The 115,343-nt window shown below is 64.8% G+C and carries 81 protein-coding genes and 1 pseudogene (1 of these 82 running past the window's edge); 34 read left to right on the top strand and 48 right to left on the bottom strand.

Features of this window, described 5'->3' with window-relative positions; all coding sequences use genetic code 11:
• The 3 genes from FG91_RS03990 to FG91_RS03980 all read left to right on the top strand — a co-directional run.
• Positions 1-495 carry the end of an acyl-CoA synthetase gene (locus FG91_RS03990; RefSeq protein ID WP_037512248.1) on the top strand. It extends 1,056 nt beyond the left edge of the window, so 495 of the gene's 1,551 nt are visible here — the last part of the coding sequence; its start codon lies beyond the left edge, outside the window; its stop codon occupies positions 493-495.
• A complete protein-coding gene (locus tag FG91_RS03985; protein ID WP_235211933.1) occupies positions 495-1,295 on the top strand; it encodes an enoyl-CoA hydratase-related protein in 801 nt (266 codons plus the stop codon). Before FG91_RS03990 ends, FG91_RS03985 begins: the two co-directional genes overlap by 1 nt.
• 131 nt (positions 1,296-1,426) lie before the next feature.
• A complete protein-coding gene (locus tag FG91_RS03980) occupies positions 1,427-3,580 on the top strand; it encodes a TonB-dependent receptor (RefSeq protein ID WP_037512245.1) in 2,154 nt (717 codons plus the stop codon).
• A gap of 54 nt (positions 3,581-3,634) precedes the next feature.
• Here the strand turns inward: FG91_RS03980 and FG91_RS03975 are convergent, their stop codons facing one another.
• Positions 3,635-4,777 (bottom strand): CaiB/BaiF CoA transferase family protein, encoded by a 1,143-nt coding sequence (locus tag FG91_RS03975; protein WP_037512242.1) that lies wholly within the window; start codon positions 4,775-4,777, stop codon positions 3,635-3,637.
• Positions 4,778-4,870: 93 nt separating this feature from the next.
• Here FG91_RS03975 and FG91_RS03970 point away from each other — a divergent pair, with 93 nt between their 5' ends.
• Together FG91_RS03970 and FG91_RS03965 are read left to right on the top strand one after the other, a co-directional pair.
• Positions 4,871-5,764, top strand: coding sequence for a LysR family transcriptional regulator (locus FG91_RS03970; RefSeq protein ID WP_037512342.1), 894 nt, complete (start codon positions 4,871-4,873; stop codon positions 5,762-5,764).
• A 134-nt stretch (positions 5,765-5,898) separates the two neighbouring features.
• Positions 5,899-7,089, top strand: a complete 1,191-nt coding sequence (locus FG91_RS03965) for a lipid-transfer protein (protein ID WP_037512239.1) — start codon at positions 5,899-5,901, stop codon at positions 7,087-7,089.
• 396 nt (positions 7,090-7,485) lie between these two features.
• On the opposite strand, the pseudogene FG91_RS03960 reads toward FG91_RS03965, so the two are convergent.
• From FG91_RS03960 to FG91_RS03930, 7 genes and pseudogenes are all read right to left on the bottom strand, one after another.
• Positions 7,486-8,832: pseudogene (locus tag FG91_RS03960) on the bottom strand (dicarboxylate/amino acid:cation symporter).
• 125 nt (positions 8,833-8,957) lie between these two features.
• Positions 8,958-11,984 carry an amidohydrolase family protein gene (locus FG91_RS03955; RefSeq protein ID WP_052187282.1) on the bottom strand — a complete coding sequence of 1,009 codons (3,027 nt, stop codon included), beginning with the start codon at positions 11,982-11,984 and terminating at the stop codon, positions 8,958-8,960.
• Between the two features lie 10 nt (positions 11,985-11,994).
• On the bottom strand, positions 11,995-14,988 hold the full coding sequence (locus tag FG91_RS03950; protein WP_037512237.1) for an amidohydrolase family protein: 2,994 nt from the start codon (positions 14,986-14,988) through the stop codon (positions 11,995-11,997).
• Between the two features lie 64 nt (positions 14,989-15,052).
• Positions 15,053-17,293 (bottom strand): TonB-dependent receptor, encoded by a 2,241-nt coding sequence (locus tag FG91_RS03945; RefSeq protein WP_052187281.1) that lies wholly within the window; start codon positions 17,291-17,293, stop codon positions 15,053-15,055.
• A 10-nt stretch (positions 17,294-17,303) separates the two neighbouring features.
• Positions 17,304-18,236: a 3-keto-5-aminohexanoate cleavage protein gene (locus tag FG91_RS03940; protein WP_052187280.1), complete on the bottom strand. Its 933-nt coding sequence runs from the start codon at positions 18,234-18,236 to the stop codon at positions 17,304-17,306.
• Between the two features lie 12 nt (positions 18,237-18,248).
• Positions 18,249-19,007 carry an SDR family NAD(P)-dependent oxidoreductase gene (locus FG91_RS03935; RefSeq protein ID WP_037512235.1) on the bottom strand — a complete coding sequence of 253 codons (759 nt, stop codon included), beginning with the start codon at positions 19,005-19,007 and terminating at the stop codon, positions 18,249-18,251.
• A gap of 8 nt (positions 19,008-19,015) precedes the next feature.
• On the bottom strand, positions 19,016-19,900 hold the full coding sequence (locus tag FG91_RS03930; protein WP_081940404.1) for a dioxygenase family protein: 885 nt from the start codon (positions 19,898-19,900) through the stop codon (positions 19,016-19,018).
• Between the two features lie 32 nt (positions 19,901-19,932).
• On the opposite strand from FG91_RS03930, the gene FG91_RS03925 reads away from it, so the two are divergent.
• Positions 19,933-21,159: a quinone oxidoreductase family protein gene (locus FG91_RS03925; protein ID WP_235211932.1), complete on the top strand. Its 1,227-nt coding sequence runs from the start codon at positions 19,933-19,935 to the stop codon at positions 21,157-21,159.
• A complete protein-coding gene (locus FG91_RS03920; RefSeq protein WP_200878398.1) occupies positions 21,156-21,518 on the top strand; it encodes a cupin domain-containing protein in 363 nt (120 codons plus the stop codon). The genes FG91_RS03925 and FG91_RS03920 overlap by 4 nt, the downstream gene beginning before the upstream one ends.
• On the opposite strand, the gene FG91_RS03915 is transcribed toward FG91_RS03920, so the two are convergent.
• Both FG91_RS03915 and FG91_RS03910 read right to left on the bottom strand, forming a co-directional pair.
• Positions 21,515-22,567: a LacI family DNA-binding transcriptional regulator gene (locus FG91_RS03915; RefSeq protein WP_081940403.1), complete on the bottom strand. Its 1,053-nt coding sequence runs from the start codon at positions 22,565-22,567 to the stop codon at positions 21,515-21,517. The two genes, FG91_RS03920 and FG91_RS03915, sit on opposite strands and share 4 nt — an antisense overlap.
• A gap of 70 nt (positions 22,568-22,637) precedes the next feature.
• The gene (locus tag FG91_RS03910) at positions 22,638-23,579 is read right to left on the bottom strand and encodes a LysR substrate-binding domain-containing protein (protein ID WP_235211931.1); all 942 of its coding nucleotides are present in this window, start codon (positions 23,577-23,579) and stop codon (positions 22,638-22,640) included.
• Between the two features lie 252 nt (positions 23,580-23,831).
• On the opposite strand from FG91_RS03910, the gene FG91_RS03905 reads away from it, so the two are divergent.
• The 8 genes from FG91_RS03905 to FG91_RS03870 are packed head-to-tail and all read left to right on the top strand — an operon-like array spanning position 23,832 to position 30,848.
• Positions 23,832-25,310, top strand: coding sequence for a 2-hydroxymuconic semialdehyde dehydrogenase (locus FG91_RS03905; RefSeq protein ID WP_037512319.1), 1,479 nt, complete (start codon positions 23,832-23,834; stop codon positions 25,308-25,310).
• 8 nt (positions 25,311-25,318) lie between these two features.
• A complete protein-coding gene (locus tag FG91_RS03900; protein WP_037512317.1) occupies positions 25,319-26,116 on the top strand; it encodes a 2-keto-4-pentenoate hydratase in 798 nt (265 codons plus the stop codon).
• A complete protein-coding gene (locus tag FG91_RS03895; RefSeq protein WP_037512233.1) occupies positions 26,113-27,057 on the top strand; it encodes an acetaldehyde dehydrogenase (acetylating) in 945 nt (314 codons plus the stop codon). Before FG91_RS03900 ends, FG91_RS03895 begins: the two co-directional genes overlap by 4 nt.
• On the top strand, positions 27,054-28,088 hold the full coding sequence (gene dmpG, locus FG91_RS03890; RefSeq protein WP_037512230.1) for a 4-hydroxy-2-oxovalerate aldolase: 1,035 nt from the start codon (positions 27,054-27,056) through the stop codon (positions 28,086-28,088). The genes FG91_RS03895 and dmpG overlap by 4 nt, the downstream gene beginning before the upstream one ends.
• The gene (locus tag FG91_RS03885) at positions 28,088-28,867 is read left to right on the top strand and encodes a 2-keto-4-pentenoate hydratase (protein ID WP_037512228.1); all 780 of its coding nucleotides are present in this window, start codon (positions 28,088-28,090) and stop codon (positions 28,865-28,867) included. Before dmpG ends, FG91_RS03885 begins: the two co-directional genes overlap by 1 nt.
• On the top strand, positions 28,864-29,304 hold the full coding sequence (locus tag FG91_RS03880; protein WP_037512227.1) for a RidA family protein: 441 nt from the start codon (positions 28,864-28,866) through the stop codon (positions 29,302-29,304). Before FG91_RS03885 ends, FG91_RS03880 begins: the two co-directional genes overlap by 4 nt.
• Position 29,305: 1 nt before the next feature.
• Complete coding sequence (locus FG91_RS03875; protein ID WP_037512226.1) at positions 29,306-29,827, top strand: 3-hydroxyanthranilate 3,4-dioxygenase; 522 nt, start codon at positions 29,306-29,308, stop codon at positions 29,825-29,827.
• A 13-nt stretch (positions 29,828-29,840) separates the two neighbouring features.
• Entirely contained in the window at positions 29,841-30,848 is a 1,008-nt protein-coding gene (locus FG91_RS03870) for an amidohydrolase family protein (protein WP_037512225.1), read from the top strand.
• Between the two features lie 108 nt (positions 30,849-30,956).
• On the opposite strand, the gene FG91_RS03865 is transcribed toward FG91_RS03870, so the two are convergent.
• The 3 genes from FG91_RS03865 to FG91_RS03855 all read right to left on the bottom strand — a co-directional run bounded on the left by FG91_RS03865 (position 30,957) and on the right by FG91_RS03855 (position 34,204).
• Positions 30,957-32,540 (bottom strand): spinster family MFS transporter, encoded by a 1,584-nt coding sequence (locus FG91_RS03865; RefSeq protein ID WP_037512223.1) that lies wholly within the window; start codon positions 32,538-32,540, stop codon positions 30,957-30,959.
• A 124-nt stretch (positions 32,541-32,664) separates the two neighbouring features.
• On the bottom strand, positions 32,665-33,768 hold the full coding sequence (locus tag FG91_RS03860) for an amidohydrolase family protein (RefSeq protein WP_037512316.1): 1,104 nt from the start codon (positions 33,766-33,768) through the stop codon (positions 32,665-32,667).
• 40 nt (positions 33,769-33,808) lie between these two features.
• Positions 33,809-34,204, bottom strand: coding sequence for a RidA family protein (locus tag FG91_RS03855; protein ID WP_037512221.1), 396 nt, complete (start codon positions 34,202-34,204; stop codon positions 33,809-33,811).
• A 172-nt stretch (positions 34,205-34,376) separates the two neighbouring features.
• Here FG91_RS03855 and FG91_RS03850 point away from each other — a divergent pair, with 172 nt between their 5' ends.
• The 4 genes from FG91_RS03850 to FG91_RS03835 are packed head-to-tail and all read left to right on the top strand — an operon-like array spanning position 34,377 to position 37,759.
• A complete protein-coding gene (locus FG91_RS03850; RefSeq protein ID WP_037512219.1) occupies positions 34,377-34,895 on the top strand; it encodes a nuclear transport factor 2 family protein in 519 nt (172 codons plus the stop codon).
• Positions 34,896-34,911: 16 nt separating this feature from the next.
• On the top strand, positions 34,912-36,285 hold the full coding sequence (locus FG91_RS03845) for an amidohydrolase family protein (protein ID WP_037512217.1): 1,374 nt from the start codon (positions 34,912-34,914) through the stop codon (positions 36,283-36,285).
• Positions 36,286-36,303: 18 nt separating this feature from the next.
• Positions 36,304-37,242 carry a LysR family transcriptional regulator gene (locus FG91_RS03840; protein WP_235211930.1) on the top strand — a complete coding sequence of 313 codons (939 nt, stop codon included), beginning with the start codon at positions 36,304-36,306 and terminating at the stop codon, positions 37,240-37,242.
• A gap of 22 nt (positions 37,243-37,264) precedes the next feature.
• A complete protein-coding gene (locus FG91_RS03835) occupies positions 37,265-37,759 on the top strand; it encodes a DUF2938 family protein (protein WP_037512211.1) in 495 nt (164 codons plus the stop codon).
• 172 nt (positions 37,760-37,931) lie between these two features.
• On the opposite strand, the gene FG91_RS03830 is transcribed toward FG91_RS03835, so the two are convergent.
• From FG91_RS03830 to FG91_RS03780, 11 genes are all read right to left on the bottom strand, one after another.
• The gene (locus FG91_RS03830; protein WP_037512210.1) at positions 37,932-39,077 is read right to left on the bottom strand and encodes a tyrosine-type recombinase/integrase; all 1,146 of its coding nucleotides are present in this window, start codon (positions 39,075-39,077) and stop codon (positions 37,932-37,934) included.
• Between the two features lie 262 nt (positions 39,078-39,339).
• The gene (locus FG91_RS03825; protein ID WP_037512208.1) at positions 39,340-41,370 is read right to left on the bottom strand and encodes an elongation factor G; all 2,031 of its coding nucleotides are present in this window, start codon (positions 41,368-41,370) and stop codon (positions 39,340-39,342) included.
• A 184-nt stretch (positions 41,371-41,554) separates the two neighbouring features.
• Entirely contained in the window at positions 41,555-42,574 is a 1,020-nt protein-coding gene (locus FG91_RS03820) for a sugar kinase (protein ID WP_037512206.1), read from the bottom strand.
• On the bottom strand, positions 42,571-43,368 hold the full coding sequence (locus FG91_RS03815; protein WP_037512203.1) for a hypothetical protein: 798 nt from the start codon (positions 43,366-43,368) through the stop codon (positions 42,571-42,573). The genes FG91_RS03820 and FG91_RS03815 overlap by 4 nt, the downstream gene beginning before the upstream one ends.
• Entirely contained in the window at positions 43,368-44,114 is a 747-nt protein-coding gene (locus FG91_RS03810; protein WP_037512200.1) for a FadR/GntR family transcriptional regulator, read from the bottom strand. Before FG91_RS03810 ends, FG91_RS03815 begins: the two co-directional genes overlap by 1 nt.
• A gap of 82 nt (positions 44,115-44,196) precedes the next feature.
• Entirely contained in the window at positions 44,197-47,061 is a 2,865-nt protein-coding gene (locus FG91_RS03805) for a TonB-dependent receptor (RefSeq protein ID WP_200878397.1), read from the bottom strand.
• Positions 47,062-47,175: 114 nt separating this feature from the next.
• On the bottom strand, positions 47,176-48,015 hold the full coding sequence (locus tag FG91_RS03800; protein ID WP_152567993.1) for a rhamnogalacturonan acetylesterase: 840 nt from the start codon (positions 48,013-48,015) through the stop codon (positions 47,176-47,178).
• Positions 48,015-48,767 (bottom strand): SDR family NAD(P)-dependent oxidoreductase, encoded by a 753-nt coding sequence (locus FG91_RS03795; RefSeq protein WP_037512194.1) that lies wholly within the window; start codon positions 48,765-48,767, stop codon positions 48,015-48,017. The genes FG91_RS03800 and FG91_RS03795 overlap by 1 nt, the downstream gene beginning before the upstream one ends.
• A 13-nt stretch (positions 48,768-48,780) precedes the next feature.
• On the bottom strand, positions 48,781-50,064 hold the full coding sequence (locus tag FG91_RS03790) for an MFS transporter (protein WP_037512191.1): 1,284 nt from the start codon (positions 50,062-50,064) through the stop codon (positions 48,781-48,783).
• Positions 50,061-52,223, bottom strand: coding sequence for a heparinase II/III domain-containing protein (locus tag FG91_RS03785; protein ID WP_037512187.1), 2,163 nt, complete (start codon positions 52,221-52,223; stop codon positions 50,061-50,063). Before FG91_RS03785 ends, FG91_RS03790 begins: the two co-directional genes overlap by 4 nt.
• Positions 52,220-54,406 carry a chondroitinase-B domain-containing protein gene (locus FG91_RS03780; protein ID WP_235211934.1) on the bottom strand — a complete coding sequence of 729 codons (2,187 nt, stop codon included), beginning with the start codon at positions 54,404-54,406 and terminating at the stop codon, positions 52,220-52,222. Before FG91_RS03780 ends, FG91_RS03785 begins: the two co-directional genes overlap by 4 nt.
• Positions 54,407-54,580: 174 nt before the next feature.
• On the opposite strand from FG91_RS03780, the gene FG91_RS03775 reads away from it, so the two are divergent.
• Both FG91_RS03775 and FG91_RS03770 read left to right on the top strand, forming a co-directional pair.
• A complete protein-coding gene (locus FG91_RS03775; RefSeq protein WP_200878395.1) occupies positions 54,581-57,631 on the top strand; it encodes a TonB-dependent receptor in 3,051 nt (1,016 codons plus the stop codon).
• A gap of 109 nt (positions 57,632-57,740) precedes the next feature.
• A complete protein-coding gene (locus FG91_RS03770; RefSeq protein WP_081940402.1) occupies positions 57,741-58,916 on the top strand; it encodes an iron-containing alcohol dehydrogenase in 1,176 nt (391 codons plus the stop codon).
• A 170-nt stretch (positions 58,917-59,086) separates the two neighbouring features.
• Here FG91_RS03770 and FG91_RS03765 read toward each other — a convergent pair whose 3' ends face one another.
• The 3 genes from FG91_RS03765 to FG91_RS03755 form a co-directional block, all read right to left on the bottom strand.
• Complete coding sequence (locus FG91_RS03765) at positions 59,087-59,989, bottom strand: aldo/keto reductase (protein WP_037512181.1); 903 nt, start codon at positions 59,987-59,989, stop codon at positions 59,087-59,089.
• A gap of 3 nt (positions 59,990-59,992) precedes the next feature.
• On the bottom strand, positions 59,993-60,835 hold the full coding sequence (locus FG91_RS03760) for an amidohydrolase family protein (protein ID WP_037512178.1): 843 nt from the start codon (positions 60,833-60,835) through the stop codon (positions 59,993-59,995).
• A 104-nt stretch (positions 60,836-60,939) separates the two neighbouring features.
• Positions 60,940-61,818, bottom strand: coding sequence for a class I SAM-dependent methyltransferase (locus FG91_RS03755; RefSeq protein ID WP_235211929.1), 879 nt, complete (start codon positions 61,816-61,818; stop codon positions 60,940-60,942).
• A gap of 108 nt (positions 61,819-61,926) precedes the next feature.
• On the opposite strand from FG91_RS03755, the gene FG91_RS03750 reads away from it, so the two are divergent.
• Positions 61,927-63,510, top strand: a complete 1,584-nt coding sequence (locus FG91_RS03750) for a winged helix-turn-helix domain-containing tetratricopeptide repeat protein (RefSeq protein WP_052187276.1) — start codon at positions 61,927-61,929, stop codon at positions 63,508-63,510.
• Here FG91_RS03750 and FG91_RS03745 read toward each other — a convergent pair.
• Complete coding sequence (locus tag FG91_RS03745; RefSeq protein ID WP_037512175.1) at positions 63,507-65,153, bottom strand: sulfatase-like hydrolase/transferase; 1,647 nt, start codon at positions 65,151-65,153, stop codon at positions 63,507-63,509. The two genes, FG91_RS03750 and FG91_RS03745, sit on opposite strands and share 4 nt — an antisense overlap.
• 121 nt (positions 65,154-65,274) lie before the next feature.
• Between FG91_RS03745 and FG91_RS03740 the strand changes: the two genes are divergently transcribed.
• On the top strand, positions 65,275-65,901 hold the full coding sequence (locus FG91_RS03740) for a TetR/AcrR family transcriptional regulator (protein WP_037512172.1): 627 nt from the start codon (positions 65,275-65,277) through the stop codon (positions 65,899-65,901).
• Positions 65,901-66,839, top strand: coding sequence for a formylglycine-generating enzyme family protein (locus tag FG91_RS03735; RefSeq protein ID WP_037512169.1), 939 nt, complete (start codon positions 65,901-65,903; stop codon positions 66,837-66,839). The genes FG91_RS03740 and FG91_RS03735 overlap by 1 nt, the downstream gene beginning before the upstream one ends.
• Here FG91_RS03735 and FG91_RS03730 read toward each other — a convergent pair.
• The 3 genes from FG91_RS03730 to FG91_RS03720 form a co-directional block, all read right to left on the bottom strand.
• Entirely contained in the window at positions 66,759-68,600 is a 1,842-nt protein-coding gene (locus FG91_RS03730; protein ID WP_235211928.1) for an arylsulfatase, read from the bottom strand. The two genes, FG91_RS03735 and FG91_RS03730, sit on opposite strands and share 81 nt — an antisense overlap.
• 106 nt (positions 68,601-68,706) lie before the next feature.
• The gene (locus tag FG91_RS03725) at positions 68,707-69,498 is read right to left on the bottom strand and encodes an enoyl-CoA hydratase/isomerase family protein (RefSeq protein ID WP_037512300.1); all 792 of its coding nucleotides are present in this window, start codon (positions 69,496-69,498) and stop codon (positions 68,707-68,709) included.
• On the bottom strand, positions 69,492-70,268 hold the full coding sequence (locus FG91_RS03720) for an SDR family NAD(P)-dependent oxidoreductase (protein WP_037512298.1): 777 nt from the start codon (positions 70,266-70,268) through the stop codon (positions 69,492-69,494). Before FG91_RS03720 ends, FG91_RS03725 begins: the two co-directional genes overlap by 7 nt.
• A gap of 394 nt (positions 70,269-70,662) precedes the next feature.
• Here FG91_RS03720 and FG91_RS03715 point away from each other — a divergent pair, with 394 nt between their 5' ends.
• Complete coding sequence (locus FG91_RS03715) at positions 70,663-72,252, top strand: Na+/H+ antiporter (protein ID WP_037512163.1); 1,590 nt, start codon at positions 70,663-70,665, stop codon at positions 72,250-72,252.
• Here FG91_RS03715 and FG91_RS03710 read toward each other — a convergent pair.
• The 11 genes from FG91_RS03710 to FG91_RS03660 all read right to left on the bottom strand — a co-directional run bounded on the left by FG91_RS03710 (position 72,249) and on the right by FG91_RS03660 (position 92,875).
• Positions 72,249-74,570, bottom strand: coding sequence for a GH92 family glycosyl hydrolase (locus tag FG91_RS03710; protein ID WP_037512295.1), 2,322 nt, complete (start codon positions 74,568-74,570; stop codon positions 72,249-72,251). The two genes, FG91_RS03715 and FG91_RS03710, sit on opposite strands and share 4 nt — an antisense overlap.
• A gap of 74 nt (positions 74,571-74,644) precedes the next feature.
• Positions 74,645-75,565 (bottom strand): ROK family protein, encoded by a 921-nt coding sequence (locus FG91_RS03705; RefSeq protein ID WP_037512160.1) that lies wholly within the window; start codon positions 75,563-75,565, stop codon positions 74,645-74,647.
• A 150-nt stretch (positions 75,566-75,715) separates the two neighbouring features.
• Positions 75,716-78,052, bottom strand: a complete 2,337-nt coding sequence (locus FG91_RS03700) for a GH92 family glycosyl hydrolase (protein WP_037512157.1) — start codon at positions 78,050-78,052, stop codon at positions 75,716-75,718.
• A gap of 11 nt (positions 78,053-78,063) precedes the next feature.
• A complete protein-coding gene (locus tag FG91_RS03695; RefSeq protein WP_037512291.1) occupies positions 78,064-79,500 on the bottom strand; it encodes a glycoside hydrolase family 125 protein in 1,437 nt (478 codons plus the stop codon).
• Between the two features lie 14 nt (positions 79,501-79,514).
• On the bottom strand, positions 79,515-81,836 hold the full coding sequence (locus tag FG91_RS03690) for a GH92 family glycosyl hydrolase (RefSeq protein ID WP_037512288.1): 2,322 nt from the start codon (positions 81,834-81,836) through the stop codon (positions 79,515-79,517).
• A 17-nt stretch (positions 81,837-81,853) separates the two neighbouring features.
• Positions 81,854-82,927, bottom strand: coding sequence for a glycoside hydrolase family 43 protein (locus FG91_RS03685; protein ID WP_162835108.1), 1,074 nt, complete (start codon positions 82,925-82,927; stop codon positions 81,854-81,856).
• A gap of 112 nt (positions 82,928-83,039) precedes the next feature.
• Positions 83,040-86,036, bottom strand: coding sequence for a TonB-dependent receptor (locus tag FG91_RS03680; RefSeq protein ID WP_052187274.1), 2,997 nt, complete (start codon positions 86,034-86,036; stop codon positions 83,040-83,042).
• A 295-nt stretch (positions 86,037-86,331) separates the two neighbouring features.
• Positions 86,332-88,284 (bottom strand): glycoside hydrolase family 2 protein, encoded by a 1,953-nt coding sequence (locus FG91_RS03675; protein WP_200878394.1) that lies wholly within the window; start codon positions 88,282-88,284, stop codon positions 86,332-86,334.
• Between the two features lie 101 nt (positions 88,285-88,385).
• A complete protein-coding gene (locus FG91_RS03670; protein WP_235211927.1) occupies positions 88,386-90,752 on the bottom strand; it encodes a GH92 family glycosyl hydrolase in 2,367 nt (788 codons plus the stop codon).
• A gap of 39 nt (positions 90,753-90,791) precedes the next feature.
• Positions 90,792-92,051: a glucose/galactose MFS transporter gene (gene gluP, locus FG91_RS03665; RefSeq protein ID WP_037512154.1), complete on the bottom strand. Its 1,260-nt coding sequence runs from the start codon at positions 92,049-92,051 to the stop codon at positions 90,792-90,794.
• Complete coding sequence (locus tag FG91_RS03660) at positions 92,048-92,875, bottom strand: class I mannose-6-phosphate isomerase (RefSeq protein ID WP_037512151.1); 828 nt, start codon at positions 92,873-92,875, stop codon at positions 92,048-92,050. Before FG91_RS03660 ends, gluP begins: the two co-directional genes overlap by 4 nt.
• Positions 92,876-93,057: 182 nt before the next feature.
• Here FG91_RS03660 and FG91_RS03655 point away from each other — a divergent pair, with 182 nt between their 5' ends.
• Positions 93,058-94,428, top strand: a complete 1,371-nt coding sequence (locus FG91_RS03655; protein WP_052187287.1) for a sugar porter family MFS transporter — start codon at positions 93,058-93,060, stop codon at positions 94,426-94,428.
• A 4-nt stretch (positions 94,429-94,432) separates the two neighbouring features.
• On the opposite strand, the gene FG91_RS03650 is transcribed toward FG91_RS03655, so the two are convergent.
• Together FG91_RS03650 and FG91_RS03645 are read right to left on the bottom strand one after the other, a co-directional pair.
• Positions 94,433-95,674: an ROK family transcriptional regulator gene (locus FG91_RS03650; RefSeq protein WP_037512149.1), complete on the bottom strand. Its 1,242-nt coding sequence runs from the start codon at positions 95,672-95,674 to the stop codon at positions 94,433-94,435.
• A gap of 173 nt (positions 95,675-95,847) precedes the next feature.
• A complete protein-coding gene (locus tag FG91_RS03645) occupies positions 95,848-97,485 on the bottom strand; it encodes an N-acyl-D-amino-acid deacylase family protein (RefSeq protein ID WP_052187273.1) in 1,638 nt (545 codons plus the stop codon).
• Positions 97,486-97,669: 184 nt separating this feature from the next.
• Between FG91_RS03645 and FG91_RS03640 the strand changes: the two genes are divergently transcribed.
• From FG91_RS03640 to dacB, 7 genes are all read left to right on the top strand, one after another.
• Positions 97,670-98,554, top strand: a complete 885-nt coding sequence (locus tag FG91_RS03640; RefSeq protein WP_037512146.1) for a LysR family transcriptional regulator — start codon at positions 97,670-97,672, stop codon at positions 98,552-98,554.
• 95 nt (positions 98,555-98,649) lie between these two features.
• Positions 98,650-99,672, top strand: coding sequence for an N-acetyltransferase DgcN (gene dgcN, locus FG91_RS03635; protein WP_037512143.1), 1,023 nt, complete (start codon positions 98,650-98,652; stop codon positions 99,670-99,672).
• A 10-nt stretch (positions 99,673-99,682) separates the two neighbouring features.
• Positions 99,683-100,675, top strand: a complete 993-nt coding sequence (gene dgcA, locus FG91_RS03630; protein WP_037512140.1) for an N-acetyl-D-Glu racemase DgcA — start codon at positions 99,683-99,685, stop codon at positions 100,673-100,675.
• A 20-nt stretch (positions 100,676-100,695) separates the two neighbouring features.
• Positions 100,696-101,934 (top strand): dicarboxylate/amino acid:cation symporter, encoded by a 1,239-nt coding sequence (locus FG91_RS03625; protein WP_037512137.1) that lies wholly within the window; start codon positions 100,696-100,698, stop codon positions 101,932-101,934.
• On the top strand, positions 101,931-103,439 hold the full coding sequence (locus FG91_RS03620) for a permease (RefSeq protein ID WP_052187272.1): 1,509 nt from the start codon (positions 101,931-101,933) through the stop codon (positions 103,437-103,439). The genes FG91_RS03625 and FG91_RS03620 overlap by 4 nt, the downstream gene beginning before the upstream one ends.
• Positions 103,436-104,458, top strand: a complete 1,023-nt coding sequence (locus FG91_RS03615) for a serine hydrolase domain-containing protein (protein WP_037512135.1) — start codon at positions 103,436-103,438, stop codon at positions 104,456-104,458. Before FG91_RS03620 ends, FG91_RS03615 begins: the two co-directional genes overlap by 4 nt.
• Before the next feature lies 1 nt (position 104,459).
• Positions 104,460-105,941 carry a D-alanyl-D-alanine carboxypeptidase/D-alanyl-D-alanine endopeptidase gene (dacB, locus tag FG91_RS03610; RefSeq protein ID WP_037512131.1) on the top strand — a complete coding sequence of 494 codons (1,482 nt, stop codon included), beginning with the start codon at positions 104,460-104,462 and terminating at the stop codon, positions 105,939-105,941.
• Positions 105,942-106,169: 228 nt separating this feature from the next.
• Here dacB and FG91_RS03605 read toward each other — a convergent pair whose 3' ends face one another.
• Positions 106,170-108,554, bottom strand: a complete 2,385-nt coding sequence (locus tag FG91_RS03605) for a penicillin acylase family protein (RefSeq protein ID WP_037512129.1) — start codon at positions 108,552-108,554, stop codon at positions 106,170-106,172.
• Between the two features lie 455 nt (positions 108,555-109,009).
• Here FG91_RS03605 and FG91_RS03600 point away from each other — a divergent pair, with 455 nt between their 5' ends.
• The gene (locus FG91_RS03600; RefSeq protein WP_081940400.1) at positions 109,010-111,964 is read left to right on the top strand and encodes a TonB-dependent receptor plug domain-containing protein; all 2,955 of its coding nucleotides are present in this window, start codon (positions 109,010-109,012) and stop codon (positions 111,962-111,964) included.
• 142 nt (positions 111,965-112,106) lie between these two features.
• On the opposite strand, the gene FG91_RS03595 is transcribed toward FG91_RS03600, so the two are convergent.
• The 3 genes from FG91_RS03595 to FG91_RS03585 all read right to left on the bottom strand — a co-directional run.
• Entirely contained in the window at positions 112,107-113,216 is a 1,110-nt protein-coding gene (locus FG91_RS03595; RefSeq protein WP_037512126.1) for an ABC transporter permease, read from the bottom strand.
• Complete coding sequence (locus FG91_RS03590; protein ID WP_037512123.1) at positions 113,216-114,346, bottom strand: ABC transporter permease; 1,131 nt, start codon at positions 114,344-114,346, stop codon at positions 113,216-113,218. Before FG91_RS03590 ends, FG91_RS03595 begins: the two co-directional genes overlap by 1 nt.
• Positions 114,343-115,343, bottom strand: a 1,001-nt coding sequence (locus FG91_RS03585) for an efflux RND transporter periplasmic adaptor subunit (RefSeq protein ID WP_037512118.1), incomplete at its 5' end; no start/stop codon positions are given. The genes FG91_RS03585 and FG91_RS03590, both read right to left, overlap by 4 nt.

Here is a 115,343-nt window from a genome sequence, read left to right as displayed (position 1 = left end):
CTGGCGCGCGGCGAGGTCGGCCAGGTCTGGGTTCGCGGCCCCAATATCATGATGGGATATTGGAACAAACCCGAGGTCACCGCCGCGACTATCATCGACCATTGGGTGCTGACCGGCGACGCCGGCTATATGGATGCCGACGGCTTCCTGTTCATCGTCGACCGGGTCAAGGACATGATCATCTCGGGCGGGGAAAATGTCTTTTCCGCCGAGGTCGAGAATGCGGTGCTCAAACATCCCGCCGTTGCGGATTGCGCGGTGATTGCCGTGCCCGACGATCAATGGGGCGAGCGCGTGCATGCGATCATCGTCCCGCGCGCGGGGGAATCCGTTACGCTCGATATACTGATTGCCCACTGCAAGACGTTGATCGCCGGCTATAAATGCCCGCGCTCGTGCGAAGTTCGCGAACAACCGCTTCCGCTTTCGGCGGCAGGCAAGGTGCTGAAAACCGAATTGCGCGCGCCATATTGGGCAAAGCAGGACGCGGCGTGATGCCCCCTCCCGATGCGGTGATGCTCGACCCACTCCTCTACGCGCTCGACGGCGACGTCGCGACGATCACATTCAATCGTCCCGATCGGTTGAATGCCCTCACCTTCGGGATGATTGACGATTTGGCGGCCATACTCGATCGGGTGGTCGAAGAAGGCGCGCGTTGCCTGCTGCTCACGGGCAACGGACGCGGGTTTTCGACCGGAGCCGACCTTCAGGAGATGGATCTGGATGCGTTCGCCCGCGACATAGGCCAAATGTTCGTCGAGCAACTCAATCCCGCCTTCGAGAAGCTCGCGAACCTTCCCATTCCCATCGTTACCGCGGTGAACGGGCCGGCGGCGGGCGCGGGGTGTTCGCTTGCCCTCTATGGGGATTTCGTCGTCGCGGCCCGCTCTGCCTATTTCTACCAGTCGTTCGCCAATATCGGACTCGTGCCCGACGCCGGGGCGACCTGGATCATTCCAAGGCTGATCGGACTCCAGCGCGCGGGCAGAATGCTGTTGCTCGGCGAAAAGATCAGCGCCGAGCAGGCCTGCGACTGGGGCATGATCCATGCCTGTGTCGATGATGAGGAACTTGCTGGAACCGCTCGTGCACTGGCGGATCGGTTGGCCAAAGGCGCGACGACCTCGTACCGGCTGATCCGACATGGCATGCGCGCGGCCCTGAATCAGAGCTTTTCCGAGACGCTCGCGATGGAAGGGCACGACCAACATGCCGCCGCCCAGACCGCCGATTTTCGTGAAGGCGTCACGGCTTTTCTCGCACGTCGTCCGCCGAACTTCTGCGGCCGGTAACCACCTATGCCGTAGCGTCATGCTATGAGTAGCAGGAATAACTCGGCAAAGGTTTGAATTGGACGCCTGCCCTACGGAATAGGACACTTTCCCTCGAAAACAAAACCAACATCCGAGGGAGAGGGAATCTCATGAAGAAATATCTGTTGCTGGCTTCCGCATTGCTCTGGCCAGGATCGGCATTCGCCCAGAATGAAGCGGCGTCGCAGTCCGACCGGGCGACAAGCGCGCTTAGCGAAGACATCGTCGTCACTGCCACGAAGAAGGGTTATGGCGAAAATGTCCAGGATGTGCCGATCGCGGTGACCGCCTATGGCGAGGCGCAACTCGACGCCAAGTTCGTTCAGAACCTGCAAAGCCTGAGCTATGATGTTCCCAACGTCCAGCTCGAGGACGTGGGTTCCACGCCGGGTTATGCGAACTTCTCGATCCGCGGGCTTGGCATCAACAGTTCGATCCCCTCGATCGACCCGACGGTCGGCGTCTTCATCGACGGCGTCTATCTCGGCATCAACGCCGGGGTCGTGTTCGACAATTTTGACCTCGAGGGATTGGAAGTGCTGCGCGGCCCGCAGGGTCTGCTCTTCGGGCGCAATGTCACCGGCGGCGCCGTCGTCGTTCGCACGTCGCGACCGAGCTTTGATTTCGAGTTCAGAGGCAAGGCATCGGTCGAGACCGGCCTCAAAAAGACCGTCAGCGGCGTCGTGACGGGGCCGATTGTCGACGACGTCGTGGCCGCAAAACTCGCGGTCTATTACAGCGACGACGATGGCTGGTTCCGCAATCGCTTCGACGGCAAGAGCTTTGGCAAGGCGAAGGATCTGATCATCCGCCCCGCCCTATCGATCCGGGGCGGCGACGATTTCCGCATGGATATTCGCTATGAGCACGGCGAAACCAAAGGCGACGGCCCCGCAGGCCAAAATCATGGGATGTTCAGCCGCGACAGCTTCGACTTCTCGGTCAACAATCCCGGTTTTTACGACAACAAATGGGATCAGGCGAGCGTCGAGACCAATGTCGATGTCGGCTTTGGTGAGGGTGTCATCACCAATATCGCGGGTTATCGGCGCTATCGATCCTCCGCGTCATCCGACATTGACGCCACGCCGCTGTCGCTTTTCAATGCCGACATCGAGATCGCGCAGAGCCAGCTCAGCGACGAACTTCGCTATGCCGGAAAATTCGGTGCCGTCGATGTCACCACCGGCCTGTATTATTTCACGCAGGACATTCGTTACGGCGAGCGCCGTACCCTGCTTGGCGGCCGGCAGATCGTCTCCGGCGGCGGCGCCCAGGATCAGACGACCTGGGGTGTGTTCGCTTCGGCCGACTGGCATTTGAGCGAGACGCTGACGCTGAACCTCGGTGGTCGCTACACTTGGGAGCGCAAGGCCGTGCAAGTGTCGACGCTCCGGCCCAATGGCTGCAATCTCGATACGACCATCTGCACGACCAACTTCGCCGACAGCGACAAATGGAAGGGCTTCACGCCCAAGATCGGCCTGCAATGGCAACCGGGCGACGATACGCAGGTCTATGGCGTCTACACCCGCGGCTTTCGCAGCGGCGGCTATAATCTGCGCAACACCGATCCGGGCGTTCCGCCGGGACCGTTCGATCAGGAAGTGCAGGACAGCTTCGAACTCGGCGTGAAGCAGCAGTTCGGCCGCAACCGGATCAACGTTGCGGGTTTCTACAACCGGATCAAGGATCTGCAGCGCGAGATCGTCCTGCCGGGGCCGCTCGGCGCCAGCCAGGTAATCCGCAACACCGCCGATGCGACGATCAAGGGGATCGAAGCCGAGGGACTGTTCTTCATCCTCCCGAACCTCGCGCTGTCGGGCCAGGTCGGTTATGTCGACGGCCAATACCGCAATGTCCAGTTCGACCTCAGCGGTGATGGCGTGATCGACGGCGTCGATCGCGAGCTCAAACTGCCCCGCCTGTCGCCGTGGACCTATGGCGCCGGCCTCACCTACGATCAGCGCCTCGGTTCGTTCGGCACCGCGACCGCGCGGGTAAGCTATAACCACCGCGACAAGGCCGCCTTCACCGACAATAATCGCGGCTTCCTCCAGGGTGCGGACATGCTCGACGCGAGCCTGACGCTGGCGACGGCGGACACGCATTGGAAGTTTTCCATCTATGGCCGCAACCTGCTGAACGAAGCCACGATCGGAGCCGATCTACAGCTTCCGGCCGCCTTTGGCGGGGTTGGCGCCAGCTTCTCGCCCCTCAACAAGGGGCGCGTGATCGGTGGCGAGGTAGCGGTCAGCTTCTGAAGCACCGAAACGAGGCGCGGCAGTTCTCCTCTCTCTGGCCGCGCCTCGTTTTTTTTAACCGCCAACGATTCCCCGCGCCTGCAGGTCGGCGATGTCCGCGGCTTCATAGCCAAGCGAGGCGAGCACTTCTTCGGTATCCTCGCCCGCGACTTGCGACATCCGGGGCTCTTCGGTCATGGTCCGGGTGTAGCGCGGTGCCGGAGCGGGCTGGACCTTGCCATCCACATGAAGGAAGGTGCCGCGTTGCTGATTATGTGGATGGAGCGGTGCCTCGGCCAGCGACAACACCGGCGCGAAACAGGCATCGGAACCCTCGAGCAGGGCGCACCACTCTTCCCGGGTCCGCATCCGGAACAGTTGGTCAAGGCTGGCCCCCATCTCCGGCCATGTCCTGGCGTCGAAATGATTGGACGGCAGGTCCGTCGCTTCGACCAGCCGAAGCAGTTCCCGGTAAAATTGCGGCTCGACCGGACCGATGGCAATGAATTTGCCGTCCGCGGTTTCATAGCTGTCGTAAAACGGAGCCCCCGTATCAAGCAGATTGGCGCCGCGTTCATCGCGCCAATTACCATTTCCATAGAAGGACCAGATCATGCTCGCCAGCACCGCGGCGCCATCGACCATCGCGCAGTCGATTGCCTGGCCCTGGCCGCTTTGCCGGGCATGAAGGATCGCACTCACCATTCCGAAAGCGAGCATCATCCCGCCGCCGCCGAAATCGCCGACGGCATTGGCGGGCGGCGTCGGCTTCTGGCCGGCGCGCCCATAGGTGTGCAGATTGCCCGAGAGCGCGATATAGTTGATGTCGTGCCCTGCGGTGTGTGCGTAGGGGCCCTCCTGCCCCCAGCCGGTCATCCGGCCGTAAACGAGGCGCGGATTGTCCTGCAACAGGGCGTCCGGCCCAAGACCCAGGCGCTCCATCACCCCCGGACGAAACCCCTCTATCAGACCATCGGCGTCGCGGCACAGATCGCGAATGATCGCAACGCCTTCCGGCGATTTGAGATCGACCATGATCGACCGCCGCGAGCGCGCCAATATGTCATCCGAAACCCCGGGTGCGAAGCCCGGACCGTCGCCCGGCCGTTCGATACGGATCACCTCCGCGCCATGATCGGCGAGCATCATGCCGCAAAACGGCCCCGGCCCGATGCCGGCAATCTCGATAATCCGCAGTCCAGCCAATGGTCCGGCCATACATCCTCTCCTCGTTGAAAAGGGAAAGATTGGCGGAGCCGATGCTTTTGTTCTAATTCATTATCATCATGAATCATGCCCGAGAGGAATGATATGTTCGATTCCCGATTGAAGCATGCCGTGGCGGTGGGAAAGCTCGGTTCCTTCTCGCGCGCTGCGGACGATGTCGGCGTCACCCAGTCGGCGGTGACCAAGAGCGTCGCCGATCTCGAGCGACAGCTTGGCTATCCCTTGTTTCACCGGACCTCGCGCGGCGCGCTGCTGACCGAAGAGGGTCGCGATTTCATCGATCGCGCCTCGCGTCTCCTGTCCGATGCCGCCGAATTGGTGGGCGACACCGAGCGAAGCGCCGATCCGTACAAGGGGCTTTTGCGCATCGGCATCTTCCCGGGCTCGCTCGAGTGGATGTTGACAGAGCCGCTCCTCGCACTGCTGAATCGTCGCCCCAGCATTCGCATCGAGATGGTGACAGGGTCCAGCGAACGGGGGGTCCAGCTCTTGACGCGCGGCGACATCGATGTCGCTTTCGGCATGCACGCCGCGTTCGCCAACTGGGCCCAGTTCAAGTGCGAGAAAATGGGCGTGCTCGACGCCGTACCGTTTGTCCGCCGCGAGCATCCAATCCTCGCCATGGGGCCGGTAACGGTGGAGACGCTCACCCAGTTTGATTTCGTCGTCCCTTCGTCCTCCGAACCCTACACAACCGCGGTGCGCCGGATGTATGAAGCAAGCGGACAGGCCTTGGGTGACCGCCTGCATGTGATGGACTTCTTTCCGCTCATCGAGCGTCTGGTCGCCTCCTCGGATACCATCGGCTTCGTTGCCGTCGAATTTGCCAACAGCCGGCGATTCCAGGAACGGTTCGTGGCGTTGCGGGAAACCAACTTTTTCGAAGGACCGCCGCTATGCTGCGCCATACGGGCCCGCTGGCCCGCCAAGCCGGCGACCAGGGCGATGATCGCCCAAGTGCGCGAGAGGCTAGGCTAGGCTGCGTCCGCTTCGGTCGCGTTGCGGAGCATTATTCCATAGATGAATAGTTCCGGACTATTTTGAATTGGACCCGATGCCGGCGTGCATCCGATACGTCTCCACGGAACAATGAATCTGTCGGAGAGAAGAAAATGGCCAAATCTGAACGCGAAGTCCTTGTCGCTGGTGTGGGCATGGTCCCCTTCACCAAGCCGGGCGCCGGTCCCGCCTATGATGAGATGGGATCGCAAGCGATCCGCCTAGCTCTCGCCGACGGCGGCATCGACTATGCCGATGTGGAACAGGCTTATGCCGGCTATGTCTATGGCGACAGCTGTTGCGGCCAGCGCGTCGTCTATCAGGTCGGGCTGACCGGTATTCCGGTGTTCAACGTCAACAATAATTGCTCGACGGGCTCGACCGCGCTCTATCTGGCACGGCAGGCGGTCGCGAGCGGCACGGTGGAATGCGCGATCGCGGTCGGCTTCGAGCAGATGACGCCGGGCGCGCTCGGCGCAACCTTCACCGACCGACCGAGCCCTTTTGTCGACTTCAACACCGCAACCGATGCGCTCGTCGATACCGAACTCCCCCTCGCGCTCAAATATTTCGGCGGTGCTGGCCTTTCGCACATGCAGAAATATGGCACGACGATGGAGGATTTCGCCAAGATCCGCGCGAAGGCGAGCCGCCATGCGGTGAACAATCCGCTTTCGGTCTTCCGCAAGGAAATGAGCGAAGCCGACGTGCTCGGCGAACAGCTGATCTGGCCCGGCGTGATGACTCGCCCGATGGCGTGCCCGCCGACCTGCGGCGCGGCGGCCGCCATTCTCGTCTCGCCCGAATTCGCCAAGCGTAACGGCCTCGCGCCCGGCGTCCGTATCGCAGCGCAGGCGATGGTGTCGGACCAGCCCTCGACCTTCGATGCCAACGACATGATGCAGGTCGTCGGTTACGACATGACCGGGCGCGCGGCCCGGCAAGTCTATGAGGCCGCCGGTGTCGGCCCCGAAGACATCCGCGTCGTCGAACTGCACGACTGCTTCGCGCACAATGAGCTCATCACCTATGAAGGACTTGGGCTATGCCCCGAAGGCGGAGCCCAGAAATTCATCGCCGATGGCGACAACAGCTATGGCGGACGCGTCGTCACCAATCCATCGGGCGGACTTTTATCGAAGGGTCACCCGCTCGGCGCCACGGGCCTCGCTCAATGCTATGAACTGACCCATCAGCTTCGTGGCACCGCCGACGCACGCCAAGTCGATGGTTTACGTCATGCGCTGCAGCATAATCTCGGCCTCGGCGGAGCATGCGTCGTCACGCTCTACGAAAAGGTCTGAGAAAAATGGTCGAAGACTCAGCATCGTGACAAAGTAGGCTTGTCGATGCTGAGCCTCGCAGGCTGAAGGCCGATCGTCTCATACACCTAGAATTCTCTGCTTGTCGAACGACCTGCAACTCATTGCAGCGCGGATCGGCGCTTCTGGAACGGGTTGAATGACAGCTTTCTGGCGCAGATCAATCATGGCCTGAACGACTGTCATTGAGGCGCCAAGCCGACCTTCATCTGCTCCGACTTCACCCATCCTGTAATAAGAATGCCTGCCACTGCTGCAAAAGACCGCGCCGCTTCTCAAGCCGATCCGAGCGCTGGTAGGCGCCGACAACGCCGGTATCGACGACGTCCCCAAACAAGCCTCTTTGACCTCGAACTGCGTCCGCCTGTTCCTCCCCGCTCAGTCGGATTTCGTTACGACCTTCGAAGGCGCGCCAAATTTGCAAAAGCTGTCAATGTCATGCGCTGGCCCCCCGCCCGAAGGGGCGTGCACACGCACGAAATCGGCGGGTTCCACCTTATCGAACTGGCCGCGCTCCCATTTGGCGATGACGGTCGCAGCCACGGCGTTGCCAACGACATTGGTGGCCGAGCGCCCGATGTCGAGGAAATGGTCGACCGCAAGTATCAGAAGCAACCCGGCCTCGGGAATGTCGAAGAAGCTTAGTGTTCCGGCGATAACCACGAGACTTGCGCGCGGAACACCGGCGATGCCCTTTGAAGTGATCATAAGGATCAACAGCATCGTCAACTGTTGCCCCAGAGTCATGTCGATGCCGTAAGTTTGCGCGATGAACATCGTCGCAAAACTCATATAGATCATCGATCCGTCGAGGTTGAAGGAATAGCCAAGCGGTAAAACGAAACTGGCAATCCGCGGCGGAACCCCGAAGCGATCGAGCGCCTCAAGCGTTCACGGATAGGCCGCTTCGGACGAGGCGGTGGTGAAGGCGAGCAAAAGCGGGTCGCGAATATATCGCACGAGCAGGACCGTTCGCTTGCCGACAAACAGAAAGCAGATCGCAATCAGGCAACACCATAAAAGGCCGATCGCAATATAGAAACTGAGCATGAAATAGCCAAGGCTACCAAGAATCTCAGGGCCACGCTCGGCCAGCGTCGATGCCACCGCGGCAAACACGGCGAAGGGCGCAAAGCGCATCACATAGCCAGTCACCTGCACCATCGCCTCGACGCCGCGGACGATCGGCGCAGCTTTCTCGCCCACGGCGGTTATCGCGACACCGATGAACAGCGAAAAGACTACGATCTGGAGAATCTCATTCTCGGCCATCGCCTCGATGCCCGACGCGGGAAAGATGTGCGAGACAAAGGTCCGGAAATCGAAGGCGGCCTTGTCGATCCCGCTTGCGGCGTGCGCCGGCGGGGTCGGTATGTTCAACCCGACACCCGGCTCGAACAGATTGACGAGAAGAAGACCCAGCGACAACGACAAGAGGCTCGCGGCGATGAACCAGAGCAGCGCCCGCCCGCCGACCCGTCCCAGTGCAGCCGTGTCGCCCATATGCGCGAGCCCCGAAACCAGCGTGGCAAACACCAGCGGCGCGATGATCATCTTGATCAGTCGCAGGAAGACGTCAGTCACGACTGAGAGATAATAGGCGATGCTCTTCAGCGTTTCGCTGCCCGCCCCGCCCCCATCCTCGAACACCCTGTTCAGCGTCAGGCCGACGATGACGCCGAGCACCAGCGCAGCGAGAATGGTATAGGTCAGATTTCTCGCCATGCGGAATTCTCCATGAATTCAAGACAACGCGCGGCAAGGCGTTATGCACGCGATTATCGCCCGTTGCCGACGGGCAACGGGACGCATCCGACAATGCTGCTACGGTAGGAAAAACTGTTCAGGCGTTAGGGTGTTGTGTCGGCCTTCGCCGGCCCGGGCGCCGCCAGCAGCCGGTCGATCGGTAGCACTTCGCCGTCGCGCACCACGGTATTCACCTTGAACAAGTCGCGGACGTCGGCCAGCGGATCACCGTCAAGGATGACCAGATCGGCAAGCTTTCCGACCTCTATGCTGCCCAGATATTTCTCGACACCCGTGATACGCGCAGACTCGATCGTCGCGGAACGCAGCGCCTTGTCCGCGCCATAGGCTTCGGCAAAATGCATGATCTCGCCGATCTCGCCAAAACCGTAGCTGACGGTGCCGCCGTCGGTGCCCGCGCCGATCACAATCCCCGCATCGCTGAATTTCTTGAGCGTTGCGAGTTCGTCATGCGCAGCCTCCACCGCACGGTCGCCATGGACCTTCTCGAAATAGCCCATCGCACGCTTGTAAGCGGCGATGTACCGCGGCGGAAATGCTTTGACCTGTGGCAGGTCGAGCAATCTTGGCAGCTTGCGCATCTGGTAGGTAAAGCTCGTCCCCGGCAACCGCCCGCCCGACGTCGGGCTGATATACATTCCCGAGAGGCTGAGCAGCTTCACCACGTCATCATAGGCGCGGTTGTTCATCGATATGCGATCGGAAAACTGCATCCGGTCGCGCGTTCCCATATGCTCGATCGCGTCCACGCCATAGGTGGCGGCGGGATAGAGTTCGTGCGACGCGACCATCAGCCCGTGACGATGCCCGAAGTCGACAATGCGACGCTGCACCTCGTGCGTCATCGTTTCGTAGGTCTTGATAAAGTCGTAATCGAGATCGAGAGCCCGCTGGAGCTCCATCTCCAGCTGCGCGTCGGGGCCGACGCCGACGTTCATCCAGTAATAGAGCCGGTCGCCCTCGAGGATCACCGAATAGAATTGGCGCGGTCCGAGGCGGCGACCGCTGGCCCAGGCTTCGCGGCGTTCGAGCGCTTCATAGGGCTCGGCGCCCGGTTCGCGCACAGATGTGACGCCGAAAGACAACCAGGTGCGCCCCGGCGTCTCGCCATCGCTGACAAAATGATGGATATGCGTCTGGATCAGGCCGGGAATAACGGTCTTGTCCTGCGCATCGATGATGCGCGCGCCCGGCCAATCGGCACGGCGCGGAACAATCTCACTGATCTTGTTATCGTCGATCACAATATCGAAATCGCGGCGGTAGCCTGCCGTGACCGCGTCAAAGACGCGCCCGGCGCGAATAACCGTGCGCTGCGGCGCGGTCTTGCGCTGCCATGTCAAATCGAGCGCGATGTCCTCGATCGCGCCATCGACCAGCGAAATGCGCTTGAACGCCGTGCCGTCGAGATAGACGATCGCCTTTGAATCGCCTGTCCAGCTCGGGTAACTGGCATAGGCTCGCGACAGCTGCACCGGAGCCTCGACAATATCGCCCTGCGCATCGACCGCGGCGCTCCACAGCACGCCCTGATGAAGGTAGGCGATCTTGCTGCCGTCGGGCGACCAGGCCGGCGCGGTCTGACTGCGCGCCGAGATCGAACGGCTCTTGTCGGGCGTCGAAAAGCGTGTCGCACCAGTCGCGACATCGATCGTCATGAACTCATTATGCCCCTTGCGGAACCGTTTCGCCGGAGCCCGCAGAACAAGGGTCATGATCGACTTGCCATCGGGCGACCAGGTCGGACTGGAAGGCAAAAACAACCCGTCATGAACCTGGCGCAGCTTGCCCGTCGCGACGTCGACGATGTTGAGCCGTGCGGCGTGCCAGTCGTTGGCGTCGCGCATGAACACCGCGATGCTCGTGCCATCGGGCGACCAGGCCGGCTGCATGAGATCATTCTCGGTCTGGGTCAGCCGGCGCTCCGTCCCTGTCGCTACATCGCGAATATAAAGATCGGTCGTACCGACGCCGCGGCGATCGGACAGATAGGCAATCCGCCGTCCATCGCGCGACCACGCCGGATCGGCATCGAGAAAGGCGTCGTCGGTGAGTTTTTTGGGCTTCGCTTCGCCAATATCGAGCCGCCAAAGGTCACCGAGCGCGGTGAACAATATCGCCTTCCCGTCGGGCGACACCTGCGGGCGCATGATACCCTTCACCGGCCGCGGGCCCGTCGAAGCGAGGTCGAAGCTGCGCTTGGGATATTCGGCGCGCGATTGCACGTCGAACCGCGCACGAAAGGGGATTACCGATGACTTGCCGCCGATGCGGCGCGTCTTGATCTGACCGTCGGCCGCATAGGACAGCGTGTCACGATCGAGCCATGAAGCGCCGGTCGGGAAGACATCCTCTTTTGGATCGTCGGCGCGCGTCTCAGCGCCAGTCGCGACATCGACAATGCGCAGCGAGCTCTCGGCGCGATCCTCATTATAGCGATTGATCACGATGCGGGTGCCGTCGGGACTCCATCGCGGCAACGCGAGGTCGTCGCCTTCGACCGTCAGCAGCTTGCGCGCCTGCCCGTCGGTTTCGACGACCAGACTCTGTGCACGGCCCGCCGCGGCGATATAGGCGATGCTGCGACCGTCGGGCGATGCATCGGGATAAAATTCGTCGCTTGCGGGATCGCTCGACGCGGCGCTAACCTTGTCGATCGTGCCGCTTGCGACATCGACCCGCCAGATATCGAAGCTGTTGCCGCGATCCGATCCGAACAGGATCGCCCGGCCGTCGGCGGTCCAGTGCGGTTCACGCTCGTCGCTGGTGCCAAAGGTCAGCTGACGGCGTTCGCTGCCGTCCGGACGGCTGACCCAGATGTGCCAGCCACCGTCCTGGTAATATTGAAAGGCGAGCCACTTGCCGTCAGGCGACCAGGCGGCAAAGCGTGCCTCGTCCATCAGCGGGGTGATCGGCCGCGCCGTCCCGCCCTTGAACGGTACGATCCAGATCCGGCCCTGAAGATCGATCGCCACCGCTGACTTGTCCGGCGACGGCACCGCCGCGAAATTGGTGCCCTCCCCCACTTCGAACGACACCTCGCGCGCCGACGCGGTGCCCGCGGCAAGTGCGATCAGGCTGGGAATCAGCAATTTGAGCATAGAGCGCATGGTCGGCCTCTCAGCGGGGTCCGGCGAGAAGCCGGTCGAGGGTGTAGACTTCGCCGTCCTTAACGACGGCGGAGACGTTAACGAGGTCGGTGATGCGGGCAAGCGGATCGCCCGACAGGATCACCATGTCGGCAAGCTTGCCCGGTTCGATCGTGCCTAACAGATCCTCGACATGGTTGAGGCGGGCGGATTCAATCGTCGCCTGCTGGATCGCTTGCGCGGGCGTCATACCAGCCTCGACATAATAGAACATTTCGCCAAAAATGCCGAAACCGATATTGTAAAAGGCGGTGTCGGTCCCGGTCGGGATGGGAACGCCGGCGGCGATCAGCGTACGCAGCGGCCCGGTGGATTCGGCCAGCAGCCTGGCGTCGAAGGTAGACTTGCCCGGGACGACGGCGCCGGCAATCTGGCGCGAGTTACGAAAACGCTCAGGCAGCAGTTTCATTTGCGGCAGGTCGATCATCGACCGGCCCGCTTGCTGCAGATAATAGCCGCCCGTGCGCATTGAACCGCCGATCGCGGTGGGCACAACGGCCATCCCCGACTGCGCATAAATTTGCGCGACGTCCTGATAGATGTTGCCGAGCGCCGACTGCCGATCGCCGATCGAAGCGCGATCGCGCGCCGTCAGATGCTCAACGGCATCGGCACCGAAACGCGCCGCCGGATAGGCGTCGTGCGAGGTGACAGGGATACCCAGCTTGTGCGCAAACTCGATTGTTCGCTTGAGGAAGGGGGCGTCGAGTTGCTCATAGGCCTTGATGAAGTCGACATCGAAACGCGCGGCGCGATCGAGTTCCAGTTCGAGCGCCGCGGGGGAACGCACCGGGAAGGACATGGGGTAATAGACCCGTCCGCCCTCGATCAGTCCGGTGGTGAACAGTCGCGGCCCGATACGGCGCCCGCTCGCCCAGGCTTCCTTTGACTCACGCCCTTCGCTCGGTTCGGTGCCCGGCTCGCGGATCGACGTGACGCCATAGGACAGCGCGACGCGCCCGGTAATCTCGCCGTTGATGATGAAATTGTGGATGTGATTTTCGAACAGTCCGGGGATCACGGTCTTGTCGGAAGCGTCGACGATCTCGACGCCGCCCCAGTCGGCGCGCCGCGGGACGATCTCCTTGATGACATTGTTTTCGACAAGGATGTCGACGTTGGTGCGATAGTCGAGCGAACGCGCGTCGAACAGCCGGCCAGCGCGGATCACCTTGCGCCCCTTCGAACGATGCGGGGTCCAGTCCAGCGTCAGCGGGATGTCATCGATCGAACCATCGTCGATGTTGAGCCGCTTCAGCTTGTCGACCGATGTAAAAATGATCGCTTTGGAATCGGCGGTCCAGCTCGGATAATCCGCAATGTCACTGGTCAGCCGGCGCGGCGTGCCGTTGAACTTGCCATCGCGGGTCGTCATGACAGACCAAAGCGCGCCATCCTCTACGAAGGCGGCCTGCCGGCCGTCGGGCGACCAGCTGATGCCGTTGGCCGAACGGATGCCAAGCGCGACACCCGGGGTGGGGCTGACAAAATGCGGCGGCGAACCGTCCAGCGGGACAAGACGGACTTCGTTGAGCCCCTTGCGATACCGTTTGGAAATATAGTCGAGCGCCACCGAGGCAATCGCGCTGCCATCGGGAAGCCAGCGCGGCGGGCTGGGCTTGAACTGCGCCTCATCGAGCTTGCGCAGCTGGCGCGTTCCCAAGTCGAGGACATGGAGCGTGTTGGCGTGCCAGTCGCCATGGTCGAGCATGGTGACTGCAATGCTTTTGCCGTCGGGCGAAAAAGCCGGCGCGGTCAGGTTTTCTTTGGTTTCGGTTGCACGTTCTTCGCGGCCGGTCTTCATATCACGCACATAGATGTCCATGATGCCGTTGCCGCGGCGGTCCGACGCGAAGGCAAGCTTCGATCCGTCGGGCGACCACGTCGGATCGATGTCGACCCATGGATCATCGGTGAGCCGCTCGGGCTGCGCCTTGCCGATCGTCAACAGCCAGATGTCGCCCAGCGCGACGAAGGCAATCTTGCGGCCGTCCGGCGAAACGACCGGGGACATGATGCCCTTTGCCGTCTGCGGCGCCGACGACAGGAAGTCCTGACGTTTGAAGCGATAGGGTTCGGGACGCGCGACCTCGAAGCGCGCAGCGAAGGAAATATCCTTCGCCTTCGCGCCGCGGCGTGTGCGGATCTTGCCGTCGGCGGCGTAAAGCAGCCCGCCGTCCGCGCGCCATTGGGGCCGCCCGGTAAAGACATCCTCGCGCTCGCCGCTTTGGCGCATGATCGTGCCGGTCGCCGGATCGACGATGTTGAGCGCACTCATCCCCGCGTCGCGGCCTTCGTTGACCTCGCGATATTCGACATATGCAAGCCGGCTTCCGTCGGCATTCCAGACCGGGCCAACCAGCTCATTCTTCGATGACAGGAGGATGCGGTCCTTCCCGCTCTCGCGCACCACCAGGTTGCGATCGTCCTGACTGGCGGAGACGAAGGCCAGACGTCCATCGCGGGCGACGGCGGGAAAATATTCTTCCGCCTGAGACTTCGTCAACTGCTCCGGGGCGCTGCTATCGAGCCCGACCTTCCAGACATCGAAATTGCCCGCGCGGTCGGAACTGAAGAATATCGTCTTGCCGTCGGCGGACCAGGCCGGTTCGCGGTCGTCGGACATGCCTTGGGTGAGCTGGCGCAGACCGGTGCCGTCGCGCGCGACGATGAAGATGCGCCAATGTCCGGCCGAGAAATGCTGAAACGCTATCCATTGGCCGTCGGGCGACCAAGCGGGCAGACGCGCCTCGTCGGGCAGTTCGACCAGATAGGATGCCGCGCCGCCCTTGGCGGGCAGGATACGGAGTTCGCCCTGAAGGTCGATGACGATTCTCTTGCCGTCGGGCGAGAGCGCCGCGGCAAAGTTGGTTCCTTCATCGACGGTGAAAGTCCGGGTTTCGGCCAGCGCCGGCGGTGCAGCCAACGAACTCATGCCCAACAACAGCGCGGCCCATTTTTTCATTTATCGTCCTCCAACCCAACATTTAGGGGCCGGACCCCAATGGATCCGGCCCCGTCCGTAGTGCTCAATAGCGGAAGCGCAATGTCGCTCCGAAAGTGCGCGGCGGCAGGAACGACGCGTAGCCGTCGCGCAGCGGCACTTCCGTAATCGTGTTGATGTTGAGGCGGTCGGTCATGTTCTTGCCCCAGAAATCGACCGACCATTTGTCGTCGGGGGTGGTGAGCGTCAGTCCCAGATCGAGACTGCGCTGTCCGTCGATCAGTTCGACCGGCGTGTTGTTGATAGAGCTGAAGAAGGACGAGCTATAGGTATATTCGACGCGCGCCGCCGCCTTGTATCCGCCCCCGATTTCGGTCTCATAGGAGGTTCCGACGAAGAATTTGTGCTTGGGCGAACGGCCGAGGCGATTGCCCGCCAGATCGGCCGTGCCGACGACCAGTTCCTTGATATTGGAATCGGTGTAGGCGTAGTTGCCGTAGATATTCCATCCGTCGACCGGAATGGCATTCACCTCCAGCTCGGCCCCCTTGATCACGACCTTGCCGGCGTTGCCGGTCGTCCCGAACGGCGGAAAGGCCGGATCGACGATACGGATCACGGTGACCTGCAGATCGGTATAGTCGGTGTAGAACAATGACGCATTGAAGCGCAGGCGGCGGTCGAACCATTCGGTCTTCATGCCGACCTCATAGTTCCACGCGAATTCGGGATCGAACGCCGTCATCGCGCTCAGCTTTTCGATCTCGGTATCGCTGAAGCCGCCGCTCTTGAACCCGCGCGAGAGCGACGCGTAGAAGAATTTGGTCGGGGTCGCCTGATAGTTGATCGAGAGCGAGGGCGTGAAGGCGTCCCATGAGTCCTTGCCCGGAGCCGTGAAGCCCGGAACGATGACGCCGCCGTCCCGATAGGGCACGAAATTATTGCCCCCGGCGACGGCGACATGATCCTTCTTGTCGAGGCTCCAGCGCAGACCGGCGCGCAGTTTGAGTTCGTCGGTCACGTCCCATGCAATGTTGGCGAATGCGGCATAGGAATCGGTCTTGTTACGCCCGTCGAAACGGCGGCGGCCCTCGCTATTGCGGCTAACGAAGCGATAATCGGTAATGTCGGTCGATTTCACATTTTCGTGAAAATAGAAGAGGCCGATCACAGTGCTGATATCGGATCCGATTTCCGAGGCGAGGCGCAGTTCCTGCGAGAATTGGCTCGAATCGACGTCGCTTTGCTGGATGAACAGCGTGTGATGGAACTGGCCGCGGTTCGGATCGGTCAGCGGCGCGACGAACAACCCTGTCGTATTGGCGCGGGTCGACGAGGTCGATTCGCGATAGGCGGTTATCGAAGCGATCTCGCCGATGCCCGTCTGGAACCGTGCATTGAGGCTGACGCCGCCATTATCAACGTCGCTGAAGCCGTCGTCGGTATGGTTGCGGCCGCGGCGCGGATCGGCGTTCGACTTTCCAATGGAGTTCGGGCCTTCGCGCAGCAGGTGCCACCAGTTGCCGGTCGCCCGAAGCCGCGAGATATCGGCATTGAGCTGGATATCGACATCGCTGTTGGGCTGAAAGCGCAGCGCACCGCGCGCCACAATCGACTGTTCGTCTTCGATATCCTTGCCCGTTGTCTCGTTGAATGCGTAACCATTATGATTGCGCGACGAAACCGCGACCTTCGCTGACAGCGTGTCCGAAATCGGCCCGCTGACCAGGAAATTGCCATCGATCCTGCGATAATTGCCGAGCGTAAGCGCGGCCTGCGCACGAAACTCGTCGTCGGGCTTGAGGGTAAAATAGGAAATCGCCCCGCCGACGACATTGCGGCCGAACAATGTGCCCTGCGGACCGCGCAGCACTTCGACGCGCGCCAAGTCTACGAAATCGGTGCCCGTCATCGCGGGTCGACCCATATAGACATCGTCGACAAAGATGCCGATCGCCCCGTCGCGGGCCGAACCGCTGGCGGTGCCGCCGATGCCGCGGATGAAATAGCGCGGCTGACCCGGCGAGAAGGTGTCATAGCTCACATTCGGAGTGCGCGCGGCAAGCTCGGCGATGCTCGTGACTGCCGACTTCTCGAGCGTATCGCCCGAAAAGGCGGTCAACGACAGCGGGACAGTCTGCAGGTTCTCGCTCCGCTTCTGCGCGGTAACGACGATCTCCTCGAGACCGCCGGGCTCGGATGCGGCCGATGACCCATTCTCCGCTGCGGAACCCGCGGGCGCGGTCGGTGTCTGGGCGAATGCCGGAAAAGCCAGCGCCGACGACGCGGCGAGAAGCGCGAAAGTAAGATTGCTACGAGTCCCCATGATTATTCTCCTATCCCTGAGCTTTTATCTTTTGACCATCCGCCGATCGGCGCGTGGTGTGATCGAGTGCCAGAAGCCGGCGCGCCGCGGCCGCATCGGCAAGCTGCCCTCCGAGATCCTCGATGACGCGCCGCGCCTTCATGACGAGAGCAGCATTCGACGGCGCCAGAACGCCGCGATCGAGGTAGACGGTATCTTCGAGGCCGACGCGGGCATGTCCGCCGGCGAGCACGGACTGCGCGACCATCGGAAAGGCCGCCCGGCCGATACCAAAGGCCGCCCAGGTCGACCCGGCCGGCAGCAGGCCCGACGCATAGAGCGCCGTCGCCGCGCTTGCCTGGAATCCGTAGCGTACGCCGGTCACGATCGAGCAGAGCGGCGCAGTATCGAGCGTGCCGTCCTTGATGAGATCGTGGAGCAAGGCGATGTCGCCCGAGTCGAACAATTCGATCTCCGGCTTGACCCCTGCCTCGCGGATGACTGCGGCCATGCGCCTTACATTGTCGGGCGTATTGATGACGACCGCCGCGCCCGAGTTCATGGTGTTCAGGTCGAGCGTGCAGATGTCCGGCCGCAGCAACGCGATATGTTCGACGCGGGCTTCGGGAGCGAGCAAGGTGGTTCCCGCCGCCGCAATCTTCGGATCGTCGCGTGAAGGCACAAAACGCCCGCCGGGGCCGGTGGTGATATTGAGCACCAGTTCGGGCCGGGCGTCGCGGATGCGCTCGATTACCTCGCGGTAATGCGCAATTTCCATCGAAGGCGCGCCGGTTTCGGGATCGCGCACATGGAGATGCACGACCGCAGCCCCGGCATCGCCAGCTTCAATTGCGGAATTCGCGATTTCGGCGGGCGTAACCGGCAGATGCGGCGTCTGCTCGCGCGTGGTGAGATTGCCGGTAACGGCGCAGGTGAGGATGATCGGGTCGGTGATCGGAAACATCGCCGCAGCCCTTCAGAGTGCTCGGCCGCCATCGATCTGGACGATGTGCCCGGTCGAATAGCGAAGGTGGGTGGCGCAGGCGAGCACCGCATCGGCCACATCGTCGGCGGTGGCGATCCGCCGCAGCGGAATGCTGGCCTCGACGCGCGCATTGAAGTCGGCGCTGCGGCCCGGCACGAAATCGCTGTCGACCACACCGGGAGAGACGGCGAGCACACGCACTTCGGGTGCCAGCGCGCGCGCCAGAGCCTTCGTCATCACGTCGATGCCCGCCTTGGCGGCGCAATAGGCGATATTCGAACCGACGCCGGTAAATCCGGCGATCGACGATAGCGAAACGATCAGCCCGTTTTTCGACGCCTTGAGCATCGGCGCGAAGGTCCGGATCGCCGCAAACTGACCCCGCCAGTTAACGCGGAAAATCTCGTCGATCAGCGCATCGTCGAGCGCGTCGAGGTCGGCGTGGGCGACAGGCTGGGTAAAGCCCGCGGCATTGACCAATATATCCAAAACAGCACAATCGATTGCAAGATTGTCTCGCAATTGCTCGATCGAAGCGGTGTCGGAAATGTCCGCGGGACAGGCCCGATGGCCAGTGCCGTCAAGCGATGCAAGCAGTTCCCCCGCGCTCTCGACGCCCGCCGCACTGTGGCGGTAGACGATGATGATCCGCGCTCCCGCAGTGGCGAGGGCGCGCGCGCTTGCCGCACCGATCGCGCCGGTGCCGCCGAAAATCAGCGCCGTCTTTCCTGTCAGGGACTGGGGCATCATGCTGCTCCTCACGCGATCGGGGGATGCGGCAAGTGCGTTTCCCCTTCCCGCATCGTGAAGGTCCGCTCGAGCCGGTAAGCCGCCTCGCCGTCCGTATCGCTGCGCGCATAGGTGCCGACTAGCTTGTCACTGACGCCGAACACGACATCGCTCGTCAGATGCTCGTCATCCTGGACGAATATCTGGGTGATCAGCGTCCGATACCCGTCTTTCCACGCCAGAAAATGGATGTGCGCCGGCCGGAAAGGATGGCGCTGCTGATGAGCAAGCAAGCCGCCGACCGGCCCGTGCGTCGGCACCGGATAGCCCGCCGGCATCACCGTTTCGAAGCCGAACCGCCCATCCGCATCGGTAATGAACTTGCCGCGCAAATTCATTTCGCTCTGCGTATCATCTTGATTTTCATAGAGTCCGCAGGGCGACGCCTGCCACACATCGACCTCGACCCCGGCTATCCCCTGCCCCGCGCGATCGACGATATGGCCGGCGACTTCGAGCGGACGGCCCGGCGTCGCCGAGCGGATGATCGAGCCGCCATTGGGTGTCAGCGGCGAATGCATCCGCCAGAACGGGCCAAGCAAAGCTTCGTCGCCTTCCCAGGCTTCGTCATTGTGACACGCGAGCGTCGTCAGCCCGAAAACATCGGCGAGCAGGATTGCTTCATTATGCGTCGAAGTCGTCGCCTGCCCCACCGCATTGATGAACGCGATGCCCGTATCCAGCTCTTCGCGCGTCAACCCGGTCTCGCGCACGGCGGCATGCAGATGCCGCGTCAACGCCTCGCACACTTCGCGAAGACGCGCATCGCCCGTCTGGGAAAAGGATGCGACGACGGCCTCCGTGATCATACCGGCTTCGTCCGCTTCGCGGTCCAGCGTCGTCGAGTCGAGCATGTCGCAACCTCTCTCTATTGCCTGGCCCGGTCGTGAAAGCGGGGCGCTACGTGCAACTTCATCGTCGAAGAACGGATCGGCAATCTTGCGGCGCTGCCATTCTCGCTCCGAACAAGAATCTCTTTACAATCGATTGCAGAGACTGCAAACAAAAAATGTTACCGCGATGTGACCACGCGCAATTTGCCGGGGTCCTTCGCGCGAAGGATATGCGTCGGGGCCGTCCCGGCGGCTCGCACATGAAGGAAATGAAATTGATGACCACCGGTTATGCCACTTCGCGCCGACTTCGCCTTCTGCACAAGGCCGAGAGTGTCGACGCCATCGCGCCGGTGATCGAAAATGGTCTGCCGGAGTGCGATGAACAGGCGCAGGTCGTCGTCGAAGTGGCCTGCGCCGCAGTCAATCCCAGCGACGTCAAGGCCGCAATCGGAATGATGCCCTATGCCATATGGCCGCGCACACCGGGCCGCGACTTTTCCGGACGCGTCGTCGAGGGTCCTTCGCACCTGATCGGCACGGAGGTCTGGGGATCAAGCGGCGACCTTGGCATCCGCTGCGATGGCTCACATTCCACGCATCTGGTGCTTGATCATGACTGTGTCGCACCCAAGCCCGGCAATATCTCGCTGATCGAGGCGGGTGCTGCGGGCGTTCCCTTCGTCACGGCATGGGAAGGGTTGAAACGCGCGGGTCTGCCCCAGGCTGGTGAAGCGATCGCGATCTTCGGTGCCAACGGTAAGGTTGGGCAGGCCGCGGCACAGATTGCAACCATGTTGGGCGCGCGGGTGATCGGTATCACGCGGCGCGACGAAGGCTATATCGGCCATGCCAGCGCGGCAATCGACATGATCGATTCGAGCAGCGAAGATGCTGCCGCCGCGATCCGCGCACGGACCGACGGCGTCGGCGTATCGCTGATCTACAATACGGTGGGCAGCCCCTATATGACCGCCGCCGCCGACGCGCTTGCCAAGCGCGGCCGACAGATATTGATCGGAACGATCGACCGCGTCGTCCCATTCGACATTTTGCAATTCTACCGCGGCCAGCACCATTATATCGGTATCGACACATTGGCGCTCGACACGCGTGCGACGGTCGCGTCGCTCACCGAACTTGCGCCGCACTTCGAATCCGGCGCGCTACGGCCCTTCGCAGTGAAGCCCGACGGGATCCACGCGCTCGAGGATGCGGCCAATGCCTATGCGAAAGTGATGCGTTCGGATCGCGAACGCGTGGTGATCGTACCCCGATGACCACCGCCATGCAGGTGACCCGCTTTTCCGAAGCGCCCGAATATCAGGCGCCCGGCCATCACGCGATGCGCTGCCTGCGCGTCCAGGGAATGGAAGCAGGGCCCTCGACCGCCATGTGGATGGCGATCTCGACGATCGCCCCCGGCGGCAGCATTGCGCCGAGTACCTCGTCGCTAGAGAAGATGTATGTCATACTCGAGGGAAGCGTCGAGATGACGAGCGCGGGCGAAACGGTGCGGCTGGGTCTATGGGATTCGTGCCGCATCGCGCCCGGCGCCGACCGTGCGCTGGTCAATCGCACCGAAACGCCGGCGACGATCCTGCTGGCGATGGAAAACGCCCCGCCCACGCCTCCCTAACCGCTATCGCGCCCTCGTGCGGTCGCCGTCGAGCCGCGCACGATCAGTGTCGGCGCCAGCACAATATTGCGCGTCGAATATTCCTTGCCCGTCAATTGCTGCAACAACAGGTCGGCGGCGACGCGGCCGATTTCCTGATGGCTGATCCGTACCGTGGTGAGCGGCGGCGCGACCATGTCGACGAGCGGCATGTCATTGTGCCCGACGATCGAGAGGTCGTCCGGCACCGATCGGCCGCCGCGGGCCGCGGCATCATAAGCGCCAAGCGCCAGAAGATCATTGGCGGCGACGATCGCGGTGATGTCGGGCGCCGAGGCAAGCAATCGCTCGCCGGCGCGCAGGCCTTCCTCGCGGCTATAGGCTTCGGTTGCTTCGCTCGGGCAATTCCCGGCAGCGAGGCCGTGCAGCGCGATCGCGTCGTAAAACCCCTTGCGCCGCAGATGACCTGTAGAGATGGTTTCGGGTCCGGCAAGATGGCCGATCCGTTTGTGACCGAGCGCCACGAGATGGTCGACCGCCAGCTGCATGCCCAGCGTATCGTCCGACACGACGGCGGACAGCCGGCGCCTTTCCTCGGCGCGGTTGACCAGCACCGCGGGTAGATTCTGTTCGAGGCAGAAATCGACGATGGGATCGTCGCGGCTCACCGTCGCGAGGATGAAGCCGTCGATCCGGCGCGCGACCAATTGATTGGCGAGCTCAAGATGCCGCGCCGGGTTGGTGCCGACGTCGGCGACGAGAATGGAATAGCCTTGCGCGGCAAGACTGGCGCTCGCGCCGCTCAAAATAGGCGAGAATACGGTATTGGCGATGTCCGGAACGAGCGCCCCGATCAGTTGCGAACGACCGGTACGCAATCCGGCAGCCATAAGATTGGGCCGATATCCAAGGCTCCCGGCAAGCTTCGCCACCCGCTCGGCCACCTCGGGAACGACCATATGACGCGTCGCCGGGTTGAGCGCGCGCGAAACCGTCGAGGCATGCACGCCCGCCGCCTCGGCAACATGCTTCAAAGTGACCGTCCCAACCGGCTTCGATCGTTTTGCCACCGTGACTCCTTCAGGACGATTGGCTTGCCTTTATCGCACGCAAAGACAAGGGCATTCTGGAAATTGAAGATTACAGCCCGGGTTCGATTTTACAATCGATTGCGCACGATGCACTGCCATTCCGTCCCTTTTTGGCTTTCTGCGTGCTCGCGATACGGCGGATGATCGACAGAAAATATTGCGTTGCCGGCGCCAATTCCGCGTCACGCCGCAGCGTGACGCCAACCGCACCATAGCCTATGTCGACATCGATCGGCAGCCGCACGAGATCGGGTTGCGAACCCGCGACCTCAAAGGGCAGCGCAGCCACCATGTCGGTTTCCCGCAGAAGCGCGAAATTGGCCAGGATCGACACCGATTCGATCGATAGTGCCGGCAGTTCAAGGCCGGCGGCACGAAACCCCTGCTCAAGCTGGCGGCGCAGCGATGTCTCGGGCGGCGGGAGTATCCATTCCTGCGACCGGAGATCGGCCAGCTTTAACGCAGATCGCCGCGCCAGCGGATGCCCCCGGCGCACCACGATCGAAACCGGCTCTTCGTATAATATTTCATGCGTCAGTCCCGCGCGTTCACGATATTCGGGAAGACGGCCGATTACGAGGTCGAGATCGCCGCCGCGCAGCATCGGACGGAGCTTGTCGTTCGTTCCCTCGACCACCGAAATACGGATCCCCGGCCGCTCGCGCTTCAACGCGATGATGGCGCGAGGCAAGAGGTGCGGCGCCGCCGCAAGCAAGGTGCCGACGACGACACGCCCCGAAGCGCCCTGCGTGAGCGAAGACAGTTCATCGCTCGCATGGCGCAATTGCGCCAGCACGAGCTTGGCATGACGGATGACGACCTCGCCGAACAGCGTTGGCATTACCCCGCGCGATGAACGGGCGAACAGTTCGACGCCGAGCGCATGTTCCAGATCGCGTAGCATCTTCGTTGCTGCGGGCTGGGCGACATTCAGCGTGGCGGCAGCACGCAGGATGCTGCCCTGTTCGCTCACCGCGACCAGCAGGCGCAACTGCCTGAGCTTGATCCCGGTGAGCAGTCGGTTCTCGAACCGCGGCGCCTCGGGGGCGGGTTGGGCCATATCGCTATCTCATTCCTGTTATACCCGAGAGACAAAATTATATTATCGGAGCATATCTACACCCTTTAGCAGCGACTTTGCAATCGATTGTAGAGCGTTTCTCATAGGTGTCGTCGCCGACGTTGCGGCGAGCACAGCGACCCGCTCCGCGCGATTGGGAAACAATTGCTCACCGGATGGATCATGCCCAACACACCCTATCCCTTCGCCAGTCGCGTGCTGGCCAATTATGTCGACGGCAGGTTCGTCGAGACCGGCCAGAGCTTCGCTGCGGTCGATCCCGTTACGGCGAACGAGATTGGCCGGGTGGCGCTCGCTGACCGCGAAACGGTGGATGCGGCGGTGCAAGCCGCGCGGCGCGCGCTCAAGGGACCGTGGGGGCGCATGTCGCTCGCCGAGCGTTCGGCCTTGCTGGGGAAAGTCGCCGACATGATCGAGGCGCGCTTCGACGATTTCGTCGCCGCCGAGATTGCCGACACCGGCAAATCCATCCTTCAGGCGACGAAGATCGACATTCCGCGCGGCGCCGCCAATTTCCGCAATTTCGCCGCGCTCGCGCAAGGGCGGTCGAACCAGTCCTTCGAAAGCGAAACCCCCGACGGATTGGGCGCGATCAACTATAGCATCGCGAAGCCGCTGGGCGTCGTCGCGGTGGTCTCGCCGTGGAACCTGCCGCTGCTCCTGCTCACCTGGAAAGTGGCGCCGGCGCTCGCCTGCGGCAACACGGTCGTCGCCAAGCCTTCGGAAGAGACGCCCTCGACCGCGACCTTGCTCGCCGAGGTGATGGATGCGGCGGGTATGCCCCCGGGGGTGTTCAACCTCGTTCACGGCTTCGGCGGCGGTTCGACCGGCGAGTGGCTGGTCGGCCATCCCGACATCGACGCAATCACCTTCACCGGCGAATCCTCGACCGGCTCGGCGATCATGCGCAGCGCAGCGAACGGCGTGAAACCGATCTCGTTCGAACTGGGTGGCAAGAATGCCGCGATCATATTCGCCGATGCCGATTTCGACGCCGCGGTGGCGGGGACGATGCGGTCGGTGTTCACCAATTGCGGGCAGGTCTGCCTCTGCTCGGAGCGCGTCTATGTCGAGCGCCCGATCTTCGAGCGCTTCGTCGCCGAACTAGCGGAACGCGCGCGCGCAATCACGATCGGCGACCCCTATGACGGCGCCGACATGGGGCCGCTGATTTCGGCGCAGCACCGCGAAAAGGTGCTGGGCTATTATCGGCTCGCGGTCGAGGAAGGCGCGACGATCGTTACCGGCGGCGGCGTGCCGCACTTCGGCAACGAACTCGACCAAGGCGCCTTCGTCGAACCGACGATCCTCACCGGTCTCGGCGACGACGCGCGCTGCGTGCGCGAAGAGATTTTCGGCCCCGTCTGCCACATCGCGCCGTTCGACAACGAGGATGAGGTGATCGAGCGCACTAATGACTCCCCCTACGGCCTCGCCTCGGCGGTGTGGACCAGCGACGTCAAGCGCGCCCACCGCGTCGCGCGGCAGCTCGAAGTGGGCGTCGTCTGGGTCAACGACTGGTTCCTGCGCGACCTCCGCACGCCTTTCGGCGGGGTCAAATTATCGGGAATTGGCCGCGAGGGCGGCGAGCACTCGCTCGCCTTCTATTCCGAGCCCGTCAACATCTGCATCAAATTGTGAGCGCCGCCATGTCCGCCAACGTTAACGCCCAAATCGCCGAGCAGCTTCGCACCGCCGAAGTCAGCGGCACGCCTTGCGCGCCGATCGCTCCCCTGCTGCCGGCCGGCGACCTTGCCGCGGCCTATGCGGTGCAGGAAATCAACACCGACGCCGCGCTGGCCGCCGGCCGGCGGCTGGCCGGACGCAAAATCGGGCTGACGTCCGCGTCGGTTCAGAAGCAGCTCGGCGTCGATCAACCCGATTATGGGATGCTCTTCGCCGACATGGCGTGGGACGATGGCGCCGAAGTGCCGATTGACGCCATTCTTCAGCCGAAAGTCGAGGCCGAAGTCGCACTGGTGCTGGAACGCGACCTTCCGCACGAACGGCATACGGTCGCGGACATCATCTCGGCGACCGCCTATGCGCTGCCCGGCATCGAGATCGTCGGCAGCCGCATCGCCGACTGGAAGATCGGCATCGTCGATACGATCGCCGATAATGCGTCGTCGGGCGGCTTCGTGCTCGGCAGCTCGCCGCGCCTGCTTCGCCAACTCGATCTGCGGCTGTGCGGGATGGTGCTCGAAGTGAATGGCCAGGTCCAGTCGTCCGGCGCCGGCCGCGCCTGCCTCGGCAATCCACTCAACGCCGCGCGCTGGCTCGCCGACATGATGGTCGCCAAGGGGCGGCCACTTCAGGCGGGCGACATCATCCTCACCGGCGCGCTCGGTCCGATGGCGACGGTCCGGTCCGGTCACGCCGTGGACGTGCGGATCAGCGGGCTGGGCGATGTTTCGGTACGCTTCGGCGAAGGAGCACGCGCATGACCGCGAAAACAAAGGTTGCGATCATCGGTTCGGGCAACATCGGCACCGATCTGATGATCAAGATACTGCGGCTGTCGGAGACCCTCGAAATGGCCGCGATGGTCGGCATCGACGCCGCATCGGACGGACTCGCCCGCGCGGCCCGGCTCGGCGTAGCGACGACATCGGACGGGATCGACGGGCTGGTCGCCCTCCCCGGCTTTGACGCGATCGATATGGTTTTCGACGCGACGTCGGCGGGTGCGCATGCGCGCCACAATGACGTGCTGCGGACGCACGGCAAGACCGTGATCGACCTGACCCCCGCCGCGATCGGTCCCTATGTCATCCCCCCGGTCAACGGCGACGATCATCTCGATGCCGGGAACGTCAATATGGTCACCTGCGGCGGTCAGGCGACGATCCCGATTGTCGCCGCGATCAACCGCGTCGCCAAGGTTCATTATGGCGAGATCGTCGCCTCGATCGCTTCGAAAAGTGCCGGTCCCGGCACCCGCGCGAACATCGACGAGTTCACCGAGACGACGAGCCAGGCGATCATGGAGGTTGGCGGCGCGACGCGTGGCAAGGCGATCATCGTCCTCAACCCCGCCGAGCCGCCGCTCATCATGCGCGACACCGTGTTCTGTCTGACCGAGGATGGCGATCGCGACGCGATCGCCGCATCGGTCGAAGCGATGGTGGCCGAGGTGCAAGGATATGTTCCGGGCTACCGCCTCAAACAGGCGGTGCAGTTCGAGCATATCGGCAGCAACGCCCCGCTGCGCATTCCCGAGATGGACCGCAGCTTCACCGGCCTGAAGGTCACCGTCTTCCTCGAGGTCGAAGGCGCGGCGCATTATCTGCCTGCCTACGCCGGCAATCTCGACATCATGACCTCCGCCGCGCTGCGCACCGCGGAAAAGATCGCGGCACGCCGCCAGCCGGAGCTGGCAGCATGAACTTCGACCCCACAGTGACAAAACTCTACATCCAGGACGTCACCCTACGCGACGGAATGCACGCGATCCGCCATCAATATGGGCTCGACCATGTCGTGCGCATCGCCAAGGCGCTCGACGCCGCAAAGGTCGATGCGATCGAGGTCGCGCATGGCGACGGCCTCGCCGGATCGAGCTTCAATTATGGCTTCGGGGCGCACACCGACTGGGAATGGATCGGCGCAGTTGCCGAGGTACTCGAGCACAGCATCCTCACCACATTGCTGCTGCCGGGCATCGGCACCGTTCACGACCTGCACCGCGCGCACGACATGGGGGTGCGCTCGGTTCGCGTCGCGACGCATTGTACCGAGGCCGATGTCTCGAAACAGCATATCGAGGCGGCGCGCAGCCTTGGCATGGACGTCTCGGGCTTCCTGATGATGAGCCATATGGTCGAGCCCCACATCCTCGCCGCGCAGGCAAAGCTGATGGAAGATTATGGGGCGCAATGCATCTATGTCACCGACAGCGGCGGTGCGCTCGACATGGAAGGTGTTCGCGCGCGCCTTGTGGCCTATGACCATGTGCTGCGCCCGGAAACCCAGCGCGGAATCCATGCCCATCACAATCTGTCGCTCGGCGTCGCCAACTCGCTGGTCGCCGTGCAGTGCGGTGCGCTGCGCGTCGATGCGAGCCTTGCGGGCATGGGCGCCGGCGCGGGCAATGCGCCGCTCGAGGTGTTCATCGCTGCCGCCGACCGCAAGGGCTGGAAGCACGGTTGCGACCTGATGGCGTTGATGGACGCCGCCGAAGATCTCGTCCGGCCGCTGCAGGATCGTCCGGTCCGGGTCGACCGCGAGACACTGAGCCTCGGCTATGCTGGCGTCTATTCGAGCTTCCTGCGCCACGCCGAAAAGGCGGCGGCGGATCACGGCCTCGATACCCGCGCCATCCTCGTCGAACTCGGCCGCCGCCGCATGGTCGGCGGACAGGAAGACATGATCACCGACGTAGCGCTGGACATGGTCCGGCAAAAGGAAAGCCTGTGATGCCCGACCTCAACTCCCTCGCCGAACGGCTGGACACCGCAGCCCGAACCGCATCCGCCACAACCCAGCTCACCGCCGCGCATCCCGATCTCTCGCTCGATGACGCCTATGCGATCCAGCGCCGGCTGATCGCGCATCGCGAAGCGCGCGGCGAACGGGTCATCGGGATGAAGATGGGCTTCACCAGCCGCGCCAAGATGGCGCAGATGGGAGTTTCCGACCTGATCTGGGGTCGGCTGACCGATGCGATGCAGATCGCTGACGATGGCACGCTCGACCTGCGCCGCTTTGTCCATCCGCGGATCGAGCCCGAGGTCGCTTTCCGCCTCAAGGCACCGCTCGCTGGCCCCGTCGGTTCGGCGGAAGCCCTCGCGGCGATCGAGGCGGTTGCACCGGCGATGGAAGTGATCGACAGCCGCTACGCCGACTTCCGCTTCGCGCTCGAAGACGTCGTCGCCGACAACAGTTCCTCGTCGGCCTTTGTCGTCGGCAGCTGGCAAGCCCCCTTCGGCGACATGTCCAATCTCGGCATGGTAATGAGCTTTGACGGGCGTGCCGTCCAGTTCGGCTCGAGCGGTGCGATCCTCGGCAATCCGCTGCGTTCGCTCGTCGAGGCCGCCCGCCTCGCCGGAGAGGCTGGCGTCACACTCGAAGCCGGCTGGATCATCCTGTGCGGCGCGGCCACCAATGCCGAGGCGCTGCGACCCGGATGCCATGTCCGGCTCGAAGCCGAACGGCTCGGCCGCGTCCACCTCAACATATTAGAGCAAGGCGCATGACCGGGGGCCGCGTGATCCCGGGCAAGGCCGTGCCGCGCGGCGCCTTCCCGCACTATCGCCGTGCCGGCGATTTCCTGTTCGTATCGGGCACGAGTTCACGGCGCGCCGACAACAGCATCGCCGGCGCCGATGCCGATGGCTTCGGCGCGACCAGCCTCGACATTCGCGCGCAGACGCGCGCGGTGATCGAAAATATCGGCGACATTCTGGCCGACGCGGGAGCCAGCCTCGCCGACGTCGTCGATGTTGGCGTGTTCCTCGTCAATATGAACGATTTCAAGGGTTTCAACGAAAGCTACGCCGAATATTTCGGCACCGATGGGCCGACGCGGACGACTGTCGCGGTCCACCAGCTGCCCCACCCCCACCTGCTCATCGAAATCAAGGCGACCGCTTATCGTCCCCTGGCAAGCGGCCCGAACGAAAAGGCGAAATGACATGCTGACCTATGGCCTTCCCTTCAATTTCCAAAAATGGATCGAGGACCATCGCGACCTGCTGAAGCCGCCGGTCGGCAATGCCCAAATCTGGCAGGACGCCGACTTCATCGTGACGATCGTCGGCGGCCCCAATCAGCGCACCGACTATCATGTCGATCCGTGCGAAGAGTTTTTCTACCAGATGCAGGGCGACATGAACCTTCGGCTTTGGGAGGACGGCAAACCGCGCGATCTGCCGATTCGCGAGGGCGATATCTTCCTTCTGCCGCCCGGCGTGCCACATTCACCGCAGCGCCCCGTCGCGGGCAGTATCGGCCTTGTGATCGAACGCCAACGCCCCGAGGGCATGATCGACTTCTTCCAATGGTATTGCGACGATTGCGGCGAGATCGTCCACCGCGTCGAGGTCCAGCTCAAGAGCATCGTCGAGGATCTGCCGCCCCTGTTCCAGCGCTTCTACGACAGCACGGAGCTGCGCACCTGCGGCGGATGCGGCACCGTTCATCCCGGCAAGGCCTGAGAGGAGCATCGCGATGACGCTCGCTATCGATATTCACAGCCACTTCCTGCCCGCCGAATGGCCCGACCTTGCCGCACGCTTCGGCACGCCCGACTGGCCGTGGATGAAGCATCTCGGCGACGGCAAGGCGATGATCATGGTCGGCGACCGCGAATTCCGTCCCGTCCACGAGGATTTGTGGAATGGCGCACGGCGCATCGCTGCGATGGACGCGCATGGCATCGATATTCAGGTCATGTCGGCGACGCCGGTGATGTTCTCCTATGAGCGGCCGGCGGCGCATGCGAGCGAAGTCGCGCGGATATTCAACGCCGCGGCGCGCGAGATTTGCGCGCATGACCCCAAGCGCCTCAAGTCGCTGTGCCAGGTGCCATTGCAGGACACCGATGCCGCCTGCGCCGAGCTCGATACAGCAATGGCCGAGGGGCATATTGGCGTCCAGATCGGCAATCATGTCGGCGAACGCAATCTCGACGATGCCGGGCTCGTGACCTTCCTCCATCACTGCGCCGACGTCGGCGCCGCGGTGCTGATCCATCCCTGGGACATGATGGCGCAGGCGCGCATGCCCAAATATATGATGTCGTGGCTCGTCGGCATGCCCGCCGAAACCCAGCTGTCGATCCTGTCGCTGATCCTGTCAGGGGCGTTCGAAAAACTGCCGCGGAACCTGCGGATCTGCTTCGCGCACGGCGGCGGCAGCTTCGCCTTCCTCCTCGGGCGCGTCGATAATGCGTGGCGTCACCGCGACATCGTGCGCGCCGACTGCCCGCAGCTGCCGTCGAGCTATACCGACCGCTTCTATGTCGATTCCGCCGTCTTCAACGAAGACGCGCTCGCCCTCCTGGTCAAGGTGATGGGCGAAGACCGCGTCGTGCTCGGTTCCGACTATCCCTTCCCGCTCGGCGAGCAAGTGGTCGGCAAGATGATCCGCGAAGATGATGGCATCTCGCCCGATCTGCGCGCCAAGCTGATGGGCCTCAACGCCGCCCGCTTCTTCGGTCTCGAGAGAGGCAATTAACATTATCGACCACCGCCCACATCCGTGATGCGGGCGATGTCCGGCGCCGGGACCCTCGCGGGTTCCGGCGTCGTCGTATCGGGATCTGACTTTTCGGACAGGCTTGGATCAGGAAGTCGAAGCTTCGCCCGCCGCCTTCGCGCGCTCGAGCTTCGACGCTTCCGCCGCACCGACTTTGCGGCTCATTAGGACCAGCAATATCAGGCTCAGCGGGGCAACGCAGAACAAGGCATATAAACCGGTTTGCAGTGATCCCGATACCGTCGAAATCTTGCCGACCAGATAAGGCCCGATCGCCAGTCCGACGATCGTCGATGCCAGCACCGTGATCGCCCCGACCAGACCGCGCATACGCGGCAACACCAGATCCTGGAACGCCGCGACGCCCGACCCGACCCAGAGGCTCGACGTGAAATAGATCACGGGTGCGATCATCGCGAAGCTTGCGAAATCCTGCTGCTGCAGCGCCAGCCACAGGAAAGGCGGCGGTAACAACAGCGAGAGGATGCAAACGAATATGCGCCCGCGCGCATCGCGCGCGCGCCACGCGTCGGAGAGCATCCCGCCCAGAATGACGCCGGCGGCCGAGGCGGCCGCGCCCGGCAACCCGAGATAGATGCCCGCGACCTCCTTGGTGACGCCTAGCTCTCGCATCGCGAAGGGGGGCGCCCAGAAGCTGAACGTATATCCGAACATCGCGAGCAAGCCGAAGCCGCCGAGGCCGAGCAGCATCGCCGGGGTGGTGCAGATCAGCCGATAGGCAGGCAGATCCTTGTCGCGCAGCATCTGGATCCACGAGCCGATCGAGTAGAGGCCGAGCGCCAGCGCGATCCATTGCATGGCATCGCCCGTCACCATGACGAGCAGGACAGCCGCCGCGGCCAATATGCCGGCGAGCATGAGATTGACCACAAGACCGCCGCGGATGCGCGAGACGCTCCACAGCGTCAGGGGGGGGACGACGGCGACGAGTTCGCCAAGAAAGCGCCGCCACGCGCCGGGAACGACCGTCGGAGCAGGAGTGCCATCCATCCCGCCGCGCACCGGCTCTTTCAGGCGGCTGACGATCACAGCCAGCGGCAGACCGAGCAAACCGACGCATATGAAGGCGGCCTGCCATCCCTTCAGACCCATCGGGGCTTCGGCAACCGAATAGGCGCCGTCCCACACCGTCGCGATACGGGCGCCGAATACCAGACTGAGCCCGATCCCGACGTAGAGCGCCGCCGAATAGATCGACAGCGCGGCTGCGCGCTGGCGCTTGGGAAAATAGTCGGCGATCAGCGAATAGGCGGCCGGCGATGCACTCGCCTCGCCAATTCCGACGCCAATGCGCCCGATGGCGAGCTGAGCATAGTTGGTGGCGAGCCCCGACAGCGCCGTCATGCTCGACCAGAGCGCAAGCCCCATCGCCATCAGCCAGCCGCGGCGCCACTCATCGACGAGGCGTCCGATCGGAATGCCGAAAACGCCGTAGAAGACCGCGAACGCCGTCCCGAACAGGAACCCCAGATCGACGTCGGTGAGCCCGAGGTCGCGTTTGATATCTTCGGCGAGGATCGACAATATCTGCCGATCGATGAAGTTCAGCACATAGACGACGAACATCAGCCCCAGCGCATACCAGGCATAGCCGCTGGCGCGCGCCTCTCCATCGGGGGTCATCGGGGCGGCGCTATGGTCTGCGGTCATGTCATCTACCCATGCGATCGCCTGCCGCACGAGTCAGCGCCCCGCGTGCAAGCTGGTTCAACCAGAATTGTTCCGGACTTTGGCGCACATCGCCGCGGCGCAGCGCGCCGGAGCGATGGACCGGTCAGGCTCGCTTTTTATCGAGATCGTACAAGCGGCGCACATTGCCGCTCAAAATCGCCTCGCACGTCTCGGGAGGAAGCTTGCTCTCTTCGATATAGGTGACGATCCGGGTGTAGAGCTCGTCCTGGAAATAAGGGAAATCGCTGCCGAGCAGCAGCTTGTCGGTGCCGAAGGTGTCGGCAATGCAGCGCAGCGCCGGCCCGTGGAAGTTCGCGGTATCGAACCACATCTTCTTGAGTTCGGCGGTCGGGCTGCGCGGAAAGGCTTTCCAGCCGGTGTAATTATCCTCGATGCGCTGCATGAGGAACGCCACCACGCCGCCGAGATGCGCGACGTGAAATTTGATGTTGGGGAATTTGTGCGGAATGTCCGCCTTGAGCAGCTGGAGTGCGGCGAGCGAATCCTCGAACGGCGCCCCGACTACCCACTCGAGCCGGAAGTCATTGACCATCGGGCTCAGCGTGCCGCAGCCTGTGGGATGGATATAGATGACCGCGCCGAGCCGGTCCATTTCGGCGTAGAAAGGCAGATAGGCCGGGTCCGCGATCGTCTTGTTGGCGACCAGCGTGTTAAGCGAGATACCCAGGAAGCCCAGCTCTTCAACGCAGCGCCGCGCCTCCGCGATCGCCTCGTCGACATGCGGCAATGGCACCGCGCCATAAGCCATGAAACGATCGGGATATTGACCGACCAGCCGGGCATAGGTGTCGTTGATCATCTTCGCCGCAGTCAGGCAGGCGGCAGCATCGTCGGTCTGCAAAATCTGCGGAGACGCCGACAAGACCTGCATCTGGACGCCGGCGGCGTCCATCATCGCAAAACGGGCTTTCAAATCCTCGGCGCTGTCGGTCGCGCGAATATTGCGCGCCACGGGGGTGCCCGTGGAACCATTTTTTTCGAGGAAGTCGAGATATTCGACTGGCCACAGGTGCGCATGCGTGTCGATGCGCACGCCCGCGGCGGCCCGTCCCGCCGCCACAGGCGCGGCTTGTTCAGCCGCCTGCGCACCGCCGGCGATCACAAGCGACGCCCCCGCGGCGCCGGCCACGCCCAACAGGAAGTCGCGGCGCGGATGACTCGCGCAACAGTCGGAATGATCGTGCATCTTGAATACTCCCATCGGCACCGTGACCGGCGCGCGGCAATCAATCGTTGAACGGGGCGGCGGTCGCGTCGATTTCGACCAGCATTTTGGGATTGGCCAGCCGTGAGATTTCCAGCAGCGTCGAGGTCGGGCGCGTGTCACCGAAATAGCCGAATACGATGTCGAGCGCCTCGCGCAGAAAGGCATCCATATCGAGCGTATAGATGCGGATGCGGATGACGTTGGCCGGCGTCATGCCCACCGCTTTCAGCGACAGGTCGATATTGCGCATCACCGCCCGGCACTGGTCCACCAGCGTTTCGGGCATATTGCCTTCGGCGTCATAGGCGATCGATCCCGCAATCTCGTGCCGGATCGGCGAGGTCGTGGTGATGACCTGCGAATACAGGCCCTTGACCGGCTCGAACACGCCCTCGGGCATCGTGATCTTGTGCATTTTACGCCTATCCCATCCTGAACCTCCCGTCGGCATATGGGCGGCGTCTGACCCTGACAAGGCGGCAACGATATTCATCGTAAAATACGATGAAGTCATCAAATCAATTCTGTCGCCCTATCAATTCAGCGATCCTAAAATGCGGCATCATTCAACCGCAGCGAGAATCATTGTGCAGGACCAAAATCTAAACGACCTTCTGGCGCAGTCGGCGATCATGCGGCTGATCCACACCTATCCGCGCGGTCTTGACCGGCTCGACAAGGAATTGCTGCTCACGATCGGCGCCGATGAGGCGACGGTCGACTTTCCGGGAATGTTCAGCGGCAGCTGGGCCGGCTTTGTCGACTGGCTGATGGCCGCGCACACCGACATGCTCTACAACCGCCACACCATCGGCAACGTCCTGATCGAAGTCCACGGCGACGAAGCCGTGAGCGAAACGACGGCCACCGCACACCTCGTCGTCTCGCGTTCCGATGGCGACATCGAGGATCGCGAAACCCATTCGCGCTATCTCGACAACTGGCGCAAGTCCGACGGCGTCTGGCAGTTGGCGAGCCGTCGGACCTTGCGCGACTATCGCTCGGTCCGCATCCTGACCCCCGAGGAATTCGCGTCCACAACCACCTATGTCCATGCTGCGGACGTCGGCCGGGACGATCCGTCCTACGCCCATTTCGCGCACTGACCGGCACGACGACACCATGACCCGGACGCTCATCCGCAACGGCCGCGTCGTCACCGTCGACCCGGCGCTCGGCGACTTCGACGACTGCGATATCCTGATCGTCGGCGACCGGATCGCCGAAGTTCGCCCGAACATCGTCGCCGACGTCGACGAAGTCATCGACGCCCGCGACAAGATCGTCATTCCCGGCCTGATCAATGCGCATCTGCACACCTGGCAAACCGGCCTCCGATCGATCGGCAGCGGCTGGACCGGTCCCGACTATCACCGGATCATGCACGGGAATCTTGGCACCCGCTTCCTGCCCGACGACAATTATATCGGCACGTTGCTCGGCGCGCTCGAGCAGCTCAGCGGCGGCGTCACGACGATCTTCGACTGGTGCCACGACATCACGTCGATCGATTATGCGCATCGCTCAATCGACGCGCTGGAGGAAACGGGCATTCGCGCGGTGTTCGGCCACGGGTCGGCCAAACCGAACGCCGCGGAAGGACAATTGCCCTTCACCCATATTCCGCACCCGCGCGAACGGCTCGAAGAATTGCGCAAGGGGCGGCTGTCATCGGACGACGGGCTCGTCACGCTCGCCGCGGCGATCCTCGGCCCCCAATTCTCGATCCCCGAAGTCGTCGAGCATGATTTCCGTATGGCCCGCGATCTTGGCCTGCTGTCGAGCTCGCATGCGGCGCGTCGGCCGAGTGACTGGGTTTCGCCCGAGGGATTCCGGATTCCGGCGAAGCTCGGCCTGCTCGATGCCAGCCATAATGTCGTCCATGGCAATTATATCGACGATGCCGAGCTTCAGCTGATCGTCGAGAGCGGCGCGTCGGTGACGGTGACCGCCAATATCGAAATCCATGTCCATCCGATGGATCCGGTCAGCGGCCGGCTGCTCGAACTGGGCGCAATGCCGTCACTCGGCATCGACAGCGTTCCGCTCGCCAACAGCGATTTCTTCAACGAGATGCGGCTCGCGATGCTCTATCAACGCGCGGTCGACCAGCGCACCGCCTATCGTGCCGGCGGCCCGCCGCTCGCCAATCTGCCCGTTCCGCCCCGGCAGGTGCTCGAATGGGCAACGATCGGCGGCGCGCGCGCCTTGGGCATGGAAGACCGGCTGGGCAGCCTGACGCCGGGCAAGAAAGCCGATATCGTGCTGATCGACGGCCTCGCGCTCAACATGTTTCCGGTCCACGAGCCGACCTTCAGCACGGTGCAGCAGGCCAATGCTGCCAACGTCGATACGGTGCTGGTCGACGGCGTCGTCCGCAAGCGCGGGGGCAAGCTCGTTTATGACGACGGCCTCCTCGCACGGCGGCGCACCGAGATGCTGCATTCGGTCTCGCGCATCATCGCGGAATCGGGCTATCGTCGTGACGCCACTTGACTGCGGTGGCGATGCACGGTGAGCGATATCTTGAACGCATCCAATGTCACGCTGAAGCAGATCCGCGCTTTCGTGGCGACAGTCGATGCGGGCAGTCTGACCGCGGCAGCCGTCGTGGTCAATTCGACCCAATCCTCGCTTTCGGTGCTCCTTCGCGAGCTCGAGGAGACGATCGGTCTGCGTTTGCTCGACCGCACCACCCGCAAACTGGCGCTGACCGAAGCGGGCGAGGAATATCTGGTTCACGCCCGCCGCATCATCGCCGAGATCGAGCATGCGCATCTGAGCACGATCGAGCGCGTCGCCCGTCGGCGCGGACGGGTCGTGGTGGCGGCGCCGCCGATCATGGCAGCGGGTTTGCTGCCGCCGATCGTGGCGCATTTCCATCGCCTCTATCCCCGAATTTCGATCATCGTGGAGGACGTACCGCCGGGCGAAATTGTTCCGGCCGTCGCCGCTGGCCAGATCGATTGCGGCCTGGGGGTGTTTGGCGACGATCTCGACGGCGTCCAGACGACGACGCTGTTCCGAGAGCGAATGCTGCTGATCGCGCCGACGGAACACATGCTGATGCGCAAGGAGGCGGTACGCTGGGCGGAACTACGCGGTCAGCCGATTATCGCGATCAAGGGACAGGCGCGTATCCGGCGCGAACTGGACATCCGCCTCGGACTGGCACGCATCACCGAAGGGCCGGAGATCGAGGTCCACCAGATGTTCACCGCACTGGGGATGGTGTCGGCGGGGTTGGGCGTGGCGCTTTGGCCGTCTTGGGGAAAGCGCTTCCTCAGTTCCTTCGGGGTCGATGGAAGGCCGTTGATCGATTCCACCCCCGAATTGTGGCTGTCGGTGATCACGCCCGGAAGCCGCGGCCTGTCGCCGGCCGCCACGAGCTTCCTGTCCATAATGACCGACGGCATCCGCAATCTGGCCGCGGAGCTCGAAGACTCCGCCTGAAAATCCGCAAAGGACTTCGCCCATGACGATCACCTTGTTTGCCGGTGCCATAATCACCGGCATCTTCGGCGCGCTCGCCTTCGATATCTGGAACGCGCTCGCCCAACGGCTGGCGGGCATACGCGCGCCCAATTGGGGCATCCTCGGCAAATGGCTACTCGCGCCTTTCGCCGCCGTCGACGGGACTCCCGCCCCCTCAGGCCCCCCAACCTTCACCCTCATTGAGCGAATATTGGGCGAGACCGCCCATTATGTGACCGCAATCCTGTTCGCGCTCGCCTTGATCCTCGCGATGGGAACCGACTGGCTGGCACACCCCACACCAATGCCTGCCATCGCTGCAGGGCTACTTACAACAATCTTCGCCTGGTTCCTGATCATGCCAGCTCTCGGCGCCGGCATCGCCGGCACAAAAACGCCCGCCCCTCTGAAGCTATGCGTCACCACGCTGACGTCCCACGCGATCATGGGTGCGGGATTTTACGTCGGCGCAATCCAGGCCAGCACGTGGGTCTGACAACGATACGCCGCTGGACCTCCGGTTAGCCACTACTGGACCTACGCACGCAAATTTGATGAGGGCTCGGTACCTACTCGTGGAAAAAATCCAACGTTCACTTTGAATCCCGGTTGGCAGCGATTGAAACGGCCGACTTAGACGCGAAGCCGACCTTTATCTCGCTTCGGCTTCACCCATTCTGTAACAAGAAAGCCTCCCATTGCTGCAAAAGACAGCGACGCTTCTCAAGCCGATCTGACCGCTGGTATGCCCCGACAACGCCAGTGTCGACGACGTGACCCAAACAGGCCTCTTTGACCTCGAATTGTGCGTCCGTCTGTTCCTCGACCCACGTTCGGAAGCTCGCCCTAAATCCATGCGGCCGCGCATCGAGGCCCGCTCGCTTCATCAACGTCGCCATCGCAGCATCCGAAATCGGTTGGCCACGGTACGCAGGAAACAGAAAATCCGTCTCCGATCCGGCAATACGATCTCGCACAATCTCCTGCGCCTCGGTCACGAGTGGGATCCGGCGGCCTACCCCCGTTTTCGTGCGCTCATCCGGGAGCGTCCAGATATCCTCCTCAAATTCGGGGGACGCCGAAAGCCGGACTTCGGTAGTGCGGGCCACCGTCAGGATCAGAAAGCGAAGCGCGCTCGCCGAGATCGTCGCTTGCTCTTTCAGCGATTTGTAGAAGGCCGGCACCTCAGAATAGGGCATGGAAGGAACATGCGTCGTTGTCCGTCGCTGCTTTCCCAGGAGCGCCTTCGCCTTCATCGTAGCTTGCAGATCGACCGATAAGCCAAGCGCAGCTGCATGCCGCAGAGCGATGTTTATGCGATTGAGCGCCTTTTCGGCGGACTCCGCCTTCTCATGCCAGATCGGCGCCAACGTCTGCTTGAGGACATGCTGATCGACCTCCTCAATGGGATATTTACCGATCTTGGGGATGATGTGGACGAGGAGCGGACTCATCCACTTCCCGTTCTTACCTTCGCCTTTCAGTTCCGCTTTTCTGGCTTCGAAGCAGTCGTCGATCACCTCCCTGACCGTCAGCGGCTTGGCCCCGCGTTTAGACTTGGCTCTTTCGAAGAGCGGGTCTTTCCCTTCACGAACGGTTCGCCGCGCAACCTCAGCTCTTTCCCGGGCTTCGGCTATGGACACGTCCGGCCATCGCCCGAGACCCATTTCACGACGGCGGCCGTGTATGGTGAGGCGCAAGAACCATTTACCTGTTCGCTGTGTCCGCTTCGCGAGCCATAGCCCTTGTCCGTCGGCGTGCTTGCCTGGCGGGAGCGAAACCGACCCCAGTTTCGAAAGGACGTTGATGCGCAAATTCAGTCCACCTTTTGGTCCACCCTAACGCATGGGATTGGATGAGACGGAATGATCTCAGGTGGACTAAGTATATCAAAATAAGCGAGTAAATTCCATGTTCAACGGGACGGGCTGGGACGACTTGGGATCATAATTTTCCCTTCTCGACCGCACCATCATTTATGATTTATCGTTTGTTTTCAAATATTCATACGATCCCGGGAGTATCCCGGACCGCCTTTTGGTGATGCGCATGTTGCGCGGGCCCGGCTATTTCGGGTCAGGCGGGCTCGGGCGTGCGGCGGATCAGCGCGCTGGCGAGCTTCTCGCTGAGTTCCGCGAGATGGTCGAAGCGCGCCTCGTAATGCGCCATGCCCTGGCTCAGCGATCGCAGTTCGGGCTCCAGTCCGGGAAGTTCAGCCTCGGGCAGCAGCAACTCGATCACGTCCCAGCGCGACCAGCCTTCGAGCGGCGTTATTCCCAGCACCTGGCCGCGTCGGCTGGTCGCCGCGGAGGTGATCCGTGAAACGGCGCTGCCCGGCGCCCGGATGGTCACGTGCGCGAGCGGCTCGAGCAGATAGGGCGTCGCCGCCGCCAGGGCTTCTGCCATGGCGATCCGACCGGCGGTGCGAAAGGCCAGTTCCGAGCTGTCGACGCTGTGAAAGGAACCATCGACCAGCGCAACCGCGACATCGACGACCGGAAAGCCGAATGGCCCGCGCGCCATCGCATCGCGCACGCCCTGCTCGACCGCCGGAATCCATTGCCGGGGAATCGCGCCCCCGGTGATCCGGTCCTCGAACTGAAAGCCGTCGCCACGCCCGCGCGGGCGGAGTTCGATGATGACGTCGCCGAACTGGCCGTGCCCGCCCGATTGCTTCTTGTGGCGGCCATGCTTTGTCACGGTCTTGCGGATCGTTTCCTTGTAGGCGATCGCGGGCGGACGCACCGATATGGCGACGCCGTAACGCCGTTTCAGCCGTGCCTGGACGACGGCCAGATGCTCGTCATTGAGCCCGTGGAGCAGCGTCTCCTGCGTCGCCTCGTCGAGCCTCCAGCGCAGGCCGGGGTCCTCCTCGACCAGTCGATTGAGCGCTGTCGACAACCGCACCTCATCCTTATGGTCGGTGACCGCGATCGCCAGCGCATAATTGCGTGCCGGCCGCTGCACCGCGTCCACGACGGCATGCGGGCGACCGGCTGCGCCGAGCCGGTCGCCTGCCTGGACGGCATCCACCTTGGCAATGCCGACGATGTCGCCCGGTTCGGCGCGAGCGATCTTCGTGGTCGCCGCTCCGTGCAGCGCGAACAAGGACCCGATACGCATCGGGTTCCCATCGGCGCCGGACAGTTCGGCCCCCTCGGCAAGCGGCGCACCGAAGACGCGCGCGAGCGCCAGCCGGCCCACCGCGCTGCCATGCGTGACCTTGAAGACCTGCGCCGCGGCACTGTCGATCTCAAGCCGATCCGCCGTCAGCGCGGCGAGGGGTGTATCATGGCGCAGCATCTTGAGGAGGCGGCGGATACCGAACCCGTTGAGCGCCGAGCCAAACAGGATCGGTACGATCTGCCCCGCTGCCGTCTCACGCGCGAGATCGCCAAAGATTGTGTCGGAGCTTGGCTTCTCATCGTTCAGCAATTGCTCGAGCAGTATATCGTCATGATCCGCCAGCTGTTCGAGCATGTGGAAGCGCGCGTCGGTCTCATCGCTCTTTAGATGGGCGGCCAACGGCACCCGTTCCGAGCGGCGGCCCGGCTGATAATGATAGGCACGCTCCAGCGCGAGATCGACAAAGCCGGCTACGCGCTCGCCGGCCCGGATCGGGATTTGCCGCGCCACAAGGGCCGTGGCGCTCAGCGGCTGGAGCGCTGCAAGCAGATCCTCGATGCTGCCGCGCGCCTGATCGATCTTGTTGACGAACAGCGCGTGCGGGAGGCGGAGCGCTTCCAGGCGTCGCAATGTCGGTTCGACCAGCGGCGCACGCGCCGGGTCGGGATCGATCACCACCAGCGCCAGATCGGCCACGGCCAGCGCCATCTCCGCGTCCGCCGCAAAGCCCACCGACCCCGGCGCGTCGATCAGCGCATAGCCTTCCTTCATCCATTCAAAGCGCATCAGGTTCAGTTCGGTCGAGCCACATCGCGCGCGCGCTTCCGGGCTGGCGTCGCCCACGCTGCTGCCGCCATCGACCGCGCCCAGCCGGGCGCTGGCTCCCGCCGCGAACAGCATGGCCTCGGCGAGGCTCGTCTTGCCTGTGCCGGCGGGTCCGACGATCGCGATGGCTCTGGTGCCGTGGATAGTCCCATCCATGTCGCTCTCCTCCTGCCTGCCTATTTTCCTCGCCGGAAAATGACTCGCTGGAATTGCGAGGATCGACCTCAACGCACCCGAACACAAGATCATTTAAAGGTCCGAATGTCCCGGACTTTGCGCTGCCCTCCAAAAATGGAACTAGCGCGCCGGTCAAATTCCCATATTCGAGCAGGGGCGAAGTCTAGCGTGAAATGTCCTGCGCTACGTCGGAAACGCGGTCGACCATCGCGCGCGAAAATGGCGCAAAATCGCCGTAGATGCCATGTTTGAGCACGGATAGCCCGAGGCCGCGCTTCGCTGCGTCGGCCAAGCCCCTCCCTTGCCACAATCCGTCGAGAACGCCGGCCGCGAACGCGTCGCCGGTTCCGACCCGGTCGATCACCGGCGCGACGACGGTGGGATCGCTCGCGCCGCCTTTGTCGCGTGTATCGATACGCGCCGTGATCCGGTGGACGTCCGCGCCGACTATCTCGCGCGCGGTCGATGCGACATATTCGAGCGACGGAAAGTGATCGAGCAGCGCGAGGGCCGCCTCGCGCCGCCGGTCTTCGGCTTCGCCCGAGAATTCGCGGCCGAGGAGCAGCGCCGCGTCGCGATGATTGCCGAACAGCAGCGTCGCCTGCGCGACGATCGGCTTCAATATCGCCGCGGGATCGGGCTGCCAGCGATCCCAAAGGCGTCCGCGCCAATTGCCGTCGAACGACACGCCGACCCCGGCCGCCCGCGCGCGCGTAACGGCTTCGAGCACCGCTTCCGCGCTGTTCGGCCCGAGCGCGGGGGTAACGCCCGAGACATGCAGCCAGCCGGCTCCGTCCAGCAGACGGTCCCAGTTCCAGTCGCCCGGCCCGGCCTCGGCAAAAGCCGAGCCAGCGCGGTCATAGACGACCTCGGCCGGCCGCATCGGACCGCCGGGCAGGTAATAATAAAGACCCATGCGGCCCGCGGGGCGGCGCACCGACGCGACATCGACGCCGTGGCGGCGCAGCTCCCCGAGCACGCCGTCGCCGATCGGCCCTTCGGGGACCGCGCTGATCATCGCCATGTCATGGCCAAGCTTCGCCAGCGCGACGGCGACATTCGCCTCGGCGCCTCCGACATGCGCGTCGAAGCGCGCCGATTGCAGCGGCAGTTCGCCGTGCGGCACCGAGACGCGCATGACGATTTCGCCGAAGCAGGCGATGCGTCCTTGGGGGGCGATCATGGCTTGAATCCGGTTTCCGCGATGGCGGTGCAGGCAATATGGACGGCCGGACCGAAGAGGGCTGCCGCCGTCCCGCCAATGCCGATCGGATGGACCCCGGTGATCGCCCCGGCCGAAACCCATTGTCCGGGCTTCAGTTCGATGACGCCGCGCCGATGGAGATCGACGAGGAAATTGAGCGATCCCCACGGACCGTCGAGCACGTCGATCGCGCGCCCGGTTCCGACGGTTACGCCGTCGATCTTGGTTTCGACGGCGAGCGTCGCGAAATCGTCGATTTTCAGCCTCGGCCCCAGCAGGAGCCCGTTGTTGATGCCGATATCGGCGATGATGCCATAGGGGGCATGGTCGTGGACGTCGGGTGCGGGCGAGCTTGCGACTTCGAACCCGGCGCGGATCTCGTCGACCCATGTGGCACCGTCGTCACCGCCAGTCAGCCGGTCGGGCACCGCGCGCAGACGCAACATCACCTCGGCCTCGATCGCACCGGCGCCACCGGCGAAGATCGCCGCCGCGCCCGGAACATCCCCGTCGAGTTCGGCGATCCGGAGCACGGGTCCCGCAACACGCTCAGCGCCCAGAACCTCGATCAATGCTGGCGGAATACGCCCAACCTTCCACCCGAGGACTGGCGCGCCCAGTGCCGCAATCAGGCGCTGCTGTACCGCATAAGCTTCGGCGAGCGTAGCGGGCACTGGCGCGGGAAAGGCGGTCAGCGCACGTCCCGACAGGCGTGCACCGAGCAGCGCCGCGACCGGATCCGGCGCGGCCGGTGAAGGCACATGGTCGGGCATCAGGCCAGTTTGGCGCTCAAGAGATAGCGTTCGCGGCTTTCGGCAGACTGGCGGCGCAGCTCGACGATCGCGCGTTCCTCGGTCTCGTCGAGCATCGATTCGATCAGGCGGTTGAAGTGGCGCCGCATCGCGAGCCGGGCGCCGGTCGCATCGCGATTGCGCAGCGCCGCGACGACATCGGCATGCTCGGCCTGGCGCGCGCTGCCGTCCTTGCGGCACACCAAAGAATGGCTGCTCCGCACCTCGGGCAATTCCATCCGCATCCGCCACAGGCTCTCGATCACGTGAATGATCGCCTTGTTGCTCGACGCCGCGGCGATCGTCATGTGAAACTCGCGGTCGATCGCGCTGATCTCTTCCTCGCTTTTGCTGTCGTCGGCCATCGCCCCGAGCAATTCGTCGAGTTTGGCGAGCGTTTCAGCCGAAATCGTCGGCGCCGCGAGCGCCGCGGCTTCGGCCTCGAACAGCGAGCGCGCCTCGGTCAGTTCGAAGGCGCTGACCTTGGGCAATATCGCATTGTCGCCGGGCAGGATCGCCTCGACATAAGCGCCCGCGCCGGTGCGGATGTGAATCCACCCCGTCGCCTGCAGCGCGATCTCGGCCTCGCGGATCGTCACCCGGCTGACCTCGAAGCGCTCGGAAAGCTCACGCTCGCCCGGCAGCCGCGTCCCCGGCGGAAAGGTTCCGTCGAGAATCAGGCGCCGAATCGTGTCGGCGACATCTTCAAAAAGGCGGCGTTCGGCCATGGTCAATCTTCTCCCCGCACAAGCGTCAGGAAGTCCATACAATCCGGTAGGACAAGTTTGAAGCCCATGACCGAACTTAGTTTCAAATTCGCGCCCGGATGCCGACGAAATATTTCGCGCCATAATAGTGATACTGACGGCTGCTGCCATAGACCGGCATGTAGGTCGCCTTCGGCTCGTTGAAGATATTGAGCGCCTCGAAGCGGAGCGACACGCCCGGCATCAGGTTCAACGACGCGCGGAAGTCGACCGTCTCGCTCGGACCGACATAGCGCAGCTGGCTGTTGCCACCCACGAAGTCCTGGAAATAGCTCGAACGATAATTGTAGATCGCCTGCAGCGAGACGGGGCCGATGTCATAATAGGCCTGCGCCGACAGCACATGCTTCGAATAACCCGACAGGCCCGCCGGCGGGATGATCCCTTCGCTGACCTCTTCGGTGACCGGATCATATTGGTCGCCGAGGCGAATGTCCTGCGTTTCGAAATTGGAATCGGCATAATTATAGCTGACCTTCGCGCCGAGGCCGTCGAGCGGCTTGGGCAGGAAGCTGAAGCGCGTCGCCGCGGTCAGTTCGAGGCCATAGATGCGCGACTTGTCGGGGCTGTTGCGCGTCTGCGTCACCGGGATCGACACCGTCTCGCCGTCGATCGTGAAATCCTCGTCGAACACGACCGGCTGGAAGCCGCCGTTGAATTGCTTGTAATAAACGGTCGCCGACAGGAGGCTGTCCTTGTTCGGATACCATTCGACCGACAGATCGCCGTTCCACGACATCAGCGGCTTCAGGCGCGGGCTGCCGTTGGCGCGGATATTGTCGATCGCATCCTCGATCGACGTGAAATCCCCGGCGCCTTCCAGCGTGATCGTGCGCCCGGCGCCGAGCGCGCTGGGGTTGGGACGCGACATGGCACGATAGCCGGCGAGGCGAACGAGGGTGTCCGGTGCGACCTCGAAGATCGCGTTGACGCTGGGCAGGATGCGCGTGTTGCTGCTCTTGATCGTTTCGGTCACGAAATCGCCGGTTTCGTCGAGCGTGAAGGAGCCATCGCCGCTGGGGTCGGGAACGACGATGAGGTCGCTGCGCAGCCCCTTCGAGGTGACGCGGGTGTTGACGACGCGCACGCCGATGTTGCCGCGCACCGGCATGCTGCCGAGGTCGCTTTCATAATCGGCCATCACATAGCCCGCGAGCGTGGTTTCCTTGACGTTGCGGCTCGCGACCGAACGCATCTCGTCGGGCAGGCCCGGGTCCTCGGTGCCCAGATATTCGCGGAACAGGCAGTCGACGTCGAAGGTCGCCCAGCTGTTGATGCTGTTGCCCTTCGCCGCCGAGAGGAAATCGGTCTGCGGGAAGGCCTGACGGCAGATATTGTTGATCCGTTTGTCGGTCGCGGTCGGTGTGACCAGGCTTGGATCTTCGTTACGCAGGTCGTAGTCGCGATAGGTGAGCCGCGACCAGCGGCCGCCGGCCGAGATATTCTTCAGGAAACCGTCGAGCTCATAGGTCGCGTCGAAGCGGCCGGCGAAAATTTCGTTGTGGCGCTTGGCCTCATCGCGGCGGAAGCGCGCGTCCTCCCAGAAGAGATCGTGATTGTTGAGGTCGAAGCGCGGGTCGATCGTGATCGTTGGCACGAAGCTGCCCGGCATGATCTCATATTTATAGGGAATGCGCCGGTTGTTGAACACGGTACGCACGCCGTTGACGTCGGTCGCCGCGGTGCGCAGGCGGACGTTGCGTTCGATTTCCTTGCGAATCGTGCGCGAATAGCTGCCGTCGAGCTTGATCGTCAGACGGTCGCTCGCTTCCCAGTCGACCGACAGGCCGCCGCCCAGATATTCCTCCGACCGCGACAGTTCGGAGCCGTTCGATTCGATGGCCGACAGGCCGTTCAGGCTCTGGACGATGCCATTTTCGTCATAGACGACGTTGGTCAGGCCGACGCGGCCTTCGGACAGGTTGAGGTCACGGCGGCTCTCGACGAAGGTGCGGTCCGAATATTGGACGTCGAGATTGATGTCGAGCGTGTCGGTCGGGCGGAACTGGATCGCGCCGAACACCGCATCGCGCTTGTCGGTCTCGCTGATCTGGCGGAAGGTATAGGCGTTGGGGACGAGGTAAAAGGGCCGGTCCTGCCCATATTCCCGGCGCTCAAATTCGTCGCAATTGCCGTTCGCGACGACGGGCGACGCCTGGCACGCGGTCCAGGTGGTCGACGCGGCGTAAGTTTCCTCGGGATTGTTCGTGTCGTTGCGCTGGACACCGATCGCGATGCCGATCGTGTCGTTCGCGAACTGGTCGACATAGCTCAGCGTCCCGCGCCAGCCGATACCGCCCGACCCGCCGGTGACGCGGTCGCCATAGGGGTTGAACTGCGCCTTCACTTCGCCCTGCAGGCGGCGCTTGCCGAAGTCGAGCGGGCGCAGCGTGCCGATCTCGATCGTGCCCGCGACGCCACCTTCGACGAGGCTCGCCTGCTGGGTCTTGTAGATCTTGATATTGTTGACGAGTTCGGAGGGGAACTGGTTGAAGTTCACCGAGCGGTCGCCGCTGCCGTTCGACGCATCGCGGCCGTTGAAGGTCGCGTTCGACAGGAAGGGGCCGAGCCCGCGCAGCGCGATTTCCGACGCGTCGCCTTTTTCGCGGTGCGTCGTCGCACCGGTAATCGTCTGGATCGCCTGCCCGACCGAGATCGCCGGAATGTCGCCGATGTCGTCCGACGACAGCGCGTCGACGATCGCCGTCTCTTCGCGCTTGGTGTTGATCGAATTCTGGATCGTTTCGCGGATACCGGTGACGACGATCGCGTCTTCTTCCGGCTCGGCCTGCGGCGCGGGCGCGTCCTGCGCGATCGCCGGCGTCGCGGCGATCAGCAGCGTCGAGCCGGCACCGGCGAGCAGCGCGGCGCGCAGCATGCGCGCACGGATCTGATTACGAGAATTCACGTCGTCTCTCCCAAAAGTCGATTCTGTTCTGACCAATGCTGTCAGGCATGGCTGCAAAATTGTCAACCACTGTGTATGGCAAATTGGTTAGTCCATTTTGCCATACACGTATTGCTAGCGAACGAGTTGGCTCCGCAGCCCGGGCACCGCGCGCGCGAGCGCCTGCGTCACCAGCTTGGCGGTGACCTCGGCGCCGATGTCGCCGAGGTGCGTGTAATCGAACTTGCGCGTCACCTGTCCGCGCGCGCCGTCACCGGTAATCGGCGCCGGTTCGGGCGGCGCCGGGCGTGCGGTCAGCGTTGTGCCCGCCTTCGCCGCGGCAAGTTCCTCAGCCGTCGGCGGTTCCTGCGCCAGCTTGGTCGCCATTTCCGCGCCCATTTCCTGTGCCTGTGCGGCGCTCAGCGCGTTGAGATCGACCAGCGGCACGTCCATCGCCTTGGCGACGCCGCGCACCTGATCGGACCAGCTCGCGAGCGTGTTCCTGAGCTTGCCATCCTTGAACTCGCGCCGCGTCAGCGGCGTCACGAGCACCGGCGTCGCCCCCGCCGCCCTCACCTCTTCGACGAAGCGGCGGAGGTTGGCGGGGAACTCGGTTGTCTCGTCGGTCCAGCGCTCAGATTTGCTCGACTGGTCGTTATGCGCGAACTGGATCAGCACCCAGGTGCCGCGATAGCCCGGCACCTTCGCCTCGGCGAGCGCGATGTCCCAGCCGCCTTCCTGACGATAGCTGCGCGTGCTGCGCCCGCCGCGCCCGGCGTTAAGACACGCAACCGACGATTTGACGTGGCGCGAGCAAAACGCCCCGCCCCAGCCGCTGTGCGGCGCCATCGTCGAATCGCCGACGAGGATGATCTTGTACGGCTCGAGCGGCGGGGCATCGGTCCGCTCGCGGGTCTGGGCCTGCGCCCCGCTCGCGAGCAGGGCAGCCACGGCGATCGGGGCGAGCCGGCGCATCAGGAGAAGCCCAGCCCGCCGTTGATGTCGAGGCAGACGCCCGCGAGGAAGCTCGCCGCCGGCGAGGCGAGATAGACGATCGTGTCGGCGACCTCGTCGGGATGACCTTCGCGGCGCAGCGGCGTATTGCCCGCGACCGCAGCGCGACCCTCGGGCTTCGAGAAGATGTCGTGGAAGCTGGTGCCGATCAGGCCGGGGCAGACGGCGTTGACGCGAATGCCCTGCGGGCCGAGTTCCTTCGCCATCGAGCGGGTATAGGTCATCAGCGCGCCCTTCGCGGTCGCATAGACCGACGCGCCGGGGCCGCCGCCGTCGCGGCCAGCGAGCGACGATACGTTCACGACTGCCGATCCTTCGCCGAGGAACGGCTGCGACGCCTGCAGGACGAGGAAGGCCGATTTGAGGTTGAGCGTCATGACATGGTCGAAGAATTCCTCGTCCATCTCGCTCAGCGTCTTGCGCGCGACCATGCCGCCCGCGAGGTTGACGAGGATGTCGAGTCGGCCGCTGAACGCGACGCCGACTTCTTCCAGCATCGTTTTGACCGCGCTGCTGTCGGTGACGTCGGCCTGCACGAGGAAGGCGTCGCCGCCGGCATCCTGAATCGTCTTCAGCGTGTCTTCGGCGGCTTCGCGGCCGCTGTTATAGTTGATCGCGACGCGAACGCCGGCGCGGGCGAGGGCGATCGAGACCGATCGGCCGATGTCGCGGCCGCCGCCGGTGACGAGCGCGGTTTTCCCCTGGAGAGTCATGTGATGCTATTCCTTATTCTTGATTGTGGGTGGGTTTGATGGTGACCGGTTCGACGCGACCGCCGACCAGCCAGAAACACAGGAAGGAAATCGGCACGATCGCCGCGCTGAGCGCGAAGATCGGCGCGTAACTTGTCGTGGTGAGCACAGGGACGAGCCACGTCGTGATGAGCGTGCCCGCGACCGCGGCGGTGCCACTGATCCCGGCAAGACTGCCGACTGCGCCGCCGCCGAAATAGTCGCTGGGCAGCGTCTGGATATTGCCGATGGCCATCTGGAATCCGAAGAGGATGCACGCGATCAGCAGCACCGCGGAGAGCGGCTCGCTCGCGCCGATCGTGAACAGCAGCGAGGGCAGCATGATCGCGCAGCCGATCGCGATGGTCAGCGTGCGCGCCTTGTGAACGCCGCCGCCGCCCGCAATGATCCGCCCCGCGAACCAGCCGCCGAACAGGCTGCCGAGCATCGCGCCGACGAAGGGCACCCAGGCGAAGAGGCCGATCTGCTTGACGTCGAAGCCGAAGGTTTCGGCGAGATAGATCGGCAGCCACGACACGAAGAGCCACCACACCGGGTCGAGGAAGAAGCGCGAGAGGATCACGCCCCAGCTCTGGCGATAGCGCAGCAGTTCGCCGAGCGGCACGCGGCGGCTGTCGTCGCGTCCCGCCTCGGTGCGCCCGGTCAGGATATAGTCGCGCTCTTCCTCGCTCAGCCCCGGATGCTTTTCGGGATCGGCCTTGTAGAACCAAAGCCAGGGAACGAGCCAGATGAAGCCGAGCACGCCGATCAACAGGAAGGTGCCGTGCCAGCCGAACTGGACGAACAGCAGCGCGATCAGCGGCGCCGAGATGATACCGCCGAGCGATGCCCCGGCGTTGAAGATGCCCTGCGCCAGGGCACGTTCGCGCGACGGGAACCAGAGCGCGTTTGCCTTTGCCGCGCCGGGCCAGTTGCCCGCCTCGCTGACGCCCAATGTGGCGCGCAGGACCATCAGGAGCGGCATCGAGCGCACCAGCGCATGGGCGGCGATCGACAGCGACCAGACGACAATCGAGATGGTGAAGCCCATTCGCGTGCCGATGGCGTCGAAGATACGCCCGAACAGCGACTGGCCGAAGGCGTAGAAGATCATGAAGATCGTCACTAGCAGCGCATAATCTTCCTTGGTGGCGCCGATTTCTTTCGACACTTCGGGCCACATCACGGCGAGCGCGTTGCGGTCGATGTAGTTGATCACCGTCGCGAGCGCGATCAGCGCGATGACGCACCAGCGGAAGCGACCCTTGATATTGCTCATTTCTTCGCTCCGGTTTTGGCGAGGTCGAGGCGGCCGACGGGGCCGGTCCACGCGACGGTGCGGCCATCGACGGTGATGCTGTGCTTCGCATCGGCGGCAACATCCTCCGCAACCGCGAGTACAATGCGGCGCCCGTCGACGAGGGTGATCAGGACGAGGTCGACGCCCTTTTCCTTGCGGTGCTCAAGCGCCGACACACGCGCGCTGCTCGCGACGACCGTTTCCGCCGACGCGTCATAGGCGCCGTGGGGTTCGAGCAGGCTGACGAAGGTCGCGCCCGCCGCGCCGTCGACGCGCTGGATCAGCGCGGGTTCGCGGCGCAGATTGAACTCGGGATCGTTGGCGCCGCTTTCGGCGACGATGAAGCGCGCGCCCGCCGGCGGCACCATATGGTAGCTGTAGAACCGGCTGCCTTGCATCCACGTCAGTCGCGCCTTGCCGGCTTTCGTGCCTTCGCCGTCGACCCACAGATGCTCGTAGCCGTTCGCCTTGCCGAGCACCGGGCGCTCGGCGAGCTTGCGGTCGAAGGCAATGTCGCTGTCGATGATATGCCCCGAAAAATGCAGCGGCAGGTCATAACGATGCCTGCCGCTGCCAGTCCCGTGGAGGATATCGAGCGTGAGGGGGTTGGCGAGGCCGTCGACCTCGACGAGCAACAGCGCACGGCGGATTTTGACGTCCTTATACGCGCTGTAGATTTCACCGATCGCGTAGCGGGTCGGGCCGTCGAGCGAGGCGGCGAGCTGGCGCGTCCCCGATTTTTCGCCGGCTTTCCAGTCGCCGCCGAAATGACTTTGCTCGTCGACCACCAGCGTATTGTGCGCGATCGTCGCGCTCGCCCAGCTGTCGTTTTCGGGGAGGTAGCGCCCGCCGCGCTTCGCCTCGACATTGAGGAAGCGCGCTGCGCCATAGTCGGTCACGACCGCGCCGGTTTCGTCATAATAGAGCCAGCCAAGCCGGTCGAAATGGCCGTGTCCCATGCCCTGCACCGTGTTTTTGGCGACGAGCAGCGGGCCGGTCGGATCGGGCTTGGTGCGCAGCAGCACGAGCGCGCCGCCCTTGCCGTCGGGACCATCGGAAAGCAGCCGCGAGCCGAAGGGCCAGGGTTTGGCATTCCCCGCCGCAAGATCGGCCGCCATCGCCTGGCCCGCCGGCGTCAGCACCGTGCGCCCCTGCCAGTCGGCGATCGACAGGAAAGTCGGGTCCTTGGTGGCGCCATAGGCGATGGCAACCGCGTGATATAGTTCCTCGGTGCGCAGGCTCTTGTCGGGCATGGCATCGTTGATCGGCAGGAAATAGCCGTCGTGCGTCACGTCGATCGCGGTGCGGATCGCCTTCAGCACGATGCCGCCCCGATATTCGAAAATCTTGCGATCGGGGTCATTTGCCGCGATCGCGGCCGCGAAGACGACGAAAGGCTGGAGCGCATAGCGCTGATAATAGGGTCCTTCGGCATAATAGCCGTCGGGCGAGAAAAGCAGGTCGAGCTGGCGCAGGAAGCCGGCCTTGCCGCTCTTGTCGAGCCCGAGCAGCGCCTTGTCGACAAGGTCGCGGTCGCCGAGCAGATAGCCCGACAGGCCGACGCCCGCCGCGGCCCATGTCGCATGATTGTGGATGCGGTTGATGACCTCGGGCGAGCCGTCGGACAAGAAGCGCGCCATCGGGCGGATTACCTGATCGTCGATGCGCTTGCGGTCGGCGGCGGACAGCGCATCGCGGATCTCGGCATAGCCCTGCACCGCGTTCACGAGGAAGACGCTGTCGTTCAGGCTCTGCCAGAAGAGACGACCCGGAACCTGGTTCGACGCGGCGGGATGCGGCCCGAGCTTTGGGTAAAGGCCGGCGTAGGCGAGCAGCAGGTCGCGGACATGATCGCGGTAGCGCACGTCGCCGGTCAGGCGGAAGAGCTGACCGCCCTCGAAGATCGTGCGGTAATTGCGCTTGTGCTGTTCGTGCGTGAAACCGCCGCCGGGGTCCTTGGGCACGGGCACATTGATGCCCGCCCGGATCGACGCATCGGCGCCGGCCTTGGAGCGCGCGATCTCGGCAGCGAACATCGGCGCGAACGCCTGCGCTGAAGCGGCGGGCGGCGTCTGCGCCGAAACGGGGATGACCGGCAGCGCGGCCGCGGCGAGCAAGAGCGCGATGGTACGGGTCACGGGCGCGCCTCCACGACATTGCCCGCGATCAGCCCGCGCGGCGGACCTTTCCACGCGAGTTCCTCGATCCGCGGCGCGGGCGTCGCGGCAAAGGCGTTCGACGCGATCCGCGTTTCGGGCGCGCCGACCGAATGGATGACGATTATGCCGTCCGATTTGGCGAAATTATTCTGGACGATATCGGCGTGCTGCGCGCCCGAGATACGCAGCGACGCGCCGCCCGCACCGCTGCCGGCGACGCTCGATCCGGTCATCGCGAACCAGGGGCCGAACGTGCTTTCATCGGTGCCCTTGCGCAAGAGGTCGGCGACCATCGCGACGCGCGCAAAGCGGCTGCCGCTGATCGTCAGCCGCTCCATCGGATACCAGCCCTTGGGTTCCTGTTCGCCCGTCGCCGCGACGACGACGCCCATCTCGGCGAAGTCGCTGTTCGTGATCGTGACGTCGTCGGCGAAAGTACCCTGCGCCATGGCGATGCCGTCGAGCCGGCCCTTGCCGGGACCGCGCACCGACACGCCGTCGAGCGTGACGTTATAGTTGGGCGCCACGCCGCTCACGATCGCGATCAGCGCGCCGTCGCCAGATGCCGCGCTCGCGTCGACCGCCAGATTTTCGAGCCGCAATCCTCCGCCGCCTTCGATGCGCGCAAGGCTCGACGCGACACGCAGCACGGGCTTCGCGTCCGTCGCGCCCGCGATGGTCAGCCGGTGCCGCACCGTCAGCGGCGCGGCGACGTCATAGGTGCCGGTCGCGAGCGTCAGCGTATCGCCCGCCTTCGCATCGGCGACCGCCTGCGCGAGCGATGCGCCGGTGGCAAGCGGCCGCTTGCTTCCGCCGCCGAATGCCGCTTCGGGCGCATCGCCACGATACCAACTGACGCCAACCTCAGCCCGCGTCACCGGCTTCAGGTCGCGCGGCGCGCCGACCGCGGCAAGCGCCGGATCGACCGGATATAGCAGGCCGTTGGCGGCGCGTTCGAGCTTGACCTCGCGTTGTTCGACGCCTGCGCCCAGCAGCGGCTTCGCGACCTTTGCCTCGACGTTTCCGGCTAGCGCGATCCCGCCGATTTCGCCTTCGGCACGGAACGGGTCCTGCCCCTTTGCGCCGACGATCAGATTGCGTTCGAACCTGCTGCCCGTCGGCGCCGCCGACCGTTCGGCATCGGCGCCCGCCGCCAGGGTGATCCGCGCGCTGTCGATGATGCTGTTGCCCTCGATTCGCGCGTTCGCGACCTGATGATAGCGGTTGATCACCGAATTGGGCACGCCGTTCATCACGCTGATCGCGCTCTTGAACGAGGTGCCCGCGAGCCCTTCGAAATAATTGCCGCGCACGATCTGGTCGCGGTTGATCACGCGTACGCCGCCGGTGTCGGGCACCCCCTTGCCGAGGAAGATGTTGCGCTCGACGAGGTTGCCGTTGCCGTGGCGCAGCACGATCGCGCCCTGCGCCTCGAGCACCAGATTTTCGCGGATGATATTGCCGCCCGACTTGATCGAGACGATCTCGACCTCACCGCTCGTGCGGTCGAAGATATTGCGTTCGATGATTGTGTTCGATGCCGAGAGCGATTCCTCGCTGGTGCCGACACGGATCGTCTCGCCGCCGTTCGAGCCGAGTGGCGGGCGCGGGCCGAAATAATTATGATCGATGCGGTGGCGGTTATCGAGCGGATCGCCCGCGCGGCGGATCACCGCGAGCGTCACGCCCGCGTTCGTCTTGCCCTCGAAATGCGAATGGTCGACGCGGTTGCCGGTGCCGTAAAGCGCGACCCAGATGCCCTCGGCGCGGCGGTCGGCCTTGCTGTAGCCGTCGATAACGACCTCGGTAACGCGCGTGTCGGTCGCGAGCGCCTTTGAATCGCGGCGGAAGCTGATCACTTCGCCGGTCGGGCTGGCGCCATTTCTAAAGACAAGGCCCGAGACGAGCAGGTGCTGGCCGCCGATGCGCAGGTTCGACTGGCCGGTGATAAGCACCTTGCCCTTGGTCTGCGCCGTCAGTGAGATCGGCTTGGCGGCGCTGCCATTGCCGGTGAAGACGATCTGGAAATCGCGCCATTCGCCATCGGCGAGGATGATCGTGTCGCCCGGCTGCGCCTTTTTCACCGCCGCCTTATACTGCGTCTGGTCCGTCACGAGCAGGTCGCGCGCCAGCGCGGGATGGGCCGCCGAGGCCAGCATCACTACCGTCAAAAACGCCCTTATCTGCACTGCGCCTCACCCTTTTTATGATTCTTGCTCATTGGACTATACAAGAGGTAGGACAATATCAACCCGATATCGGTATACAACGTGGGTTGACATATTGGTCTGACAAAGCGAGCTTCCCTCCAAACAAGATCAAACAGGGAGAGTGGGATGATTCGGGGCAGCATCGTTCGCGTATCGGGCGCCGGCAAAATTAACCTTGCGGCGGCGCTGCTCGGGACCACCGCGCTGGCGATGCTTGCGAGCCCGGCCTTTGCGCAGGACATAGCCGCACAGGATAGCGCGGCAGCCGCCGCCGATGAGACAGGCGATGATGCGATCGTCGTAACGGGCATTCGCAGTTCCCTTGCCACCGCGCTGGGCGAGAAGCGCGCCACCGACAATATCGTCGAGGTCATCCAGGCCGAAGATATCGGCAAGCTGCCCGACCAGAACCTCGCCGAAGTGCTGGAAAATGTCACCGGCGTTCAGATCACGCGGCAAGCCGGTGTCGGCAACGCCGTCCAGATCCGCGGCACCGACGCGAACCGCACCGAAATCAATGGCGTTTCGACCGTAGGATCGGGTGCCGGCCGCTCGGGCATCAGCTTCGAGGATCTGCCCGCCGCGCTGATCGCCTCGGTCGAGGTGACGAAGGTCCCGACCGCGCAGACGATCGAGGGATCGGTCGGCGGCACGATCAACCTGCGGACGATCCGCCCGCTCGACCTCAAGGACCCGCTGATCGCCGCGCGCGCGCAGATGGAGAATAGCGACCTGTCGAAATCGACGCTGCCGCGCCTGTCCGCGACGCTCGGCAACCGGTGGGACACGGGCATCGGCGAGATCGGCATCGTCGTGAGCGGCAGCTATGCGCGGCAGGATGTCGCGTCGTTCAAGCCGCGCGTCGACCGCGACGCGCTCGTCCTGCCGGGCTCGGGCCCGAGCGCCGAGGCCTTTCCGTTCCTGCGCATCCAGTTCCTCCAGCAGGGATTGGAGAACTACGAGTATGAGACGTACAACGGCACCGCCGCGCTCGAATGGAAGCCGAATGACGACCTGAAATTCTATTTCGACGCGACGCTCAACAATCAGGAGCGCGGACAGCAGAGCCACCGCGTGCAGATTTCGGGCACCGCGACGCCCTCGGTCGTCGATGCGATGAACAACACCGCGTTCGAAACGGTCGATTTCGGGCGGCTCGACGGACCGAACGGCCCGATCGACCTCGGCACCGTGCAAGCGGCGGTTGCAGGCACCATCGGCATCGGCGGCACCACCGGCAGCGTGGTCGACCCGAATCTGAGGACGTCAAGCGACACAGGCGCGCGCGTCACCAAAAGCCGGGTGTTCGATCTCGGCACCGAATGGCAGGCGACCGACAATTTGAAGGTGCGCGCCGAGGTGTCGCTGTCGACCTCCAAATCCGATTTCCCGAACTTCTCGACGACGCTCGATTTCATCAACCCCAAGGGGCCGCAGCCGGTGATCGGGCGGAGCATCGACAATGGCGTGCCGATCGAATTCGACCTGCGCGGCGGCACGCTGCAATTCGGCATCGATCAGGCCAGCCCCTTCGCGCCGACGGTCGCGCAATTGCTCGACCCCGCCAATTACCAGCTGCAACAGGTCACGCAGGGCGCGAATTCGACCGACAATCAGGAACGCGCCGCGCGCCTCGACTTCTCCTACGACACGACGAACCTCAATCCCTTCGTCACATCGCTCGACTTCGGCTATCGCTGGAACCGGACGTCGGCGGAAAACAGCGAATTTTCGAACAATGTCAGCCTGACCAACACGACCAGCGCGTGGAACCGGCCGTCGGGTGATCTGTTCTCCGACATATTGATCCCCGGCCCGCGCAACTTCGACGCCGCCGACGGGCGCCGGCTGTCGTTCGCCGACTTCCTGCTGATCGACGGCGGACTGGCGTTCCGCGACCCGGCCAAGGTGCTGGAATCGCTGAACAAGGCGATCGCGGCGAGCAACGCCGCGCGAACGCAGGGGCCCGCGGTCGCATCGCTGGCAACCCCGACCGAATCCTTCGCGGGCTTCTTCAGCATCAAGGAAACGACGAACGCCGCCTATTTCCAGGCCAATATGGAAGGCGAGATCGCCGGCATGCCGGTGCGCGGAAATGCGGGTTTCCGCTGGCTGCACACCAAGATTTCGTCCACGGGCAACAACATCGCCAATGGCGCGGTGACCGGACAGACGGTCGCGAAGAGTTCGTACAATTTCCTGCTGCCACGCTTCAGCCTTGTCCTCGAACCCGCCGACAAGCTCCTCGTCCGCGCCGGGATCGCGCGCGACATCCGCCGCCCGAACTTCGACACGCTGTCGACCTCCTTTTCGTTCGGCACCGGCGCAAACACGCCCGTCGCGGTCGGCAACCCCGACCTCGTTCCCGAAGCCGTGTGGTCGTTCGATCTGTCGGGCGAATATTATTTCGCCCCGTCGAGCCTGATCAGCATCGGCTTCTTCCACAAGAGCCGCACCAATTTGTTCGCGCAGCGGCAGGAGGATCCGGCGCCGAACCTCGATGCGGGCGGCAATCTCAACATCTCGATCGACCCGTCGTGCCCGGGCGGCGGCATCTATAATCCGATCGCCAATCGCAACATCAACAACCCCATTCAGGGGGTCGGCATCTGCGTCCCGCGCAGTTCGACGTTCAACGTTCCGGGAACGACGACGCAAACCGGCGTCGAGGTCGCCTTCCAGCACGATCTGTCGGCATGGGAAGACACGCTCGGCTTTGCCTCGGGCTTCGGCTTCATCGGCAACTTCACCTACCAGAAGGCGGGCGGCTCGGCGCGCGAGTATCGCGCCGCCGATGGCCCTCGCACCGTCTTCACCCAACTCGGCCATCCGGGTTCGCGGGACCTCATCTCGCTGACGAACCTGTCGAAATATGCGTATAATACGACGCTGTTCTACGACAAATACGGACTCAACGCGCGACTCCGCTACACATGGCGCTCGAGCTATGTGTCCAACGATCCCTTCTTCTTCGGGCTGCCGCTGATCAACGGCGCGCGCGGGCAGCTCAATGCCAGCATCAACTATGACATCAACGACCACATCAACGTCGGTGTCGAGGGCATCAACCTGCTGCGCGGCGACCAGAATCAATATTGCGTGAACGACAAGGCGCTGCTCTGCTTCCAGGGTCTCACCGATCGTCGGATCACGGCGGGGCTCAGCGTGAAATTCTAGGCGCCCCGGTATCGGCGCGGTCAGCGATTTCCTCTCGGGCGCGATGGAGCTACGGTCGGCCTCGGCGCCGTTCTGATGGCGCGGAAACGATCCGCGAGGAGATGGTCCGTTGAGTATCGCCAGCATTGCCCTGCCCCGCATCTTGCGCATCGGCGGCGGGGCGTCGAAGCAATTACCCGAGGTGCTGGCGTCGCTGGGTTTGTCGCGGCCGCTGATCGTGACCGACGCCTGGCTGGTGAGCAGCGGACGCGTCGCTGAGCTGGTTGACGGTCTGACGGCCGCGGGGATCGCTTCGCGCGTGTTCGCCGATACGGTGCCCGATCCGACGGTGGCGTCGGTCGATGCCGGCGTGGCGTGTCTGCGCGAGGGCGACCATGACTGCGTGGTCGGCTTCGGCGGCGGCAGCCCGCTCGACAGCGCGAAGGCGATCGCACTGCTCGGCCTGCACGGCGGCGCGATGGCGGACTATAAGGCGCCGCATGTGCAGGACGCGCCGGGGCTGCCGGTGATCGCGATCCCGACGACGGCGGGCACGGGTTCGGAGGCGACGCGCTTCACGATCATCACCGACGAGACGACCGACGAGAAGATGCTGTGCCCGGGGCTTGCCTATCTGCCCGTCGCGGCGCTGGTCGACTATGAGCTGACCTTTACCAAGCCGGTGCGGCTCACCGCCGATACGGGGATCGATTCCTTGACCCACGCGATCGAGGCCTATGTGTCGAAGCGCGCCAACCCGTTCAGCGACGGCATGGCGCTGCTCGCGATGCGCGCGATCGCGCCCAACCTGCGCCGCGTATGCCGCGATCCGATGGACGCCGCGGCGCGCGAGGCGATGATGCTCGGCGCGACGCAGGCGGGGATCGCCTTTTCGAACAGCTCGGTCGCGCTGGTCCACGGGATGAGCCGGCCGATCGGCGCGCATTTCCATGTCCCGCACGGACTATCGAACGCGATGCTGCTGCCCGCGGTGACCGCCTGGTCCGCACCCGCGGCGCTGCACCGTTACGCCGAATGCGCGCGGGCGATGGGCGTCGCCGACGAGGCCGAGGGTGACCAGTCGGCGGTAGCGCGGCTGCTCGATGAACTTGCGGCCTTGAACCGCGAGCTCGAGGTGCCGGGGCCGGCGGCGTGGGGTATCGATGCGGCCCGCTGGGACGCGCTGGTCCCGACGATGTGCGCGCAGGCGGCGGCGTCGGGATCGCCCGCGAACAATCCGCGCGTGCCCGACGCGGAGGAAATGGCGACGCTTTATGCGCAGGTCTGGGCGGGTCAGCCCGGATGACGTTGCGATAAAGCCCGAAACTTTAACCGGATTTCCGCCGCTCGTTCATCCTCCCGCAACCCGCATCCTGCTTAAGCGCGCTCGCCCCGTCTCCCTCTCTCCTACGTCTCATCGTGGAGGCGGGGCATTCATCAAAAATCCCGAAACATGCTTGGGCCCGGCGTCGTTCGTCAGGGCAGCCGTTCGCCCATCGACGTCTGCAGCACCGCGTACCATTCGGCGCGCGTCCAGCGTGGCGTGAAAGCGTGCGGAATGTCCCGTATCCGCTCGATAGTCTGCGTGCCGACGATCGGGATCGGGCGCGCGGAATGCGCCATGACCCAACTATAGGTCGCCGACGCGCGCGACACGCCAAATTCGGCAGCCTTGGCGTCGAGCAGCGCGACGACCGCTTGTCCGCGCGCGTCCGCCGGATCGCCCAGCCGGCCGCCGCCGAGCGGCGACCAGGCGAAGAAGCGCATCCCCTCCGCCATCGACTGGTCGAAAATGCCGTCGAAGAGCGGCGCGAGGTGCAGCGGCGAAAATTCGCTCTGGTGGCTGATTACCGGAACCGGGAGGAATTTCGCGAGCGCCGAGGTTTGCGACGGCGTGAAATTCGACACGCCGACCGCGCCGATCTTGCCCATGCGGTGCGCCTCTTCGAGCACGCGCGCGATTTCCTGCGGGTGGGCGAGCAGGTCGGGACGGTGAATCTGCCACAGCTCGACATGATCGGTACGCAGGCGCCGGAGCGACATGTCGATCGCCGACGCCAGATAGGACGCACTGCTGTCATAGGGCACGCCGGGGATGATCCCGCCCTTGGTCGCCAGCACCATCCGCTCGCGAAGCCCAGGCGCCTCGGCAAAGACGTCGCCGAGCAAGGCTTCGGCCGAACCGAAACCGCCCGGCGTATCGGCGCCATAGATATCGGCGGTGTCGAACAGCGTCACGCCCGCCTCGAACGCCGCATCGACGCGCGCGCGCGCCGCCCTGAGATCAGCTCCGGCGAAGCGCCACATGCCCCAGGCTATTGGTGAGATCTCGCGCCCGGCAACGGTCACGGGGGCGGGTGTGGGAAGATAGTCCGGCATCGATCAGCGCCCGAGCAGCTTGCGCGCGTTGCCCGACCGGATTTTCGCACGCTCCTCGTCGGTCAGATCAAGCTTCGCAAAGGCCTCCAGCGTCTTCGCAAGCGAGACTTGCGGGAAGTCCGACGCGATCAGCACATGGTCGACCCCGACGTTGCGGACCGTCCAGACATATTCGGCCTCGATCGGCGAGTCCGCCGCAAGAATCACGCTTGCCGAAATGTCGAAATAGATATTCTCGGCGAAGAGATTTTCGGCAGTGCGCGCGAGCGCGAGGATGTTCCAGAAGCGGAAATTCAGCCCGCCCATATGGCCGAAGATGAATTTCGTCTTCGGCGCCGCGAGCGCGAGGTTGAAAAGTTTCTCATTGTCGCTGGGGACGATGCTGGCGTTATCCATGACGACGATCATGCCCCGGTCGCCCGCACGCTTGACGAGCGTCAGCACGCGGGGGTCGGCGGCGTCGAATTTCTGCGTGTGCGGGTGGATCTTGAGCAGCTTCACCCCGCGCGCGGCGACGCGGTCCACCTCGGCGAGCGCGGCATCGCCGTCATAGGGGTGGACCGTCGCGATCACGATCATGTCGGGATTCTTCGCCGCCAGCGCGATCAGCGCGTCGTTGCGTTTGCCGATGTCGGCGGAATTGCCCGCGAGTGCCTGATTGGGGCCGCCGAACCACATCGCACCGAACGCGTCGACCGATTGTCCCGATGCTTTGAGCTGTGCGCGATATTCGGCGATCGATGCCTCGCCATTGTGCAGATGGACGTGGGTGTCGACGACGCCGGTCTGACCAACGGCCGAGGCAAGCGGGGTCAGCAGGGCGATCGAAAGCAGCAAGCTTCGCATGGGGGCTCCAATGAAGGCGGTCGGGAATGCCCCACCTGCCACAATGGCTGCTGCTTACCAAGCACCCCGTCCCGCTCACCCGAGCGGGACGGGACCGGATTGGCCTATTTGCGGACGGTGACCTTCAGATAGGTCGCCGGGATTTCGGTGCGGTCGGCGCCGCCGCGGTTTTCGCGTTCGAACAAGTGTTCGAGTTCGGCCTGAAGCTCGGCGCGCCGGCCGCTCGCCTCGGCCGCGGCGAAGGCATTCATCGTCGGGCCGTAATAGTCGCGGAAGATCGCGAGGAATTCGTGCGGCTTGCCCGCATAGCGGAAGGTGTAGGTCGCGCGTTCGCAGGTGATTTTATCCTGCGTGATGCCCGCGGCGCCGAAACGTTCGCGCACCGCCTCTTCCTGCCCCCAGGTCACCGGGCTGATGAAGCCTTCGGGCGGCGGCGGGGTATAGGCGGCGGAGATCTTGAGCACCTGCGCGATGAGCGTCGGATCGCCGGGAATCCAGTTGCCCATCACGATGCGCCCGCCGGGACGTGTCACGCGAACCATCTCCGCCGCGGTGTCGAGCGGCCGCGGCGCGAACATCGCGCCAAAGATGCTGACGACGAGATCGAAGCTGTTATCGGCGAGTGCATTCAGGTGCGAGGCGTCGCCTTCCTCGAAGCGCAGGTTCGAGAGGCCGGCTTCGCGGGCGCGGACATTGCCGGCGGCGACGAGGTTCGATGCAATGTCGACGCCGAGCACATTGGCGCCGCGATAGGCCGACGGCAGCGCGGTGGTTCCGTCGCCGCAGCCGAGGTCGAGAACCTCGAGCCCGGCATGGATGCCGAGGCTGTCGATCAGCGCATCGCCGCTTTCGCGCATGCAGGCGGCGAGACGGGTAAAATCCCCCCTCTCCCAAAGAGCCTTGTTCGGGTTTACCGTCGTTGATAGATTTTCGGTTTGCGGCGCGGTGGGAGCCGCTTCCGGCCTGGTTGTCGCGAGCGTCACGATAGCCTCCTTGAACGGAACCGGGTGCCGGTTCGATATGACGCTGAATAGGCTTTCCGTGGTCCCATGCTTGAAGATGGCATGGAGAAGTTATGGAGAAATGCTGGCTTGTCGTTCGGCGCCGCCCTGATCTACCGCTTTGAAGGCTTCGAGCTCGATCCGGGCAAGTTCGAGCTGCGCGAACACGGGCGGGCGAAACATCTGGAGCCGCAGGTGCTGTCGCTGCTGATCCTGCTCGCGAGCAACGCCGACCGCCTCGTCAGCAAGGACGAGATCATCGAGAAGATCTGGGGCGGGCGGATCGTCTCCGAAGCCGCGGTGGCCTCGCGCATCAAGGCGGCGCGGCAGGCGCTGGGCGATGACGGCAAGGAACAGCGCTTCATCCGCACCGTTCACGGCAAGGGCTTTCGGTTCGGCGCGCCGGTCCTGTTCGAGCAGGCGCCCGGCCCCGTGCGGCGGTTCGCCGCGCCCGCCGCCGATCCATCGCCCCCTGCCCCCGCCGTCGAGGAGCGGCCCTCGATCGCGGTGCTCCCCTTTCATCTCGTCGGCGGTCCCGGAGCGCTGTCGGTCGTCGCCGATGCGCTGGCCGACGAGCTGATTGGCGATCTGTCGCGGCTGCGCTGGCTGCTGGTGATCGCGCGCACCTCGACCTTCCGCTTTCGCGGACAGGAGGCAAGCTGCGAACAGGTCGGCGCGGCGCTGGGTGTCCGTTACTGCCTGACGGGTACGCTCGAGGAAGCCGCCGGCCATGTCACCCTGTCAGTCAGCCTTGCACGAACATGCGACAGCGCGGTGGTGTGGGCCGACCGCTTCACCGCCGGCCGCGACGAATTGCACGAACTGCGCGGCGAGGTGCTGGAGGCCGTGATCGCCAACCTCGAAACGCGGATCGTCCAGAACGAAGTCGAACGCGCGCGCCGCATGCCCGAGGCCGGGCTCGACGCCTGGTCGTCCTATCACCTCGGGCTCGACCATATGTTCCGCTTCAACCGGTCGGACAATGCGCGTGCGGCGGGACTGTTCGCGCAGGCGCTGGCGCGCGACCCCAATTTCTCGCGCGCGCTGTCGGGGCTGTCGTTCACGCGCTTTCAGGATTGCTTCCTGCAATATTCGGACGATCCCGAGGCGATGGCGGAGCAGGCGCGGTCCTTTGCCGAGCGCGCGGTGCAGCTCGATCCGCTCGATCCCTTCGCGCATCTCAACCTCGGCCGCTCTTTATGGTTCGCCGACGCGGTGCCCGAAAGCATGGAGCGCCTTTCGGCGGCGATCGCTCTCAGCCCCAATTATGCGCAGGCGATCTATTCGAAAGCATGGGCCGAGATGACGCAATGCGACGTCGGCCACAGCGACGAACATGCCGAACTGGCGCTGCGTCTGAGCCCCCTCGATCCTTTACGCTATGCGATGCTGGGGGTGCGCTCGGTCAGCGCGTTGATGCGCGGCGACCACCAGAGCGCGCTCGAATGGGGCGAGCGCGCGGCGCAGTCGCCGGGCGCACACAAGCATATCGCGGTGATCGCCGCGATCGCCGCCGAGGCGTCGGGCAATCACGAGCGCGCGGCACAGTGGATCGGGCGGGCGCGGCAGCTCGACCCGCAAGTGTCGCGGGGGACTTTCCTGCGATCCTTTCCCTTTGCCGCGACGAGCGGACGCGAGATGATCGAGCGGGCGCTGCAGGGCACCGGGCTTTAGTTCGTCCAGTAGACATAGTCCTGGCCGTCTTTCCACGGCGCATTCTGCGGCACGTCGATCCGTACCGGCGCTTCGACCAACCCCGGCCAGATGGGCTTGGCCATGCCCCTGTTCTGCGCGTCGATCATTGCGCGAAGCTCGGCGACGCGCTGCGGCTCGCTTGCGGCGAGGTCATGCCGTTCGGTCGGATCGACGGCGAGATTGTATAGGCGCGCCTTTTCGGGCCGCTTCGTCACCTGCAATTTCCAGTCGCCCGCGCGCACGGCGCGATAATCTCCCGAGCGCCAATAAAGCGCCGCGCGCTTTGCCGGGCCGGCCAAGATATTCTCGCTGTCGACGATCCGGTCGGCCGGCGCCTTCGCCCCCGCCGCGGCCGCGATGGTCGAGAAGAGGTCGATATGCCCGGTTACGTCGGCGCGCGTCGATCCGGGCGCGATATGCCCCGGCCAGCGCATGAAGAAGGGGGTGCGGATGCCGCCTTCGAAGAAAGTGGCTTTCCATCCGCGATAGGGTGCGTTCAGGCGGTCGATGCCAGTGTACCAGGCGCCGCCATTGTCGCTGGTGAAGATGACGAGGGTATTGTCGTCGATCCCCGCTTCTTTCAGCTTTGCCATCACGTCGCCGATGCGGCGGTCGAGCTGCGCGATCATCGCACCGTAAACGCGCGTCTTGTGGTCCCTGATCTGCGGCAGCTTTGCATAGTCCGCTTTCGTCGCCTGAAACGGCGTGTGCGGCGCGTTGAACGCGAGATAGAGGAAGAAGGGCCGGTTCCGGTTCGCCTCGATCGCCGCGATCGCCTGATCGGCGAAATAGTCGGTCATATGGCCCTTGGGATGGAAGCGTTGGCCGCCGTTGAAGGTCACCGCATGGCGCAAATTGGCCCAGATGAAGCGGTCGATCGGATCCCATGGCAGCTTCGCATTCACCGCATCGGCGTCATCCTCGGGCAGAAACATCGCCGCACCGCCGAGCACCGCGAGGCTTTCGTCGAAACCCTGCGCCTGCGGCTGCAGCGTCGGCGCCTCGCCCAGATGCCATTTGCCGATGTGGAGCGTGTGATAGCCCGCGGCCTTCACCGCCTCAGCGATCGTCACTTCGCTCGCGGGCACGCCCATGTCGGGATAGTCGGGGATTTCGGGTGTGATCAGGTCTTTGTGGAAGATCGCACGGTGCGGTCCGACCCCCTCGCCGTGCGAAACGCTTTCGGCGAACTCGACCGGCACCGCCGTATATTCGAAGCCGAAGCGCGTCGGATAGCGCCCTGTCATCATCGCCGCGCGCGACGGCGAGCAGGTCGCGTTCGCGGCATAAGCGGTGGTGAAGTTGATTCCTTCGCGCGCGATCGAGTCGATGTTCGGCGTCTTGACGATCCCACCCGCGACCCCGCCGCCGCCCAGGCTGATGTCGTTGTAGCCGAGATCGTCGGCGACGATCAGGATGATGTTGGGGGGATTTTTGTCCCCCGACGGAGTGGCAGGCGCTTCCCTTGGCCCCTGTTGCCAGGCGACCGCGCGGTTCGGCTGCACGGGATCCTGCCAGTCCTGAACGAGGCCCGGAAGCTTGTATTTATTCGCCTCGAAGGCCCAATATCCGCCCGCACCGGCAGCGGCCAATACGCACAGGGCAACCCATGTTTTCTTCATCTTCGGCCCCTAATCCATGCGTCCGGCTTGCTGTAAAACTATTGACACTATATGTGTCACTATATTGCCCGATACGCAAGATTGTTTGACCCGGGCGCCAAGCCGGGCCAGCAGGAAGGTCATGACGACAGGGGTGAAGAAGATAGACGCGCCAAAGATCGAGCCCGGCAGGGTCGACGGCCGCCGCGAACGCGGGCGGTCGAGCCACAAGCGCATCGTCGAGGCGATGATGGAGCTGATCGTCGCGGGCGACCTGTCGCCGAGCGCGGCGCGCGTCGCCGAAGAGGCGGGCATCGGCCTGCGCACCGTATTCCGCCATTTCGACGATATGGACGCGCTTTATGCCGAGATCACGGCGACAATCACCGAGCGCGTGATGCCGATCGTCGTGGCGCCCTATCCCGACCAGCCGTGGCGCGCCAATATTGGGGAACTCGTCCGCCGGCGGGTCGACGTGTTCGAGGCGACGCTACCCTTCCGCCTCGCCGCCAACATCAAGCGTTACCAGTCGCCCTTCCTGATGGGGCAATATAGCCGCGTCGTGATGCTCGAGCGCGAGCTGATCGTCCGCCTGCTCCCCGCTTCGGTCCGCGCCGACCGTATCGGCGTCGAGGCCTTGTGCGCCGCGCTGTCCTTCCAGACCTGGCGCACGCTGCGCCACGACCAGAGCCTGTCGGCCGAAGAGGCCGGGGCGGTGATGGGGCAGATGGTCGACGCGGTGATGGCGACGATCGTCGAAGAAGATTGATGCGCGAAGCTTCGGTCCTGTTGTCGCTCGCAATGCTCGGCGCGCTCGCGGCGTGCGGCGAAGCGAAGGACGCGCCGCTTGCCGACGCGAAGCCGCCCGAATGTCCGGCGATGCCCGCAGAGGATTATGTGTGGATCCCCGGCGCGACCTTCGCGATGGGCGCCGATGCGCACCTGCCCGAGGAAGGCCCGGCGCGCGACGCAACCGTCACGGGATTCTGGATGTCGACGCACGAGGTCACCAACGCCGAATTCGCCGAATTTGTGAAGGCAACGGGGTATAAGACGCTCGCCGAGCAGGACCCGCCCGAGCTTCCCGGCGCGCCGCCCGATATGCTGATCCCGGGCTCCGCGGTGTTCACCGCGCCGACCGACGGCAATCCGAACTGGTGGCGCTGGGTCGTCGGCGCCGAGTGGCGGCATCCGGCAGGTCCCAAGACGAATATCGACGGACGCGGCCGCGATCCGGTGGTGCAGATCGGTTATGACGATGCGCTCGCCTATGCCAAATGGAAGGGCAAAGCGCTGCCGAGCGAGGAACAGTGGGAGCTGGCCGCGGCGACCGGCGGCGCCGACCGCAATGTCCCGGTCGACAAGGCGGGCAAGCCGCTGGCCAATTATTATCAGGGCGCCTTTCCGGCGCGCGATCTTGGCACCGACGGCTTCACCGGCCGCGCGCCGGTCGCCTGCTTCCCCGCCGACCGGCATGGCGTCCACGACCTGATCGGCAATGTGTGGGAATGGACGACGAACAAGGCGGGCGGCGAGAGCAATGTGATCAAGGGCGGCAGCTTCCTCTGCGCCGCCAATTATTGCGCGCGATACCGCCCCGCCGCGCGCCAGTTCCAGGAGCGCAGCCTAGGCACCGACCATATCGGGTTCCGCCTGATCGACACGGCGCGTCCGGCGCCGGCGGCGAAGGCCCCAGACGAGGGCTGACAGTAGGGCGACGACCGCACCGATCCAGAGGCCGAGGCGGATCAGCCGCGGCTTACCCTGCTGTTCGAAGGCATAAGCGTTGATCTGTTCGTCGGCGGTGTAGCCCGCGGGCATGTCGAGCACGCCGTTCGCCTTCGCATAGGCGCGGTAGTCGACCACCATCGCGGCGAAGCGGTCGGGCTCGGCCGCGGCCAGGTCGCGCGTTTCGCCGGGATCGACCTTGAGATTGAACAGCCGCCATTTGCCGTCGCCGGTCGGCGCGAGGTTGCGCACCAGCTTGTAATCGCCGCGGAACAGCGCAGCGTTGCCCGACAGTTCGTAACCGAGCGGCGCGTCGCCATGGACGCTGCCCGGCTGTCCATTCAGCACGGGGACAAGGCTGCGCCCGGTGACGGGCTCGACCGCCTTGCCCTGCCAGCTTCCGCCGTGGCCCGGCACGCCGGCAAGCTCGGTCAGCGTCGGCAAGATGTCGGTGACATGCGCGAGGCCGTTGCTGATACCGCCCGCGCGGATATCCGCATGGCCCGGCCAGGCGATGATCAGCGGCACGCGCAGCCCGCCTTCGGTGGCGCTGAACTTGTACCCCGACAAGGGCGACGCCGCGGCGCTCGCCCAGCCGGGACCGATCGCGGCGAAACTGCCGCGCCGGCCGATGTTCGCGGTCGCGAGGTCGTATTGCATGTCGAGATACAGGCGGTTGCGCAGGCTGTTGAAGGGGTTGGTCGGCTCGGCGCCATTGTCCGAGAGGAAGACGAAGATCGTGTTCTCATAATCGCCCGTGGCCTTGAGGTGCGCGACGAGCCGCCCGACCTCGCGGTCCATCGCGGTCGCCATCCCGCCATAGGCCTGCATCACGCGCACCGCGGCGGCGCGCTCATCGGCGTCGAGTTTCTTCCAGTCGGGCGTCGTCGGCATCGTGACGATCGGCACGCCCGCGGGGACAATGCCGAGCGCCGCGGCGCGCTTCGCCCGCGCTTCGCGGAGCGCGGTCCAGCCGTCCTTGTACATCGACGAATAACGCGCGATGTCGCTGTCGGGCGCCTGTACCGGGATATGATTGGCGAGGAAGTTGATCGACGCGAGAAAGGGTTTGCCGCCTTTGCGGTCCGCCTCGATATAATCGATCATCCGCTGCACGACGAAATGCGAGCTGTAATAATCCTTGGGCAGCGTCGCGGGCTTGCCATTCTCGGTCCAAGCGGCGCTGTCGTACATGCCCTCGATCGGACGCTGTTCGAAATTGTCGGCGCCGGCGTCGGCGAGGCTGTAGGCGCGGTCGTAACCGCGTGCGTGCGGCAGGCGCTTGGCGTCGCTGCCGAGGTGCCATTTGCCGGTGAGATAGGTGCGGTAACCCGCCGCCTTCAGAAGCTGCGCGATCGTCACGACGCGCAGGTTCATCACCGTGTCGTACCCGGGCTTGCCGCGATGCGCGTCGGGGATCGTCTCGGGCATGTTGCCCAGCCCGTTCCGGTGATTCATCACCCCCGTCTGGAGCATCGCGCGCGTCGGCGAGCACGACCCCGCGACATGGAAGTTCGAGAAGCGCATCCCCGCTTTTGCCAGTGCATCGATGTTCGGCGTCGCGATTTCGGAACCGAAGGAACCGACGTCCGAAAAGCCCCAGTCGTCGGCGAGCAGGATCACGATATTGGGATGCTTTGGCGCGGATGGAGCACGCTGCGCCTGCGCGGGCGTCATGGCGATCAGGGCGCCGGTAATGATGATGGCAGCACGCCGGGACCCGCCTAAGCGACCCGGCATTTAGTGGTCCTCCTGCGTACTGCCATCACTCCCACCCCCTCGGGATATGGCACTTACTATGTCAATATATCGCCGAGTCAATGGGGGCGATAATGGGCCGGTAACCCTATCGTTCGCGATACTCGGGCGCACGCTTCTCGAGGAAGGCGGCGAGCGCTTCGCGATGGTCTTCGGTCGCCGAAAGGATCACCTGCTGACGGTCCTCGATCGCCATCGCGGCGTCGAGACTCGGCGCGTCGAGGTTGAGGTTCAGCGCCTGTTTCGAGAGGCGCAGACCATAGGGCGACGTCGCCAGCATCTCGTCGGCGAGCGCGAGGCCGCGGTCCAGCAATGCCGCTTCCTCGGCGATCTCGCTGACGAGGCCCGCGCGCAACGCACGCTCGGCGTCGATGAAGCGGCCGGTCAGGATCATCTCCGACGCGAGGCTCGCGCCCACGAGGCGCGGCAGGAAATAGCTCGACGCCATATCGCAGCCGCCGAGGCCGATGCGGATATAGGCGGCGTTCGCCTTGAACGACGGCGTCACATAGCGCACGTCGGATGCGAGCAACAGCGACAGGCCGCCGCCGCATGCCGCGCCGTGACCGAGCGCGATGATCGGCTGCGGGCAGGCGCGCATCTTGCGATAGATATTGCCGATGCGCGTCTGGGTGCGCAGCGTGCGGAGCACCGGCGTCTCGTCCGACGACCGGTCCTCCTGGATGTCGAGCCCGGCGCAGAAAACGCGCCCGGCACCGCGCAGGATAACGACGCGCACGTCGGGGCGCTCGGCAAGTCCGCCGAAATAGGCGTTGAGTTCGTCGACCAGCGCCTCGTTCAGCGCGTTGAGGCGATCGGGGCGGTTGAGCGTCGCGATCTCGACCGCGCCGCGCGCCTCGATCAGCAGCTCGCTCACAATGTCTGCCCGTCGTCGACGGTGATCACGCTGCCCGTGATGCCGAGCGCGGCGTCGGAGCAGAGCAGCAGCAGCGGCGCGTGGAGGTCGCTCGGCGGCCGCATCCGCTGGCGTGGAAAGCTCTTCACCATCGCCGCGCCGACGTCGCCCTCGAACAATTCGGCGGTCATTTCGGATTCGAAATAGCCGGGCTGGATCACATTGACGCTGATCCCGCGCCGCGCCCATTCGCGCGCGAGCGCCTTGCCGAGGTGACGCACCGCCGCCTTGGTCGCGCCATAGACCGAGGTTGCGGGAAACACCTTCTCGGCAGTGATCGAGCCGATCAGGACGATGCGGCCGTGCTGCTTCTCGCGGCTCCCCGCCTTGTCGAGCCGCTTGGCGCCCTCGTTCGCGGTCAGGAAGACGCCGCGGACATTGGCGGCGAGCAGGAAGTCGACGTCGGCGACCGACAGGCTCATCGCCATCTTCTCGGTCGCAACCCCGGCGTTGGCGACGATCGTGTCGACAGTTCCGAACGCGGCTTCCGCGGCATCATAGGCGGCGATGGTCGATGCCTCGTCGGTGACGTCCATGCTGACGGCGATCGCCTGCCCGCCCGCTGCCTCGATCGCGGCGACCTGTTCGGCGAGCTTGTCGGCGCGGCGCGCGGCGAGCACGACCTTCGCGCCCGCCGCCGCCAGCGCCCTGGCAAAGCCGGCGCCGAGGCCCGAAGACGCCCCCGTCACCAGCGCCACGCGTCCCGTCAGGTCGAATTTCGGTTGCTCCGCCATCATACTTCCTTTCCTTCGTTTGCTATGCATTGACCCTGATTGACGTTCACGTCAACTGGATGGGCATGCTCGCCGGAAAACCGCAAGAAACCTATTGACGAACATATTTTGTTCTCCTAATGTTCTCTTGTGCACACCAAACCTCATCCCCCGTCGCGGCTGCCGAGCGCGGCGGGCGGGGGATAAAGGTTCCTCCTTTTGCATTGTCCGGCGCCGCAGGCTTGCGCCCGTGGATGAGCCTCGTCGCAAAGGATGCCAAGCTTTTGGGCTTGCACAATCTCCAGCATTGATCGCGGCAGCAAACGCCGTCACAAATGGCCTCGTCGGATTGGACGAAACAGGGGCCGCAAGATGACACCATCGCTCGACCTCGGCATGGATCGGACCTGAGCCAATGCACGCCGTCGAAACCTTCGAACTCGTCCTCGGGCTGCTCGCGCTCGTCATCGGACTGCACTGGCTGGCGCTGAAACTGCGCTGGCCGCCCGCGACCGCGCTCCTCGTCGGTGGCGGCGCGCTCGCCTTCATTCCGGGGCTGCCGGCGATCTCGCTCGACCCCGAACTCGCGCTCGTGCTGTTCCTGCCGCCGCTGCTCATGGACGGCGCCTATTTTACCGCGCTCGGCCGGTTTCGCCGTCACCTTCCCGGCATCCTGTCGCTGGCCGTCGGCGCGGTGGTGTTCACGACGCTCGTCGTCGGCGTGGTCGTCCACATGATCCTTCCCGACCTGCCCTGGGCGGCGTGCTTCGCGCTCGGCGCGATCGTCTCGCCGCCCGACGCCGTGTCGGCACGCGCGGTGCTGAAGGGCGTCCATTTGCCGCGCCGGCTCGAAGCCCTGCTCGAAGGCGAAAGCCTGCTCAACGACGCCACTGGCCTGATCCTCTTCCGCTTCGCCGTCGCCGCGACGCTCAGCGGGGTGTTCCACACCGGCGAAGCGATCCAGAGCTTCGCATTTGTCGCGATCGGCGGGGTGATCGTCGGCGCGCTGGTCGCCGCGGGCTGGATCTTCCTCGCCAAGCGCCTTCAGGACCGCATGCTGATCATGCTCGTCACGATCCTGCTCTGCTGGGCCGCCTATATCGCCGGCGAAGCCGTGCATGTGTCAGGCGTCATCGCGACCGTCACCGCGGGTCTCGCGATGGGCTGGTATCAGCATGAGATCTTGTCCGCCGACGTCCGCCTCCGCGCCAATTCGGGGTGGTTCATCATGGTGTTCGTGCTCGAAGCGCTGGTCTTCATCCTGATCGGCTTTTCGCTGCGCGGCGCGATCGAACGGATCGGCGGGATCGAGGCGATGCCGCTGTCGTGGACCATCGTGATCGCCGCGGTCGTGATCACGGTGACTATCGCGCGCTTCGTCTGGATTTTCGGATCGGAGGCGCTTCTGGGAATCGCCCGCAAGGTCGGACTGGAACGCGCCCGGCCGCTGGGCTGGCGGCAGGCGACGGTGCTGAGCTGGACAGGGATGCGCGGCGTCGTGACGCTGGCGGTGCCGCTGACCCTGCCCGTCGACATGCCCGGGCGCGACCTGATGCTGATTTGCGCCTTCGCGGTGATCTTCGTGACCGTCGTCGCACAAGGATCGAGCCTCGGCATGCTCATCCGCGCGGTCGCACCCGTCGATACCGATCCGCCCGCCAAAATGGCTCTGCCCGCCGCCGAAGCCGCGATGGCGCGCGCGCGGTTCGCGGTCATCGAACGGCTCGCCTATGACGAGAACGGGACGTTGATCCATCCGATGATGCTCGAGGAACATCGCAAGCGGATGAACTTCATGGAGCGTTACGAGGCCGATGCGAGCACCGCGATGGACGGGTTACGATCGCATTTCGACGTGCTGCTCCAGGCGATCGCCGCCGGCCGCGCCGAACTGCTTCGCATCCACCGCGCAGGACTGATCGAGGACGAGGTCCTCCACGAACTCGAACGCGACCTAGACGTCGAGGAGCTGGCGATGACCCTGCAGTTCGGCGAACAGGCCTAGCGCGCAGCCGACTGCGAATAGGGCCGCGCCCCCGGCGCCTTGCCCCATGCGGTGTCGGGCTTTGCCTGCATCGTGAAGCGCAGCGTGCCGCCGCTGCGGATTTCGGCGTCCGAAATCCAGCTGCGCGTCAGCACCTTGCCGTTGAGTTCGACCTTGCCGACGTAACGGTTCGCATCGGAAAGCCCCGCCGTCTCGACGGTGAAGCGCTTGCCGCCGGGCAGGTTCAGCACCGCGCGGTCGACGAACGGCCTGCCGATCACATATTGGTTCGACCCCGGCGCGACGGGATAGAAGCCGAGCCCGGTGAAGACGAGCCACGCCGACATCTGGCCAAGGTCGTCATTGCCCGAGAGACCATCGGGGGTCGGCTTATACTGGCTGTCGACGATCTGTTTCAGCCGCTCCTGCGTCCGCCACGGCGCGCCGGCATAGGCGTAGAGATAGGCGACATGGTGGCTCGGCTCGTTGCCGTGGATATATTGGCCGATCAGCCCGGCGATATCCTCGGCATGGCTATAGTCGAGCTTTGACACGTCGTAATCGAACATCGCGTCGAGCTTCGCGATAGTCTTCGTATCGCCACCGAGAATGCGGAAGAGCGCGGCCTGATCCTGCGGGACGAACCAGCTATACTGCCAGGCATTGCCCTCGGTATAGTCCGAGCCATAGTTTATCGCGGTCGGGTCGAAGGGGGTGCGGAAGCTGCCGTCGACCTTGCGCGCGCGGAGCCAGCCGGTCTTCGCGTCGAAGCTGTTCCGCCAGTATCCGGCGCGCTTGTAGAAGCGGTCGGCGATGTCCTTGCGGCCCATCTTCTCGGCCATGCGCGCGATCGCCCAGTCGTCATAGGCATATTCGACCGTCTTCGACGCCGCCTCGGGCTCGCGATCGATCGCGACATAACCGAGCTTCATATAGTCGCCGAGCCCGCCATAGGGCGCGTATTCGGCGCTCGCGACCATCGCGTCGAGCGCCTCGTTCGCGTCGAAATCGCCCACGCCCTTCAAATAGGCGTCGGCGATCACCGGGACCGCGTGATAGCCAATCATCGTCCACGTCTCACGACCATGGAACTGCCAGACGGGCAGGATGCCGTGCGGGCTCGCCTTGCGGCTCGCGACGAGCGATTTGACGATGTCGCTGTTCGTTTCACCGGGCTGGACGAGCGTCAGCAGCGGGTGCTGCGCGCGGAATGTGTCCCACAGCGAAAAGGTCGAGCGGAAGGTGAAATCCTTCGCGGCGTGGACCTGATCGTCGGGGCCGCGATAGCGCCCGTCGACGTCGCCCCACACGCTCGGCGCGAGCAGGCTGTGATAGAGCGCGGTGTAAAGGTTGGTGCGCATCGGCGCGGGCGCTTCGATTTCGAGCGCGCCGAGCGCCTTGCGCCATTCGCCTTCGGTGCGGGCACGAACGGTATCGAAGTCGGCGCTTTCGGCATCGAGATTGGCGACCGCACCCGCCTCGTCGACCCCCGACAGCGCAACGCGGACTTCCAGCGGACCGCCGAGTTCACCGAAATCGAGCCGCGCTTCGAGCGCCTTGCCGAGCTTTTCGGCGAGCGCATCGCTGCCGCGGCCGGGCGCCTGAAAACCCTTGTACGCGACCTTCTCGTCGCGATCGAGGAAGGCGTGGGACTTGAGCGGCGCCGAGAAGCGCATCGCGAAGAAGAGCTTGCGCCCCGGCGCCCAGCCGCGCGTCTCGCGGAAGCCGGTGAGCGTGCCGTCGGGGCGGAGGTGGAGCCCCGACCAGAGGATCTTGCCCGGATAATCGTAAAGCGACGAGCGGAAGTCGAGCAGCAGGTGCGCCTGCTTGCCTACCGGGAAGCTGTAGCGGTGGACGCCGACGCGCGTTCCCGCGGTCAGTTCGGCGCGGATGCCGCTGTCGGCGAGCGTGACGGCATAATAGCCGGGGCTCGCCTTTTCGGTGTCGTGGCTGAAGCGCTGGCGATAGCCCGAACCGGGCTGTTTGGGATCGCCCGGATCGAGTTTCACCCCACCCGCCTGCGGCACGACGAGAATGTCGCCGAGGTCCGAATGGCCGGCGCCCGAGAAATGCGTGTGGCTGAACCCCTGAATCGTCGGGTCGTTGTAGCTGTAGCCCGCGGCATGATCGTAGCAGTCGCGGATCTGGCACGTCGCGTCGGTGTCGGGCGACAGCTGGACCATGCCGAAGGGCGCGGTCGCGCCGGGGAAGGTATGGCCTTCAGGACCGGTGCCAATCATCGGGTCGACGAAGCTCAGCGGATCGGGTGCCGGCTGCTCGGCGAAGGACTGGATCGGCATAAGCGCGAGCAGCGCGGCAGCGGCGGACAGGCGTTTCATCGCGCCCTTGTGCCGCCCGGCGGGCGCGCTGTCCAACGACGAAAGGACAGATATCGCTACGCCGCCGTCGCTGCTCATGCGGGCGTGCCCACCGCGTCCATCGCCAGCGCGATCGCACCGAGCGGTCCCGCCATCGTTCCGAGTTCGGGTGCGGTGACATAAGCACCGTCTCCCGGAATCTGCATATAGCCCGAGAGGCTCGTTTCGAGCTTCGCGTTGATCCGGGGAAGCAATTGCGGCTGGCCGGCGAGCACACCGCCGCCCATCGCGACCCGCATCGGGCCGGTCGTGCAGGCGAGCGAATGAACCATCGATGCAAGCGTGTGCACGATCGGTTCCCAGACCGGGTCGTCGGCCGCAACATCGGCCATCGGCCGCCCGTTCAGCCGCGCATTCAATGCGGTGCCCGAGGCGAGCCCCTCGACGCAATCGTCGTGGAAGCGGCACACGCTCGGCGTCTCGTCGCCCATCAGGCGCGGCACCAGGACATGGCCGATCTCGCTGTGGCTGAAGCCGCGCGTCGGCTTGCCATGGACGATCAGCCCGACCCCGACGCCGGTGCCGACCGTGACATAAGCGAAATCGTCGAGACCGCGGCCGCTGCCCCAGCGAATTTCGGCGAGCGCTGCACCGTTGACGTCGGTATCAAACCCGATCGGAACGTCGAACGCCGATTGCAGCGGCCCGAGCAGGTCGGCGCCCTCCCAATTGGGTTTGTTCGTCGCACCGATCTGGCCATAATCGGCCTTGGCAGGATTGACCCGGATCGGGCCGAAGGATGCGATGCCGAGACCGCAGAAACCGTGCGACCCGGCCCACTCGTCGAGCACCGCCTTGATCGCGGGCAGCGTTTCCCATGGCACGGTCGTCGCGATCGTCCGCTGGTCGCGAATGTCGCCCGGCCCCGCGGCAAGCGTGACGATGCACTTGGTGCCGCCGAGCTCGACGCCGGCGAACAGGCGCGCTTCGCCGCGCTCTGTTACGGGACCATCCATCAGCGCCACCCCTTCGCTCGATCGCTGAGGTTTGTGAAGGGCGCCGGGCCGCAGCGCAAGGCCGAACGTGTCGGGATTTGGAGAGATTTCACAACGCATTCCGTTCTTATCATTTTCTTTTCGTTACCAAAAACTTGTCACCAATTTGCTTCATGCGGGAGCCGAGCCGAAGGAAGGCGGACGATCGGCCTTCGCGGTGCCGAACTCTGACGGCTTGGCGCCCATCTCGAAAACAAGCTCGCCGCCGCCGATCAGGTCGGCGTGCGCGATCCAGTTCTTACTCCACGGTTTGCCGTTCCAAGTAACCGACTGGACATAGGGCCGGTCGGCGCCATTGCCCTCGGCGCGGACGGTGAGCGTCTTGCCCGCGCCCACCGTCACCTCGGCGACATCGAACAGCGGCGATCCAAAGACGTAGATCGCGCTCACGGGATCGACGGGGTAGAAGCCGAGCGCCGAGAGGATGAACCACGCGCTCATCTGCCCGCAATCGTCGTTGCCGATCACGCCGTCGGGGTCGTTCTTGTACATTTCGACGAGCAAGCGCCGGATCATCGCCTGCGTCTTCGCGGGCGCGCCGCAATAGGCGTACATGTACGCGACATGATGGTTCGGTTCGTTGCCGTGCGCATATTGGCCGACGAGCCCCGAGATGTCGGGCGGCGCATTGTCGGGCAGGGTCGATGGCGCGTTGAACAGCGCATCCAATTGCTTTTCGAACGCCGCGTCGCCGCCGAAATGCTCGATCAGCCCATAAACGTCGTGCTGGTTGAGGAAGGTCGCCTGCCAGCCGTTCGCCTCGGTATAGTCGCGCCACTTTTTGACATTGTGGCCGATCTGGACCGGATCATAATCCTTCCACCAGCTGCCGTCCTTGAAGCGCGGGCGCGCGAAGCGGGTTTCGGGGTCGATGACGCCGCGATAGTTCTGCGCGCGCTTGCGCAGCGCCGCGGCGTCGTCCTTGGCGCCGACCGCATCGGCGAGGTGCGCCATCGCCCAGTCGTCATAGGCATATTCCTGCGTCCGGCTGACCGATTCCCACACCTCGTCGCACGGGATGTAGCCGAGATCGTAGTAGAAGCTGCGGCCAAGCGTGCTGTCGATATCCTTATAATCGCGGTCGAAGGCGCGGCGGCGGATGTTCGGCCAGGCGGCGGCATAGTCGGCCTTGATCCCCTTGGCCTGCGCCTCGGCGAGCACCGAGACGCCGTGCCAGCCGATCATGCACGCGGTCTCGACCCCCTGCAGGGGCCAGACGAGCGGGCCGGCGGGGCTCTGCGCGGTCTGGCGGCAGATGTCGCGGGTCAGCAGTGCGGCGCGGTCGGGATCGATCAGCGTCAAGAGCGGATGGAGCGCGCGATAGGTGTCCCACAGCGAATAGGTGCTGAACGCCTCCTCGCCTTTCGCCGCTTCATGCACCTGCCGGTCGAGCCCGACATAGCGGCCGTCGCGGTCGGTGAAGAGCGTCGGCGCGAGCTGCGCGTGATAGAGCGCGCTCGTCATGATCGTGCGCTGCGCCTCGGTGCCGCCCGACACGCGGATGCCGCCGAGCGCCTTCGCCCACGTGCCGCGCGCGGCCTTCACCACACCGTCGAAGTTCCAAGCTGGCACCTCCTGCGCCAGAGCGTCGCGCGCGCCTTTTACGTCTACCGCCGAGAGGCCGGTCTTGATCAGGATCGGCTGGCCACCGGCATCATCGAAGAAGAAGGCGACCTTGAGCTTGTTGCCCTTGATCGACTTCGCGCCGTCGGGGGCGGGCTTGCCGTCGTCGCCAAAGAATTGAACCCGGTCGGGCCTCCGCGACATCTGCATCGCGAAATGGATGCGCCGGCCCTTGGCCCAGCGATTGACCTGCCGCCCGCCGGTCAGCATGCCGTCGTCGCCAAGGTCGAGCGACGCGTCCTCGACGACGATACCCTTGTCCCAGTCATCCTCGATCGCATGCGCGAAATCGATCAGGATGTGCCCCGGCCCCTGGCCGAAGCGATAGCGGTGCAGCCCGCAGCGTTCGGTGACGGTGAGCTCGGCGAGCACGCCCGTCTCGAGCTTCACGCGGTAATAGCCGGGCTCGGCATGTTCGTCCGAATAACGCTGGCGATAACCCTCGCCGGGCTTCTCGATCGTGCCGGGTTCGAGCTTCAGCTCGCGCCGCGTCGGCACCACGAGAATGTCGAGCATGTCGCCGATGCCGGTGCCCGACAAATGCGTGTGACTGAATCCCATGATCGAGCCATCCTTCTGATGATAGCCCGAGCAGGCATCCCAGCCATGCGTGTTCGTATCGGGGCTCAATTGCGCCATCCCGAACGGCAGCGACGCGCCGGGGAAGGTGTGGCCGTGTCCCCCGGTGCCGATAAAGAGGTTCGGCTTGCCGATGGCGAGCGCCTCGCCCCCGCCCGCGATACGCGAGCAGCCGGCGGGGATCGCGCCGCCGAGCGCGAGCAGGCCCGTGGTGGCGAGAAGCTGGCGGCGGCTCGTGGTAATCATTGCGTCCCTCATTACAGCGGCCGTGACAGCAGCGCGGGACGCTTGTCGGCGACCTCGACGATCAGCTGGCCGAACAGCGCATTGGCCCAGGCGAACCAGCTGCGCGTGAAGTTCTTCGGATCATCCTTGTGGAAGCTTTCGTGCATGAAGCCGGTGCCGCCGTGGGTCGTCTTCAGCCAGCGCAGGCACTGGAGGATCGTCGCATCATCATCGGCGTTCATCGCGCGGGTGATGATCGACATCGGCCAGATCATGTCGAGGCCGATGTGCGGCCCCCCGATCCCCTCGGCAGCCGTGCCCTTGAAGAAATAGGGGTTGCGGTCGGACCAGGCGAGCGCCGCGGTGCGGAGGAAGATCGGGTCCTTCTTGTCGACAACGTCGATCAGCGGCAGCCCCGACAAGCTCGGCACATTGGCGTCGTCCATGAACACCCAGTTGCCGAAACCGTCGATCTCATAGGCCCAGACCTGACCGCCCTTGCCGTCGTCGATCAGCGCATGCGCTTTCAGCGCCGCTTCGACCTCGGCGGCGAGCGCCTCGGCGTCGGCCGCCGCGGCACTGTCGCCGCGCGCTTCGCGGTGAACGATGGCGATCTTGCGGAGCACCGAAACCGCGAACAGGTTCGACGGGATCAGGAAGGGATATAGGCACGCGTCGTCCGACGGGCGGAACATCGAGTGGATCAGCCCGACCTTCTTCGTCGGTGCGCCGTAACCGCTGAGCATCAGGCTGTCGGTCGGCTGGAGCGCCGGGCGCTGGAAGCTGTATGGCCCCGGCCCATTCTTGCGCTGTTGCTCGCGGAAGGTCGCGACCGCGAGCTTCATCGCGCGCGACCATGTGTCGTCGAAGGGCGACTTGTCCTTTGTGCGCGTCCAATATTCGTGGCTGAGGCGCATCGCGTAGCAGAGCGAGTCGATTTCCCACTTTCGCTCGGCGACGCCGGGCTTCATTTCGGTCTTGTCGGTCTGCGACCATTCGAGCTTCGACGGCGCGGTCGGATCCTTGTCGAACGCATTGGCATAGGGGTCGATCAGGATGCAGCGCGCCTGCCGCTGGATCAGCCCCTGGAACAGCCGCTTGAGCTTCGCGTCCTTCGCGACGAGATGGATATAGGGCTGCACCTGCGCCGAGCTGTCGCGCAGCCACATCGCCTCGATATCGCCGGTGATGACGAAGGTATCGGGGCGGCCGTCGAGCGTGCCCGTCTGCACCGTCGTGTCGAGCGTGTTCGGGTAGCAATTCTCGAACAGCCAGGCGAGTTCGGGGTCGGCGATCTTCGCTTTCACGCGCGCGATCTCGGCCTCGATCGCGGGGCTGGTGAAGGCGCGCTGCGCCGGTGCCGGGCGCTTGCTGGCGAAGGCACCCGCGGCGCGCGCGGCGGCGGGCATCGCAGCCGCCAGCGCGAGCGCGCCGGCGCCGGCCATGATTTCGCGGCGGTTGGGGGTCATGTTCATCTCCGAAATCACTTGGCGGGCGCGCTGATCGAGAAGGGCGCATCAGCGGGGGCGGTGCCCCATTGCTTGTTCGGCTTGGCGCCCATCACGAAGTCGACCGTCCCGCCCTGCGACAAAGCGCCGTGCGTGAAATAGGTCTTCGTTTGCGGTTTCCCGCCGAGCGCGACCGACTGGAGATAGACGTTCGCATTGCTGTTGTTCGCGGCGTTGATCGTCAGCGTCTTGCCGTTCGGCATCGTCAGCACGGCTTCCTGGAACAGCGGGCTGCCGATCGCATATTCGCCCGTCGCCGACGCAACCGGATAGAAGCCGAGCGCCGAGAAGACATACCAGGCCGAGGTCTGACCATTATCCTCGTCGCCCGGATAGCCGTCGGGTGCCGACGAATAGAGCTTCGCCATGATGTCACGCACATGATGCTGCGTCTTCCACGGCGCACCCGCCCAATTGTAGAGATAGGGCATGTGCTGGATCGGCTGATTACCGTGGGCATATTGGCCCATGTCGACGATCTGCATCTCGCGGATCTCGTGGATCACCTGCCCATAATAGCTTTCGTCGAAGATCGGCGGGGTGGTGAAAATCGCATCGAGCCGCTCGACGAATTTCTGCCGCCCGCCCATCAGGTTCATCAACCCCTGAACATCCTGCATCACCGCCCAGCTGTAATGGAGCGCGTTCCCCTCGGTGAAGGCATCGCCCCATTTATACGGGTTGAACGGGGTCGCCCACGAACCATCCTTGTTGCGGCCGCGGATCCAGCCGCTCTGATTGTCGTAGAGCTTCTGGTAGTTCAGCGCGCGCTCCCGATATTTCTTCGCATCGGCGTCCTTGCCGAGCGCCTTCGCGAGCTGAGCGATCGCGAAGTCGGCGGTCGCATATTCGAGCGTGCGCGCGGCATTTTCGTTGATGCCCACGTCATAGGGGACATAGCCGAGCTGGTTGTAATATTCGGCGCCCTCGCGCCCGACCGCGGCGATGACCTTGCCCGCCTTGTCCTTCGGGCGGCCCTCGCTCGTCGTCGCATTCTTGATCATCGCTTCGTACAGCGTCTCGACGTCGAAGCCGCGCACGCCGTTGAAATAGGCGTCGGCAATCAGGTTCGCCGAGTTCGACCCGATCATCACGTTGCGATAGCCGGGGCTCGCCCATTCGGGCAGCCAGCCGCCCTCCTTATAGGTGTTGACCAGCCCCTGCATGATCTGGCTGTCGAGTTCGGGATACATCAGCGCGAAGAAGGGGAAGACCGCGCGCCACGTGTCCCAGAAACCATTGTCGGTGAACATGTAACCGTCGTGCACCTTGCCGTCGTACGGGCTGTAGTGGACGATCTTTCCGTTCGCGTCCTTTTCATAGAAAACGCGCGGGAATTGCAGCATCCGGTACAGCGACGAATAGAAGGTGCGGATTTTTTCGGGATCGGGATCGGTGACGCGGATGCGCGAGAGTTCCTTTTCCCACGCCGCCTTCGCCTTCGCCTGCGTCGTATCGAAGCTGTCGCTGCCGATTTCGCTGCGCAGGTTCAGCAACGCCTGTTCGGGGCTGATGAACGACGAGGCGACGCGGACATGGACCTTGTCGCCCTTCTTCGTCTTGAAGCTGAGCACCGCGCCGACATGGTCGCCCTCGCGCGCGAGTTCGTTCGTCGGCGCGTTGTCGCCCGCCCAGGTGCGCGCGAGCGTGAAATCGCGGTCGAATTCGGCGACGAAATAATTGTGGAAATTGTCGGGTACGCCACCGTTGTTGTTGCGGACATAGCCGGTGATGCGGCGGTTCTTGACGTCGACCTTGACCATCGAGCCGCCCGCGAGACCGTCGAGCAGGATGTGCGCGTCGTCGCTTTCGGGGAAGGTGAAGCGGAACTGCGCGGCGCGTTCCGTCGGCGCGACCTCGGCGGTCACGTCATAGTCGGCGAGATAGACCTTGTACGAATGGGGGCGCGCAACCTCGGCTTTATGGCTGAACCAGCTGCCGCGTTCCTGCTGCTTGACCTTCACCGGCCCGGTTTCCGCCATCAGCGCGAAGGCGGCATAATCGTTCATCCACGGGCTCGGCTGGTGCGTCTGCTTGATGCCGCTGATCTTCTCGCCGTCGTAGGTATAGCCCCAGCCGCTCCCGGGCTCGCCGGTCACCGGCGTCCAGCTGTTCATGCCAAAGGGCACCGCGACCGCGGGATAGGTGTTGCCGTACGACAGGCGATAGCTTGAATCGGTGCCCATCAGCGGGTTGACGTAATCGACGAGCGCAGTCTGGTTCGCGGCCGATTGCGCGAGCGCCGCAGGGGTCCCGACACTAGTCAGCACAAGCGCGCTTGCGGCGGCGCCCAGCATCGTCTTGCGGATCGTCTTCACTTCGTCTCTCCCCTGTTTGCCGTTCGTGGCGGCAGCGGGCGTGCTGCGACGCCCTTGTTCGTCATTATCACCGGCGCGATCGTGCCGTCGGCGTTGAAGATCATGCGGTCGATCGCGAGTTGGCGGCGCTCGCCGCTCGTCTCTTCGAGCGGGCGGCGATGGTAAGCGATGTACCAGTCGTCGGTGCCGGGCACATTGACCACCGAATGATGCCCCGCCCCGCGCGCGATCTTGAAATCCTGGCTGAGTATCTTGCCCATCGGCTTGAACGGCCCGGTCGGCGACGGTCCCATCGCATAGGCGACCGAATAATCGGGACCGGTCCAGCCGCCCTCCGACCACATCAGATAATAGACGCCCTTGCGCTTCACCATGAACGAGCCCTCGACATAGCCGGGGGGCGTGATTTCCTTATAGGTCGTGCCGTCGGCAAAGGGCAGAATCGAGGTCAGGTCGTCGCCGAGGCGCACGACATTGCAATGCTTCCAGCCGCCATAATAGAGATAATGCTGCCCATCGTCGTCGCGGAAAACGAACTGGTCGATCGGCTGCGCGCCATTGTGGAAGGCGTCGATCAGCGGCTTGCCGATCGCGTCCTTGAACGGCCCCTCGGGGCGGTCGCTGACCGCGACACCGATGCCGCCGCGCTGGTCGTTCGACTGGATGTCGTTCGCGCCGAAGAAGAGATAATATTTGCCGTCCTTCTCGATCGCCGACGGCGCCCACACGGCATAGGCCGCCCAGGCGACATTCTCGACGTCGAGGGCGTGGCTATGCTTCGTCCAGTGGACGAGGTCGAGCGACGAAAAGACGTTGAAGAAGGTCTGGAAATAATAGGACGGCCGGACCGTCTTCTGTTCGCGCAGCTTCTTCTGCTGCTCGTTGAAATGCTGTGAGAGATCAGGCGTCTCGCCATGGTCCGAATAGGTCGGATAGATCCAGTAGCGGTCGCCGAAGACACGGATTTCGGGGTCGGCGTACCAGCCGGGAACGATCGGATTCTCTGCCGCGGCCGTGCCGCCGGTCAGCAGCGCCGTACCCAAAACCAGCGATTTCAACCAGACACGCACCCTGCGTCGCTCCCCGTTTCGCTCATTACCATAGTCATACCCGCTCGCCCGGAAAGAGGTGGGTGGCTCCTTGCGGAGCCACCCAAGGGGGAGAGCTGGGGTATGGGCCCCATCAGAACTTGTACGAAACGCCAACGTAAGCGCGGCGGCCGAAATAGTTGCTGCGGACGAAGCGGTCCTTGGTGTCGTTACCAAGGTGCTGGCGCTCTTCCGACTTGGTCAGGTTGATGACCGAAGCGGTGAGCATCAGCCCGTCCATCAGCTCGTACGAGGCGTTGATGTCGACCTGTTCATAGGGGTCGGTGTAGACGTTGAGCCCCGACTGGAGTCCGCCGACGACTTCGCCGCGGCGGTTGTACGAGGCGCGGACGAGGAACTTGTCGGTTTCGTAGAAGACCGACGCGTTGACCTGCGTCTTCGCGCTGCCGACCAGCGCCGACTTGCCGACGGTTTCGCCATCGAGCGTGATGTCGGCGACCGAGGTGTCGTTATAGGTGAAGTTCACCTGCGCGCCGAGGCCGAAGTCGAGCGTGTGCTGGGCATAGAGTTCGATGCCCTGCGACACCGCGTTCGAGCCGTTGGCGACCGTCGAATAGGGCTGGATCAGCACCTGTTCGCCGTTCACTTCACGCGTCACGTCGAGCACGAGCGGCACGACGAAGTCCGAGACTTCCTTGCGGAACACACCGGCGCCGAGCACCGAACCGCGCTTGAAATACCATTCGACGCCAAGGTCGTACTGCCATGCCGAGAAGGGCTGGAGGTCGGCGTTGCCGCCGCTGCCCGACCAGCCTTCGAACTCGCCGAACTGGCCGCGGTCGAAGGCGTAAGCCGCCGAACGATAGGTGAGCGAACGCTGCGACCCCAAGTCGTTGAACGACGGACGCGAGATCACCTTGGCGACCGCGCCGCGAACGACAATGTCGGGGGTGACTTCATAGACGACGTTCAGGCTGGGCAGCCAGTCGGTGTAGCTCTTCGACTGGTCGATCTGCGTGTTGACGATCACTTCGCGCTCGGCAAGCGGCCGCACCTGGCAGTTGCCGTCGGGAGCGAGCGGCACATTCGGATCGAACGGTCCGCCCGGACCGTCGACACAATAATCGTTGAGGAACTGCAGGCGATCCGAGGTCAGGCCCGACTGCTTGGTGTGTGCGACGCGGACACCGATGTTGCCGCGCAGCGGACCCGCCTCGAAATCGGCCTGCACATAGCCGGCGAACACCTTTTCCTTGAGGTCATAGGTGTTGTTCGGCTCGGGCACCCGCACCGAGGGGCCATAGGTGTCGTTGATATAGTCGAGATAATTGCTGAAATTGATGCCCGGGAACGAGCTTGCATTGAACCCGCCGGCGATGTTGCCGATCGGATTGTCATAGAAATATTCGGGCCGCGCGACCGCGCCCGCGGGCGTGTCCTGATAGCGCCGCTTGGTCGCCGGATCGGCGTACCATTCATTGCGGCCGGTTTCGCGGTGGATGCTCATCTCGCGCCACTTGCCGCCGACACGGAACGCGCTGAGGAAGCTATCGAAGCGGCGGACAAGATCGAGCTGCGCATAACGCTGCGAAATCGCGCTGTTGGTGAAGCCCGAGCCCGTCGAGCCGACGTCGATCTGCGCGATGCCGTTCTTGATATTTTCCTGCAGCTCGGGCGAGAACTCCATGTTGAGATTGCCGCCGGTGAAATCCCACTCGCTCAGGAAGTTGCCGTTCTGCTCCTGCCCGGGGATCGTCAGGCGCGGCTTCACGGCGACGCCGAAGCGCATCGACGGACCGCCGGTAGCCTTCGTCTTGCCGAACTTCAGCACCGCGTCGAAATTGTCCTGATTCCAGGCGACCTCGGTCTCGAACGTGTTCGAAACCTGCTTTTCGCGGCTATACGAGCCTGCGAGCTGCGGCGTTTCCATCGTGCAGGGCGTCGGCCGGGTAAGGCAGCCGGTTCCCGCGGCGGGCACCTGGAAATTCGCCGACTGGAAGATCGTGCCGCTCTCGTCAAAGGTCGGCGCGGTGAAGAAATTTCCATAACCCCATTCGGGGATCTTCAGCACATTGCTCTGCCAGTTGCTCTTGTAATCGAAGCGGAAATAGTTGGCGGTGACGGTCAGGTTTTCGATCGGACGCATCTGCGCGGTCGCCTGGATGCCAAGGCGCTTGCGCTGCTGCGAAAAGACTTCTGCGTTGACCGACTGCGGCGCCCAATAGCCCGAATAATGCTTACCGTCCTGCCCCGTCACGCCGGTGCCGGGCCAATAGGAAATCGCGTCGTCATTCTCGAACGGATTGCCGTTGACGTCGGTCGCGGGGGTGATGATGTCGCCGTTCGCGGCGCGGTCGCTCCACCAGCGCCAGGTTTCGGTCGAGCCGCGCAGCTCGCGGTTCGAACGTTCCTGATAGGTCGCACCGATCAGGAAGCCGAGCCGCTCTTCGGGGTCTTTCCATGAAATCTGGCCGGCAATCTGCGGATCGAATTTCTTGGTCGTGTCCGAATAGGTGCCCTCGGCCGAGACGAAGCCCGACCAGGCCGGCAGGTCGAACGGACGGCGGGTGTTGAGGATCACCGTGCCGCCGACGCCACCCTCTTCGAGCCGCGCCTCGGCCGACTTGTACACTTCGGTGCTGGCGATGAAGTTCGACGGCAGCAGGACATAGTTGAACGAGCGCGACGGATCGCCGCTGTCGGCGCCGGCGATGAAATTGCCGTTGAGCAGCGTGAGCGTCAGGTCCGACTGGAGACCGCGGATGCTGACGCGGCTGCCCTCACCGCCGTCGCGGGTGATGATCACGCCCGGCACGCGCTGCAGCGCGTCGGCGACATTCTTGTCGGGGAATTTGCCGATGTCTTCGGCGGTGATGACTTCGATCAGCGAGTTGGCTTCGCGCTTCTGCTCGAGGCTCTGCTCGATCGACTTGCGATAGCCGGTGACGACGATCGCGTCGCCCGACGCCTCTGCCGCTTCGTCTGCGGGCGGCTGCGGCGCCGGCGCCGCCTGCGCATAAGCCTGCCCGGCGCTGCACAGCGCCGCGAGCGTGCCCGCGCCCAGCATCAGTTCGCGTACCAGCGCCGCGCGCCGCGCCGTCTTCGCGGAATGGATTTGTCCTGCCTTCATCACATCGACCTCCCTGTTCGAGGGGCTGTTCGCCCCCACTCGTTATTCGGCGCTTTCGGAGTCGCCGAGCAGCGGGTCCCCGGACCCGTTGAGCCTCTATCAGAATATAAAAAACAATTTGTCAAAATAAATTTTTCGAGCCGGTGGCGGGACGCGATGAATCGTTACAGACCCGTCACAAAGGCACAGTTTTTCGCAGTTTTGCGTGGGTATCGACTCGCGGCCGCAGGTCGCCGCGCCCGCCATCCCCGACTCCGGGGACGGCAGGTGCCGTGACGCTTTCGCCCGAGGCCGGTCAGTCCGGAGTCGGGGTCGTCCACAGCGGCGCGGCGATCGCCGCCAGCGCCTCCGCCGATGCCTTCGGCACCGCGCGGTCATAGGTCAAAAGACCGTTGATCTCGTCCTCGACATCGGTCGTCTGGGTGTAGACCGACGCGCTGAGCCCATTCTCCTTCGCCTGCCGGATCACGCCCTCCATCTTGCGGCGGAAGCGGACGAGATACTCCTTCTCGTCCTGCGCGACCTGATAGCTCCAATTGCCCTTGCCCGGTTTCCAGATATGCCCCGGCACGGGGAAACCGACCCCGCCATATTCGCCGAGCACGATCGCGCGGTCGGCCTGCAACGGCGGTGTCTTCGGCACATCCTCATAAGTATGGATGTCGAGCATGTCGGAGTCCTTCGGCGCGACGTCGAGCCAGCCCGAATTGGCATCGACCAGCCGCGTCGGATCGATCCCCTTCACGAAGCGCGTGAGCGTCGCCGAATCATATTGGCCCCACCCCTCATTGTTGACGACCCACGTCACGATCGAGGGGAAGGCGCGCAGTTCGCCGATCATTTCGGACAATTGCTTCTGCTGCTCGGCGAGCGTCTCCGACGGGAAAACCGCCTGATACTGGCTGGTGCCCGCGAGATATTGATCCTCGCCACCGCCCGAGGGCATGTCCTGCCAGATCAGCATGCCGAGCCGGTCGGCGTCGTGATAATAGCGCGCGGGCTCGACCTTGATATGCTTGCGCAGCATGTTGAACCCCGCCTTTTTCAGGAAGACGATGTCGCTCTTCATCGCCTCCTCCGACGGCGGCGTATAAAGCCCGTCGGGCCACCAGCCCTGATCGAGCGTGCCGTGCTGGAACAAAGGCTTGTTGTTGAGCAGGATCGCGGGCTGGCCCGCGACGCGGCCGGGCCCGATCGACACTTTGCGCATCGCAAAATAGGCGGCGACGCTGTCGCGCGGCGCGCCCTGCACTCGCGCCTTCGCATAAACGCGGCGCTCATGATCGGTGAAGCGCGAGTCATAGGCCTTGCGGTCGCGCTCGGCTTCGCCCGCATAGGGATCGGCGATCGTGACCAGCTCGGCCTTGAGATCGTAGAGATGGGGATCATCGGGCGACCAGAGATGCGCGTTCGGGATGGCGAGCGTCGCCTGCCGGTTGGCGCGGATGATCGTCGAGGCGATCGTCTTGCCGCCCGCGCTCGCGGTCAGCCGCACCGCGTCATTGTCGTTCGCCCAGCCGGAGAGCGCCACCGCGACATCGACGGTGCCGCGGTCGATGTCGGGGGTCGCGCGCACCTCGGCGATATGGAGCTTGGGCACCGGCTCGATCCACACCGTCTGCCAGATGCCGCTGACCGCGGTGTACCAGATGCCCGCGGGGTCGAGGATCTGCTTGCCGCGCGGCTGCGTGCCCGCGCTCGTCGGATCGGTGACCTCGACGACCAGCTCGTTCGCGCCCGTTTTCAGATAGGGGCTGATGTCGAAACCGAAGGCATCGAACCCGCCCTTGTGCGATCCGACGACCGATCCGTTGACGCGCACCGTCGCTTCATAGTCGACCGCGCCGAAATTGAGCATGACATTCTGGCCGCGCCAGTCGGCCGGGACGGTGAAGCTGCGGCGATACCAGACGCGGTCGTCGGGCGTGACCTTGCGCGCGACGCGCGAGAGTTTCGATTCGACCGGAAACGGCACGAGGATCTGGCCGTCCATCGCCGCCGGCCGTTCGGCCGCCTTCGGCGCGATAGCATAGTCCCACAGGCCGTTGAGATTGACCCAGCGCTCGCGCACCATCTGCGGGCGGGGGTAAAGGCGCCACGCGTTTTCGGGCGTCACCTCTTTGCCCCAGCGCGTCAACAGCTCACTGGTATAGACGGCGTCACCCGCAGGCGGTGCGGCGGTGGTCTGGGCCTGTGCCGCGACCGGCGCGAGGGCGAGAAGAGATGCGGTGATCAAAAGGCTGCGCATGAGATCTGTCCTGTTGAATTGGGGAGAGCCCAGGACCCTTAGGGGGATGGGGCGGGTCCTGGGCTCGCGCCCCCGCGGAGGGCGCGGGGGCGAGGGGCTGGTTAGCGCTTGCGCGACATCGACGGCGGCGCGGCGCCGGGCGCGGCGCCCCACGCCTTGTTCGGCTCTGCGCCCATCGTGAAGACGAAGGTCGCGCCGTCCTTGACGTCGTCGTGACGGAACCACGGCTTGTTCCACGGCTTGCCGTCGAGCGTCGCGGACTGGATGTAGACGTTCGTGGCCGAATTATTCTTTGCGACGATGCGCAGCGTCTTGCCATTGCCCATGTCGAGGCTGGCGTCGTCGAACACCGGGCTGCCGATGATATAATCCTGACTCGACGGATCGACCGGATAGAAGCCGAGCGCCGAAAGCGCGTACCAGGACGAGGTCGCGCCCTGATCGTCCATCCCCGGATAGCCGTAACCCGCCGCGTCGCTGGCGTAGGTCTTGTCGAGGATCTGGCGCACCAGCGCCTGCGTCTTCCACGGCTGACCGCTCCAATTGTAATAATAGGGCGCCTGCTGGTCGGGCTGGTTGCCATGCACATATTGCCCGATCACGCCGGTGCAGTCGCGGCAGATGCCCGTCGGGTTGTACGGCTTGGTGAAGAACTCATCGAGCTTGGCATTGAACGCGTCGCGCCCGCCGAGCAGCCCGATCAGCCCCTGCACGTCGTGCGGGACGAGCCACAGGGTCGACCAGCCCGACGCCTCCTTCATCATGAAGTTGTAATAGGGTTCGGCGGGATCGAAGGGTGCGATCCATTTGCCGTCGGCGGTGCGCCCGCGGATGAAGCCGATCGATTTGTCGAAGACGTTGGCATAATTACCCGCGCGCTTCAGGAACATCTTGTGGTCGGCATCCTTGCCGAGCTTTTTCGCGTAGAGCGCGAGCGCATAATCGTCCCACGCATATTCGAGCGTCTTGTCGGCGCCTGCCTTGCCGCCGGCATAGGGCGGACTGGGATTATGATCGGGCACGATGTCCGAAATCCAGCCCTGCTTCATATATTCGGCGAGGTAACCGCGCGGCCCCTTCGGATCGGTCGCGTTCTTGCGCAGATATTCGTACGCGGCCTCGTAATCGAATTCGATGCCGCGCTCCCACGCGCCGAGGAACAGGAACACCGCATTGTCGCCGTGGAACGAGGTGTTCATATAGCCCTTCTCGCGCGCCATCGCGAGTTCGGACGCCATGATGTTCTGGACCGCGTCGGGCTCCATCAGCTCGAGCAGCACGATCTGGTTGCGCCCCGTGTCCCAGAAGGGCACCGGGCCGTAACGGTCGTGCGTCGCCGTCTGGACCTTGCCGTTGGTGTCGGCGAATTTCTCGCCCTTCTGCGCGATCAGGCGCGGCGAGGCGAAGGACTGGAACAGCGTCGAATAGAAGAGCCGCCGCTGCTTGTCGGTGCCGCCCGTCACGCGAACGCGGTTCAGCAGTTGCGCCCAGGCATCGCGCGCCGCCGCATGGACGCCGTCGAAATCCCAGCCCGGCACTTCGGCAGCGAGCCGCTCGGCCGCCTGTTCATAGCTGGTGCCGTGCGCCATCTTCACCAGCACCTGTTCGCCAGCCTTGGTCTTGAAGGTCACATAGCCGCCGGCATAGCTGCCCGACATTTCGCGCCCGCCGGGTTTGACGTCGCTGGTACCGATACCCCAGCCCGCATTGTCGCCGGGTGCCTTGCGGAAGGTGCCGAGCGCGGCGAAGGGCTTCGAGAATTCGGCGACGAAATAGCCGCCGTCGGCGCTGTCCTTGTCGTTCGATATGCCGCGGATGATGCGGTCGCCGACGACCTCGACCGTCCCGCCATGGCGCGGCAGGTTGACGATGATGTTCGACCGCTGGCTCTCGGGGAAAGTGAAGCGCATCACGCTCGCCCAGCGCGTCGCGGTGAGTTCGGCCTGCGTGCGGAAGCTGTCGAGATAGACCGAATAATAGCCCGGCGACGCCTTCTCGCGCGACTTGTCATAGTATGACTGGCTATAGGCGGGCGGCGGCGACCAGTCGCCGACCACCGGCATGATGAAAGGCTCGGCGCCGCCGCCATAGGTCGAGCCGCCGCCGCCGGTGAAGCCGATCATCGTCGGGTTGGTGTAATAATAGGGAACGGGAACGCCGTTCGGATAGAGAAGCTCGATATTATTGTTCACCGGCGCCGCCTCGACCGACCCGTGCGGAAGGCGCGCGCCCGGCGAGGTCTGTCCCGAATAGACGGGCTCGCCCGGCGGCGGCGCGTTGCCGATCACCGCCGGATCGTCGAGCGGCGCGGTGCCGACGAGCGGGTTAGCGAGATCGACCGGCGACTGGCCGGCTTTTGGCTGCGCTGCCACGGGCGACAAAGCGAGCATGAGCGGCAATATCGCCGCCGACGACGCCAGCATGGCGCCGAACTTCCACCCGCGGTTCAAATTCCTGTCGATATCCATTGCGACCCTCTTCCCTGAATATTTTTGTTGTTTGCGTGGTCAGTGCAGCGAATTTGCGAAGACTTCGGCTCGTGCGGGAGCACGCGCCGCGCGCCAGCCGAACAGCGCGATGACGAGATAACAGGCCATCGGCACCAGAAAGGCGAGGAAGCGGCTGCCGCTGGCATCGGCCACCTGCGCGAAGACGAGCGGCACCAGCGCGCCGCCGACGATCGCCATGCAGAGCAGCCCCGATGTCGCCGACGCGGGGGCGGTCGACCGCTCGATCGTCAGCGAGAAGATCACCGGGAACATGATCGAGTTGAACAGCCCGACCGAGATCGCGAGCACGCCCGCCGCCGGCCCGCTGATCTGGCTGATCGTCAGGCAGAGCAGCGCCGCGGCGACGGCCGCCACCGCGAGCAGCGGCCCTGCGGGCAGCTTGTAGAGAAGGCCCGAGCCGATAAAGAGCCCGATCATCGCGCCGAGCCAATAGAGGCTGACGAAGCTGCCCGCCTGTACCGCGCTGATCGCGAACACGTCGGGCTGTTCGAGGAAATTGACCATCGCGCTGCCGATCGCCACCTCGGCGCCGACATAAAGGAAGATCGCGAGCGCGCCGGCGAGCGCCCAAGGCGAGGCGAAGGCGCTCGACACCCGCGCGCCCGTTTCGACCGGCGGCGCGGCCGCGGTGATTTCGTGCCGGACGCGGTAAAGGAACATCGCGAGCACCGCGATCACCGCGGCGATGAAGATATAAGCGACATCGATCCGGCCGAGCGAATAGGCGATCTTCGCCTCGGTCACCGGCCCGTCCTCGAACAATCCGCCCTGCAGCAACGTCCGCGCCGCGAGATAGGGCGCGATAACGGTGCCGAACGAATTGAACGCCTGGCTCAAGACCAGCCGGAAATGCGAGCGTTCGGGGCGGCCGAGCGACGCCGACAGGGGGTTCGCCGCGACCTGCAGCAGCGTAATCCCCGACGCGATCACGAACAGCCCGACGAGCACGATCGAATATTCGCGCACGACGGTCGCCAGCGGCATGATCAGGCAGCCGGCGATCATCGTCGCGAGCGCCACAATGATCGAATTGGCCGCACCGAGCCGCCCCATGATCGCCGCGGCGGGCAGCGAGACGACGCCATAGGCCATGAAGAAGGCGAACTGGGTGAGGAAGCTTTCGGTATCGCTGAGCGCGAAGATCGCCTTCACCGCCGGGATCAAAATGTCGTTGACCGCGGTCACCGCACCCCAGACGAAAAAGAGCATCGTGACATAGGCGAAGGTCCAGGCGGTGCCCGAGCGGCTGGCGGTCATGCGAGCCTCCCCTCGCCCGGATAGGCGAGCAACAGGTCGGCCCCGGCGTCGGCATCAAGCTCCACCGAGCCGGTGAGCGCGAGGCATTCGCCCGCTGCGAAAGCGACGCCGTCGACGGTGCCCTTGCCCGAAACCGGGATCAGCCACGCCGTGACGCCGTCGGGAAGCGTGATGGTGCGCGCGCCGCCCGCCAGCCGCTCGAGCACGAATTTCGGACCGTCGACGAGAATATTGCGGTCGTCGGCAATGCGGCCCGGAGACGGATAGGGCGCATAGGGCCGCGGATCGGACACCGCGATGCCGTCCTCCAGATGCAGCTCGCGCGGGCGGCCATAATCATAGAGGCGGTAGGTCGTCTCGCTGTTCTGCTGCACCTCGATCAGCGTCAGCCCCGCGCCGATCGCATGCACGGTGCCCGAGGGGACGTAGAAGAAATCGCCGGCCTTCACCGGCTTCCAGTCAAGCAATTGCTCGATGCTGCCATCGAGCGCTGCGTCGCGCAGCACCGCCGCATCGACCGGCGCCTTCGTACCCAGCGCGATCGTCGAATCGGGCGCCGCGTCCAGGATCAGCCAGCATTCGTCCTTCCCCCGCGGCAACCCGCGGGCATGCGCCTGCGCATCGTCGGGGTGAACCTGCACCGACAATTTTTCGCTGGTGAAGAGATATTTGACGAGAAGATCAGGCGTGTTGTCGCCGGGTGCCTGAAACCAGATTTCGCCAACGGGTTCGCCGCCTGCGGGCGAATCAGCGAACGGACCCCATAGCTGATGGCGCCCCCAGGGCTTTTCCACACGATGCGTCGCAAGCAATGTCGCCGGCACGAACCCTCTCCCTGTTGCCCGACCGCCGTTCCGGTGCGGGCCTGATTTTTTGAAAACTGCCCCGACCAGCCGCCCGTCGTCAAGATAATAATGAAAATTAATTTATTTGATCGAAATCACCTTTGTGGCATGTCGGTTGGCAATCAGGACGGGCGCCAATGCCCGATCCGTCGGAGAGAGTGATGACAGGCAAGCACGACAGCGAAGCATTCCCCGTGCCCGGCGCACCGCAGCGTTCGGGAGGTCGCGGCACCCTCGCCGCCGCGATCGGGACCGCCGCCTTGGCCGGTCTCCTCTTTGGGTTCGATACCGCAGTGATCGCGGGCGTAACCGGCGACCTCACCAACCTGTTCTCGCTCACCCCCGAAACACTCGGCATCACCGTATCGGCGGCGCTATGGGGCACGCTCGTCGGCGCGCTGTTCGCGGGCAAGCCCGGCGACGCGTTCGGCAGCCGCGACAGCCTGCGGATCCTCGCCGCCTTTTATTTCATCGCGGGAATCGGCTGCGCGCTGGCATCGAGCTGGCCGGCCTTCCTTCTCTTCCGTTTCATGTGCGGGCTCGCGATCGGCGGTTCGTCGGTGCTCGCCCCCGTCTATATCGCCGAGATCGCACCGCCGCGGCACCGCGGATTCCTCGTCGGCCTGTTCCAGTTGATGATCGTGACCGGCATTCTCGTCGCCTATCTCAGCAACGCGACGATATCGGGGCTAGTCGGCGGCGACGCGGCGTGGCGGTGGAAGCTGGGCATCACCGCCGCCCCCGCCCTGCTCTTCTTCGTGCTGCTGTTCGCGATTCCCAACAGCCCGCGCTGGCTCGTCGCCAAGGGACGCCGGGGCGAAGCGGGCATCGCGCTGGCACGGATCGGCACGGCGCCCGATGCCGCCGAAGCCGAACTCCGCCGCGTCGAGCAGGCGCTCGAACGCGACCCGCCGGGCGAGAAGCTGTCGTGGCGCCGCCATCGCCGGCCGATAATGCTCGTGATCCTCGTCGCGATGTTCAACCAGCTCGCCGGCATCAACGCGGTACTCTATTATCTGAACGACATCTTCGCCCGCGCGGGTTCGCTGTCACCCGACCGTCAGGCGGTGCTGATCGGCATCGCCAATCTGGTGTTCACGCTCGTCGGCATGGCACTGATCGACCGGATCGGGCGCAAGACGCTTCTGCTCGCGGGCGCCGCGGGCATGACCTTATGCCTCGCCGCCGCGGCGGGGGTCCTCTACGGCGCGCTCGGCAACGGCCTGATGCTGCCCGCACTCATCGGCTTCATCGCCTTCTTCGCGACGAGCCAGGGCGCGGTCATCTGGGTCTATATTTCGGAGATATTCCCGACGCCCGTCCGCGCGCGCGGCAGCGCGCTCGGCGCGAGCACGCATTGGCTGATGAATGCGCTGATCGCCGGAATTTTCCCGATATTGGTGGCGTGGTCACCCGGCGCGCCGTTCGCGATCTTCGCCGCCGCGATGGTCGTCCAGTTCATCACCGTCGCGGCGATCTTCCCCGAAACGCGGGGTGTCGACCTCGACGAGATGGCACAGCGGATCGAGTAAGGCGTCAGCGCCCCGCCTGCATCAGGATCGATTCGGACGGCAGGACATTGTCGAGGAACGGGATGATCGCGGCGCCGATCGCCGACGCATCGTCGGCGGCCTCGGCGCGTAGCACCGGCGCCACCACGGGAAGCTTGCGCCCCGCCATCCGGGCATTGAGCCGCTCGACCAGCGCGTCGACCAATTTGCCCGGAAGGCGCCCGCCGATGAGGATCGCCGCCGGGTTGATCAGGCAATTGACCGCGATCAGCGGCTGGACCAGCACGTCGGCGGCATCGTCGAGCCATTGGACGATCACCGCCTCCTGCGCTGCCGGACCGTCGATCAGCGCCTCGGGCCCGTCGACGACATGCCCTGCCGCTTCCAGCCGCGCGTAAAGCGCCGACAGCGACACCGTGTCCTGAACATTCGCGCCCTCGCCGCGCGCGGGATCGGGCAGCGCCCAAATCTCGCCCGACCGCGAATCGGCGCCGCGAACATAGCTGCGGTCGATCACCAGCCCGCCGCCGAGACCCGCGCTGATCAGCAGGTAGAAGAAGCTGGGAAGCGCGATGCCATTGCCGAGATGAACCTCGCCGAGCGCCGCCGACGCGGCATCATTGTCGGCATGAAGCGGCCAGGGCAGCACGTCGCCGAGCAGCGCGCCAAGGTCGATATCGTCCCACGCATCATATTCGGCCGGCCGGTGCGGCAACGAGATCCGCCCGAGATCGTCGGGCAGCGCGACGCCGACGCCAAGGATGCGCCCGCGGTCGACGCCGCCCTCTTCGAGCAGCCCGGGCAGGATATCGCGGACATGATCGACGACCGTTCCGGGCAATGCGAAAGCGATCTCGCGCGTGTGGCGGCTGCGGATCTTGCCCGCGAGGTCGAGCGTCACCAGCGTGATATGATCGCGGTCGATGTTGAGCCCGATCGAAAAGGCGCCGTCGGGATCGATGACGATCCGCATCGCCGGCTGGCCGCGCTTGCCCTGCAGTCGCCCCGCCGGTTTGACGAGCCCCAGGTCGATCAGCCGCTTGGTGATATTGACGATCGTCGGCGGCGTCAGCCCGGTGACGCGCGCGAGGTCGCTGCGCGTCGTTTCGTCGGTCAGGCGAATGGCCTGCAGCACGATCCGTTGGTTATAGTCGCCCGCCCGCTCCAGATTGGTGCCCGAGAGGCTGAGCGTCAGCCGCGCGTCGCGCGCCTCGGGGCCATTTTTCGTCGGTTGCCGCCGGTCAAGACCCGGGAGATTGAGGGTCATCGCTGGATTGTCCTTCAAACTGATCCGAATGCCCGGCGCCCCCCGCCAAACAGACTCGATTCATAAAGCATAGGCGCTTTAATAATTCGAATTTAGATAAAGCGGAGCGGCGCGCTCCTGTCAATGACGGGCGCTAAGGCTGTGCAGCGATCAGGTTGAAGCGTGGTTGGCGGTTATGGGCATCCGGCCGGGCGGGACCGCAGCAGCGCGCGGCCTACGGCGACGCCGGTCGCCCGCCCGTCGTCGACCGCCAGCGCGCCGTTGACGAACAATTTGCTGACGCCGACGCTCAGTTCGCGCGGGCGCACATAATCGGCGCGCGGAGCATATTGATCGGGATCGAAGACGAGCACGTCGGCGAAATAGCCGGGGCGCAGATAGCCGCGCCGGTCGAGCTTGTAGATGTCGGCGGTGCGCCCCGTCGACTGGCGGATGAAAGTCGCAAGGTCGATGACCTTCCGCTCGCGGACATAACGCACATATTTTTCGGGGAAGGTCGCGAACATGCGCGGATGGCCGTCCGATCCGTCGGACGAGGTCACCATCCACGGCTGCTTCATCAGCAGGTCGACGTCGGCCTGCGCCATGTTGAACGACGCGACCGCGGTGCCCCCGCTTTTCTGTCCTTGCTCGCCCGCCTCGATGCTCTGCCGGATGATGCGCAGCGCCGCGTCGCGGCTGTCCATCTTCCACGCGTCAGCAACCTGCTTCAGCGTCTGTCCGGTCCAGGGAAAACCCTGCGCGATGAGCAGCAGCGCGCTCGCCCCGCCGCGCCGCCGAAGATTCTCCTGCATCTCGCCGCGAATCCGTTCGAGCGTCGCGGGATCGTCGAGCCGCTTCAGCAGCGCCGGGCCGCCGCCGTCGACCGCCCAGCGCGGCAGCAGCGACGCGTCGAGGTTCGATCCCGACGCCAGCCAGGGATATTGATCGGCGGTCACGTCCACGCCCGCCTCGCGCGCCGCATCGATCGCGGCGATCACCGCACCGGCCTGTCCATGGACATCGACGCCGAGCGCTTTCAGATGCGCGAAATGGACGGGCATTCCCGCCTGTCGTCCGATCTCGATCGCTTCCTGCACCGACCCGAGCAGTCCGATGCTGTAGCTCGATTCATCGCGCTGGTGGGTGTCGTAGACGCCGCCGCGGGTCGCCGCCTCGCGCGCCACCGCCACGACTTCGCTCGTGGTGGAAAAGCTTTGCGGCGCATAGAAGAGGCCGCTCGACAGGCCGACGGCGCCTTCGCACATGCCCTTCGCCACCAGCGCCTTCATCCGGTCGAGTTCGGCGGGGCTCGGCGCGCGCGCATCCTGACCGAGCACGCGCTGGCGCACCGGGCCGAAACCGACGAACGGCACGATATTGGTGCCGATCCCCGATGCTGCCAGCTTGCCGGCATCCTCCGCGACATCGGGTGTGCCCGACCCGTCGACCCCGATCATCACGGTGGTCGCGCCCTGATTGAGCCACGCCGCGTTAACGCGCACCGCTTTGTCGGGCGAGCGGATGAAGCTGTCGGCATGGGTGTGCGGATCGATGAAGCCCGGTGCGACGATCATGCCTTTCGCGTCGATGACCTTGCCCGCCTTATGGCGGCCGGATTTACCGACATAGACGATCTGGTCGCCGCGGATCGCGACATCGCCGACAAAGGACTTGCCCTCGCCGCCGTCATAAATCGTACCGCCCCGGATGATCACATCGACCGACTCGTCCGGCTTCGCCGCCGCGCCGGCGACGCAGAGCAGCGCCGCGGCGACCGAAAGCGAACCGATCGTCCGGCGAACCGAAAGCGAGGCAAGCGGTTGGGGCATCGGCGTGATCCTTCCATGGAGCTATTATCAAGGATGAAGATGTCTCGATTGCACGTCCCGCGTCCAGACAGCGTTGTTGCACCCCCTATAACCCGATGGCATAGAGATCAAAGCCACAACAATATCCGGCCAAAACAAGGGGCAATCGCATGCCCCGGTGTCGCAACTTCGGGATCGTAACGGGATGAACCTGCGCCAGATCGAGATATTCCACGCGGTCTTCCTGCACGGCACGGTCAGCGCCGCCGCGCGGTCGCTCAACGTGTCGCAGCCGTCGGTGACCAAGGTGCTGCGCCATGCCGAACGGTCGATCGGCTTGACCCTGTTCGAACGGTCGAAGGGGCGACTGATCCCGACGCAGGACGCGCACACGCTGTTCGCCGAAGTCTCCGACATTCAGGACCGGGTGCGCTCGCTACGCCAGGCGTGCCAGAATTTGCGTCACGGGCGCGGCGGGCTGCTCCGCATTTCGGCGCTTCCGTCGCTCGGCCTCGGTGCGATCCCCGAGGCGGTCGCGCGCTTCATGGGCGACCATGCGGATATCATGTTCGATCTCCAGACGCTGCATCACGACGAAATGGTGCGCAAACTCTACGAACATGAAACCGACATCGCGATCAGTTTCGAGGTGCCGCTGTCGGCGCCCGTCGCGCATCAGGTGATCGGCGAGGGCGAGCTGGTTGTCATCTATCGCGAAGGCGACATGCCCGGCGCCCCGCCGCGCCTGCACCTCGACGAGCTGCGCGGGCACAAGTTCATCAGCCCGGTGCAAGGCGGCCCGATCGGACGGATGCTGTCGAGCGAGCTCAGCCGGCTCGAGGTCGAGCTGGACGAAGTGGTGTCGGCGCGCACCTATTATGTCGCGGCGGCGCTGGTCGGCGCGGGGGTCGGTATGGCGATCGTCGACAATTTCACCGCGCATGCCGCGCTGCCCCCCGGGCTGTCGAGCCGGCCGCTGCAGCCCGCGATCACCTTCGACATCAACGCGGTCTATCTGCAGAACCGCCCGCCATCGCGAACCGCCTCGGCGTTCCTCGCGGTGCTCGCGACGGTGATCGAGGGGCTATAGCGTCAAGCTATAGGATATGGGGCGCTAGATATTGGGGCGTTACGGCAGCAAGGGATAATATCGGCCTCTCATCATCACGCAGGTTTCCCGGATCCATGATCGAAACGCCCTATCTTCTCTACCTCGGCCACTCCAGCGACCCCGCCGACATCAAGACCTCGCGCGGTCTCGCGGTGTTCCGGCCCGACATCTGTGTCGGCGAATATCGCCACGACGATTGCCCGCTGACGCTGAACCTGCCGCGCATGGATTTCGCCGCCGCGCACGCAGCCGGCGCGCGGACGCTGGTGCTGGGCATTGCCAACGCGGGCGGCAAGCTGGGCGAGGCTCTGATCGTCGATGCGCTCGCCGCGATGGAGGCCGGGCTCGACATAGCGTCGGGGCTGCACCACCGGCTGAACGCCGAACCGCGCCTAATTGCAGCCGCGGCGCGGCTCGGCCGCAAGCTCCACGACGTGCGCGACCCGCGCCCCGACATTCCGATCGGCAATGGCAAGCCGCGCGCGGGCAAACGGCTGCTGACCGTCGGCACCGATTGTTCGGTCGGCAAGATGTACACGACGCTGTGCCTCGCCAGCGCGCTCGAAAAGCGCGGCGTGGCCGCCGATTTCCGCGCGACCGGACAGACCGGCATATTGATCGCGGGCGACGGCGTGCCGCTCGACGCCGTGGTCGCCGACTTCATCTCGGGCGCGATCGAACAGATTTCGCCCGCGCGCAGCGACGATGGCTGGGACCTGATCGAAGGCCAGGGCTCGCTCTATCATCCCTCGTTCGCGGGCGTGTCGACGGGGCTGCTGCACGGCGCGCAGCCCGACGCGCTCGTCCTCTGCCACGACCCGGTGCGCCCGCATATGCGCGGCCTGCCGCACTATCCGCTGCCCGGAATTGCCGAAACGCTGGAGGCCAATCTGCGCGTGGCGCGGCTGACCAATGCCGACGTGAAAGCGGTGGGCATCGCGCTCAACACCTCGGCGATGCCCGAGGACGACGCGCGTGCCTTGTGCGCGGCGACCGAGGCCGAGTTCGGGCTGCCGACCAGCGATCCCTATCGTTTCGGGGTCGAGGCGATCCTCGACCGGCTGCTCGATACGCCCGCCACCGCCGAAACCGTCTGATCGCCCGGCGATGCCCCGCGCCCTGACCGTCGCCGGCGAAGTCCTGCCGCTGCACACGCCGTTTCGCATCTCGCGCGGGGTCAAGACCGCCGCCGAGGTCGTGACCGTCGCCATCGCGCAGGACGGCGTCACCGGCCGCGGCGAATGCGTCCCCTACCCCCGCTATGGCGAGAATGTCGAAAGCACGATCGCCGCGATCGAAGCCGCGCGCGCTGCGATCGAAAGCGGCGTGGGGCGGCAGGAGTTGCTGCAACTGATGCCCGCGGGCGCCGCGCGCAACGCGGTCGACTGCGCGCTGTGGGATCTGGAACTGCGGCTTGCGGGCAGCGATTTCGCGGCGGCGTTGGGCATCGAAAAGCCGCTGCGCCCGATCGTCACCGCGATGACGGTCAGCCTCGACGCGCCCGACCGCATGGCGATCGCCGCCGCAGCGCTCGCCGACGCGCCGCTGGTGAAGGTCAAGGTCGACCAGAGCGATCCGGCCGCGCAGCTCAAGGCCGTACGCGCCGCGGCGCCCAAGCCGAAAATGATCGTCGACCCCAATGAAAGCTGGACCATATCGGAGGTCCGCGACCTGCAGGGCCTGATGACCGATCTGCGCATCGACCTGCTCGAACAGCCGCTCCCCGCCGATGCCGACCGCGACCTCATCGGTTTTCGCTCGGCGATCCCGATTGCCGCCGATGAAGCGGTGCATGTCGCGGCCGATCTCGAGGCGCTGCCCGACGGCTACGGCGTCGTGAACATCAAGCTCGACAAGACCGGCGGGCTGACCGCCGCGCTGGAACTCGCAGAGGCGGCGCGCGCGCGTGGGCTCGGTGTGATGACCGGCTGCATGATCAGTTCGTCGCTCTCGATCGCGCCCGCCTGGGCCATCGCGGCGACGAGCAGCTTCGTCGACCTTGACGGACCGCTCTGGCTTGCAGAGGATCGCGCGGGCGGGGTCAGCGCGGCGAACGGTATCATGGCGCCGCCACAGCCCGGTTTCTGGGGCGGTATTTGATACGACAAACAGGGGGACGGATGACGGGGTTTCTTCGCGGCTGGTTCGCAGTGCCGCTGTGGCAACGCGTATTGGGCGCGATGGTCGTCGGCGTGCTGCTGGGGCTCCTGTGGCCTGCGGCGACCGGCGCGATCGCCTTCATCGGCGAATTGTTCGTCCGCGTGATCCGGATGCTCGTCGTCCCCATCGTCTTCATCAGCATCGCGTCGGGCGTCACCGCGCTCGCCGACCCGCGCAAGCTGGGGTCGGTCGGCGCGCGGACGGTGGGCCTGTTCGCCGCGACGACCTTCTGCGCGGTGTCGATCGGGATGATCGTCGGCCTGCTGCTCGAACCCGGACAGGGCGCCGCGCTCGGCAACGCCGTTCCGCACGCGCTCGGCGAGCCCAAATCGCTGCACGACCAGCTGATCGGCATCGTCCCCGTCAATATCGTGCAGGCGCTGGTCGAGGGCGATATGCTCGCGATCATCTTCTTTTCGATCCTCTTCGGCTTCGGCGTCATCCTCGCCGGCGAAGCGGGGCGCCCGATGGCCGATTTGCTGCAATCGGCGGGACAGGTGCTGTTCCAGCTGGTGCGCATCGTCATGGAAATCACCCCCTTCGGCGTCCTCGCGCTGATCGCAAAGGCGGTCGCCGACAATGGCGTCGCGGTGTTCGCCAACATCGGCTGGCTCGCGGTCGGGGTCGCGGCGGGGGTGATTCTGCAGATATTGCTCGTCCACCTGCCGCTGATCGCCCTTGTCGCGCGGCGGCCGGTGCTCAGCTTCTATCGCACCATCGTCGATGCGCTGGCGGTCGCCTTTTCGACCGCCTCCTCGGCCGCCACCCTGCCCGTCGCGCTCCGCATCGCGCTCGAGGATCTGCGGATCGCCCCCGGCGTCGCAAAGACCGTGCTGCCGATCGGCGCGAGCATCGGCAAGGACGGCACCGCGATGTATGTCGGGCTGCTCAGCATCTTTGCGCTGCAGGCGGTCGGCGTCGAACCCGATCTGCCGATGCTGGCGATCGTCCTGCTCACCGGCGCGCTCGCCGCGTTCGGCACCGCGCCGATCCCGTCGGCGTCGCTGTTCATGCTCGCCGCCGTGCTCTCCGCGGTCGGCGTCTCGCCCGAGCAGACCGCGCTCGTCGTCGGCTTCGTCCTGCCCTTTGACCGGCTGCTCGACATGACACGCACCGTCGCAAGCGCAAGTGCGAACCTGACGGTCACCAGCGTAGTCGCGCGCTGGGAAAAGGCGGTCGAGCCGGAGGAGAAAGCGTGACCGCCGCCGCCGCCGAAGCCGTTGCCGGCGTGCTGGCGGGCGACCTGCCCGCCAAGCCATCGGCACGGCGCTTGCTCGGCCTTTATCTGCTGCTGGGCTTTTCTGCCGGATTGCCCTTTTACATGTTCAACGCGGTGCTGACGCTGCGCCTCGCGCGGCATGGCGTCGATATCGTCATCATCGGCTTTTTCGCGTGGATCGCGCTGCTACCCACCTTCAAATTTGCCTGGGCGCCGCTGATCGAGCGCTACGACATCCCCGGCTTCGCGCGTTTCTGGGGACGCCGGCGCGGGTGGATCATGCTGTCGCAGCTCGGCATCTTCCTCTCGATGGTCGCGATGGCCTTCACCTCGAGCGACAAGAGCCTGCCGCTTACCGCGCTGTTCGCGGTCCTGCTCGCCTTCTGGACGACGACATTGGAGGTAGCCGCCGACGGCTGGCGCATCGAACTTGCGCCGACGCAGGCCGAACAGGCGCCGATCGTCGCCGCGAACCTCTGGGGCTACCGCAGCGCGATGGTCGCCGCGGGCAGCGGCGCGATCCTCGTCGCGGCATGGGCCGACTGGACCTGGGCCTATCTGGTGATCGCCCTCGCCGCCTTCCTGCCCTTCCCGATCCTCGCGGCGATGCGGCCCGAACATCAAGGCACCCGCGGCCGGACGCAGGCGCTGGTCGCGGGGACGCTCACCAGCCTGTTCGTCATACTCGCCGCCGCACTCGTCACCGCTGTGGTCGGCTGGGCGCTGCTCTCGGCCGCGCAAGGCGCGGGCATCTCGGCGAAGACCAATGTCACGCCGGTCGTGCTGGCGATCGCTCTGCTGCCCTTCGTCGCGCTGGCGCTCGCGCTTCCCCGCATTCGCCGCTTGCCCGCCGATGCGCTTTCGAACGTCTCAACCTTTGCCGCGCCTTATGTCGAGCTGTTCTGGCGTTACGGCACGCCCGTGCTCGCTGTGCTCGCCTTCGTTTCGCTCTATCGCATGGGCGATGTGCTGGCGCTGACGCTCTCGCACCCGCTGTGGAACGACAAGGGTTACAGCCTGCACCAGATCGGTGTCGCCGACGGCGTCGTCGCGCTGTCGGCGAGCATGGTGGGCGTCGCGCTCGGCGGCTTTCTCTCGACGCGGCTGTCGCTCGGCTGGACGCTGGGGATCGGCGCGGTGACCGCGGCGGCGGGCAACTGGATCTATGTCTGGCTGTGGCACAGCGAGCCCTCGGCCTTCGTGCTCTATACCTCGGTTGCGGTCGACCAGTTCGGCAACGGGTTCGCGGGCGCGGTGTTCGTCGTTTACCTGTCGATGCTGGTGAGCCCGACCTATCCGGGTGCTCAATATGCGCTGCTTTCGGGCTTCGCCTTCCTGCTGCCGCGCCTGCTCGCGGGCGCGTCGGGCTCGATGCAGACTGAGATCGGCTATGACGGTTTCTTTCTGCTGTCGGGCGCGCTGAGCTTTGCCGCGATCTTCCTGCTGCCGATCATCGTGCGCGTGAAGGGCCGCGTGCCGACATGACGGTCGAGGCGATCTGCGAACAAGCATTTGCCCCCGCGCTCGAAGCGGTCGAAAGCGGCCGCATTCCCGGCGCCGCGCTGGGAATCGTGTCCGCCGACGGCGAAAGCGCCGTGCGTCTCGCCGGAATGGCCGCGCTCGTCCCCGAGCGCGAGGGGCTGACCCGCGATCACTGGTTCGACCTCGCCTCGCTCAGCAAGGTGATCGCGACGACCACGATGATCCTGACGCTCGCCGAACAGGGGCGCCTCGACCTCGATCGGCCGCTCACCGACGCGATACCCGACCTGCGCCAATATGATGTCGCGGGCGCCGCCGAGCGCCGGCTGACCTTCCGCGATTGCCTAATGCACCGCAGCTTCCTGCCCGCGGTCGAGCCCATCTATACCTATGGCGACGATCCCGCGCGGTTGCGCGCCTTTGTCCTGCAACGCGAATGGCGCCATGGACCGCCGGTCTATTCGGACATCAACTTCATCCTGCTCGGCATCGCGATCGAGCGCCTCACCGGCGCGCCGCTGTCGGGCTGGCCGCTCGGCGAGGGGCTCGGCTTCGGCCCGCCGCCCGGTCCGGCGGTCGCCACCGAAAATTGCAGCTGGCGCGGGCGCGTGATGAAGGGCGAGGTCCACGACGAAAACGCCTTCGCGCTCGGCGGCGCGCCGGGTCATGCGGGGCTGTTCGGCACCGTCGACGGCGTGCTGGGGTTCGCGCGCGCGATGCTCGCCGGGGAAATCCTGTCGCCCGCGATGCTCGCCGAGGTGCGCACTGCAAACGAGCAGCACCGCACCTCGGGCTGGGAACGCGCCTTTGCCGGATGGCATGGCGGCGACGCCTGTTCGGCCGACACGATCGGTCACACGGGCTTTACCGGCACGGGTCTGTGGATCGATTTCGAGCGCGGCCTTGCGTGGACCTTGCTCACCAACCGGGTCCACCCGACCCGCCACGCCGACAGCGGCATCACGATCCTGCGCCCCGCGGTGGGCGAGCGGGTCATTACAGGCTGGGACAAACGAAATTAACATGACGACATCGATTGGACGCCTCGCGCTCGCATTGGCCCTCGCGCTGTCGCTTTCGCTAACCGCGGCCCACGCGCAGACGAGCCCGGCGCCCGCGCCGCTGCTGACGGCCGTCGAACAGAAACTGGCCGCGGGACCCGCGGGGTCGCGCTTCGGCCTGCTCGTCACGACGCTCGACGGCGAAGTGCTGCTGTCGATCGCGCCCGACGAGCGCTTCATCCCCGCCTCGAACACCAAGATGTTCACGACCGCGATCGCCTATGCCGAGCTGCCGTTGCTCCAGCGCACGGCGAAGGGCACCGGCGTGCGGCTCGAAACGGGCGCCGATGGCAAGGTCGACGTCGTGTTGCACGGCCGCGGCGACGCGCTGCTGTCGAGCGCCGACGACTGCAAGGTCGATTGCCTGCAGGTGCTCGCCGATGCGGTCGCGGCAAAGACGCGCCATGTCCGCAACATAATCGGCGATGACAGCTGGTTCCCCGACGAACGCTGGGGCCCGGGGATGAGCTGGAACAATATCCAGTCGCGTTACGGCACCGGCACGTCCGCGCTGACGCTCGACGACAATGAGCTGGTGGTGAAGCTGGCGCCGGGCGCGGTCGGCGCCGCGCCGGGCGTGCAGGCGTCCGGCTATTATATCATCGAAAATCGGGTCACGACCGTTGCGGGCAAGGAAGAAGCGATCACCGCCGACCGCATGCCGAACAGCGGCGTCCTTCGCCTGACGGGCACCGTCGGCGCCGAGGTCGCGCCCCTGACGCTGCGCTATGGAATCGACGATCCGGCGCATCATGCGGCGTGGCGCCTCGGCGAGCTGCTGCGCGCACGCGGGGTACGCGTCGATGGCGATATCGAGGTGCGCCACCGGCCGCTGACGCCCGCCGACGATCCCGAGAACCGCAAGGGCATGCCGGCCACCCTGCCCGCCGAACCCGCGATGCTCGCCGAATTGCCCGCGCCGTCGCTCGCCGAAAATATGGTGCGAATCAACAAGGAGAGCCAGAATCTCCATACCGAACTGATGCTGCGGCGCGTCGCGCGGCAGGCGGGCAGCGGCTCGATCGCCGATGGTCAGGCGGTGATGCGGCGGGTGATGACGCAGGCGGGGCTGCCCGCGACCGGCTATCACTTCGCCGACGGGTCGGGCATGTCGTCCTATAACCGCGTCACGCCGCGCGCCGCCGTCGGCCTGCTGAGCTGGATCGCGCGCCAGCCGTGGAGCATGGCCTGGCGCGAGACGCTGCCGATCGCCGGGCGCGACGGCACGTTGCAGAGCCGTTTCAAGGGCACGATCCTCGAAGGCAAGCTGTTCGCCAAGACCGGATCGCTCAACGCGTCGCGCGCGCTGTCGGGTTATCTGACGACGCGCAGCGGCCGGACGCTGATCTTCTCGGCGCTCGCCAACGACATGCCCGAGGACACCGACGCGCAGGCCACCGCCGCTGTCGACCGCGCGCTCGTCGCCATCGCCGAAGCGCTTTAGGACCGCTCCCCTTCCCCCCTTGATGGAGGAAGGATATGAAGCCTTATCGCGCAGCGACTAGGCGGAGTTGGATGGGGGTGAGGGTGCGTCCATGGGCCGCTGTTTCAGGCCGAGACCGCACCCCCTCCGCTGCGACTAGCCAGCAAGCTGGCAAGTCTCGCTGCCTCCCCCATCAAGGGGGAGGGAATAGGGTTCAAAAGGTCCACCGGCCTTAGCCCGCCTTGCGGATTAGCTGGAAGCAGGTTCCAGAACCAGCCGCCCCACGGCATGCCGGTCGACCGCCGCCTTGCTGTACCACAAGGGCTGCATCGCGCCCGCGAGCCAGTAAGGATAAAAGTCGCGATAGCGCGGCGAGCGCGGATCGGCCGATTGGCCGGGCAGCAGCAGGAAGCGGCTGTTGTCCCACGCGCCGACGTCGGCGACGAACAGATAGCTCGCGCCGTGCGACACGTTGAACCCGCGCTTGGGGTTGAAGCCGCGCGCCATCGGCGTCGTCCCGTCGCCGCCCGACCGGCCGCCCTCGATCCGGGGAAAGGCGGCCGCGATCGCCGGGTTCGATGCCAGCGGATGCGCGATCGTGACGCCGTGCAGGTCGCCCCACCGCCAGCGCGCCGGATCGGGGCCGCCGAGTTCGACCGCCTTCGTCCATCCCGCCGCCAGCGCGCCGTCGACCAGCGCGTCGCGCGTCGCGGCGGGGTTGTCGCCCAAGCGCTTGTCAGGCAACGCGAGAAGGCGCAGCATTTCAGACAAATTTACCGACGCGATCAGGTCGCGCGCGCTCGCGGGCACGATCCGGTCGTAAAAGGCTGTCGAAAGCGCCGGCATCACCATTTCATAAAGCAGCGCGGCAGCACTATCCGCCTCGATCCCGCAATCCCATCGCCGGAGCAAAGCGGCGGCAGGGGCCGCCGCCGCCGAGGGATTGGCGGGAAGGAGCTTCAGCAGCGCCCGCGCCGGAAGCGACTGGACGTCGTGCTGCAGCGCGATGCTGTCCTCGATCCGGTGCTTCGGCTGGCTACGCAGCACCTCGGCGACGCGATCGTAGCGGAAGGGGTCGCTCCAGCTGAAGCTGATGATCCGCTCGCGATACGGATAGCCCGTGGGCAGGTTCATCTGGTTCGCCGAGGCGAACCAGCCCTCGCGCGGGTTATAGACGTGGGGCATATCCTCGACAGGCAAGATACCCGTCCAGTCGAAAGCGCCATCGCCCGGCGCAGGAAACAGCCCGTCGTGCTTCGGTCGGCGCGGGGTGAAGCCGATCGTCTGCCAGCCCGTGTTGCCGTCGATGTCGGCATAATGGAGGTTGGTCGGCGACACGTGCAGCTTGAACGCCTGCCGCAGCGATGCCCAGTCCTTCGACAGGTTGATCGCGATGATCGCGAACCGCTGGTTGGCGCCGGGCAGCATGCTGACCGTGGCGAACGCAACCGCGCGGTGTCGCGCGGCGTCTTGCGACACGATCGGGCGGCCCGCGGCATAGCGCAGCGTCACGCGCTCGCTCGGCGCGCCCTTGACCAGTATTTCGTCCTCGAAGGTCTCGAACGCCTTCCACTTGCCCTTGTGCCAGTAGCGGCCCGGATCGCCTTCCTTGGTGCGCAGGACGAACAGGTCGGTCTGGTCGATGTGGAAATTGGTGCGGCCGAAGGCGAAGCGGTCGGTGTGCCCCTGCATGATCCCGGGCAACCCCGGCGCGCCCGCGCCGATGACGTCGAGCCCCGGCGCCGACAGATGGCACATATGCCGCGGGCTGGAACGCCCGATGCCGAGGTGCGGATCATTGGCGAGGATCGGCCGTCCCGTCGCGCTGCGCGACGGCGAAATCGTCCACGCGTTGCTGCCGAGTGCGAAGCGGTCGGTCCAGCGTTGTTCGGGGTCGAGCGATGCTTCCTGCACCGGGTCGAAATCCATCGGCCGGTTCGCCGGATCAAGGACGCCGAGGTCGGCGTCGCTCACCGCCGAGCAATCGAGCCCGTCGGGCACGGTAAAGGACCAGGCGGGGCGCAGCGGCACCATCAGCTGGTCGGCGTCGAGCAGCCCGCGCGCCTGCAGCTGTGCGCGGCGCACCTCGTCGTCGGCGTCGCCCATGCCGATACCGCGGTTGCGCACCAGATCGGCCATCTCCCAGCGCAGCGGGCTGATCCCCAATATGCCATATTCGAGCGGCAGCTGCGCCGGATCGGCGGCGAGTTCCGCGATCCGGGCGTTGACCCCGGCGACATAGCCGCGCGCGCATTCGAGCACGTCGGGTGGCAGCGCCGCGAGCTCGGCTTCGACGTCGCCGCGATAGAGGAAGAGCCGCGCCGCCTTGTCGGCGGCGACGAAACGCGGTCCGAAAGCCTCGGCCATCCGCCCCATGTCGCGGCGATGCTCCATGTCGATCTGGAATAACCGGTCGCGCGCGACGAGATAGCCCTGCCCGAAGAAGGCATCGTGCAGCGAGGCGGCGCGGACGTGCGGCACCCCCAGCTCGTCTTCGATCACCTCGACCGGCGCGCGCGCGCCGGACAGGCGGATCGTTTGCGCGGTGCCCTTGACCCGGGGTTTCGCGAAAAGGCTCCCCGGCATCGCGACAAGCGCGACCGAAGCCAGCAGAAACGCGCGGCGCTGGATCAACAGGCCCTCCCCGATCAGATATGAAAATGACGAAATGCGACCCTATCGCAGCATCGCACCGCAAGGCCATAGCAAGCGGGCTGCGTCCTATAACTGCAAGCTATTCGGCGACGCCATATCTTCGGGCTATATGTCCATATCGCCAGGTTAGCGGCCCAGCTGTTGACCCCCCGCAACCACCCTGTAACCTCGCTGTCACGAAACCGGCGGTCGGCGCGCATTGGCTGCGACGATGGCCGGACCGTATAACGAACATCACCAAATATAAGAAGGCGGAGCCAAGCATCCGCCGAACGAACAGGTAGGACAAAACAGGGCAGCCAACCCGGCACAAGGCCGGGGCACGCCTCGGGCGGCGTGTGGCTCGGCCCTTTGGGCAAAAGGGGACTGCTGACATGCGTAATTTTGAACGAATTCATCGACCGCTGGGCCGCTCAGGCCGGATCGGAGCGGCGATGACCGCCATCGCGCTGGTCCATAGTGCCCCGGCGCTGGCGCAGGAGGCGACCGCCGCCCCGGACAGCGTCGAAGCGGCGCCCGGCGACCCGATCATCGTCACCGGCTCGCGCGTCACGCGCGACGGCTTCGAGGCACCGACGCCGGTGATGGTGCTGACGCAGGAAGATATCCAGAACAGCTCGCCGACCAACAACATCGCGGATTTCGTCAACCAGATGCCGGCACTCGCGGCGTCCATCCGTCCGTCGAACTCGCGCCTTGAGCTCAGTAACGGCATCGCCGGCATCAATGCGCTCAACCTGCGCAGCCTCGGCACCGTACGTACGCTCGTGCTGATCGACGGGCGGCGGTCCGTGGGTTCGACCGCCAGCGGCGTGGTCGACATCAACACGATCCCACAGTCACTGGTGGAACGCGTCGAAGTGGTCACGGGCGGTGCCTCGGCCGCCTATGGCTCCGACGCGGTTGCGGGGGTGACCAACTTCATCCTGAACAAAGACTTCAGCGGGCTGAAGCTATCCGGCGATGTCGGCGTGACCGATGAGGGCGACGGCTTCAACTATTCGGCGGACATTGCCGCCGGCTTCGGCTTCGCCGATGGTCGTGGCCGCCTGATCGTGGCGGGCGAGATCGCCCACTCGGACGGCATCTTCCAGGTCGATCGCGACTGGAACCACACCGGCTTCGTACGGATCCAGAATCCGGCCTGGACGGCCAACAGCACCGTGCCCCGGTATCTGCTCCGGACCCAGGTCGGCGCGGCGAACTCGACGCCGGGCGGCCTCATCACCGCTTCGGCCGGAGGCACGGCAAATCGCCTGTGCGGAACCTATTTCGGACAGGGCGGGTCGATCAACCAGTACCAGTTCGGCGCGTTGACCTTCCCTTCGCCGGCCTGCTCGGCAGTGCCGCAGCTGACGCAAGGCGGCGACTGGCAGGTCAATGATTCGGGCCGCCGCATCGGCCTCAGCCCGGAAGAAGACCGCTATGGCCTCTTCGGCCGGCTGAGCTTCGAGGTCAGCGACGGGGTCACGCTTTTCGCAGAAGCCTCGTACAATCGGCAGGAAACACTGTTCAACGCGGGTCCGAACCTGATGACCGGCCTTTCGCTGAGCGCGACCGGTTGCGGCACGGCGGCGACCGCGGCGGCGGCTCCGACAACCTGCAACGCGTTCCTCTATAATGCGCTCGGACCGACGCGCCTGGCTGGCCTGACCAGCGCCACGCTGGCGACGACCGCCGTCGACTTGCCCGGCCGCGGCTCGAACAACGAGCGCAAGGTGCAGCGCTATGTGATCGGCGCCGAGGGTGATTTCGAGGCTTTCGGAAAACCGGCGGGCTGGGACGTCTATGCCCAGTACGGCCGCGCCGAGTTGCACGAGCAGCTGACCAATATCCAGCAAACGGTGCGCAGGAACAACGCGCTCGCCGCCGTGTTCGCGCCGGCCGGCAACCCGCGCGGCCTTCCGGTCGGTTCGATCCAGTGCCTGATCAACGTCAACGCCAGCGCGGCGGACGACGATCCCAACTGCCGCCCGCTCAACCTGCTGGGCATTGGCGTCGCCGATCCGGCGGCGGTCGATTATATCCTCGGCGATCCATTCCGCGATCAGACGCTCGAACAGACCGTGATCGGCGCCAACCTGTCGCTCACGCCTTTCGCGACCTGGGCGGGCGACGTCAGCATCGCGGTCGGCGCCGAGTATCGCAAGGAAGAGATCGACGGGTCCGTGCCCGCCGAGTTCCAACCCGTCTTCAACCCAGCCACCGGCGCATCGACCAGCAATTGGTCGGTCGGCAACTACCGCCCCAGCAAGGGCAGCTACGACGTCAAGGAGGCCTATCTCGAAACGGTCGTGCCGCTGGGCTTTGGACTCGAGTTCAACGGGGCGGTGCGCGCCACCGACTATTCGACCTCGGGCTATGTCACGACATGGAAGCTGGGTGCGACCTGGCAACCCATCGACGACATTCGACTGCGCGCCACGCGCTCGCGCGACATTCGCGCGCCCAACCTGAACGAGCTGTTCCAGGCGGGTACGGCCAACACCTCCACCGTCACCAACCCGTTCTTCCCGGGAGTGGGGCCGGGGACCGGCACTTATGGCTCCAGCCTCTCATACCTGGGCACGATCACGGGCAATCTGGACCTGAGACCGGAGAAGGCGGATTCGTGGAACGTCGGCGCGGTCTTCACACCCCGCTTCATTCCCGGCTTCAGCGTGTCGGCCGACTATTTTGACATCAAGGTGAAACAAGCGATCGACAGCCTCAGCGCGGACGACATCGTCAACCGCTGCTTCGAGGGGCTCGCGGACTTCTGCGCGGCAATCACGCCCGACCCAGCCAATCCTTCGCGCGTCCTGATCAGCCGCCAGCCGGTCAATTTCTCCAGCCTCGTCATGCGCGGCGTCGATCTGGAAGCGGCGTATCGGATGCCCCTCGCCGGGGGCAATTTCACCCTGCGCGGCCTGGCGACGCGCTATATCGACAACATCGTCACAACAGGCGTGCCCGGCTTCGTGCCGCTCAACTCCGTCGGGACGCTGGGTGTCGGCACCGGCACGCAATCGATCACGCCGAAGTGGATCTACCGCTTCAGCGCGTCGTACGACACCGACGATTTCTCGCTGACCGCGACGGCGCGAGGCGTGAGCGACGGCAGGTACGATGCCACCGGCATCGAATGTGGGACCAGCTGCCCGATCTCGACCAACCAGTTCCCGACCTACGAGGACAACAGCATCGACGGCGCGACCTACGTCGACCTCAACGCGACGTTCAAGTTCGACGCGATGGCCAAGGGCGACGCCGAATTCTTCGTCAACGTCACCAATGTGTTCGACGCCGATCCGATCCTGCTGCCCGAAACCGGCCTCGCCGCGAACAGCACCTATTCCGACCTGCTGGGCCGCAGCTTCCGTGTGGGTGTCCGCTTCAAGATGAAGTGACGCGGGACGAATGAAAGAAAAAGGGAGGGCACCCCGTGGCCCTCCCTTTTTTTTGGCCGATCCGTCGGCGCCGCCCGGGACTACCCGTCGCCTCTCCTCCATTTCGCGGATCAACCGGCAATCCACGCATCATCCTGCCCTGTTATCGGCCCTCTCTCGATCCCGGTCGCCCCATGCGGAGGAATGCAGCCGCTCCATAGACCGCGACCAGCGCGGCGAGGCCCGCGAGCGCGGATCGGATTTCCCACAGCGATGCCCCCATTTCGTTCAGGCGCACGAAGCTCTGCGCGCCGAGCGTCGCCGGCGACAGATGCGCCAGCGCCGCGACCCATGTCGGCATCGATGACAGCGGCCACGCGGCCCCCGCCAGGAAGAAAAGGACGATCGACGTGGGAATCAGCAGGTGCAGCGCGCGGTCGGCGCGATCGAGCAGGCTGCCGATCAACATCCCGAGCGCCGCGACCGCGCCCGCGAACAACGGGACCGCGATCAGCAATCCCGCCAGATTGCCCGCGCGCGGCATGTCCTGATACCAGTAAATCCAGCCGAAATAGAGCATCGCGCCGAGGCAGCCGAGAACGGCAAGCGCGCACCAGGTGCCCAGAAATTGTGTCCGCCCCATCGCCAGCGCGCCGGTCTCGCGCCGCCCCGCGACAAGCATTGCCGATCCGAAAAGCAGCGTCTGCTGAAGGATGATCGCGGCGACCGCGGGAAAGACATAATCGGCATAGCCCTCACGCGTGTTGAACAGCGGGCGCTGGACGATCTCGATCGGGCGCTGGAGATGCAGTCCTTGCGCCACTGGGCCGAGCCGCTGGATGCCGACCGCAACCGCCGCTGCCTGCACCGCTGCGCCAATGTCGCGCGCGCGGATCAGATAGGTGCCGTTGACCCAGATGCCGATTCCGCCGCCGGGCGCGCCGGTCGTCAGGCTGCGCGTCAGGCCCGCCGAGAGCAGCAGGATACCGTCGGCCTTGCGCTCGCGGACAAGCCGTTCGGCGGCGGCGAGCGACGGCGCCTCGGCGGAGATCCGGACTTCGCGCGCGTCGGACAGGTTGCGGATGAGCTGGCGCGTCAACGCGGTGCGTTCTTCATCGACGACGACGACGGGCAATTGGCGCGCCGCCTGATGGGCATAGGGCGCGGGGTAATAGAAGCCATAGAGGATCACCGCGAGGATGATGATCGACGCCAGCGCGAAGGTCGACAGGACCTTGCGGAATACATCGACGAAGGCGGCGGTGAAGCCCATCAGGCGGAAGCCTGTCGCCGGAGCAGCACCAATGCGATCGCGAGTGGAACGACGAGATAGAGGGTGAGCGCGAACAGCGCGGGCAGCGCGATCACAAACGGCGCACCGAGAAACTGATCCATCTGCAGCTTCAGATAATGGGTGAAGGGCAAGGCCTGGCTCCAGCCGCGCGCGAACCCCGATCCGCCGTCGAGCGGCAGCGTCCCGCCCGAATAGGCGAGCGCCGATCCGGCGTAGAGCGCGCTCGCCGAAAAGGCGAAGCTGGGCTTGCGAGTGACGACGATCAGCAGGATCGAAATCGCCGCGGTCCCGGCGAGAAGCAGCAACTGCGCGAACAGGGTCAGCATCAGGCTGCCGTTCATCGTCCAGCCGCGTATCCCTAGCAGCCAGATCATCCACACCATCGCCCATATCCCGAGCAAGGCGAGATAGGGTGCGAACTTGCCCACCAGCGCCGCAAGACCGCCTCCCGTTTCGCGCGTCCAGCGCGCGAGCGAACGTCCTTCGAGCTCGCGTCCCATCGCCATCACCGCGACGCAGGCGGTGAGCAGATGCAGCACCGCGGGATGGATCAGCGCCTGGAGATACCATTCGAAACTGGTTTGCGGATTGAACAGGACCGTTGCCTGCACCCGCGGCGGTTCGATGCGGATCGCGGGCAGCCCCCGTGCATGCAGCGCATCGAGCCCGCGTTCGGCGATCACATTTTGCACCGCCGCCCCGATCCCGCTCGCCGCGCTCGCGCCGATCGTGAGGAAGGAGGCGTTGTACAAGATGTGGATCGCGGGGGTTTCGGTGCGCGTGAGCCCGTCGCTGGCGCCGCGCGGGACATGAAGGATCGCCCACACCGTCCCCGACCGCGCCAGCGCCTCGGCAGCGGGCAAGTCGGCGGGACGCTGGGTGATGGTGACCGCGGGCGCGGCGGCAACCGCGCGCACGACCGCGCGGCTGAACGCGCTGTTGTCCTGATCGACGATCGCCACCGGCAGCCCGCGCGGCACGCCGTGGATCAGCATCGCCGCGACGATTAATATCGCGATCGCCGGAAACAGCGTCACCATTGCCAGATCCCAGCGATTGCGCGCCAGATGGGCCACCTCGCGCCGCAAGGCGAAGGCAAATCCGGTCATTGCGGCCAGTCGAACAGCACGCTCATCCCGGGGCGCAGCCCCTTGACCGGGCGCACCGGGCGCAACCGGATTTCAAAGCTGCGAATGTCGAAGCCCGCCGACTGGCGCGTCGCGCGCCAGGTCGCGAAATCGCCCTGCGGGCTGATGAAGGTGACGCGAAATGGCACCCCTTCCAAGCCCAGCGCGGGAACATTTCCCTTGATCGTCCGCCCCTTGTCGAAACCCTTGTAGCGGTCCTCGCGAACATTGAGCGATACCCAGGGGTTCGCGGTGTCGATGATTTGATAAACGGGAACCGCGGGGCCGACGATCTCCCCCGGTTCGGCGAGACGCTTGACGATTTCGCCGCCGATCGGCGCGACCAGATGCTTCTCGGCCTGGAGCGCGTCGGCGGTCGAAACCCCGGCGGCGGCGATCTGGACTTGCGCGCGTGCCGCCTGCTTTTCCTCGTCGCGCGCGCCGGACAGGAGTTTCAGATACTGCTGGCGCGCGGCTTCGGCATGGCGGGCGCTGGCTTCGCGCGCGGCGCGCGCCTCGTCGCGCCGCTGCGCCGCGATCACCCCCTCGGCATACAGATTGTCCGATCGCCGCGCGGTGACCGCGGCGAGATTGGCGGCCGCCTGCGCTGCGAGCCACACTGACTTCACCGATTCAATATCCTCGCGGCGCGCGCCTTCGTCGGCGATCGCTTCGAGCGCGCGCGCGCCGGCGAGCGCGGCTTCGGCCTGCTGCTTTCCGGCGTCGATCTCGGGGCTGGAAAGCGTCGCGAGCAAGGTGCCCGGCTTCACCACCTGCCCCTCTTCGGCGATCAGGCGATCGACGCGCGCGAGCGCCTTGGTCGCGATATTGACCTCGTCGGCATCGACCATCCCTTGAAGCTGTTCGGGGCCGGGCCGGGCAGCAACCCACAATCCGATCGCCAGCAACAGCGCGACCGCCCCCAGCCCCAAAAAGAGAGGAAGGCGGCTGCGCGCGGTCGCCGGATCGGGGGCGGGGG

It is taken from the genome of Sphingopyxis sp. LC81 (assembly GCF_000756375.1).
Classification (GTDB): domain Bacteria; phylum Pseudomonadota; class Alphaproteobacteria; order Sphingomonadales; family Sphingomonadaceae; genus Sphingopyxis.
The sequence above is the reverse complement of the archived record's forward strand: the minus strand, read 5'-3'. Positions and strand labels throughout refer to the sequence as shown.

Bases quoted from the DNA above. Each gene is read 5' to 3' on its own strand.
- FG91_RS03985 (WP_235211933.1), top strand. From the start codon at position 495: ATGCCCCCTCCCGATGCGGTGATGCTCGACCCACTCCTCTACGCGCTC.
- FG91_RS03980 (WP_037512245.1), top strand. From the start codon at position 1,427: ATGAAGAAATATCTGTTGCTGGCTTCCGCATTGCTCTGGCCAGGATCG.
- FG91_RS03975 (WP_037512242.1), bottom strand. From the start codon at position 4,777: ATGGCCGGACCATTGGCTGGACTGCGGATTATCGAGATTGCCGGCATC.
- FG91_RS03970 (WP_037512342.1), top strand. From the start codon at position 4,871: ATGTTCGATTCCCGATTGAAGCATGCCGTGGCGGTGGGAAAGCTCGGT.
- FG91_RS03965 (WP_037512239.1), top strand. From the start codon at position 5,899: ATGGCCAAATCTGAACGCGAAGTCCTTGTCGCTGGTGTGGGCATGGTC.
- FG91_RS03955 (WP_052187282.1), bottom strand. From the start codon at position 11,984: ATGCGCTCTATGCTCAAATTGCTGATTCCCAGCCTGATCGCACTTGCC.
- FG91_RS03950 (WP_037512237.1), bottom strand. From the start codon at position 14,988: ATGAAAAAATGGGCCGCGCTGTTGTTGGGCATGAGTTCGTTGGCTGCA.
- FG91_RS03945 (WP_052187281.1), bottom strand. From the start codon at position 17,293: ATGGGGACTCGTAGCAATCTTACTTTCGCGCTTCTCGCCGCGTCGTCG.
- FG91_RS03940 (WP_052187280.1), bottom strand. From the start codon at position 18,236: ATGTTTCCGATCACCGACCCGATCATCCTCACCTGCGCCGTTACCGGC.
- FG91_RS03935 (WP_037512235.1), bottom strand. From the start codon at position 19,007: ATGATGCCCCAGTCCCTGACAGGAAAGACGGCGCTGATTTTCGGCGGC.
- FG91_RS03930 (WP_081940404.1), bottom strand. From the start codon at position 19,900: ATGCTCGACTCGACGACGCTGGACCGCGAAGCGGACGAAGCCGGTATG.
- FG91_RS03920 (WP_200878398.1), top strand. From the start codon at position 21,156: ATGACCACCGCCATGCAGGTGACCCGCTTTTCCGAAGCGCCCGAATAT.
- FG91_RS03905 (WP_037512319.1), top strand. From the start codon at position 23,832: ATGCCCAACACACCCTATCCCTTCGCCAGTCGCGTGCTGGCCAATTAT.
- FG91_RS03900 (WP_037512317.1), top strand. From the start codon at position 25,319: ATGTCCGCCAACGTTAACGCCCAAATCGCCGAGCAGCTTCGCACCGCC.
- FG91_RS03895 (WP_037512233.1), top strand. From the start codon at position 26,113: ATGACCGCGAAAACAAAGGTTGCGATCATCGGTTCGGGCAACATCGGC.
- dmpG (WP_037512230.1), top strand. From the start codon at position 27,054: ATGAACTTCGACCCCACAGTGACAAAACTCTACATCCAGGACGTCACC.
- FG91_RS03885 (WP_037512228.1), top strand. From the start codon at position 28,088: ATGCCCGACCTCAACTCCCTCGCCGAACGGCTGGACACCGCAGCCCGA.
- FG91_RS03880 (WP_037512227.1), top strand. From the start codon at position 28,864: ATGACCGGGGGCCGCGTGATCCCGGGCAAGGCCGTGCCGCGCGGCGCC.
- FG91_RS03875 (WP_037512226.1), top strand. From the start codon at position 29,306: ATGCTGACCTATGGCCTTCCCTTCAATTTCCAAAAATGGATCGAGGAC.
- FG91_RS03870 (WP_037512225.1), top strand. From the start codon at position 29,841: ATGACGCTCGCTATCGATATTCACAGCCACTTCCTGCCCGCCGAATGG.
- FG91_RS03865 (WP_037512223.1), bottom strand. From the start codon at position 32,540: ATGACCGCAGACCATAGCGCCGCCCCGATGACCCCCGATGGAGAGGCG.
- FG91_RS03860 (WP_037512316.1), bottom strand. From the start codon at position 33,768: ATGCACGATCATTCCGACTGTTGCGCGAGTCATCCGCGCCGCGACTTC.
- FG91_RS03855 (WP_037512221.1), bottom strand. From the start codon at position 34,204: ATGCACAAGATCACGATGCCCGAGGGCGTGTTCGAGCCGGTCAAGGGC.
- FG91_RS03845 (WP_037512217.1), top strand. From the start codon at position 34,912: ATGACCCGGACGCTCATCCGCAACGGCCGCGTCGTCACCGTCGACCCG.
- FG91_RS03835 (WP_037512211.1), top strand. From the start codon at position 37,265: ATGACGATCACCTTGTTTGCCGGTGCCATAATCACCGGCATCTTCGGC.
- FG91_RS03825 (WP_037512208.1), bottom strand. From the start codon at position 41,370: ATGGATGGGACTATCCACGGCACCAGAGCCATCGCGATCGTCGGACCC.
- FG91_RS03820 (WP_037512206.1), bottom strand. From the start codon at position 42,574: ATGATCGCCCCCCAAGGACGCATCGCCTGCTTCGGCGAAATCGTCATG.
- FG91_RS03815 (WP_037512203.1), bottom strand. From the start codon at position 43,368: ATGCCCGACCATGTGCCTTCACCGGCCGCGCCGGATCCGGTCGCGGCG.
- FG91_RS03810 (WP_037512200.1), bottom strand. From the start codon at position 44,114: ATGGCCGAACGCCGCCTTTTTGAAGATGTCGCCGACACGATTCGGCGC.
- FG91_RS03800 (WP_152567993.1), bottom strand. From the start codon at position 48,015: ATGCGCCGGCTCGCCCCGATCGCCGTGGCTGCCCTGCTCGCGAGCGGG.
- FG91_RS03795 (WP_037512194.1), bottom strand. From the start codon at position 48,767: ATGACTCTCCAGGGGAAAACCGCGCTCGTCACCGGCGGCGGCCGCGAC.
- FG91_RS03790 (WP_037512191.1), bottom strand. From the start codon at position 50,064: ATGAGCAATATCAAGGGTCGCTTCCGCTGGTGCGTCATCGCGCTGATC.
- FG91_RS03775 (WP_200878395.1), top strand. From the start codon at position 54,581: ATGATTCGGGGCAGCATCGTTCGCGTATCGGGCGCCGGCAAAATTAAC.
- FG91_RS03765 (WP_037512181.1), bottom strand. From the start codon at position 59,989: ATGCCGGACTATCTTCCCACACCCGCCCCCGTGACCGTTGCCGGGCGC.
- FG91_RS03760 (WP_037512178.1), bottom strand. From the start codon at position 60,835: ATGCGAAGCTTGCTGCTTTCGATCGCCCTGCTGACCCCGCTTGCCTCG.
- FG91_RS03745 (WP_037512175.1), bottom strand. From the start codon at position 65,153: ATGAAGAAAACATGGGTTGCCCTGTGCGTATTGGCCGCTGCCGGTGCG.
- FG91_RS03740 (WP_037512172.1), top strand. From the start codon at position 65,275: ATGACGACAGGGGTGAAGAAGATAGACGCGCCAAAGATCGAGCCCGGC.
- FG91_RS03735 (WP_037512169.1), top strand. From the start codon at position 65,901: ATGCGCGAAGCTTCGGTCCTGTTGTCGCTCGCAATGCTCGGCGCGCTC.
- FG91_RS03730 (WP_235211928.1), bottom strand. From the start codon at position 68,600: ATGCCGGGTCGCTTAGGCGGGTCCCGGCGTGCTGCCATCATCATTACC.
- FG91_RS03720 (WP_037512298.1), bottom strand. From the start codon at position 70,268: ATGGCGGAGCAACCGAAATTCGACCTGACGGGACGCGTGGCGCTGGTG.
- FG91_RS03715 (WP_037512163.1), top strand. From the start codon at position 70,663: ATGCACGCCGTCGAAACCTTCGAACTCGTCCTCGGGCTGCTCGCGCTC.
- FG91_RS03710 (WP_037512295.1), bottom strand. From the start codon at position 74,570: ATGAAACGCCTGTCCGCCGCTGCCGCGCTGCTCGCGCTTATGCCGATC.
- FG91_RS03705 (WP_037512160.1), bottom strand. From the start codon at position 75,565: ATGGATGGTCCCGTAACAGAGCGCGGCGAAGCGCGCCTGTTCGCCGGC.
- FG91_RS03700 (WP_037512157.1), bottom strand. From the start codon at position 78,052: ATGATTACCACGAGCCGCCGCCAGCTTCTCGCCACCACGGGCCTGCTC.
- FG91_RS03695 (WP_037512291.1), bottom strand. From the start codon at position 79,500: ATGACCCCCAACCGCCGCGAAATCATGGCCGGCGCCGGCGCGCTCGCG.
- FG91_RS03690 (WP_037512288.1), bottom strand. From the start codon at position 81,836: ATGCTGGGCGCCGCCGCAAGCGCGCTTGTGCTGACTAGTGTCGGGACC.
- FG91_RS03680 (WP_052187274.1), bottom strand. From the start codon at position 86,036: ATGAAGGCAGGACAAATCCATTCCGCGAAGACGGCGCGGCGCGCGGCG.
- FG91_RS03675 (WP_200878394.1), bottom strand. From the start codon at position 88,284: ATGCGCAGCCTTTTGATCACCGCATCTCTTCTCGCCCTCGCGCCGGTC.
- FG91_RS03670 (WP_235211927.1), bottom strand. From the start codon at position 90,752: ATGGATATCGACAGGAATTTGAACCGCGGGTGGAAGTTCGGCGCCATG.
- gluP (WP_037512154.1), bottom strand. From the start codon at position 92,051: ATGACCGCCAGCCGCTCGGGCACCGCCTGGACCTTCGCCTATGTCACG.
- FG91_RS03655 (WP_052187287.1), top strand. From the start codon at position 93,058: ATGACAGGCAAGCACGACAGCGAAGCATTCCCCGTGCCCGGCGCACCG.
- FG91_RS03650 (WP_037512149.1), bottom strand. From the start codon at position 95,674: ATGACCCTCAATCTCCCGGGTCTTGACCGGCGGCAACCGACGAAAAAT.
- FG91_RS03645 (WP_052187273.1), bottom strand. From the start codon at position 97,485: ATGCCCCAACCGCTTGCCTCGCTTTCGGTTCGCCGGACGATCGGTTCG.
- FG91_RS03640 (WP_037512146.1), top strand. From the start codon at position 97,670: ATGAACCTGCGCCAGATCGAGATATTCCACGCGGTCTTCCTGCACGGC.
- dgcN (WP_037512143.1), top strand. From the start codon at position 98,650: ATGATCGAAACGCCCTATCTTCTCTACCTCGGCCACTCCAGCGACCCC.
- dgcA (WP_037512140.1), top strand. From the start codon at position 99,683: ATGCCCCGCGCCCTGACCGTCGCCGGCGAAGTCCTGCCGCTGCACACG.
- FG91_RS03625 (WP_037512137.1), top strand. From the start codon at position 100,696: ATGACGGGGTTTCTTCGCGGCTGGTTCGCAGTGCCGCTGTGGCAACGC.
- FG91_RS03615 (WP_037512135.1), top strand. From the start codon at position 103,436: ATGACGGTCGAGGCGATCTGCGAACAAGCATTTGCCCCCGCGCTCGAA.
- dacB (WP_037512131.1), top strand. From the start codon at position 104,460: ATGACGACATCGATTGGACGCCTCGCGCTCGCATTGGCCCTCGCGCTG.
- FG91_RS03600 (WP_081940400.1), top strand. From the start codon at position 109,010: ATGACCGCCATCGCGCTGGTCCATAGTGCCCCGGCGCTGGCGCAGGAG.
- FG91_RS03595 (WP_037512126.1), bottom strand. From the start codon at position 113,216: ATGGGCTTCACCGCCGCCTTCGTCGATGTATTCCGCAAGGTCCTGTCG.
- FG91_RS03590 (WP_037512123.1), bottom strand. From the start codon at position 114,346: ATGACCGGATTTGCCTTCGCCTTGCGGCGCGAGGTGGCCCATCTGGCG.